This window comes from Bacillus sp. K2I17 (assembly GCF_002209985.1).
GTDB classification, from domain to species: Bacteria; Bacillota; Bacilli; order Bacillales; family Bacillaceae_G; genus Bacillus_A; species Bacillus_A wiedmannii.
This window is the reverse complement of the sequence record NZ_NJGF01000005.1, coordinates 1-112,473: the sequence shown is the minus strand read 5'-3', so window position 1 is coordinate 112,473 and position 112,473 is coordinate 1. Positions and strand designations below refer to the sequence as shown.

Below are 112,473 nucleotides of genomic sequence, written 5' to 3'. Positions count from 1 at the left end.
TTGTTCTTTTGATGTTCCAACCTTTTCTAGATCGATAAAGTTGATTGTGATAAATATAATAAGCATAATGCCTGGCACGACATATTGTATCCACTTAAGTTTTGTTGCTATAACTGCACATAAGTAGAAAAAAAGAGAACACACTGCTCCAATTGATCCGAGAAACAAGAACTGTATTAGACTAGCTTCTTTAAATATTAGGAATGGAAGAGAAAATAAATAGCCGCAAAAAATATAAAGGCATAATGTCTTCAGTCTTGTATATGTTTTTAATTTCAATTTATCGATGCAAATAGAACAAAAAATTGCATACGCCGCAAGAATAGGAGCGAAGGGAACATAAAGTAGTTCTCGTAATCCAGCTAAGAAACTATATAATGTTTGTTGACTAGTTGTTAAGAGAAGCGTGCTAATAAGTAATAATAATAATAAAGCTGCTGTAAGCTTAGTAAGAACGTAAGAAAAGGTAGATGTTTTCTTCATATGGAACCTCCTTTGTTTAATATTTCACATTCATTATATAAGTTATTTTCATCATAATACATCTTTATTTTTGTCAATTATTATAGTCGTAATGACAATTATAATTGACAAAAATAAGGATATTATTTACAATTTTAATTAAATAAATGAAAAAGAGGGAAGACATGAAGCTTCAAAATCGAGTGAGGGAATTGCGAGCAAAGCATCGTTTATCACAAGGGGATTTAGGGAAAGCGATTGGATCATCACGGCAAACGATTAGTTTAATTGAGCGCGGGGATTATGCACCATCTATTGTATTGTCGCTAAAAATCGCACAAATTTTCAACGTACCGGTGGAGGAAATATTTGCGTTAGTGGAGGGGGAAGATGGAGATGAAGAGTAATCGAAAAAAACAATTTGATGTTGTGGGGAAAATAGCATTAAGTATGATGGGTGGCTTTTTAACATCTTATATAGCTTTAAATTTACTCTCGGATGAACCGAGAAAATTATCATCTAATACATTTATAGGTGTATGTACTATTTTTGGAATCGTAATGATGTACTACACTTGGAAGAATACACGTATGTTAGCGGAGGTACGCGATGAAGAAGAGAGCGTACAAGGAAGAAAATTAGGCATTATAAGTATATATTTACGTGTAGGTGATATAGTTACGCAAGCATGGTTTGTATATGCAGTTATTACATGTAGACGTGCACTGTTGCAGGATACAAATGTTTCATTTGCAGTGTGGAATTTAGTAGCTTCTATCGTCTGTTTAACTATTGTAGTGGTTATCGGGCTCATAACAAAGAATCGTTATAACAAGCTATATCCTGAACAAGGTGTAACATATATGGAATCTATGAAAATGTGGACGAAAAATGCAGATGAGGGATTAAAGCACATTGTGCATGAGGCTGGATATAAAGCGTATGAATTTACGAATACAATATTAGCATATGTATGGTGGGCTGCCGTTATATATACAGCGGCTAGTGATATCGATTTTGTATTAATTGGCCTAATCTCATTTATTTGGATATTGCATCTCGGAAAATTCATGTACGAAATGCATAGAAAAATGATTTATTAAGGGGAGAAAAAGGTGGATATTTTAAGAAGGCCAGCTGGTTCACTGACAGTGGCGCTCATTCTGTCCATTTTATACGGAGTGATCCGAACTGGGAAATTAGAAACAATCTTGAATATATGGGCATTATTGGGGATTTTTCTGGCAGTGGTAATCATTCATGAGTTAGGACATGTCGTATTCGGCGTAATAGGTGGTTTGACATTTAAATTTATGACAGTAGGGCCTATTACTGTTCAAAAAGAGAAGGGAAAAGTACGCATTCGAGAAAATAAATTATGGGCGTACTTCGGAGGCGTGGCAATGTTAATACCGCCTTCTATAGTAACACCTAACCTTTCAAAAAAATGGGCATGGATGACTTTAGGTGGACCAATTACAAGTTTACTATTTGGTATTACTTTTGGTTACATATACATGGTGAGTTATTATCAATATCTTTTATATTTTTCTGTTTTCCATTTTATAATTTTTGCGGTTACAATCGCGCCGATAAAAGGAACGCTTATGAGCGATGGTATGCAATTTCTTATTTTAATTAAAGATGATGAAAAGGCGAAGCAGCATGTATATAACATTCAAGTATCGAGTGAGTTATTTAGTTATAAGAGGCCGAAAGATTGGGATAAGAGATTAGTAGAACTTAGCGAAGATAAAATAAAAGAAAATAAAAATATAAGAGAGATCATGAGCGGACTTATGCTCGTTTTCCTTGCCCGATCGGATCAAAAGGGAATGGAAAGAGCAATACTATATGTAGAACAAGTTGCCCAACTTTCTGTCACGAAAGAAAATAAATATTTCGTTAGTAGTTTTCATAGTTGGTATCTTTTATATAAAGCTCTTTATCAGATGGATAGTCTTTCTCTGCAAGAAGCGAAGGAACATGGGAAGGCCATTACAAAAGTGGACTTACATGGGTATTATCGCACACAAGGAATTGTTAAATATTTAGAGGGCGATATGGAAGCGTCCCACACTTATATGAGGAAAGCAGACAAAGAATTAAAGAGTGCCGAGAAGAGTGAAATAGGATATTTACAATTAGAGAGAGAATGGTTTGAGCAGTTGAAAGAGAGGGTATCTTACGATGGGTAAGGTATCCTCTTTTTTCTATGTCGTCTTATGCCGTTCCATAAAAAGTCTGTGGCGAGTAAAATAAGATAAGCAGAGCAAAGCTTGGAGGAATTCTAGATGGAAATTTTAACGATTATTTTAATAGTCTTGCTTATTTATGCTGTTTTTAAAGTAGCATATGTAGCATTAAAGATACTCGCGATCCTATTAGTTATCTTTTTAATCGTAGAGTTCGGCAGTAAATTGCTTGGGGGATAGGGTATGTTGTGCGTTTTGAGTGTCGAAGGGTGTCGGTAAGTCGATAACCTGTGTCGAAACGTCGATATAATGAAAAAATCGTTGATATAAGTGGAGAAACGATCGATATATTTGAAAAATCGTTGATATATTTTAGTGAATACTGAATGGGGTATGTGGAAAAGAAGTTGCCGTGGGGGTAGCTTCTTTTTATTTTAGTGATGGGGTATGAACAGGAAAGAGTAACAAAACAAAAAAGCTGGAAGAGTATCTTCCAGCTTACGAGTTACTTTCAATTTGGCGACCGTTCTCTTCTTCATTGTCTTGTAAAAGGTTGAATACGTCTGCTAGGCAGAATGCAATGAACCAAGTCCATAGACCGTGGAAGAAAGCTGAGCTTAATTGAAGTGGTAATGTATAGTTAGTCATTGAGTAGGAAATACATCCGCCAACGATTCCGATCATTGTTAATAACATTGTTTTTTGTGCATTTTCGTCTGGATTGAAGAGGAAGTAAATGTATCCACCTAAAATTGAAGCGCTTACAAGCGTTTCGATTCCATTAAAAATGATATTCTCTCCAAGCTGAGTGTTTGTCCAGAAGCAGATTGTTCCGCCGATAATAGCAAACAGGACAGCTATTGTATATCTTATATATTGATTCATATGTTCATCTCCTTATGTAATAAGATGATTTGGAAGTCAAAAAGGTAGGTATAGTATATTGAAGTGAATTTTAGTTGTACGTATCTTTTTATAAAAAGATCATGGAAGAATAACTAAGATGATCGGTTTTTTAAACCGTTACGTGTATGGTGTTTGAAATATACCTGACTGCTCGTTTCTTTTTGCTTGTAAAAATAAGAGAAACTTCCAAGTCTATATACTCTTTTTTTGTGAGTCTGCTTTCATTATAACACATTTAGGGCCACAATAATAGAATTATCTGATTTTGTAATAAGTGTAAAAAATAAAAATCGCAAGGAAATACCACTAACAATGCGGTTTAGTGGAAGAAGGATTTTAATTTATTATGATGAAATATGTAATCAAGGTGAGATCTAAGAAGGAGGCTTACATACTATAAAAAATGTTTTGTAGCATGAATGTAAGGGAGGAGAGCTAACTTGGAGATCACAATAGAAAGATTAATAATTAGACCTTTTAAGAGTACTGATTTACAGGATGTATTTGCTATTTATAATAATGATGATACATGTAAGTTCCTATTACATAATAAGTGGACTCATGAAGACATGCAGAAAAGATTTAATAAGAAGCTAGCAAACAATGTACTTACTGAAGAATCAATATTAAGTTTGGCAGTTATATACAAGACTAAAGTAGTTGGTGATTTATCCGTATGGTACACAAATATGAAAGACACTGTTGAGATTGGTTATAGTTTTTCAAATGAAGTAGCTGGGAGAGGTTTGGCAACAGAAGCAGTAAGTAGTTTGGTATTTAAATTATTTAATGAATTTTATGTACATCGTATACAAGCTAATCTTGATGCACGTAATACAGCTTCACAAAAATTGTGTGAACGAATAGGCATGAGAAAGGAAGCCCATTTTATACAAGATTTTTGGAGTAAAAATGAATGGACAGATAGTATTGTATACGGAATGCTATCCTCCGATTTGTAGTAATAAACTTCGTGATTTTATTATGCTAAAGGGTGCGTTAGTTGAATAACAAAGGGCATAACATATTGTATATGACTAATATGTTATGCCCTTTCATGTAGTAACCTTTTTTATATGCGTTTGAAACGGCCGACAATTTCAACTGTTTCAGTAATGTTCATGAATGCTTTGTTATCCACTTGACGGATAATACGTTTCATTTCGCCTAACTCATAGCGAGTCACGACAGTGTAAATCATTTTTTTCTTATGGTTTGTATAGCCGCCGACAGCATCTACCATTGTCACCCCGCGTATGCCGTGATGCAATAGTGCGCTTTTTATTTCCTCGCCTTTTTCTGTAACTGTCATTATCGTTAATTTAATATGTTTCGTATGCACAGCATCGATAACTTTGCTGACTACAAACCGGCTAATTAACGTATAAAGCGTAATATCCCATCCGAAAATAAATCCTGCTGCAACAAGTAAGATTAAGTTGAATCCAAAGATGATTGCTCCAATTGAAATATCTCGATGTTTCGCTACAATCAATCCAACAACATCAAAGCCACCTGTTGAAGAAGCAAATCGGAATATGATTCCGGAAGCTGCTCCGCAGATTACACCACCGAATACAGAAGACAGTAAAATATCGTCTGAAACTTGATGTACAGGGATAATGTTCATCGCTAACGATGATACAGCTACAAAGTACGCTGTTAAAAAGGTTGTCTTCTTGCCTAAGTAAAAGTGACTTAAAATAAGAAGAGGAATGTTTAGTAAAAAGATAAGTGCACCGATATTGTAGTGCATTAAATAACCGATAATCATCCCTACACCAGCGAATCCACCGCTAATCATGTTATGCGGGATAAAGAACATATTCATAGAAATTGCATACAAAATAGAGGCTACGAAAATAACAACCAACTGTATGATAAATTCTAAGTGAAATGTTTTAGCTGCTGGGAAGGATAAAAAGGCGGTGTCGGGAACGTAATCGGCGTCTCCTAGTTGACCCATAGTATGTTTCATCTCCATATTCATTTTTGATTACAAGAAGAGAATAAAGGTTTTTTCAAAAACTGGCAATAGTTTTATTATAATGCGAAAATTTTATAAATTTCTAACAAATTAAACCTATACAAGGATACGTGTGAATATACTAAAGAAAGCGAATACATTAGTTTTTTAGCATAGTTTTCTTGAGAAAATATGCAAAATACTTTTTTGACGATAAAAGGAAATAGAGAATGTTTGTTGAATGTGCTAAAATGACCTTATTAAGGATGTGAAGCGATGGAATTTTTATTGCAGGATGCAATTCTATATATATCGTTTGTAACGACAGCACTTTGTTTATTAGAAGTTTTCTTCCTTGCTAATGTTTCTCGCTTTGTGCGTCAGCAAGCATCAAGCGGTAGACAAAGAGCTTTTAAACTAGTTAATACGTGTGAAGAGGGTACTGGTAATGTAACGCTTTTCTCTATTTTTTATAAATATGGAATGATTCGTTCTGTGCGCAGACAAGAATCCAGTGAAGAGAATGACGAGGTCGGTCCGTATACACCAATGTTTCGCTAAATAATTACGAAACATTGGAGGAATGAACATGTTAAAATCATACCGAGCTGTGCTCGTTAGTTTATCATTATTACTTGTTTTTGTTTTATCTGGTTGCAGTAATGCAGCCCCAATTGATGCACATAGTACGGGAACTTGGGATCATTATTTCGTATATCCAATCTCGTTTATGATTCAATTTGTTGCTCATCACATACCAGGAGCTAGCTTCGGGATTGCTATCATTATTATGACGCTCGTTATTCGTTCAGCCATGATTCCATTAGCTGTTTCACAATATCGTAGTCAAGCGAAAATGAAGAAAATGCAACCTGAACTGCAGAAGCTGAAACAAAAATACGGTGATGTGGGTAAAGATCTTGAAAAACAAAAGCAGTATCAAAAGGAAATGTCGGAACTAATGAAATCAGGCGGTTGGAATCCACTAGCTGGTTGCTGGCCACTATTAATACAAATGCCGATTTTCTCTGCTTTGTATTATGCGATTAGCCGAACAGAAGAGATTCGCACATCGTCATTTTTATGGGTGAACTTAGGACATGCAGATCCTTATCATATATTACCGATTATCGCAGCGTTAACGACATTTATTCAGATGAAAGTTTTCCAATCTAATATTACACCTGGAGAACAAGTACAGATGCTGAAAGTGCAGCAAATTATGATGCCAGCAATGATTTTATTTATGGGATTTGCGGCGCCATCAGGACTTGTGTTGTACTGGATAACGGGTAACTTATTTACAATGACACAAACAATTGTATTAAGAAGAATAATGGAACGTGAAGAATTACAATTACAAAAAGCTTAGAACAACGCCGCTCGGGATGAGCGGCGTTTTTTTGTTAAGTCGTTAAGGAAATGTTAAGAAACCGACATTACTATAGGAATTGTATACGAAAGTGTACATGCTTTAGAAATATGAAGGAGGAAATTTCCTATGAAGAAGAAAACAGTTGGGTATTTAGCGATTGCAGGTGCTTTATCATTCGGAATCATTGGAGGAGTCGGTATTCCGGCATTCGCGGCAACGAATACTCAAGCAGCTGAGCAGTCTACAAAAACGGCGAAAAAAGATTTAGATGACGCTACAAAACAAAAAGTAAAAACGATTATGGACGATACAAAGAAACAGTTGAAGGAGTTAGGTGTAAAGCTTCCAGAGAAAGAAAAACGTAAAGATATGTTTGCGGGATTAGATGATCAAACAAAAGAAAAAGCGAAATCAATTTTAGAGCAAGAGAAATCCGGTAAATTAACACGTGAACAAGCAAAAGAAGAATTAACAAAGCTAGGCGTGAAGTTCCCAGAGAAGGGTAAGCATGGAGAGATGTTTGCTAACTTAGACGAAGCAACAAAAGAAAAAGCAAAATCAATTTTAGAGCAAGAGAAATCCGGCAAATTAACACGCGAACAAGCAAAAGAGGAATTAACAAAACTAGGCGTGAAGTTCCCAGAGAAGGGTAAGCATGGAGACATGTTTGCTAACTTAGACGAAGCAACAAAAGAAAAAGCAAAATCAATTTTAGAGCAAGAGAAATCCGGCAAATTAACACGTAAACAAGCAAAAGAAGAATTAACAAAGCTAGGTGTGAAACTTCCAGAGAAAGGTAAGCGTAAAGACATGCTTGCTGACTTAGATGAAGCAACAAAAGCAAAAGCAAAGTCTATTTTTGAACAAGAAAAATCCGGGAAATTAACACATAAGCAAGCAAAAGAAGAATTAACAAAACTAGGTGTGGAACTTCCAGAGAAAGAGAAGCATGAAGACATCTTTGCGGGATTAGATGAGACAACGAAAGAAAAAGCAAAAGCGATTTTAGAGAATGAAAAGAAACAATTAGAGGAATTGAACGTTGATTTACCGCACCATAAAGTGAAACTTTAATCAGTGGTGCATTTCCACTGATTATTAGTTGAACCAATCGGGCTTTTACGGGCAGTTAATATTCCAACTTCATCCTTGTATTCGCTGGATTTTAAGGTGGAAGTTTTACTGCCCGTTAATGCGGGGTAAATTTTTTATGAAAAAAGATGAGAAATAATTGAGTAAAGTCGTATCTTCCGTGTGGGCAACCGGAAGGTATGTATGTGAGGAGACTTTCTTTTAGAAAGTCTCCTCTTACTTATTGTCGTTTTTTGTTGGTAAATCGATATATTTTGAAAATCGCTGAGATAATTTTTACCGCTACGCTGTTCCAAAGATACTGGGGAATTAGAGAAATATTATAGCTTCTGTTATAATATAAGAAGAGAAACATTTCTTATGTTATATAAAAAAATATATTGATTTTTTCTAACAATTCAATATAATGAACAATAACTACAAAATTCGACATCAAGAAGTGATGATGAGGACTTGATCAATTTTTTACGATTCTCAGAGAGGGAAGCCTTTGGCTGTGAGCTTCCTAATACGGAAAAATGGATTACCACCTCTGAACTGCAGCAGTGAACGGATACCTAGTAATTGCTTGCCGGCAAAAACCGTTATTTAGACTTGAGAAATTGGTGAAGTATGTTACTTTACGAATTGAAACAAGGGTGGAACCACGAATATAACACTCGTCCCTTTTTTAGGGAGGAGTGTTTTTTTATTTCATTTTTGCATCACACTAGAATTGGAAGGAGGATACGCAGCATGCATCATGATGAGAAGAACAAAATTGGTTTAACAGTAGCACTTTCTATCGTAGTAGGAACGATTATTGGATCTGGTGTGTTTATGAAGCCAGGGAGCGTATTAGATTACTCGGGGAGTTCTAATATGGCTATTCTTGCTTGGGTAATTGGTGGTCTGTTGACGTTAGCAAGTGGTTTAACAGTAGCTGAAATTGGAGCGCAAATCCCGAAAAATGGTGGGTTGTATACGTATTTAGAGGAGATTTACGGAAGTTTTTGGGGATATTTATCAGGCTGGATGCAAACAATTGTTTATGGACCAGCTATTATTGGAACATTAGGATTGTACTTTAGTTCTTTAATGATTAATTTTTTCTATTTAGATAAAGTATGGAATTTACCAATTGCTATTGGAACAGTTGTGTTCCTTGGCGTTGTAAATAGTATGGGAACAAAATATGGAGGTATCGTCCAAACGGTTACGACAATTGGAAAGATGATTCCAATCGTATTAATTGTTGTGTTAGGTTTTTGGAAAGGAAATAGCGATATCTTTAATGTAGTAGTGCCGATATCAGAAAATCAAAGTATCGGTATGGCAATTTTAGCAACATTATTTGCTTATGACGGCTGGATTCTACTTGCTTCGATTGGCGGAGAAATGAAGAATCCAACAAAGCTATTACCGAAAGCGATGACAGTTGGGATTTTAATTGTAACGGCTGCTTACGTACTAATTAACTTGGCATTATTAAATGTGTTACCAGCAGCGAAAATTGTAGACCTTGGAGAGAATGCAACAGCGACAGCTGCGGGCATGCTACTTGGAGAATATGGCGGGAAAATCATTAGTATCGGTATTATCGTTTCTATTTTCGGTTGTTTAAATGGAAAGATTTTAACGTTCCCACGTATTCCGATGTCTATGGCAGAGCGTGGACACCTTCCGTTTTCTAAGTTTATCGCAAAGGAAAGTCCAAGATTTAAAACACCAGCAAATGCGATTACTGTTGAAATCATTTTAGGAATTATTTTAATGGTTATTAGTGATCCGAATAAGCTATCTGAGATTTCCGTATTCATTATTTATATTTTCTATGTAATGACGTTTATTGGTGTCTTCATTTTAAGAAAACGTAACAAGAATAAAGAGCGTGCATACAGTGTACCGTTATTCCCGATTGTACCAATCGTTGCGATTTTAGGATCATTGTTTGTACTTGGAAGTGCGATTATTAATGATCCGGTAAGTTGTTTCTTATCAATTGGAATTGTCTTTACTGGACTCCCAGTATATTGGTATTTAAATAAGAAGAACAAAACTAGTGTTTAATAATTAGAAGGCAGGCGTATGATACGCCTGTTTTTTTATTGTAAAAAAATTGTACTTGTGTTCAATTTCTTTTTTGGTTACTATAGTCGTAGTAACCAAAAAAGAAAGCGTGGGGAAAGACTTGAATTTTCGTGTGTATATTTTAGCTATCGCGGCTTTCGTAGTCGGAACGGTTGAGCTAATTATAGGAGGAACGCTCGATCTAGTTGCCAATGATTTAGGAGTATCTATTAGTGCAGCTGGTCAGCTTATAACAATATTTTCAGTAGTATTTGCTTTATCAGGTCCGGTTTTATTGGCGATAACTGGAAAATTCGAAAGAAAAAGATTATACATTGGGGCATTATCAATTTTCTTAATCGGAAATATTATTTCAGCATTTAGTGTGAATTATGGGATGTTAATGTTCTCAAGGGTTATTTGTGCGGCGAGTGGTTCGCTTATTATTGCACTGTCAGTAACACTTGCTTCTAGCGTTGTAGAACCACATTTTCGTGCGCGTGCAATTGGAATCATCTTCATGGGGATTAGTGGTTCACTTGTACTTGGAGTACCGCTTGGCCTTGTACTCGGAAATGCATATGGATGGCGTGCACCATTTGTATTAATTTCGGTATTAACAGTTATAGCAATCGCTTGTATTTCATTATTCTTAACGAAAGTACCACCGACATCAGTGTTATCAATAAGAGAACAAATTGCTACGTTAAAAGATAAGAAAATCGTAAGTGCACAGTTAACATCATTCTTATTTTTAACGGGTCATTTAACACTATATGCATATTTAACACCATTTTTAAAAGATGTGATGCATGTTGAAGCAGATTGGATTAGTGTATTTTACTTCATTTTCGGAATTGCAGCGGTACTTGGAGGCGGCCTTGGGGGCTTGCTTGCTGATAAATGGGGATCGAAGAAAAGTATTATTTCAATTATTATCGTATTTGCGTGTGCGATCTTCATATTGCCAATGATGACATTCTCATTCCCGCTGTTCATTATTATGATGGGAATTTGGAGTATGCTTAGCTGGGCTATTTCACCAGCACAACAAAATTATTTAATTGAAATTGCACCAGAATCAGCTGGTATTCAGCAAAGTTTAAATAACTCTGCGCTTCACTTAGGGATTGCTCTCGGTTCAACAGTAGGCGGAGTTGTTATTGAGAAATCATCTGTTATATATAATGCTTGGGTAGGTGGCGGCTTTATTATATTAGCACTACTTTGTGCAATTTTCTCGATTACGAGAGGACGTTCTGCTCAGTTTGCAAAAGAAGAATCTATCGTTTGATAGATTCTTTTTTATTTGTAAAAAATTGCAGGTTTTAGTAGGTGGATGGAGAAGGTTGTATGTAGCGAGGTGATGGAGAATGATGTCTAATTTCTCGGTATTTGGCATGATAATTGCTCTACTACCGATATTGATAGTTGTTGTTGTATTAAGGTGGGTCCGTTTCATCTATCAAAATTCAGAGAAACAAGTGGAGCAAAATGAGAAAATTATTGAGCTGTTGACGGAGATAAAGGAAAAAGATAAGTAATATATATTCGTTTAAAATTTGTTTCTCGTAAGTTATGAAGGCACTTATAAAGTGCTTTTTTATCATGTTTGAAAATTTAAAATATGTAATGTCCATTTGTCAATAGCAGCATGAGAGCAAATAATTTAAAGGTTGCTTATTACTTTGGAACTTTCTCAACAATTCGACAAGATACTACAAAAAAACCACCTATTCTCTTTTTTTCACTATAAGTACAATGAAACAGTAAGATTGCTTCATGTAGAAATTTATATATGGTGGTGGAGAGAATGAAACGAAAGATGGTAGGTAAATGGTTTAGTTTTTTAAGCGCTCTTATTATTTTATTAGGAATTGCAATGCCGCAAGTGAAGGCAGAAGTAATGAACAGAGAAACATATAAAATGGATTGGAGTTATAGTAAGTCGAAACAGCGTGAAATAAAGACAGAAATAATTAAAACGGCTTCGGGTAGTATTGCGTATTGTTTAACGCCTGATTTGCGTTCTCCAAATGGAGATGATTTGCCTGAGATGGGGAAATCATCTGATGCCGTATATCGTGTTTTATTAAATGGATATCCTCAAAAAAGCCCATCTGAATTAGGGGTAGCGACAGTAGAAGAGGCGCATTATGCTACACAATTAGCGGTATGGATTGCAGCAAATGAATTAACGGAAGAAGATTTAGTTGCAAAAAATGAACGAGTACATAATCTTATGAAGCGTTTAGTAGAAGCTTCAAAAAAAGAAACTGGATCACAAGATATATTTTTTAAAGTTAATCCTGTAGATCCACAAACTGCTACACAAAAAGGTAATTATTTAGAAACAGGATTTTATGCAGTGCAAACAAATGCGGTTTCTGGCTCTTATACAATTCTTCCTGAAAATGCTCCTAAAGGGCTTCGAATTGTAAATGAAAATGGAGAAGAAAAAAGTACATTATCAATTAACGAAAAATTTAAAATATTAATCCCGAAAGATACGAGTAGTGGTAATTTTAAAATGAAAGTGAAGTCTACTTTAACAAATTTACAAGCAATAGCTTTTAAAGGATCAGAAAAAGTTCAAAATACAACGGTATTGTTACAAAGAAATAGTGAGAAAATCAGTACAGATTTAGTGGTAAATTGGGAATCAGTAGGCTCTTTAAAGATTATGAAATTAGGAGAAAAAAAGGAATTATTAAAAGGAGCGGTGTTTGAAGTTTCTAATGAAAACTTTAAACAAAATGTCACGACTAATGATAAGGGGATTGCGGAGCTAGGGAATCTTCCAATCGGTATATATAGCGTCAAAGAAATTCAAGCGCCAGCTGGATATGTGTTAGACGGAAGTATTAAAAAAATTGAAGTGAAAACTGGTGAAACTGCTGTATTAGAGTTGAAAAATGAAAATATAAAAGGTGAACTAGAAATAACGAAAGTAAATATAGCGGATGGGAATACAAAATTACCAAATGCAGAGTTTACAATCTACAACGAACAAGGGAAAGAAGTAGTAAAAGGGAAAACGGATGAAAAAGGTGTAGCGAAATTTAAACTACCATACGGAAAGTACACGTATAAAGAAACAATAGCACCGAATGGATATGTAATAAGTGAAGAGACGTTTGCATTTGAAATAAAAGAGAATGGAGAAATTATTAAACATATCGTTCAAGATAAAAAAGTAGAAGGTGAACTAGAAATAACAAAAGTAGATGTAGCGGATGGGAATACGAAACTGCCAAATGCAGAGTTTACAATTTATAATGAACAGGGAAAAGAAGTAGTAAAAGGAAAAACAAATGAGCAAGGTATAGCGAAATTTAAACTACCATACGGAAAGTACACGTATAAAGAAACGATAGCACCGAATGGATATGTAATAAATGAAGAGACATTTGCATTTGAAATAAAAGAGAATGGCGAAATTATTAAACATATCGTTCAAGATAAGAAAGTAGAAGGTGATTTAGAAATAACGAAAGTAGATGTAGCGGATGGGAATACGAAACTGCCAAATGCAGAGTTTACAATCTACAACGAACAAGGGAAAGAAGTAGTAAAAGGGAAAACGGATGAAAAAGGTGTAGCGAAATTTAAACTACTATACGGAAAGTACACGTATAAAGAAACAATAGCACCGAATGGATATGTAATAAATGAAGAGACATTTGCATTTGAAATAAAAGAGAATGGAGAAATTATTAAACATATTGTGAAAAATAAGAAAGAAGAAAAGGCATCACTTCCTTCTAAGCCAAATAAGCCAACACCGAGTGGAGAAGTGAAACCTTCCGCTGATGTGAAGCCGATGCAACAACATAATACTCATAATGAAGTGCGTTTACCAGCTACTGGCGGCGTCGGCAATGAATTTAAGGCTTTATTCGTTTTAGGAATTGGTTTTATTATTGCTGGTGCTTATGTGTTAAGGATGAAAAATAGAAAAGAAATGTAGAAAAAAACGCCTTGTAATAGAGGCGTTTTTTTAGTATCTTAACTTCCTCAACAAACTCTTAATTTCCTCATCTTGCATGAAGAGATCCAGATGCTTTTCTGTAATTTTTGCAAGTGCAACGTCGTGATAGAAAAATTCTGTAAAGAACTTTACGAAAGGTTGCGACATTGTTTTCATCGCTTGCCATGACTCTTGCTCTACACCAGCAAATAAAATTTCGCGGTCGTCAACGATGAGTAGCAAGTAGCGTTCTAATGCGTTAGGTTCTTCAGTTGGGATTAGAAAATGCATGTTTTCTAAGTCTGTTTCTACTTTTCCAACTATAAGGGACTCGAGTTTGACGCCTTGTTTTGCTTTTTCTTCTAGTGAAGGAAGGTATTCTGAAAGAGTGTCATTCCAAGCTGAAATGCGAATTGATTCTTTTGCACTTTCGATGAGTTCTTTACTTTGAACTCGAATAGAAGATTGCATTTTTAAGCTCCACACACGGTCATCTGTAAATGATTTTTTTGATATATTCGTTTCTAATTCTTTAATGTTTGATTGAAATTCTGTCGTTAATTTTTCAATTGCGAGCTTTAGTGGTAATGCTGTATACAATTTTTTCTTTTCTGAAACAGAATCCATTACCATTCCTTTATCAATCAGGCGTGCTAGCACTTCATATATTTTTGCTTTTGGAACACCAGAATGCTTCACAATTGTTGTAGCATCTAATGGTTCATTGCTTGATACGACAACTTCATAAGCTTGGCTTTCATATTGTGAGAAACCGAATTTTTGTAACATAGTTCCCTCCGAACGAATGAGATGATATAGCTTAAGGATAATGAACTATTTGTTTTTGCACAAGTGGTAGTAGGTTTTCTACTCAGATTGAGATGAGAATTAATTTCAATTTTTTAATTTTATCCATTATACTTAATATAGTGATTAATATGATTACAATACAACGAGAAGGGGATGCTTGGGGGAAGATGTTGAGAAGTTTACGTTTAAAAATTGCGGTAGTATTTTCGGTGCTTATTTCTATGATGTTTGTAATATTAGGTACAGCTATGTATCAATTACAGAAAGAGAAGGAAGTGCGCTCCTTAGACCAGTATTCTCAAAATACGATGGATCTTGTGACAGAGCAACTTACGACATTTGTTCAAAGAACGGATGAAGATATGGGATATTATGCGAACAGTGAGATGGTTCGTAATATACTTCAAGACGGAGTTACTCCAGAAGAAGAAGCATTTTTGACGAAAGAGTTTTCAGAGTACAAAAAGAATCATCCTGGTATTTTAGACTTATATATTGGTACGAAAGATAAAAAAACATTAAGTGCCAATCTTGCTGAAGGTGGACAAGTGCCAGAAGGATATGATCCAACGACAAGACAATGGTATAAAGAATCAGAAGCTGATGTGAAAAAGGTTCACTGGGGACAACCTATGTATGAAATTGCAACAGGTAAGTTAAGTGTGGGAGTTTCTAAAGCAATTACAGCTCAAGATGGATCTGTGTTAGGTGTTGTTGCGATGGATGTATCGCTCGGAACAATTCAGAAGTTACTTCATAATATTCAATACAATAATGGCGGAGAAATGTTTATTATAAATGATAAAAGTATGGCTCTTGTTTACCCAGAGAAAATAGGGAAAGATGTTTCGAAAGAGCCACTTGTGAAGAGTTTAAATAAAGAGGTAACAAAATATGCTGTCACTACATTAAAAGGTGAAGATGTAGTTGTTTATAGCCAGTCATTTGATTTGATGAAATGGAAAATAGGAATTTTTTATCCGAAAGAAACGATTGATGGGCTATTAAATAGTATGAGAAATACAGTCCTTATAATGGCATGTATTAGTTTATTAGTTGGAATCGCAGCTTCATACTTGTTCTCAAGAAGATTAGCAAGACCATTGCAACTATTAACAAATCACGTTCAAAAAGTAGCAGAAGGTGACTTAACGTTGCAAATGAAAGTGACAAGTAAGGATGAAGTTGGAGAGCTGACGAATCATTTTAATCATATGGTTGAGCAAATGAATGAAATGGTAAGTAAAATTAAAAATAGTGTATCAACAGTGCAACAATCAACGAATAATCTACATTATTTAACGAATGAAACTGTAGCAGCTAGTAGAGAAGTATCAGGTGCAATGGATGATGTGAGCGGAGGAGCTTCTACTCTTGCTAATAGTGTAGATGAAGTTTCAGAGCAACTCGAGAATATGGCGCAGTCAGTGGAACAAATGAATAATTCGGTTGGTGAAATAAAAGGTGTGGCTGGCAAAGCTGAAGAGGCATCTAAGCAAGGATTAAATACGATGCGTAATTTAGTTCGTACAAGGGGCCAATCATCTTCGATTGTTGTTCATACAGAGGAAGCATCCGGAAAGTTAGAGCAAAGAGTTGGATCGATTCAAAATGTTGTAGAGCTTATAAAAGGTATTTCGGATCAAACGAATTTACTTGCTTTAAATGCTTCGATTGAGGCGGCGCGTGCAGGGGAACAAGGTAAAGGCTTTGCTGTTGTTGCCGAAGAAGTTCGAAAGTTAGCGGAACAATCGAAAGAGGCGACAGGAGAAATCGCAACGATGATTGGCGATGTACAAGTAGAGGTAAAACGAGTTGTAGAGGTTATAAGTAAATTAAAAGATATTGCAGATATACAAAATAAAGTTACAACAGAGGCAGAAACGGAATTCCGCACAATTATGTCAGTTGTAAATACAATTAGTACTTCAGTCGAACAAATTGTAGAAGAGGTACATAACATCGGTTACGAGCAAGGAGAAATTACAACGGTAATGCATACAATTGCTAGTACAAGTCAAGAAAGCGCGGCTGTTTCGGAAGAAGTAAATGCTGCAACTGAATCTCAAGTGAGTCATCTAGAAAAGGTAGCTCATACGATGGAAAGTTTGACGGAGCATATGAGAGACTTAGAAAGATTGGTTGAGCAGTTTAAAATAGAGGAATAACAAATTAGTAAAATGATGAGTATTTCGGTAAAATAGACAATGGATATATAAGAAGCAATTATAGGAGGAAGACTACTATGGCAATTGTTGACGTATCGATTATTCCAGTAGGAACTGGTAATCCAAGTGTTAGTGAATATGTAGCAGAAGTACAAAAGGTGCTAGAGAAAAATGCAGATCGCGTGAAGTATCAATTAACACCAATGAATACAGTAATTGAAGGAGATCTTCCTGTCATTCTAGAAGTAATTCAACAAATGCATGAAGTTCCATATACGAAAGGTGCACAGCGCGTTGCAACAACAATTCGTATCGATGATCGTCGTGATAAAGTAAGCACGATGGAAAAGAAATTAAACTCTGTTCGATCAAAATTATAAGGAAAAGCAGCGATCTTCGCTGCTTTTTTCATATAGGAGGTAGATAAGATGAGTGAAAAGTTTAACGAACAATTTGACGGGTTACTAGAAAAATACACAGAACTATTACTTGGAGAGAGCAATGCAGAGAGAAAAGAACAGGTGCAGAAGTGGGCACTGTATTCTTACATAGCGAAGACGATGCCGGCTTTAGTGAAGCATTGGAATGAGACATATCCTGATGCGAAAGAAGAGATGGTACAGTTAATTACAGATATTAAAAAGTTGAATGAAGAGAAGAGAAATGAGCAATAAAAAACTTGAGGTAAATATAATCTCAAGTTTTCTGTATTAATATCCTTATATAATTTACATGGAATATAAAGGGTTTTATAAGCATGTCGAATATTTTCGACATGCTTATTTTGTGCCTAGTAAAGTCGTTTTTTCTAAATGTCGAAAAATATTCCCTGCATATTTATAAGCGAGAATATAGGTTTTTAAATGTTTTTATAGTATTTTATAAATTATCTAAATAATTATTTGTATCCAATAATTTTAAACAATGATATAATTTTGAAGAGGGGTAAAAAACAGATAAATTACAGTCATAGGGGTGAATTACATGGAACAATTAATGCGAAATTCGTTTCTTTTTTTGTCAAAAAATAAAGCGCTAACAAAACTGGCTAAAAAGTACGGTTTACGCTTTGGTGCAGGTCGCTTTGTCGCAGGGGAGACAATTGAATTAGCGACAGCAGCTATTAAACAATTGAACAAGCAAGGACTTTGTGTAACAATCGATTATTTAGGGGAATTCGTTGATAATGAAGCGGAAGCAAATGAAATGGCTAACCAATCGATTGAAGCAATCCGTGCAATTGGAAGAGAAGGTCTTGATTCGCAGCTTTCTTTAAAAATGACTTCTATGGGATTAGATATCTCTGATGAAATCGTAATGAACAATATGCGCCGTATTTTAGAAGCTGCAAAAGAAAATGGTGTGTTTGTTACCATTGATATGGAAGACTATACACGCTGCGGAAAGACAATTGATATCTTTAAACAGTTAAAATCTGAGTACGATAATATTGGTACAGTTATTCAAGCTTACTTATATCGTACAGAAAAAGATATGGAAGAATTAAATGCTTATAGTCCTAATTTACGTCTTGTAAAAGGAGCTTATAAAGAACCTGAAGAGGTAGCGTTCCCGGAGAAGAAAGATGTAGATGATAACTATAAAAAAATTATTAAAATGCACTTATTAAATGGAAATTATACTGCGATTGCTTCACATGACGAAGCGATTATTGAATATACGAAAAAACTTGCCGAAGAACACAACATTCCAAGAGACCAATTTGAATTCCAGATGTTATATGGTATTCGTAATGAGCGTCAACTTGAGCTAGTAAAAGAAGGTTACAAAATGCGTGTTTATGTGCCTTATGGAAACGACTGGTATGGCTACTTCATGCGTCGTCTAGCAGAGCGTCCAGCAAACGTTGCGTTCGTGTTAAAAGGTATGGTTAAAAAATAACCAAGGAGAAAATACTCCTTGGTTATTTTAATTGCTGAAATGCGTAATGTGCCATTTTCTTCGTATCAGGATATAGCTGCGTGCGAGTAGAAGATAAAACAACATTAATGACGCGTTTACCGTCTTTTTCATCCACTGTTACGACCGTATATTTTCCGAGTGCTGATAGACCGCTTTTACTTCCAATTGCATATGGATCGTCATATAGTTCTTCTCGTCCATAGTTTGCGATGTTTGGAGAGCGTTCTGAAGTATGTAGAGTTGTACGTGTTGAATTCATATATTCTAAAACAACTGGGTACTTTAATGCTTCTTTCGTAATCATAGCAATGTCATATGGCGATACTTTATTTCCAAGTGCATCAGCACCACTTGCGTTTTTGAAAGTCGCATGCTTTGTACCAAGTTCCTTCGCTCTTGCATTCATCATTTTTACAAATTCATTTTTTGATCCTGCGATATGTTCTGCGATGGATTCAGCTATCGGGTCTGCACTAATGATAAGCATAAGCTTTAATGCCTCATCCCGCTTTAACTTTTCCCCGGCACGAAGTTTAATTTTCTTACTTTGACTTTCTGTTTTAATTGCGTTCTCTGTAACTGTAATTTCTTCATTTTCTTTTACATTCTCTAGTAAGAGTAAGGTAGTCATCATTTTCCCTATACTAGCCGGATAAGAGCGTTCATCTTCCCGTTTCCCATACAAAATTTCACCTGTGTCTGCATCGATTGTAATGCCATATTGCCCAGTAATGTTAGGTTGATCCGCTCTTACAGCTTGTTGCCTTTGTGCATAAGAGAAGAAAATCATCCCTGTAAATAGTGTAGCAATCATTACAATCATAACTATTGTTCGTTTCATCATCGTTCCCTCTTTTGTTTTCCATATGTACAAATAAATTGGGCAGAAAAAGCAGCCATTACCCATTATGCCACGTTTTCTGCCCAAAAATATACCGTTATTTTTCGCCCATATTATGCTTCTTATATTGTTGGTTATTACCTTGACGGCCCTTTTCCACACCGTGATTATGAGGACCTGCATTTCCAGTTACGCTTGCTGCGCTAATTCCAGCCTTTGAAGGGTTCTTCTTAAGTTTTGCCATATATATTCCTCCAGTTTCGTCAGATTATAAAAAGGAAAAGTGCATTTTAATGAAGAAAATACACATGTATAGCATAGCCAAATGAAAGAAATATATTTATTTCAGAAAATTTTATCAATAAATATATTGCGAAAATTCAAACTGTATCATATATTTATTAGTAGAGGCTCACTCATTGATTGCGACTTATGTCGAAAAATTGAATGAGCATTCATTCAAGAATAGGGGGAGAAATGGATGTTCCAAATTAAAAAGGCTGCTGTTCTAGGTTCAGGCGTAATGGGTTCAGGAATTGCGGCACACTTAGCTAATATTGGTATTCCGACATTATTGCTTGATATTGTACCACCTGCGCTAACAAAAGAAGAGGAAGCGAAGGGACTTACATTAGAACATAAAAGTGTGAGAAATCGTTTTAGTAATACGGCTGTGCAAAAACTATTAAAGCAAAAACCAGCTCCTCTGACAGTGAAAGGAAATCTAGCACTGATTGAAGCAGGTAACTTAGAAGATGATCTTGAGCGTCTAGCTGATGTAGATTGGATTATTGAAGTAGTAGTTGAAAACTTAGATATTAAAAAGAAACTATTTGAAAAAGTAGATGCTGTTCGTAAACCGGGTTCTATTGTAAGCTCGAATACGTCAGGCATTTCAGTAGAAAAAATGGCAGAAGGTCGTTCAGACGACTTCCAGAAGCACTTCTTAGGCACACACTTTTTTAACCCACCACGATATTTAAAACTTCTAGAGGTAATACCGACGAAAGAAACAGATCCACAAGTATTAAGCTTCATGAAACTATTTGGCGAAGATGTTCTTGGAAAAGGCGTTGTTATCGCAAAAGACACACCAAACTTTATTGGAAACCGCATCGGTACGTATGGTTTATTAGTAACTCTTCAAGAGATGATAAAACGCGGCTATAGCATTGGGGAAGTTGATTCTGTAACAGGCCCACTTATTGGTCGTCCGAAGAGCGCAACGTTCCGTACATTAGATGTTGTCGGTTTAGATACATTCGTACACGTTGCAAATAACGTATATGAAAACGTACAAGAAGAAGAGCGTGATGTATTTAAAGTACCAGCCTTCATGCATGACATGCTTGATAAAAAATGGCTTGGAAGTAAAACAGGTCAAGGCTTCTTCTTAAAACAAGGAAAAGAAATTTTAGAACTAAATCCTGAAACGATGGAATACGAAGCTCGCAAAAAATTAAAAGCTGCATCTATCGAGTTAAGTAAACAAGAAAAAGGTTTATTGAATAAATTGAAAGCGCTTGTATACGCGAAAGACCGCGCAGGAGAGTTGTTATGGAACATCATCACACCAACTCTTTTATACTCTGCAAAACTTCATAAAGAAATTGCTGACGATATCGTTGCAATTGACCAAGCGATGAAGTGGGGCTTCGGCTGGGAGCAAGGACCGTTTGAAGTTTGGGATGCAATCGGCGTTGAAAAGTCCGTTCAAAAGATGGAAGAAAACGGCGTAGTTGTTCCGACTTGGGTGAAAGAAATGTTAGAGAAAGGTTTCACTACTTTCTACAAACATGATAACGGAGATAGCTACTATTACGATAATGGTGAATATAAGCTAATCGAACGTAATAAAAAGGCAATTTCTCTTAAGCAATTAAAAGCGAAAAATGGCGTATTAAAGAAAAATAGCGGAGCGAGCTTAATTGATTTAGGTGACGGCATCCTTTGCTTAGAATTCCATTCGAAGAGCAATGCAATCGGTATGGATATTACGCAAATGATTAACTACGCTGTTGATGAAGTAGAAAAGAATTATAAAGGTCTTGTTATCGGTAACCAATCGAAGAACTTCTGCGTTGGTGCGAACCTAGCAATGATTTTAATGGAAGCGCAAGATGACAACTACTTTGAAATTGAGTTGGTTGTGAAAAACTTCCAAGATGCAATGGCGAAAATTAAATACTCTTCTAAGCCAGTTGTAGCAGCACCATACGGTATGACGCTTGGTGGAGGTACAGAAGTTTGTTTACCAGCAGCGAGCATTCAAGCTTCTAGTGAAACGTATATGGGCTTAGTAGAAGTTGGTGTTGGCTTAATCCCTGGCGGAGGCGGTAATAAAGAGCTATACATTAAACACTTAAATAAAATGCCAAACGGTGTAGAGTTTGATCTGCAAAAAGTTGCGAATAAAGTATTCGAATCTGTAGCGATGGCGAAAGTTTCTACATCAGCACAAGAAGCTGTATCGAACAACTTCTTAGGCGATAAAGACGGTATTAGTGTGAATGGTGATCACTTACTATATGATGCGAAACAAAAAGCACTTTCTTTATATGAAGCTGGCTATAAAGCGCCGATTCGTAAAAAGATACCAGTTGTTGGTGAAACAGGATATGCAACTCTTGTACTTGGTGCAGAAGCAATGCACTTATCAGGTTACATTTCTGAACATGATCTTCACATTGCGAAGAAACTTGCATATGTCATCGCGGGCGGAAAAGTGCCGTACGGAACAGAAGTTGATGAGCAGTATTTATTAGATGTAGAACGTGAAGCATTTATTAGCTTAGTAAGTGAGATGAAATCACAAGCAAGAATGCAGCACATGCTTGTAAAAGGAAAGCCATTACGTAACTAATAACGAGGGGAGATATCGTTCATGAGAGAAGCTGTCATTGTTGCGGGAGCAAGAACACCAATTGGAAAAGCAAAGAGGGGTTCATTAAAAACAGTTCGTCCTGACGATCTAGGGGCGTTAGTAGTAAAGGAAACATTAAAGCGTGCGAATTATGAAGGACCAATCGATGATTTAATTTTCGGTTGTGCGATGCCAGAAGCAGAGCAAGGGTTAAATATGGCTCGTAATATCGGGGGACTAGCGGGACTTTCTTACGATGTTCCAGCTATTACAATTAACCGTTACTGTTCTTCAGGGTTACAAAGTATTGCTTACGGAGCGGAGCGCATTATGCTTGGTCACTCGGAAGCTGTATTATCAGGCGGAGCGGAATCAATGAGTTTAGTTCCGATGATGGGACACGTTGTTCGTCCAAATAGTCGCCTTGTAGAAGCAGCTCCAGAATATTATATGGGTATGGGACATACAGCAGAGCAAGTTGCTGTGAAATATGGAATTTCTCGTGAAGAACAAGATGCATTTGCAGTAAGAAGTCATCAACGTGCTGCGAAAGCATTAGCTGCAGGGAACTTTGCTGATGAAACAGTATCTGTAGATGTAACGTTACGTACTGTTGGATCAAACAATAAACTGCAAGAAGAAACAATCATTTTCGCACAAGACGAAGGTGTAAGAGCAGAAACGTCGCTAGACATTTTAGGTAAATTACGTCCAGCATTTAACGTTCGCGGTTCTGTAACAGCTGGTAACTCTTCACAAATGAGTGACGGTGCAGCATCTGTACTATTAATGGATCGTGAAAAAGCAGTGAGTGATGGCATGAAACCACTTGCGAAATTCCGTTCATTTGCAGTAGCTGGTGTACCACCAGAAGTAATGGGAATTGGCCCAATCGCTGCAATTCCAAAGGCGTTAAAATTAGCTGGTTTAGAGCTATCTGATATTGGCCTATTCGAACTAAATGAAGCATTCGCTTCTCAATCGATCCAAGTTATTCGTGAACTTGGTTTAGATGAAGAAAAAGTAAACGTAAACGGCGGTGCAATAGCACTTGGACATCCACTTGGCTGTACAGGAGCAAAACTAACACTATCTCTTATTCACGAAATGAAACGCCGCAACCAACAATTCGGTATCGTAACAATGTGTATCGGCGGCGGAATGGGAGCAGCAGGAGTGTTTGAATTACTATAAAAAAAGTGGAAGTGGCTTGCTCAGAACAGGAGGGCGTTGGAAGCCCTGACGTAGAGGCGCTTTTTGCCTCACAGGAAGGGATGAAACGACCGATTGTTCTAGCCACTGGAACTGGATTATGAAAAAAAGTGGAAGCGGCTCGCTCAGAATGTGAGGGGGATGGAGCTTCAGACGTAGAGGCGTTCTTTGCCTCGCAGGAAGAAGCGAAGCCACCGAACATTCTAGCCGCTGGAACTAGATTAAAAAAAGTGGAAGCGGCTCGCTCAAAATGAGACGCCGCCAATACAAAGAATGGAAGCAACAAAGGTTTATAAAAAAGAAAATTGAGAGCCAGCTTCTTTCAAAAAGAAAGAAGCTGCTTATGAAAATATGAAGGAGGAAATTTTTATGGAAAAAACAGTAGGAAATGCGGTTAAAGGCGGTAGCTTTTTAGTTGATGAGATTACGATTGATCAAGTGTTTACGCCAGAGGATTTTTCATCTGAGCATAAAATGATTGCAAAAACGACAGAGGACTTTATCGTAAATGAAGTTCTTCCAGAGCTTGAATATTTAGAGCAACACGAGTTTGATCGTTCTGTTCGTCTTTTAAAAGAAGCTGGGGAACTTGGTTTATTAGGCGCTGACGTACCAGAAGAGTACGGCGGAATTGGCCTTGATAAAGTAAGCTCAGCGTTAATCGCAGAGAAATTCTCGCGCGCTGGTGGTTTTGCAATTACTCACGGTGCTCACGTAGGTATCGGATCATTACCAATCGTGTTATTCGGTAATGAAGAGCAAAAGAAAAAGTATTTACCATTACTTGCAACTGGTGAAAAATTAGCGGCATACGCATTAACAGAGCCAGGTTCAGGGTCTGATGCATTAGGTGCGAAAACAACTGCACGTTTAAATGCAGAAGGTACACATTACGTATTAAATGGTGAAAAACAATGGATTACAAACTCTGCATTCGCTGACGTATTTATCGTATATGCAAAAATTGATGGAGAGCACTTCTCAGCATTTATCGTAGAGAAAGAATATGCTGGCGTATCTACAAGCCCAGAAGAAAAGAAAATGGGTATTAAATGTTCTTCAACTCGTACGTTAATTTTAGAAGATGCATTAGTACCGAAAGAAAACTTACTTGGTGAAATCGGTAAAGGTCATATTATCGCGTTCAACATTTTAAATATCGGCCGTTATAAATTAGGTGTTGGTACAGTTGGATCTGCGAAACGTGCAGTAGAAATTTCAGCACAATATGCAAACCAACGTCAACAGTTCAAACAACCAATCGCTCGCTTCCCATTAATTCAAGAGAAACTTGCGAATATGGCAGCGAAAACATATGCAGCTGAAAGCTCTGTATACCGTACAGTAGGTTTATTCGAAAGCCGCATGAGCACATTATCTGAAGAGGAAGTAAAGGACGGTAAAGCAGTAGCAGCTTCTATCGCTGAATATGCAATCGAGTGTTCTTTAAATAAAGTATTCGGTTCTGAAGTACTAGATTATACAGTTGATGAAGGTGTTCAAATTCACGGTGGTTACGGATTTATGGCAGAGTATGAGATTGAAAGAATGTACCGCGATTCTCGTATTAACCGTATTTTCGAAGGAACGAACGAAATTAACCGCCTAATCGTACCAGGTACGTTCTTACGTAAAGCGATGAAAGGTGAATTACCACTTCTTCAAAAAGCACAAAAATTACAAGAAGAGTTAATGATGATGATGCCAGAAGAAGTAGGCGATGAGCCATTAGCACTTCAAAAATATTTAGTAACTAACGCGAAGAAAATCGGCTTAATGGTAGCTGGATTAGCTGCTCAAAAATACGGTAAAGCATTAGATAAAGAGCAAGAAATTCTTGTGAATATCGCTGACATCGTAAGCAACCTATACGCAATGGAGTCAGCTGTTCTTCGTACAGAAAAGGCAATTAAAACAACTGGTCTTGAAAAGAATAAACAAAAAGTGTTATACACTGAAGTATTCTGCCAAGAAGCGTTCAACGAAATCGAAGCAGATGCGAAAGAAACACTTATCGCAGTTGAAAACGGCGACATGCTGCGCATGATGTTATCATCATTACGTAAATTAACTCGCCACACACCACTTAACGTAATTCCGAAGAAACGTGAAATCGCTGCGAAAATTTTAGAAGATGAGCGTTACACAGTTTAATAGCTGTAAAGAAAAGTAGTCGTATAAACGGCTACTTTTCTTTTTTTTTTGCAAAAATGAAAATTTTAGTGACAAAAAACTAATACCATTAGTATAATGAAACTAATGGTATTAGTTTTCGTGAAAAGGGAGCTGGAAATATGAGAGTGATACATGAAAAAACGGTATATCAATTGTCATTTTTGCCAAGAGTGTTTCCTGTGAATTGTTACTTTGTCGAGGAAGAAGATGGTTTAACTTTAATTGATGCGGCTTTGCCATATAGCGCAAAAGGTATTTTACAGGCGGCTGAAAAAATAGGGAAACCAATTACGAATATTGTATTAACACATGCGCATGATGATCACATCGGTGCATTAGACGCATTAAAGGAAGTGCTTCCTAATGTTCCAGTCTATATTTCTAAGCGGGACGCAAAGCTTTTAGAAGGAGATACGACGTTACAAAAGGATGAACCGAATATACCGATAAAAGGCGGTGTACCTAAAAAGGTAAAAACGGTACCTGATGTTTTATTGGAAGATGGCGACCGAGTTGGATCGCTTCTTGCGATTATGACGCCGGGACATACGCCAGGCTCCATGTCGCTTCTTGATGTACGAAATAAAGCTCTTATTGTCGGGGATGCCTTCCAAACAAGAGGAGGTATGGCTGTTTCGGGACAAATGAAATTTTGGTTTCCGTTTCCTGCAATGGCAACGTGGAGCAAAGAAATATCATTACAAAGTGCAGAGAAGCTAAGCGAATATGAGCCTTCCTTACTTGCGGCAGGACATGGGAAAATGATAAAGAATCCAGGTACTGTCATAAAACATGCTATTAAGGAAGCTAAGCGGAATATAGAAAGTAGAAAAGAGGGTTAATTTATGTCACCAAGAATCGGACTTACATTACAGAAAATTGTAGAAACAGCAGCAGAAATTGCAGATACAAATGGAATACAAGAAGTAACGTTAGCTTCATTAGCGCAAACATTAGGGGTACGTTCCCCCTCGCTATACAATCATGTGAAAGGTTTACAAGATGTACGGAAAAATCTTGGCATTTACGGAATCAAACAGCTGTATAACAGACTGGAAGAAGCGGCCGAGGGTAAACGGATGGATGAAGCAATTCATGCTTTGGGAGAAGCGTATGTAGCATTCGTACGCAAACATCCTGGACTGTATGAAGCAACTTTTTTACGAGATGAAGAAGTAAGAAAAGCAGGTGACGGAATTGTAAAGCTTTGTCTTCATGTTTTACAACAATACGGCTTAGAAGGAGAGAATGCACTTCATGCGACGCGTGGATTCAGAAGTATTTGTCACGGGTTTGCGTCGATTGAACAGCAAGGGGGATTTGGTCTACCGTTAGATTTGGATATAAGTTTACATGTATTATTGGAAACGTTTATTAAAGGATTACATGTAATAAAAGATTGAATAAGAAGAGAGACAGTCAGCAACCTTAGGAGAAATTCTAAGGTTTTTTAGTGTATATGATTTCAAAAGAACAGAATACTAAAGGAGAATGTATGAAGAAAGGTAGGAGTATTCTATGCAAAATTTAACAGAGCTTGAAGTAGAAAACTTACGCCATTTAATTGGTGGACATGCAACAATTATTAATAAGTTAGACCAGTACGCACAGGCTTGTACAGATCCACAACTGAAACAAATGCTACAAAAGGATGCACAAGATGCACGAAATACGAAACAGCAATTGATGACTTTTCTAGGATAGGAGGAAGCGACAGATGAATGAAAAAGATATGGTAAATGATTATTTAGCAGGATTGAATGCAAGTTTAACAAGTTATGCAAATTATATTTCTCAGTCTGATAATGAACAGTTACATCAAACGTTAATCCAAATTCGTAATCAGGATGAGATGCGTCAACGTAATATGTATGAGTACGCAAAGCAAAAGAGTTATTATAAGCCAGCTGCACCTGCTAACCCAATGGTTGTACAGCAATTAAAAGGTCAATTAAGTGCGGAATAATGGGATGAAGAAACGAGCGAATGAAGTCGCTCGTTTTTTTGTTTTGGGCATGTCAATAAATATATAATAAATATTTTTTAAGTTGTAACAAATATGACGAAAATGGAATATAACAATTCACAAAAAGGACAAAAGTTTGCTCAATATTTCACAAAGCATCCATGGTTTATATCGTGGGAATCTCTATAATTAGGAGTGTAAAGAACAAAAGAAATAGATTATATGATCAATTAGGAGAGATTGCTATGAAAAGAAATACAAGAAAAATTGCAATTATCGGTACTGGATTAGTTGGATCAAGTTGTGCATATTCCATTGTAAATCAAGGCATTTGCGAAGAACTATTATTAATTGATATAAATCATGAACGTGCAGTTGGGGAAGCAATGGATTTATCACACTGCATTAACTTTACAAATACAAGAACAAAAGTATATGCAGGAAGCTATGAAGACTGCAAAGATATGGACATCGTTATTATTACAGCAGGACCAGCACCAAAACCTGGACAAAGTCGCTTAGATACTTTAGGAGCGAGTGCGAAGATTATGGAAAGCATTGTTGGCGGCGTAATGGAAAGTGGATTTGATGGTATTTTCTTACTTGCATCGAACCCAGTTGATATTATTACATATCAAGTGTGGAAATTATCTGGATTACCTAGAAATCGTGTGATCGGTACTGGTACATCACTAGATTCTTCTCGCTTAAGAACAATTTTATCTGAAATGTTGCATGTAGATCCTCGTAGTATTCATGGGTATTCTCTAGGAGAACATGGTGATTCTCAAATGGTTGCTTGGTCTCACGTAACTGTTGGCGGAAAGCCGATTCTACAAATTTTAGAAGAGAAAAAAGACCGATTTGGTGAAATAGATTTAGATGAAATTGTTGAGAAGACTGCAAAAGCTGGATGGGAAATTTATAAACGAAAAGGTACTACTTATTACGGAATCGGAAATTCTCTAGCATATATTGCGAGCTCAATCTTTAACGATGATTACCGTGTCATTGCTGTATCAGCTATTTTAGATGGGGAGTACGGTGAGTATGATATTTGTACAGGAGTGCCAGCTATTATTACTAGAGATGGTATAAAAGAAATTGTAGAACTAAACTTAACAGAGGATGAAGAGTCTCGATTCGCAAAATCAAACGATATTTTACGTGATTATATGAAAACAATTGGTTACTAACTTATAGGAGAAGGTGAAACAAATGAAGGAATATATAATGTCTCGTGTATTTAAAGCATCTGCTGGAATCGCACAAGGTATTTTCGTATCCCTTGGAATTGGTTTACTAATCGAAAATATAGGAAGAATTGTTGATATTCCGTTGCTTATTACAATCGGAGTTGTTGCAAAATCGCTTATGGCACCAGCCATTGGTGCCGGAATTGCCTTTATGCTCGGTGCAAATGGTCTTGTAATCTTCTCGGCTATGGTAGCTGGAGCGATTGGTGCTGGATCCATTTCAATTACTGAAGCAGGTCTAATTATTAAAACAGGTGAGCCAATCGGTGCATTATTAACAGCGACTTTAGCTGTATATATTGGTAAACGTTTAAGTGGAAAAACTGCGTTAGATATGATGCTCGTTCCATTTGCAGCAATATTAGGTTCTGGTTTAGTTGGTATTTGGTTATCTCATAATATTACTCCTGTTTTAAATACAATTGGAGCATTCATTAAAGATAGCTCAGCTGGTAGCCCGTTCATCGCTTCTATTGTTATTGCAGTCGTTTGGGGACTATTACTTATCTCTCCAGCTTCATCAGCTGCGTTAGCGATCGCACTTAGCTTAGACGGTGTTGCAGGTGGTGCTGCTCTTGCAGGCTGCGTTGCTCAGTTTATCGGATTCTCTGTAATCTCAGCGAAAGAAAATAATTTAGGCGGCATATTAGCTCAAGCGCTTTGTACTCCGAAAGTACAGTTGCCAAATATCACTAAAAATCCAATGATTCTCGTCCCAACTGTCGTCGCCAGTGCTATAGTTGGTCCAGTATCCGCATTAATTTTCCAACTAGAAGCAGGAAAAGAAATTGCAGGTCTTGGATTAAGTTCTCTTATCGCACCAATTAATTTAATTTCTAGCGAAGGATGGGAAGTTGTCCCAGCGATGGTAATCACTTATATCATCATTCCAGTAGCTGTTTCTTATATACTTTACATTGCTCTTAAAAAAGCAGGTCGTATTCACTCTGGTGATATGACTGTACCGCAATCTTAAATTGAAAATCTCCTTTTATATAGAGAAAAGCAGACTGGAAGCTACAGTCTGCTTTTTACATTTTGTGATTTTGTTTTACTGGAACACGTACAGTTTCTTTTGCTAATAAAAGCTGAACGCCGAAGTAAAGTATGCTTGCAAGCGTCATTCCAGAAATGGCGTCTACAAATGCGTGTTGCTTCGTAAATAGCGTTGATAAAATAATAAGCGTACCGAAGAAGGTAAGAATATAATATTCAAAAGCATGTTGTTCTCTACGTTTAAAGGCAGCTAGCATAATCACAAAGGTAGTAAGAACGTGAATGCTAGGGAAACAGTTTACCGGTTGGTCGATACTATAAATATAGCGGACTAGTTCGGAAAATACGTCGGATCCAACGACTGTTGGACGTGGTACAGTTGTCTGCCAAAAATAATAAATAGAAAAACAAGCAAGTTTTCCAAGAATTATACTACTTAAAGTGACATAATATTGTTTTCGATTCGCAAAGCAATAATAAATAAGTGCGCCGTATAAGTAAGGAAACCAAAGTAAATAAGGAATAATAAATGCTTTCACAAATGGAATCCAATCATCTACTACAGTTGTGACATCTACTGCGTGTACAGTAGATTTATTTAATACATCGTAAAGGGGACTTACGAGTACGAGTAGAAGTATATAACTTAACGGAAGAAAAGATGAAAGTTTAAATTTCTTCATGATAATCTCCTATGTTTAGTAATGTAAATAAATTCAATTGATTATAATATAGAAACGTCATTTGAGCTATCGATTTTACTTACATTTTCTTGAATTCACCTTACGTTTTTGTCACTTGACTTAAAAGAAGGGGAGGGTGCTGAATGAAGCGTTTATCGTATTTCTTATTTTTTATATTGATATGCCTAGTCAGTGCGGGGTGTGCAAAGGATAAAGAAGGAGAGAAATTAGAATATAACGGAAGAGCACTCGTAATTGGAGTTATTGGAGAAAAGCCGAAAGATACGTTTAGGAATATAAAGTTTGAGGAAATGAAGTTAGAGGAACTGGAAAAGAAATCTAAGGAAGTGGATGGTTTTTTTATAATGAAAGATCACTTTCAAGAAGCCTCAAAAGAGCAGTATAAAAATGTATTTTCATCGCTAAAGAAACCAGTATTTTTTATCGGTTTGCAAGATAAATCATATTCAACGTTTATTACAAAGGGGATAGAGTATAACAGTGCACGAAAAGATGTAAATGCTATGTATACGCAAGGCTTTGCAAATATCGGAAGTGGTGAAGGACAACAATGGGCAGTCGGTTTGTCCAATGGTGGAAATACTGAAGAAAGTATTCATAATATGTATATCGTCGTATTTCAAACAATTGCAGATTATTTGAATAGATGATGAAGGAGCCTGTAAACGAGGCTTCTTATTTTTTTATGTAGAAGCATATAACAATGTGATTGAGAAGCTCACGAAAGCTTTACAATGTATGCCAGATGCATTCGCTGCTGTAATGATACCGATTTATAATTTTATATCAGCTATTGCAGATTTAATTATAAAGTTTTAATGAAGCGCATCCAGGAAGCGGTTATATAGTGGTTCAAATGATTTCGTTATTTATGCGATTACTTGTTGGGATTGCTAAAGCTATTTTCTCCTACACTAGTAGGGCCTTTTTATTAACAGTAATTCCTCAATATGCAAGAAATATGCAAGTATGCATATTGTATTTATTTGGATATTTTCGTATGTTAAAATTAAATATAAGGATTTTTGTATGTAACGAACTGAAATCAGAAATACCCAATTAATTTTGAGAGGTGTTACATGTTTACAAATAAGAAATTAATTCGAATGGGTCTAACATTACTTGTATGTTTATTTGTAATTGAGTTTACAATCGGTTATTTTCAAGCATATCTTGAATCAACGGCAGGTATTAAATGGTTAATATCAGACACTTGGAAAACTATTTTGTTAGATGCCCCTGAAAGTATATTGGTTATTTTAGGCGCAATTGCTTTATATGATTTCACAAAAGAAACATCGCAAAAAGACGCATCCATTTAGATACGTCTTTTTTCTTTGCAGTAATTTCTTCAACATCATGGCATACTCTCACTATTACGGTCAAAATCGTTAGTTCCTTTTATCTGTACATCTTTGTCATGTAAAGTGTTTCCAGGTTTTGTGACTATAGGATGAAATGGTTAAATAAATGTTGGTTTGAGATGTATGTTCGGTAGGAAGAAACCGATGCAGCCCAAGGGTTAGAAAAGAAAAATAGGGAGCTAATCAAACGTTTGTTTAAGATGTATGTTCGGTAGGAAGAAACCGATGCAATTCAACGGTTAACAAAGAAAAATGTGGAATTAATCAAACGTTTGTTTAAGATGTATGTTCGGTAGGAAGAAACCGATGTAGCCCAAGAGTTAGCAAAGAAAAATAGGGAGTTAATCAAACGTTTGTTTAAGATATATGTTCGGCGAGTGATGAGAGAAGAATCTAAAAAAATATATATTTATTTTTTCTTAACAAATGGCGGGAAAATAAGGAAAATTCGCAGGATTATTAAAATTTATCACGAAATAAGTAAAAGTTTAGCGAATAATCGTTTGAAATAATAAAACGTTTTCTATATGATAAAGGTAAAGGTTAGTAAAAAAGTAGGTGAATTTATGACAGTAACATTTTATTCATATCCAAAGTGTGGCACATGTCAAAAAGCAAAGAAATGGTTTGAGGCAAACGATGTAGCATATGAGATGATTCATATTGTTGAAAATCCACCATCAAAAGAAGATTTACGTAATTTACATGAAAAAAGTGAATTACCATTAAAAAAATTCTTTAATACAAGTGGAATGCGTTACCGCGAACTTGGTCTGAAAGATAAGTTAAAGGATGCAAGTGAAGACGAAATGTACGAACTTTTAGCATCTGATGGCATGTTGATTAAACGTCCAATCGTAACAAATGGAACGAATGTAACACTTGGTTTTAACGAAGAGCAGTTTGAAAGTGTGTGGAAAAAGTACCAATAAGGTATTTTTACATAATTAATACATTCACTGGAGGTACAGTCATGAGCATTCCAAATAATTTACGTTACTCTGAAGAACACGAATGGGTAAAAACTGAAGGTAATGAAGTTGTTATCGGTATTACTCACTTTGCACAAGGTGAGCTAGGCGATATCGTATTCGTTGAACTTCCTGAAGTAGGTGCAACAATCGAAGCTGACGAGCCATTCGGAAGCGTAGAATCTGTTAAAACAGTTTCTGAGTTATACGCACCTGTAAGTGGTAAAGTTGTAGCAGTAAACGAAGAATTAAGTGACCAACCAGAACTTGTTAACGAATCTCCATACGAGGGTGCATGGATGGTTAAAGTTGAACTTTCTGATGCAAGCCAAGTTGAGAAGTTATTAACTGCAGAAAAATATGCAGAAATGACAAACCAAGACTAATTATAGTCGACTAAAGGACAGCCTTTGTGCTGTCCTTTTTTATTTTGTGTAAAATAATGAACGTAGAATCATATACTAATTATCGTGTAGGAGAACGTTTTTTGAAAAAACTATTTCGTTTAATTTTTTATTGTCCAGCTCCAGCGGCTAGATTGTTCGGTGGCTTCGCTTCTTCCTACAAGGCAAAAAGCGCCTTTACGTCAGAAGCTCCATCCCCCTCACAATCTGAACGAGCCGCTTCCGCTTTTCTTTGTGATCCAGCTCCAGCGGCTAGAACAGTCGGTCATTTCACTCCTTCACTTGAGGCAAAAAGCGCCTCTAGTTCAGGAGTTCCAATGTCCTCTTGTTCTGAGCAAGCCGCTTCCGCTTTTCTTTTGCAAAAATAAACAGGAAACAACATGAAAATAACGAATATACTATATACTAAGTTAAAGGTTGTATAGTATATGGTGATCGGGTGATGACATATGATTTATGTAGAAAAAGTCATTATTGTAGAAGGTAAATCAGATAGAAGAAAGATTGAATCTATTATTCGTGAACCGGTGGAAATTGTTTGTACAAATGGTACAATTGGTTTATCGAAAATGGATGAGCTCATTGATCAGTTTTTTGATAAGGAAGTGTATGTACTAGTGGATGCTGATGATGCTGGAGAAAAGTTAAGGAAGCAATTTCGAAAAGAATTTCCGCAAGCAGAGCATATTTACATTGATCGCTCGTACCGAGAAGTGGCAACTGCGCCATCTTCACACTTAGCAAATGTATTATGGGGAGCTGACATTGACGTTTATACAGAATATTTACGGTAAGGAATGATAGAAGTGATTGATTGGACAGGAGCCGAAGCTACAGCCCTAATAGAGAACGAAGAAAAAACAGTGTTATATGTATATACTCCAATGTGTGGAACATGCCAATTAGCAAAAAAGATGTTAACAGTTGTTGAGATGACAATTGAAGACCTCCAAATTGGAATGTTAGATTTAAATTATGCTCCGCATTTAGCGAAAGAGTATGGAATCGAAAGTGTACCGTGTTTACTTGTTTTTGAAAATGGGACACTCATGAAGAAGATATATGCATTTCATTCGGTTGAATATTTATATAAGGAATTAAAGTAGGCGGCAAAGTTTTTGCCGCCTCGACATATTTCTCGGGAAATATGTCGAGATGCAGGGTGGTTACAGTATTTGTCGAGCGAAAGTAACAGGATTGCTCTTTAGTGAGAGGGAATGGTATGTGTAATAGAAAGTGATATGAAGGATGTGATTTAGGGTGAAATTATATTCTTTGCTGCAATCATTTGTAAATTACGCTAATGGTCAATATCATTTAGAGCCGCTTTTAAGACAAGGAGAAAAAACTGTTAATTTCCGCTTTGGAGATGAAAGTTGTTCGTTACAAATTTCAAGAGATTATATAGAGCTGCTACATGAGGAAAGAGGAACGGAGCAAATCGTTTGTGTAGATGAGGAAGATGTAAAACAATTGGTGAATGGAAATGTACGATTGCAAATGCTAATGAACGATGGACGTGTACAATATTCGGGAACGTATCGAACGATGCTATTAGTTGAATCGATGTTCCATATATGTAAACCGATGTCAGTAGGCGCTTAAAATTCTGAAGTTTCATTTTTTGCGAAAATTTCTGTTGACATGGTGTGTGGATATTGATACAATTCAATTCATAAAATATAGACAATTTCATAAATTACAAATCAGACGAAAATGTAATCTGATTTCTCTTATCAAGAGAGGTGGAGGGACTGTGCCCTGTGAAGCCCGGCAACCGTCAACTTATGTTGAAATGGTGCCAATTCCTGCAAAGCAAATGCTTTGAGAGATGAGAGAGAGGGATAATGTTGTTATATACGCATATAAACCTTTCTGCTTCTCTAAAGCGGAAAGGTTTTTTTATTGTTTGAATGTGGAGGACATTCAAACAATAAAAGTAGTGATAATGGTGGACTACACGCATTAAAAATAAAAAATTGCGGAGTCGACCAAAAATCTAGCTTCAGCGGCTAGAACAGTCGGTCGTTTCATCCCTTCCTATGAGGCAAAAAGCACCTCTACGTCAGGGATTCGGGCGTCCTCTTGTTCTAAACGAGCCGCTTACGCTTTTTAAACAAAAAAAGGGGTGAACATCATGATCTTGTTAGAAAATGTAAAGAAAATATATAAAGCAAAAAGCGGTGATGTCACTGCTGTAGATAATGCCAATTTAAAAATAGACAAAGGTGAAATATTTGGTGTGATCGGATATAGTGGCGCTGGGAAAAGTTCTTTAATCAGATTATTCAATCAGTTAGAGAAACCAACTTCTGGCCAAATTACAATTGCAAATCGTGTGATTTCAGCAATTACAGGGAGTGAACTTCGTAAGGCAAGGCAAGAAATCGGAATGATTTTTCAGCACTTCAACTTACTTTGGTCACGAACTGTACGCGAAAATATCGAGTTCCCACTTGAAATTGCAGGTGTTGATAAGGCGAAGAGAAGAAAACGAGTGGATGAGTTAATTCATCTTGTTGGATTAGAAGGAAGAGGGGACGCGTATCCATCTCAGCTGAGCGGAGGACAAAAGCAACGCGTTGGTATTGCAAGAGCATTAGCTAACAATCCACAAGTGCTTTTATGTGATGAAGCGACATCAGCTCTTGATCCAGAAACGACAGATCAAATTTTAGATTTATTATTAGATATTAATAAGCGTCTCGGTTTAACAATTGTACTCATTACACACGAGATGCACGTGATTCGAAAGATTTGTAATCGAGTGGCGGTAATGGAGAAAGGGAAGATTGTAGAAACGGGTCCAGTACTTGATGTATTCCGCAATCCGCAGAAAGACATTACAAAGCGATTTGTACAGCAGTTAACGGATTCTGAAGATACAAATGAAACGATTGAAAGTTTAATTGAAAAGTATCCAGATGGTAAAGTAGTTCGTTTACAATTTATCGGTGAAGCTGTAGAAAGACCAGTACTTCAAAGATTAATGCAACGCAGTGATATAGAAGTTAGCATTTTGCAAGGAAACATCGCCCAAACAAATAACGGCTCTTACGGTAGTTTAGTTGTTCATTTAAATGGTGAGGAAACAGCGATTCAGCAAGCAATAGAGGGAATACATCAAGATCAAGTAGAGCTGGAGGTGATTGCACATGGATAAGTTACTCACAAATATTGATTGGAATCAAATGTTAGAAGCAACTGGTGAAACGTTATATATGACGGCAATCGCAGCTCTTGCCACATTTGTTTTAGGACTAATTTTAGGATTGTTACTCTTTATGACAGCGAAAGATAATTTATGGGAAAACAAATCGGTTAACACGGCGATTGGAGCGTTCGTAAACATCTTCCGCTCGATACCGTTCATCATTTTAATCATTTTATTAATCCCATTCACAAAGATTCTGCTTGGAACAATTCTTGGAGCGAGTGCAGCACTGCCAGCTTTAATTATTGGAGCGGCACCGTTTTACGCGAGAATGGTTGAAATTGCACTTCGTGAAATTGATAAAGGTGTAATTGAAGCTTCAAAAGCAATGGGAGCAAAAACAAGCACTATTATTTTGAAAGTATTAATTCCAGAATCGTTACCAGCATTAGTATCGGGTATTACGGTTACAACAATCGCTTTAGTAGGCTATACAGCAATGGCGGGGGTTGTTGGTGCTGGTGGCCTTGGAACACTTGCTTATTTAGAAGGATTCCAGCGAGGAAATAACGATGTAACAATCGTTGCGACAATTTGTGTATTACTAGTGGTATTTTTCATTCAGTGGATTGGTGATAGTGTAACGACTCGAATAGATAAACGATAATAAAAAAACAGGAGGATGTTTCAAATGAAAAAATTATTACTTACAGCACTTATTTCAACTTCTATTTTTGGGTTAGCTGCTTGTGGCGGGAAAGATAAAGATGAAAAGAAACTAGTTGTGGGGGCTTCTAACGTGCCGCACGCTGAAATTTTAGAAAAGGCAAAACCGTTACTTGAGAAAAAAGGAATTGAATTAGAAGTGAAAAAGTTCCAAGATTACGTGTTACCAAATAAATCGTTAGCGGATAAGGATTTAGATGCAAACTACTTCCAGCACATTCCGTATTTAGAAAAAGAAATGAAAGATAAAAAATATGATTTTGAAATAGCAGGGAAAATTCACTTGGAACCAATTGGTGTATATTCTCAAAAATATAAGAGCTTAAAAGAACTTCCAGACGGGGCGACAATTATTATGAGTAATTCCGTTACTGACCATGGACGTGGTTTAGCAATTTTACAAAAAGAAGGCATTTTAAAAATTAAAGACGGAGTAGATCCAGTTAGTGCAACTCCAAAAGATATTGCAGATAATCCGAAAAACTTAAAGTTCAAAACGGATATCGAGCCTGGTTTGTTACCACAAGTGTATAACAATAAAGAAGGCGACGCTGTTTTAATTAACTCGAACTATGCAATTGATGCGAAATTAAATCCAGAAAAAGATGCAATTGCAATTGAAGGTGATGATTCTCCATACGCAAACGTATTAGTGGTTCGTAAAGGTGATAAAGATAAAAAAGGGATTAAAGAGCTTGTAGAAGTATTGCATTCTAAAGAAATCGAAGACTTTATTAATAAAGAATATAAAGGAGCGGTTGTTCCTGTAAAAGAATAATTGCTGAAAAGAGCTGGTGTATGCCAGCCTTTTTTATAACTACATAACTATAGGGGAGAAGGGGACATCATATGAAAAAGATTCTATTGTCAGTTGTTACAGCGCTATCTGTATTTACATTAGCTGCTTGCGGAGGGAAAGAAGAGAATAAGCTTGTTGTGGGAGCTTCTAACGTGCCGCATGCTGTTATTTTAGAAAAGGCACAGCCGATACTAGAGAAAAAGGGCATTAAATTAGAGATTAAAAAGTTTCAGGATTATGTTTTGCCGAATAAAGCGTTAGCGGATAAGGAAATTGATGCGAACTACTTCCAACACATTCCTTACTTAGATAAAGAAATTCAAGAAAAGGGATATAAAATTGTAAACGCAGGAAAAATCCATTTAGAGCCAATGGGCATTTATTCTAAGAAGTATAAAAGTTTAAAAGAATTGCCAGATGGCGGAACAGTTATTATGAGTAATAACGTAGCGGAGCGTGGCCGTATGCTCGCATTGTTACAAAAAGGTGGCGTTATTAAATTAAAAGACGGTGTAGATGTTGTTAAAGCAACAGTAAAAGATGTTGTAGAAAATCCGAAAAACTTAAAGTTTAAAACAGATGTAGAACCGGGACTTTCACCGAAGCTATATGAAAATAATGAAGGTGATGCTTTATTCATTAATTCAAACTACGCAATTGATGCGAAATTAAATCCAACAAAGGATGCAATTGCGATTGAAGGATCAGACTCTCCGTATGCAAATATTATTGCAGTTCGTAAAGGTGACGAGAAGAAAAAAGAAATTAAAGAACTAGTAGAAGTACTGCATTCAAAAGAAATTCAAGATTTTATTAATAAAGAATATAAAGGTGCTGTACTTCCGGTAAGTGAATAAATATAAGGGAAGGACTGGAAAATTACCAGTCCTTTTTTCTTTATATAAATAAGAAGAAAGGTGTATCATATAAAGATGCAAGGGAAATACTTATATACATTTGTGAAAAAATTGTTACTTTTTTTCGTCGTTTGCGATATCATTTTATTTGATATAAAATTAGAATGAGAATAAAATGAGAATATGAACGTTTTAGGAATTTTTAAAATGTATATAGAGGATTAATGGAGGTATTGAGATGGCTGGTTCTACATTAACGGTTAAAGACTTACACGTATCAATCGACGGTAAAGAAATTTTAAAAGGTGTAAACCTTGAAGTAAAAGGTGGAGAAATCCACGCAATTATGGGACCTAACGGAACAGGTAAATCAACTTTATCTTCTGCAATTATGGGTCACCCAAAATATGAAGTAACAGAAGGTAGCATCATCATCGACGGTGAAGATGTATTAGAAATGGAAGTAGATGAGCGCGCACAAGCAGGTCTATTTCTAGCAATGCAATATCCAAGTGAAATTAGCGGAGTAACAAACGCTGACTTCTTACGTTCTGCAATTAACGCACGTCGTGAAGAAGGCGATGAAATTTCTCTTATGAAATTTATCCGTACTTTAGATAAAAACATGGAATTCCTAGAAATGGATCCAGAAATGGCACAACGTTACTTAAACGAAGGTTTCTCTGGTGGAGAGAAAAAACGTAACGAAATTCTTCAATTAATGATGATTGAGCCAAAAATCGCAATCTTAGATGAAATCGACTCAGGTCTTGATATCGATGCATTAAAAGTTGTATCTAAAGGTATTAACCAAATGCGTGGCGAAGAGTTCGGTTGCCTAATGATTACGCATTACCAACGTTTATTAAACTACATCACTCCAGACTTCGTTCACGTTATGATGAACGGTCGTATCGTTAAATCTGGTGGCCCTGAGCTTGCACAACGTCTAGAAGCTGAAGGTTACGACTGGATTAAAAAAGAATTAGGTATTGAAGACGAAACAGCAGAGCAAGAAGCGTAAGAGAGGAGCATAAACATGACAATCGGTACATTACCTTTCGATCAAGAAACAATCCGTCAGCGCGCAAGCGAAGTAAACGAAGCTGCTTGGTTGACTGAGTTCCGCTTACAAGCTCTTGCACAAGCAACTGAACTTCCAATGCCAACGCCTGATAAAACGAAAATTGAAAAATGGGACTTTATCGGAAAAGGCGACGCTGCTAAGCAAGAGCCTGTAAGTTCTTTAACAGAGCTTCCAGAAGCAGTGAAAAACTTAATCGATGAAAATAACAGCGTATTAGTACAACGTACTGGTACAACTGCATTCGTTTCTTTAGCAGACGAAGCAAAAGAAAAAGGTGTTATTTTTACAGACATCCTAACAGCTGCAACAGAGCATGCTGAACTATTACAAAAGTATTTAATGAAAGACGGCGTGAAGGTAGACGAGCATCGTTTAACTGCACTTCATGCTGCATTAATCAACGGCGGTGCATTTGTATATGTTCCGAAAAACGTTGTTCTTGAAACTCCACTTCAAGCTGTATTCTTAGTAGACGGCGAAGAAGCTAACGTATATAACCACGTATTATTCGTAGCTGATGCGAACAGTACTGCAACTTATGTAGAAAACTACGTTGCAAATGAAAATGCTAAAGGTATTGCAAATATCGTAGCAGAAGTAATCGTGGAACAAGGCGCACAAGTGAAATTTGGTGCGGTTGATCTATTAGCAAAAGACGTAACAACTTACGTTAACCGCCGCGGTGTTGTTGGACGCGACGGCCGCATTGATTGGGCTCTAGGCCTTATGAATGACGGAAACACAATTTCAGAGAACGTTACGAATTTAATGGGCGACGGATCATATGCTGATACGAAAACAGTAACAATTGGTCGTGGTAACCAAACACAAAACTTTACAACTAAAGTTGTTCACTTCGGTAAACACTCTGAAGGTTGGATTTTAAAACACGGTGTACAAAAAGATAGTGCAACATCTATCTTTAACGGAATTGGTAAGATTGAACACGGTGCATCTAAATCAAATGCACAACAATCTTCTCGCGTTCTTATGTTAGATGAAAAAGCTCGCGGTGATGCAAACCCAATTCTTTTAATCGACGAAGATGATGTAATGGCAGGTCACGCAGCTTCAGTAGGCCGCGTAGATCCGTACCAATTATACTACTTGATGAGCCGTGGTATTCCAAAACGCGAAGCAGAACGTTTAGTCATCCATGGATTCTTAGCACCTGTAGTAAATGAGCTTCCAATTGAAGGAGTAAAGGCACAGCTTGTTGAGGTAATTGAAAGGAAAGTTCGCTAATGAATATTCATGAAATACGCAAACAGTTTCCAATTCTTGATCAAAAAGTGAACGGCAAACAACTTGTATATTTCGATAGTGCAGCAACTTCTCAAAAACCAATTCAAGTCATTGAAACGTTAGAACGTTACTATAAAGAATATAATTCTAACGTGCATCGCGGTGTTCATACGCTCGGTACGAAAGCTACCGACGCGTATGAAGGTGCACGCGAGAAAGTTCGCAAGTTTATTAACGCGAAATCAATGGAAGAGATTATTTTCACGCGCGGAACGACAACTGCATTAAATACAGTAGCGGCTAGCTATGGTCTTGAAAATGTAAAAGAAGGCGATGAAATCGTTATTTCTTACATGGAGCACCATAGTAACATCATTCCGTGGCAACAAGTTGCGAAGAAAACTGGTGCAACTTTAAAATACCTTCCGCTTCAACCAGACGGTACAATTTCTTTAGAAGATGTTCGTCAAACAGTTACACCGAATACAAAAATCGTTTCTATTATGCAAGTATCAAACGTACTTGGAACGATTAACCCTGTAAAAGAAATCGGAGCAATCGCACATGAAAACGGTGCAATCATGATCGTTGATGGAGCACAAAGTGCACCTCATATGAAAGTGGATGTACAAGATTTAAACTGTGATTTCTACGCATTATCTGCTCATAAGATGTGCGGACCTACAGGTATCGGCGTATTATATGGTAAAAAAGAATTGCTGAACAATATGGAGCCAATTGAATTTGGCGGCGAAATGATTGATTTCGTAGATTTACAAGAATCTACTTGGAAAGAGCTTCCGTGGAAGTTTGAAGCAGGTACACCGATTATCGGTAATGCAATCGGACTTGGTGCGGCAATTGATTTCCTAGAAGAAATCGGTCTTCATAATATTGAAAAGCATGAACATGAATTAGCGCAATATGCTTTAGAAAGACTATCAGAAGTAGATGGCGTTACAATTTATGGTCCAAAGCATCGCGCTGGTCTTGTTACATTTAATATTGAAGACGTACATCCTCATGATGTAGCAACTGTATTAGATGTAGAAGGCATTGCGGTTCGCGCAGGACACCACTGTGCACAACCGCTTATGAAGTGGCTGAAAGCTTCTTCTACAGCACGTGCGAGCTTCTATTTATATAATACAAAAGAAGAAATTGATACATTTGTTGAATCACTAATCAAGACAAAGGAGTATTTCACAAATGTCATTTAATAATTTAGATACGTTATACCGTCAAGTTATTATGGATCATTATAAGAATCCTCGTAACAATGGCGTGTTAGAAGATAGTGTTACTGTTAACTTGAACAATCCAACTTGCGGCGATCGTATTCAACTTACGATGAAAGTAGAAGAAGGTATTGTACAAGAGGCGAAGTTTGAAGGAGAAGGGTGTTCTATCTCAATGTCTTCAGCTTCGATGATGACACAAGCAGTAAAAGGTAAGAAAATTGAAGAGGCACTTCAGCTTTCTAAAATTTTCTCTGACATGATGCTAGGAAAAGAGTACGATGACAGCATTGATTTAGGAGATATTGAAGCATTACAAGGCGTATGCAAGTTCCCTGCACGTATTAAATGTGCAACATTAGCGTGGAAAGCGTTAGAAAAGGGCTTAAACGAAGATAAGTAATGTTAAAGGTTCCTAAAAACGAGGTTATCTAAGGAGGGACACACCAACATGGCGAAGCAACTGCCAGATATCGGCGATTATAAATATGGTTTCAAAGACAAAGACGTTTCGATTTTCCGTGCTGGACGCGGTTTAACAAAAGAAATCGTTGAAGAGATTTCACGTATGAAAGAAGAACCACAGTGGATGTTAGACTTCCGTTTAAAATCACTGGATAAGTTCTATGAAATGCCAATGCCACAATGGGGCGGCGACTTAAACGACTTAGATTTCGATGAAATTACGTACTACGTAAAACCATCTGAGAAATCTGAGAAGTCTTGGGATGAAGTACCTGAGGAAATTAAAGCGACATTTGATAAATTAGGTATTCCTGAAGCTGAGCAAAAATATCTAGCTGGTGTATCTGCACAGTACGAATCTGAAGTTGTATACCACAACATGAAAGAAGACCTAGAAGCTCTAGGAATCGTCTTCAAAGATACAGATAGCGCATTAAAAGAGAACGAAGATATTTTCCGTGAGCATTTCGGAAAAGTAATCCCACCAACAGACAACAAATTCTCTGCATTAAACTCTGCAGTTTGGTCTGGTGGATCATTCATCTACGTTCCAAAAGGTATTAAAGTGGATACACCACTTCAAGCGTACTTCCGTATTAACTCTGAAAATATGGGACAATTCGAGCGTACGCTTATCATCGTAGACGAAGGCGCACACGTACACTACGTAGAAGGTTGTACAGCACCTGTTTACACGACTAACTCACTTCACAGTGCGGTAGTAGAGATCATCATTAAGAAAGATGCATATTGCCGTTATACAACAATCCAAAACTGGGCGAACAACGTATACAACCTAGTTACAAAACGTGCGGTTTGTGAAGAAAACGCAACGATGGAATGGATTGACGGTAACATCGGATCTAAATTAACGATGAAATACCCAGCAGTTATCTTAAAAGGCGAAGGCGCTCGTGGTTTAACATTATCTATCGCGATTGCTGGTAAAGGCCAACATCAAGATGCTGGTGCGAAAATGATTCACTTAGCACCAAACACGTCTTCAACAATCGTTTCTAAATCGATTGCGAAGCATGGTGGTAAAGTAACTTACCGTGGTATCGTACAATTCGGACCAAAAGCGAAAAACTCTCGCTCTAACATCGAGTGTGACACGTTAATCATGGATAACCAATCTACATCTGATACAATTCCTTACAACGAAATCAAAAACGATTACGTTTCACTTGAACACGAAGCGAAAGTATCGAAAGTATCAGAAGAACAATTATTCTACCTAATGAGCCGCGGTATTTCTGAGCAAGAAGCTACAGAAATGATCGTAATGGGCTTCATCGAGCCATTCACTCGCGAACTTCCAATGGAATACGCAGTTGAAATGAACCGCCTAATCAAGTTTGAGATGGAAGGTTCTATTGGTTAATATATGTATGAAGAAAGCGCCCTGCACAGCAGGGCGCTTTCTTATGTTGTGCTGGGGTCGATTCAGTTTAGGTCAGTCTGGTATACCCAGGCTAGTATTCAGCTGAATATATTAGCGATTATTCAAATATATCGACCACAACTCGTAATATATCAGCGATTATTGCAATATATCGACGATTCGACAAGGGATATCGACTTATCGACAAAGTAAGACAAAAGAAATTCCGTATATACCCCACAACATGTTGTAGGAAAAGAGACCGACTGGAAGTAAAGCAAAGATACTGACAAATCCACTGACAATCTATTGGAAAATGCAATTGAAGCCCACCTACCGAACTCTCTGTTAAACTTTTTGACAAATCCCCGGAACCCCAACAAATCCCCCGTTCAATCATCTAAAACCCTTCCACACACTAGAAAAAGTTTTCTTATCAAAAAGGACAATCTTTTGCTTTTTCTTATAATGCGAGTACAATGTAAAATAGCAAGAAAAGACGAAAAGTATTTACAGGATTATTGCGTACGTGTAGCGTAAATGGCAGTAAGGAACTGAGAGGAGGTTTTTTCTCTGAATATAAATAAAGAAACAATCATCCACCTTTATCATACAAACGATATACATAGTCATTTTGAAAATTGGCCGCAAATTTCTCGGTTTGTACAAGGGGAGAAAAAGCGAAGACAGGAAGCGGGAGAGACCGTTTTGACGGTTGATATCGGCGATCATGTGGATCGTTTTCATAGTATTTCGGAAGCGACGAATGGACTTGGCAATACGAAGCTTTTGAATGAGGCGTTATATGATTATGTAACGATCGGAAATAATGAAGGAATTACGTTAGCGAAGGAGCATTTGAATCGTCTATATGATGCTGCTGGATTTGAGGTGCTCGTCGCGAATTTATTTGAAAAAGAAGGGGTACGTCCAGCGTGGGCAAAGCCTTATAAATTACATACAACGACAGATGGAATTACGATTGCTTTTATCGGATTAACAGTAGCGTATCCAGAGTTTTATCATATGCTCGATTGGCATATTGAAGATCCGCTTATCCATTTAGAGTCTATTTTAGAAGAAGTGCGAGATGAGGCTCATATTACGGTTGTCCTTTCTCATCTTGGAAAAAGCATGGATGAGTATATGGCAGAGCATTATGATATAGATGTTATTTTAGGTGCACATACGCACCATTTATTTGAGCGTGGCATTCTTATGAATAATACTTTACTTTGTTGTTGTGAAAAGTGGGGACGTTACGTTGGGCACGTTCAGCTTACTGTGGATAAAGAGACGAAGAAGCTGTTGAAAAAGGACGGTAGAGCGATTAAGACAGAACGTTTAGGTGCTTATAGCAAAACGTTATCCACAATTGAATTGCTGCAGGAAGAAAGTAAACAGATTATGGCAGAGCCTGTCGTTCATTTAAAGGAATCTTTACCAGTCGATTGGTTTCATGAGACGGCATTTTCGCACATGTTAGCAAATGCGCTGAAAACGTGGTGCGGTGCAGAAATTGGAATGGTGAACGCTGGTGTGCTATTAGAGGGATTAAATGAAGGTGTTGTGACGCGCGGAGATATTCACAGAATTTGTCCACATCCAATTAATCCATGTTTATTAAAAGTGCCGGGGAAAACGTTAAGAGAAGTTATTTTGAAAGCACGTCGCCCGAATATGGAGAACCTTGAGGTAAAAGGATTCGGATTTCGTGGAAAAGTGATGGGGAAAATGATTTACGCTGGTGTCGAAGTCATTCCAGATATGATTCCTGGGAATAAAATTTTACTGGAAGATGTATTGATTAACGGGGAATCGCTGGAATTAGATCGTATATATACGGTAGGAACGATTGATATGTTTACATTCGGATACTTATACCCAGAGCTATCCACACTTTCTGACAAACAATATTATATGCCAGAGTTACTCAGAGATGTGTTAACAGACGTGTTGATAACTCATACATCTTCCGTCAAACTATAGGCTAGTTAACTTGTAACACTCATTTTTCTCTTGTCATACAGATAAGAAAGAGAGGAGTGTGAACTATGGTTAATGTGGAGCCAATTATAATCGATAATTATACGTTTATTGCGGTTAGCGTCAAACTTCCAAAGACAAATTTGCTAGCTGTAATGAGCGATAAAGGATATATTATGTGCGGTGCATTAGATGTAGGTCTTTTAAATGAGAAGTTAGGTGATCGAGGAATTATTGCTGGCCGTGCGGTTGGTGTAAGAACGATTGAACAACTTCTTGAAGCGCCGCTAGAATCAGTAACGATTGAGGCCGAAGCATTAGGTATTACGGCAGGCACAATCGGAAAAGAAGCATTATTAAAAATGAGATAAGCATATATCGTCCCTCCTTCTTGCATAGAAATGATATAAGAAGGAGGTTTTTTTATGAGTATATTTCGTTCGAAAAATTCGCGGTTTCGAAGGGGACCAATTTCCTTTCGGCACATACTGCTTATGTCGTTTATTCTTTTTGTCATATTACTCGTGCAAGGATTATGGATTGTGAATAAAAGCATTCAGCCGACATTACTTAAATATGGGGAAGTAGAGACGCATAAAATGGCGACAGCGGTTATGACGAAGGCGGTAAAAGATAGAATTAATGAAGGGTTTGATGTCGATTCATTAATGAAAGTACAAAATGATAAAAACGGAAAAGTATCCACAATTAATTTAAATACAAAGCAAGTAAATGAAATCGTAACGTCAACGACCACATACATAGAAAAATATTTACAGCAAGTAGAACAAGGTGATTTGAAGGGGCTAGGTATTTCTGAAAAAAATGGAGCAACGATGGCAGTTCCTTTTGGTCGTGTAACGGATAATGCGCTTCTTGGAAATATAGGTCCCGATATTCCAATTGATTTCACGACGATTGGTCATGTGAATACGGATATTAAACAAAAAATTGAACCGCACGGGATCAATACGACAGCGATTCAAATTATTATGGAGATGGAAGTCACGTTGCAAGTGATTATTCCATTTCATACGAAAGAAATAAAGGTAAAACAAGATGTTCCGATTGCAACGCGTATTGTTCAAGGGGAAGTGCCTACTTATTATGGAAGTGGGAGTGTTGTTGTACCTGATAAAAAGAAAACGGATAGTTAGCCGAATTAAAAAAATAACCGTAGCAATATGCTACGGTTATCGTTTTGTATTCGTGCGTTCTTTTCGCTCCCAAAGACTTAAATGCATGTATGGATCGAAAGCCCATTCTGTATAACCATTGTCTTTATACATACCGAAATGTAGGTGGGGCGGGAATTTTCCAGCTGTGCCGGGAGGGCCGTAACCGGTGCTACCGACAAATCCGATTACTTTTCCTGGTTCGACAATTTGTCCAAGCTGTATTTCTTTTGAGAATCCGCCTAAATGAGCGTAATAATGGTAATTATTATGAAGGTCGCGAATACCGATGCGCCATCCGCCAAGACGGTTCCAGCCTTTTGTTTCAATAATGCCATAGCAAGTAGATCTTACTGGTACACCATAGCCTGCAAAAATATCAGTTCCTTCATGAACTCTCCTTCCCCCAAAACTTCTTCCAGCACCGAAAGTACTACGGTAGCTATGGTCACTACGAATCGGAAGAGGGAAAGCATTTCCTTCTAAATTAATACGTCCGTAATGTTTATAAATTTGGGCGTATTCGGTAATTAATTCAACTGTTTTCGCACGTCTATAATATTCCCAAAGCATAATGTGAACACGGTCTTCGGACGTTCCTTGTTTCTTTAAAATTGTCGCTGCTGTATGCAGAAGATCACGGTCGTTATTTGCGTTTGCAAATCCATCTTTGTCACCATCTAAACCCAATCCGCCAAATAGAGAAATTGTATGGGGGAGAGTGTCGTTACCATTAACGGGACCAGCCCATATTTCTGGTTTGAAATAAAGGGAGATAATGGCATCTGGTTTTTTCGGAATATCTTTTCTTACGCTCCGTATATTTCTTTCGTATTGATCCATTGCAGCTAAGTAATACCACGGAATGCCTGAAGATTGCTCGGTTTCTTTATATAGTGCCATGCGCTTTTCGTATATGCTTTGCTGATTATCTTCACCGTAAGCGATATTTTGGTGGAGAAGAAAGCAAATCGAAAGCAAAAGAGAAATTTTTCGAAGCATGAAATAGACTCCTTTCACAACATCACTCTTTTTAGTGTGGGATATACGGAGTATTTCATTATAGGGAACGATTGGAAAAAATCTTAGAATCTTCATTTGAGCAAATCGCTTTCATACGTTAGAATAGATATGTTACATTGAAAGAAGCGAACACGGTAAATTATTTCATATTGTGCGGAGTTGATAACCATGACAAAACAAACAGAATATAAGCGCAAGCCCGAATGGTTGAAAATTAAGTTAAACACGAATGAAAACTATACAGGCTTAAAGAAAATGATGCGTTCTAAGAATCTTCATACAGTTTGTGAGGAAGCAAAATGTCCGAATATTCATGAATGCTGGGCTGTAAGAAAAACAGCAACATTTATGATTTTAGGTGCGGTTTGTACACGTGCTTGTCGTTTTTGTGCGGTTAAAACAGGCTTACCAACTGAGCTTGATTTACAAGAGCCAGAACGCGTAGCAGATTCTGTAGTACAAATGGGCTTAAAGCACGTTGTTATAACAGCGGTTGCACGTGATGATTTAAAGGACGGGGGAGCAGCTGTTTTTGCTGAAACAGTACGCGCTGTACGTCGTAAAAATCCATTTACGTCAATCGAAGTATTACCATCTGATATGGGTGGAGTAGAAGAAAACTTAAAAATGTTAATGGATGCAAAACCAGATATTTTAAACCATAACATTGAAACAGTACGTCGATTATCTGACCGAGTTCGCGCTAGAGCAAAATATGATCGTTCATTAGAGTTTTTACGTCGAGCAAAAGAAATGCAGCCTGATATTCCAACTAAATCGAGCATTATGGTGGGCTTAGGTGAAACGAGAGAAGATTTAATTGAAGCGATGGATGACTTACGTGCAAACAATGTGGATATTTTAACTCTTGGACAATACCTACAGCCATCTAAGAAGCATTTACCAGTTCTTAAATATTACCCACCAGCAGAATTTGCAGAGCTTAAAGAAATTGCACTTAGCAAAGGCTTTAGCCACTGTGAAGCTGGCCCACTTGTGCGTTCTTCTTACCATGCGGACGAGCAGGTTCGTTCTGCAAAAGAAAAAACAGCAGAAGCAAAATAATGAAAAAAGAGAGCTAATCATTAGCTCTCTTTTTGTTTATATTCTAAAACAGTATTTGGGCATGTTAATAAGATTTTCTTTAATTCCTCTGTGGATAATTCAATTGTAAATTCAGGTACACCAGGTGTAATTAAAATTTTATCGTAAGCATAAATAGCACTATCCACAATAATCGTTACATTTTGTGAATAACCGAAAGGAGCTACACATCCTGGAGTACAGCCTGTTTCTTCTCTTAGCTCATCAGGAGAACAGAGAGATAAGCTTTCTCCTGTTATTTCTTTCATCTCTCCTCGGTTGAGCCTTGTACCCTCTAACGTAAAAAATACGTAATAATCTCCAGACTTTGATTTTAAAAATAAGCTTTTACTTGGAGTGCCGTGTAAGCCAAGCCTTTCACGTACGATACGATCTGTTTCATAATCGAGTACTGGTTCGTGTTCAAACTTTTCGTAAGAAGCATTTGTTTTATGTAGTAAAGCAAGTACATCTTCGTACATATGGAGTGATACCCCTTTCTATTGTTAGTACAGTTTCTTCTCGTGGCGTCAACTGAATGTGTTGGAAAGAGATATTACTTGGACGGTGCTTCCCATAATCGTTTTAGGATACATTGTTTATCGAGTGTAATTTCGTAAATATCAGGATTCGTTAAAGCTCTCCATTCAATAAAGCCGATCGTATGATCAAAGTGCTTTAAAATGAGCGTCAGTAAGTTGCCGTGTGTAACAAGTAGTGTTGTAGTATGGTTTAACTTTAAAACGTCTTGGATAAGTGATATAGCACGATCCGTCGCTTGTTTTGTTGACTCTCCGCCTGAAAAGGCGATATCTATATTTGTAAAAGTAGATTCTAGTTTTTGCAACCAATCATCCATTGGAACGTCGCTTAATATGCGTTCAGCTAATCGTTCATCTTCTTGGATAGACAAGTTAGCTTGAAGCGCATAGGGCCGAATAGAATCGATAGCTCGCACAAATGGGCTTGAAATAATATGATCTATTTGTGATTGGTTTTCTAAGAGGAATGTAGCAAGAGTGTTTGCTTGATTTTTTCCTGCAATCGTTAATTCGGCATCACGTTCTTGTCCAGTTGCTGAACAATGTCGTATTACAATCAATTTCTTCACAATTCATCCCCATCTTTCAAGTTGACGCTATATACTTCGACAAATGTGGGAAAAATTCCTTTTTATTGGAAACGGCATATTGATTTAAATATGTGGAAAAGTAATGTGGATAAATGAACATTTGAGGTGTAATGATGAAAAAAATGATATGTATTATATTCGGTCTTTGTTTTTTTATACACTTGTCCACAACATATGCAGAATCCAATCAAAAATTAAATTATCCAAGCAATCGAAATAAATCATTTGTGAGTGAAGATGTGTTTTACGAACAGTTAGATAAGAAAATCTATAAAGAATACAACAATGCAGCATATAGCGTTCGAAAAAAGATTTTATTTAAAGAAGTGCCGGATAAAGAATTTTCTTTCAGAAAAAAAGCAGCCGTGGGTTGTCGTAGTAGCGTGGTACTTCAAGATTTTTTTGTTCACCCTGATCGCCAAGTTTATTTTTTTGCTTCCTTTTCTCAAAATGAAGCAGAAGAGTTTCATAAGTACATTGTTATAGATGCAGAAACAAAGAGGGAGCTGCAAGAGGGCAAGAGTTATCATCATTGCAAAAATCGTGGTAAAAAATAACCCACCAGCTGGTGGGTTATTTTTTATTCCGGTACACTCATTAATTTCTCTTTCATTTTACGAATAAGAATGACAGCACCAATTGTGAAGAGAAGGGTAATTCCTTCTGCAACAAAGATGTTAATTGTTTTTGTTTGATAAAGTGCCGCGAAAAAGTCTACAAATGCGTGGAATAATATAGCGTAAACAAGGAAGATATATTTCTTCTGTTTTACTGCGTATAAGACAAGCATTGTAAAGGCAATTTGCAATACAAGAGCCATAATTCTTTCCAAGCTGCCAAGGAAGTATAAATAAGCAGGTTGTTCTATTAACATATCCTTTACAAGATTTAATTGTGGTAGTTTTTCTGCCATTTGAGCGAAGCTACCATTGTTAATAGCATTAGCGAATATAAGTGTCTGCAATGCAGAGAATCCGCCAACTAAAATGGATTCAATCCCGCCGTGACCAATTCCATAAGCGAAGCCATCTTTATATTCTAGATATTTTTTTAGTAGGAAGAAGAAGGCAACGAAGCGTCCTAATTCTTCAAAAATACCAGCAGTTAGTCCGCCATAAATTGCAAAGACAAACGGATTTTCTAAAAATGGAGCGATTGCTGGATTACCACGCATAAATAGGTGGAACGGTGTTTCGAGAATTTGGGTAAATCCAATAAAGATAAGAACACCAACGCCGACCACTTTCCAATTAATATTATATTTTTTACGGAAATAAACAAACGCAATAATAGGTACCAGAATCGAAATCACAAGTTGAATTGTGATACTGGCAATTACCGTACTTGAAACCATACTTTCACCGCTTTCTAATATATGTACATATCTATTATGCATGAAATATAGTGGAGATGAAACTTTTAACAAAAAATGAATTTACTTATTGACTCTAACGTTGCGTCATACTTTATCGTATGTATTAAGGGGGAGATACACATGACAATGAAGGTAAAAGAAGTAGCTAATTTAGTTGGAATTAGTGTGCGCACACTGCATCATTACGATGAAATTGGGTTGTTAACCCCAGACGAGACGACAGAGTCTGGATATCGTCTGTATTCCAATAAAAATTTAGAGACATTGCAGCAAATTTTATTTTTTAAAGAGCTAGGCTTCCCTTTGAAGAAAATTAAAGAAATTATCATGAGTCCATCATTTGACCACGAAGAAGCACTACAGCTTCATAAGAAAATGCTTCTTGAAAAACGTGCCAGATTAGATAAGGTGATTGCGACAATTGATAAAACAATTCAGCATACAAAAGGAGAGATTGAAATGACGAATAAAGAGAAATTTGAAGGGTTCGATTTCAGCCATAATCCGTACGAAGAAGAAGCGCGTGAACGATGGGGAGACGCAGCTGTAGATAAGGCTAATGAATACGCGAAAGGTATGTCAAAAGATAATCAAGAAGAGTTTAATACTATTTACAGAAATTTAGCGGCGCTTAGACACGGCGCACCAGATTCTAAAGAGGCACAAGAAGCAATTGGAGTATGGTACGATTACTTGCAAAACTTCGGAGAATATTCATTAGATGCTTTTAAAGGACTCGGTCAAATATACGTCGCTGATGAGCGCTTCACGAAAAATATCGATAAGTTTGGTGAAGGTTTAGCACAGTTTATGTGTGATGCGATGGAGGTTTATGCGGATCGTAAGAAATAGTAAAAAAGGTGGAGGTTTTCTCCACCTTCTTTATTTTTTAATCGTATCATTCAAAGTCTGATCCCCCGTATTGTTTAAATGAGGATTTTTGCTCATTTCTCGCTTTAGCATGTCGAGGCTCTGTGTATATTCTGTATCATTTAAGCTACCTGATTGAAGGCCTTGAATTTGAGAAATCAACTTTTGGTCTGTTGATACATATGCTTTATAATAGCGAGGGACGATGGACAAAGCAGCTTTATATACTTGATCTGCTACGAGTTTTGGATCCGTTGTGTTTGCACGGTATACAACAAATACTTCATCATCGGTAACGAGCGTAGCAGCGTTTGTAACGTCAGGAAGTTTGACTGTCATGCTTGTAATCATTTCAGCGACTTTCTCACGGTTAATGGCTCCTACTTGTTTGTTAGATACTTCATGTTTTTGTTTAGATGAATAACCGACTCTCGTTAATCGTGTATTTGTATTTTCCGTATGATACATGTCGTTTTTATTGGAAACAAGAACACGACTTCCTTCCTCACGTTCCATTTCGGCTTTATTCGTTGATTGACAGCCTGCGAATAAGGAAAGAGTGAGGAGAGAGAGTATAATTTGTTTTTTCACGATGTATCACCTCCTTCTCCATAGCATGCACTAATTTTCAATTTTTTGTATTTGAAATTGTTGGTTGGTATGCTTTGTGATACGATAAAAAGAAGAATGCTTAGAGAGGAAGTTAATGATGGAGCAAAAGCAAGAGCAAGAGATGCATGCTACGGTGAGCATTAATAATGTTCAGTACGAAGTAATTAAAAACTTTCGTGACGGTTTTAATGAAGAAGCATTTAAAGAGCGTTATGCAGAAATCTTAAATAAATATGATTACATCGTAGGGGATTGGGGTTATGAGCAACTTAGATTGCGCGGTTTCTTTGATGATAGTAATCAACGTTCGACATATGATACGAAAATTAGTACGTTAACGGAGTATTTATACGAGTACTGTAATTTCGGTTGTGCACACTTCGTATTACGAAAAGTGAAGAAATAAAAAAATCCTCTTACGATTGTAAGAGGATTTTTTGCATATTTTCGCTTATAAACAAATCGAGATATGATCGCCTTCAGAAAGTATTGTATTTGGTTTCATTTGTTGTCCGTTCAATTGAATATCCCCATTTTTAATTTTATCCACAATGCGTGTACGGCTCCAGTCGGAAATATATGTGGATAAGGCTTTATCCATTCGGTGGGAACCGAAAACGATATCTAATACGATCGTGATTTCGGCTATGCCGTTTTCTTTATGTTGCGTAATGGAAATGGTAGTAGTTGTTTCTATTTGATCTTGCTGCGTCATGTCGAATGTTTCAACGTGATCAGTGAATGCTTTATAAATACGAAGCTTTTGATTCCACGTATGATCTTTCGGACATTTATAAATGGCAAAGCGGTATATATTTTTTCCGTTGGCGTTATGCCTACGAATATTCGTGTCAGTAAATAAGGTAGTGCGTCTGCAATTTTTACAATACTTTTCGATTGTGTTTTGCTCATTTTCATATAAACTCCAAGAAAGTTGTACTTTCTGCATTTTCCTTCACCTCTTATAGTAGTGGTAAAGGAACGTAATACAGCTATTTGGATGTCTTGTAGTATGAAGACATGATAAAAAGACAAAAATAAAAGGAGATTCCCTTAGGAACCTCCGTAAACATCATACTACAGATGCGTTACGTTCCTTTGTAATGGGAATGGGCAGACTACTCCCTTGAAAAAGCACGGTGCTTTTTTGAGAGTAATGCTATCCAATTGCTGGTCCATTACAAAGTAAATGTTGGCATACGTAGATAACGTCCTTTCTATCCAAATAGATTTATTCTTAATTATAACATATAAGATTGAAAATTCAAAATACTCGAAGCGAAAAAACACCAGCTAAAATAGCTGGTGCCTAAGATAAATTATATAAGTTCAAATAAAAATGAGCGTAATTCTTCTGCAATTTCTTCAGTCATAGAAAATGCATGCTCTAAGTAGCCTGGTTCGTTTAAATCGTCAGGACCGATGATTGCAAATCTATTGCGCTGTATATCAAGGACAATTGTTTTACCGTAATGACGATCGGAGTATAAAAGCGCTAAATCATGACGCTCATTTTCTCCCATAAAGCTAACGAAACGAGTTCTTGTAGCGACTGTATCGTCGTACAGAAAGAAACGTTCTTCCATACACATGGCTCCTTTATTAAATATCTAAGTTTAAGTGTGGTTTATGATCTAAATGGTGATGCGTTTTAATGAATCGTACCGTTCTTGTTTTGTAACGCATAACGATAGAATATGTTTCAGCTAGATCTCCGCCAAGGAATTTAACACCGTCTAATAACTCACCAGCAGATACACCAGTTGCTGAGAAGATTGCATCATCCCCAGATACTAAGTCATCTAACATAAGAAGTTGACGAGGATCTTCTAATCCCATTTCACGACAACGAGCTTCTTCTTCTTCGTTCATTGGAACTAAGCGAGCTTGCATTTCACCTTCAAGGCATTTTAATGCTGCTGCAGAAATAACACCTTCTGGAGCTCCGCCAATACCTACGAATAAATCAATACCCGTTCCAGGTAGTGCTGTTGCGATTGACGCACCAACATCACCATCACCAAATAATTTTACGCGTGCACCTTTTGCACGAACACGGTCAATAATATCTTGATGACGTTCACGTTCTTGCACGATAACTGTTAGATCGCGAATCTTTTTATTGTTAGCTTCTGCTACAATTTCAATTGTTTTTTCAATTGGATCATCTAAGCTAATTTTACCAGCTGCTTTTGGACCAACCGCGATTTTTTCCATGTACATATCAGGAGCATGAAGAAGGTTTCCTTTATCTGCGATTGCGATAACTGCCATTGCATTTGCAAGACCTTTTGCAACGATGTTTGTACCTTCTAATGGATCAACGGCAATGTCTACTTCTGGACCGTTACCTGTTCCTAGTTCTTCACCAATATACAACATCGGTGCTTCATCAAGTTCTCCTTCACCAATTACAACTGTACCTGCCATGTTTACTGAATCAAACATATCACGCATTGCTGTAGTTGCTGCATCATCTGCTTCGTTTTTCTTTCCGCGGCCCATCCACTGTGCGGATGCTAATGCTGCTGCTTCTGTTACACGGACAATTTCTAGTGCGAGTTCACGTTCCAAGATTCCATTCCTCCAATTTCAAAAATCATACAAATATAACTATAACAAATAACGGAGAAAAGGTGAATTCGAAAAATTGTCGATTTTTTCAGAAGAAAGCGTTACAATTAAAATGTAAATGCTTTAATTTCCAGGTAGGTGACATTCATGTATTTTGTAGACAGAAAGAAAATAGAACAAATGCTAGTATGTTTAGAACGAGCAACAAGTACATTTCAAGAGAAAAAGATATATGAAACCGAGTTTGAATTTTACGCATTAGAACGTATAGCTCATCTAATTATTGATTGTGTATTAGATGTAGGGAATGCGATGATTGATGGATTTATTATGCGCGATCCAGGAAGTTATGAAGATATTATCGATATTTTGATGGACGAGCGAGTGATAAGTGCAGAAGAAGGACGAGGAATGAAAGAAATTATCCTTCTTCGAAAAATGCTTACGCAAGATTATATTCAAATGAATCATGATGAATTATATAAGACGATTCAAAAACATATTGCAGTGGTAGAGAAATACCCAGCAAATATTCGCAGTTATTTAGAGAAGGAATTAGGACCTGTATCTGCATTTGTACCAGAATAATTATGCTTATAAGATCCCCGGGACTGCCTTTTGGGGATCTTATATTGTATGTGAGAAAGTAAAGGGAAAAGGGAGAAGGGTTAAGCATGGGGGAAGCACGTACGACGAAAGATGAAATTGTACAATTGTTGAAAGTTAAGGGAGAGCACACAGTAGCGGAACTAGCTGACGTTTTAGAGATTACAGAAATGGCGATCCGAAGACATTTAAGTAATCTTGAGAAAGATGGTTTCATTTATTCTAAGATGGTAAGACAACATGTCGGAAGACCAACTTATTTATATGGATTAAGTGAAAAGGGAGAAGATACATTCCCGAAGGAGTATAAGCAATTTGCGATTGATATGCTAGAAGATTTAGCTCGAATGGGTGATGAAAAAATACTTCGTTACGTTTTAACAGAGAGAACGAAGCGAATGGAAGAACAGTTGCAAAAACGAGTGAGTAATCAAAAGAATTTAGCATTTAAAGTGCAAGAGATAGCGGCTATGCAAGAGAAAAATGGTTATATGGTTCAAATAAAGAGAGATGGGGAGAACTCTTTCGTAATTGAAAAACAAAACTGTCCGTTAAAAGAAATTGCAGAGAGATTCCCGCAAGTATGCGAAGATGAAAAAGAGATGTATAATCGTTTATTTGCAGGAGCAGATGTAAAGACGTTAGCAAACATGTGTGAGGGCGATTGTAGTTGTTCTTACCAAGTAAAAGAGAAAAAATGAACGTTATGGGGCGCTTTTAGGTAAAGCGTTTTTTTCTTTGGAAAAAGCGGGTAATATAAGAGTGGTATGATAAGGTGAGAACGTTAGCATAGAAGGAGAGACATAATGATGTATAAAGGTTACTTAATTGACTTAGACGGTACGATGTATCGCGGAGAAGAACAAATTGAAGAAGCGAGCGACTTCGTAAAAGCATTAGGAGAGCGCGGCATTCCTTATTTATTCGTTACGAATAATTCAACGCGTAAACCAGAACAAGTGGCAGAAAAACTTGTTCGTTTCGATATTCCAGCGGAAGCAGAGCAAGTATTCACAACGAGTATGGCGACAGCGAACTTCATTTATGAACGTAAACAAGACGCAACTGTATATATGATTGGTGAAGAAGGCTTACATGATGCACTTGTGGAAAAAGGATTTGAACTTGTGGATGAAAATCCTGATTTCGTTGTTGTTGGTTTAGATCGTGACATCACATATGAAAAATTAGCAAAAGCTTGTCTTGCTGTGCGTAACGGCGCAACGTTTATTTCTACAAATGGAGATATCGCCATTCCGACTGAGCGCGGATTATTACCAGGTAACGGTTCATTAACATCAGTTGTAACAGTATCAACAGGCGTGGATCCAATCTTTATTGGAAAACCAGAATCAATCATTATGGAACAAGCGTTAAAAGTGCTTGGTATAGGAAAAGATGAAGCATTAATGGTTGGGGATAACTACGATACAGACATTTTAGCGGGAGTAAATGCTGGCATGCATACCCTTCTTGTCCACACTGGAGTCACAACTGTGGAGAAGTTAACAGAATATGAAGTACAACCAACGCAAGTTGTGCATAACTTGACGGAGTGGATTGAGAAGATGTAATGAAATGCAGGTAACCGGAATAGGTTACCTGTTTTTTTATGCATAATTGCATATTCGCCGTTGTTATATAAAATGTAAAATTTATATGTAATGATACAAGGGGGAATCAGAGTGTACTGGATGTCATGTATTATGTTTGTTTTTACATTATGTGTTTTGTTTTTTGTTCTATGGAAGATATATAAAATAAATGAAATGAAAAAAAGCTCAGGAAAACTCATTGCAATGTATCCTCGGGTGAAAAGACGTTGGATTGCATTACTTGGACCAGCATATTTCATTGGGCAATGTATGTATATATATGCTCAGTACGTAAGTGGCGATATTGATACAGTTGAACAGTTTCTCATTCAGCTAGGTATTCATGCTGTAGCAAGTTGTTTTATGACTTTAATAGCTATCCATCTTATTAAAAGTGTACAAATATATGAAAAAGGTGTAGTAGACGGATTAAACTTTTATTCATACGAAGAATTAAAAGGCTATAAAACATCAACATGGGAAAATCCAAAAGAAAATATATTTTTATATCGCGGGCGAGAAAAAATGAATGACAATGTAAATTTACTTATTAGACAGGAAGATATGAATGAATTAGAAAGCATTCTTCAAAGATATATTCCGAAATTAATGATGAAATAAAAAAACTCCGGTTTTAACAACCGGAGTTTTTTATTAGAATGCACGATTCACAACATCTTTAACTTCTTCAAGATATTGCTTACGCACACTGTTATCCACAGAAGGAACACTCGTATAGAATGTATGCTCAATTGTTTCAATACCTGTAAATTCAAAAATACCAACATCTGCTGTTTTCTTCATTGCTTCAAACATACCGCCTGCTGTGTATGCTTCTTTCGTATTTCCCATTGTAGATAATAGTAAGCCTTTTTTACCGCTTAATAACTTTTCAATACCATTTTCACCGTAAGCATAAGCGAAGCCGTGGCTAAATACACGGTCAACGTATCCTTTTAAAATAGCAGGAAGTCCCGCCCACCAAACTGGATAAATGAATGTAATGCTATCCGCCCAAGAGATATGCTCTTGCTCTTCTTTAATATCTTCTGGTGTGTTTCCTTGAGAAAATGAGATGAAATCGGAAGCGTCTAATACTGGATTGAAGTTTAACTCGTATAGATCGCGAACGCGTACTTCATGACCTTTTTCTTCTAATTCACTTTTTACCGTTTCTAAAATCGCATGGTTAAAGCTTTCTGTATTTGGGTGTGCATAAACGATTACATGTTTCATTGCTCTTCCTCCTATTTGTGGATAGTTTTTTATTTATGTAACTATTATGGTTACTTCTGTTGTGAGAGTCAACTTTTTTGACGTGAGAAATAAAGCGAAAATGTAATTAGCTAATATGGGATACATGTTAGTATGTGACAAAAAAATACAAAAAAGTAGGGATTTTGCATTCTGAATAGAATATATAGATTGATAAATAGAGAGAGAAGGGGATATGGGGATGAATATTATTGAAATTGAAAGGTTAGAAAAATCGTTTGATATTGGGGATAGTAAAGTAAAAATATTAAAAGGCATTAATCTTCAAATTCAAAAAGGAGATTTCGTCTGTATTATGGGGGCTAGTGGATCGGGTAAAACGACCTTACTTCAGTTGTTAGGTGGATTAGATATTCCGTCAGTAGGTAGTATTCGAGTTGACGGTACAGAGATATCAACATTAAAAGAAAAAGAGCTAGCTTTATTTAGAAGGCATAAAATCGGTTTTATTTTTCAGCAGTTTAATTTGATTCCAGTGTTTAGTGCAGAAGAGAATGTAGGGTTACCGTTACTGTTAGATAATGTCTCGCAAAAGAAGGCAACGGTGACAGCAACTCGTTTATTAGAACTTGTTGGATTGAAGGGAAAAGAAAAACATTTACCAGCACAGTTATCAGGCGGGCAACAGCAAAGGGTTGCGATCGCAAGAGCTTTTGCAAATGAGCCGGCTATTATATTAGCTGATGAACCAACAGGGGCATTAGATTCGGAAAATAGTAAAAACATAATTGCGGCACTTCGCAATGCGTGTGATGAGTTAGGGCAAACAGCTGTCATTGTAACGCACGACCCGTTCGTAGCCGCTCATGCGGATAAAGTTGTTTTCTTATTAGATGGTGAAGTGATTCATGAACATGCTGAAAGTAAAGGGTGGAAGTTTCGAAATATCCCGCAACAAGTTACTCACATTCAAGAGATTATGAATCACCACTTTAAAGTAGGGGGTAAAGGTGATGCGATGGGTAATTAAGTATGCAGTAAAATCGATGAAACAAAATTGGCTGCGAAATATGTTGATTGCTCTCGGTGCAGCTTTAGGTGTTATGTTAGCGACGATGTTATTGCTAGGCAATCAATCAGTAGAGAAAAGCGTAAAGGAACAAGTAGTAAGTCGGTATGGAGATTATAATTTGCAATTTGGTTATATAAAAAATGATATGTATTTAAATAATGAAAGTTTAAAAGGAATAGATGGCTTAGAAAATGCTGAAAAAATATCAAAAGTACTTATACCATATCCTTTTCCAAATTATAAAGAGTTATCTGGAAAACCGTCTTATTGGGGTGTTGAGCAAGATTCTCCAGAAATGCATTCTTATAAAATAGTAGAAGGTCGATATCCGAAAGAAGGGGCTGAAGTAGCACTGACAAAAGGGTATACAGATCGTGAAAATATAAGGGTAGGAGATACGATCAAATTGCCATTCCCGCAGCATGGAGAAAAGAATGTGAAAGTCGTCGGCATTTTAAATCCGCCGTTAATGGCAGCGATGGGGCATAGTGCTTATTTTCCAATCCATTGGCTTCAAAAAGAATTAAATCTATCAAATCAATTCAATCTCGTTCAAGTGAAAACAGCTGATGTAAATGTGAAAAGAGCAATTGCTCTTGATGTAAATAAGAAGATAGAAAATATAAAGGTAGATCAACGTACTTATGTTGATAAGGCATTTGAAAGACTAAATGTAATGAAACCGTTAATTTTTAGTTTAGGTGGTATTGCCTTATTTGTTGTAGCTCTTTTAATAATGGGAAGTTTCTTCTTATCTGTTAGAAGTCGATTTAAGCAGTGGGCATTATTACGTGCGCTCGGTAGTAACCCAAATCAAATTATATTAGTCGTTTTATTAGAGGCTTTATGCATCGGAGCAATTGGATCGCTAGCAGGAGTTATTCTGGGGGCAGGTACGCAAACAATCGCCGCATCTTTTATTAACAAATGGGTGAATATTGAGGGGGCAGGGAAAGCATCATTCTCAATCTCAGGTGAGGTTCTACTCATTACGTTTTTACTAGGGATTGTTATGTCTGTCATAGGAGCTATTATACCAGCTTTCATGGTTAGAAAGATTCCACCAGTTCAAGCACTTCGCCCAGGTCTTCCTAGTAATGAGAAAAAAGAAAAGAGATGGAGTGCTTTTAGCCTTAGCATTTTACTCATTGGTACTGTTATTGGACTAGCAGGTAACGTATTAGAGCAGTATATCGGTTTTAATCCAAGTGCGATAGGAGCGCTGTTATTTGCAGTTGGTTTGTTATTGGCGATTCCGTTATTTATTCGCGTAATAGCACCAGTGATTGCAAAACCGTTCCAAATGATATTACGAATTGAAACGACGATTAGTAGCCGGAATGTAATTCGTTATCGGAATAAGGCAGCTGTGTCGGTTGCTATACTAGCATTTGGTTTTATGTTAGCACTTGTTGGAACGATGTATGTAAATTCTATGTATGAAGGTATGAAAAAAGGGTTACAAAAACATTTACCAGCGGACTTAGTAGTAAGAATTCCAGTAGAGTCGCAAGGAATAGAAACATTACCGTTTAGTTGGATGGAGAAGGTTAGAAAAATTGATGGTGTGGAATCGAGTGTTGGGAATGCTACTGACTTTACAGCAAAGCTTGTGAATTATGACTTTAAAAAAGCGAATCAAGAGTGGTATGAATTTATGAAAAAAAACAATTTGAACTATGATTCAATGGAAGTTGTAGGTAACGATATTGTAGCGTACCAGAAAGTAACAAAGGCGAAAGTGATTGCAGGACAACCTTTAAATAAGCCATTACAAGATGGTGAGGGAGTCATTACGAAAGAAGTGGCTAAAAACTTAGGGCTTCAGTTGCATGATACGGTTGACGTACAAGGAAAAGGGAAAGAAAAACAAAGAATTAAAGTCGTTTCGATTATTGAGCAAGGATTAAGGTTAAGGAGTTTGGATATTTTTGTGAATGAACAATGGGCTCGCGATAAGTTTCACGTACAAGGATATGAAGCAATTCAAATTATGATTAATTCTAATCAATCATTTGAAGGGATTAAGAAGCAAGTAAAAGAAATTACAAAGAATAAAGAGAATGTAGAAGTTATAAACAGTTATGATTTATTGAAAGAACAAGAGCAGTTATTATCGCAAATGATGATGTTAATTCGCTTGTTAGTTGTAATTGTTTTCATTATTTCTGGCATAGGATTAATGAATGCAATTGTCGCAAGTTTGCATGAAAGACGTGCTGAAATTAGTATGATTCGTGCGGTAGGAGCTATTCCGAAGCAAATGAGAAGGATCGTTTTATTAGAGGGAACTTTACTTGGAGCGATAGCTGGTTGTATCGGAATTTTTGGTGGGATTATGTTTAGCTATATCGTGTTATCAAGCTTAGAGTTAACGGTTATTATTATTCCGTATAATCAAGTTGTCATACTGGCTCTAGCTAGCGTGATGCTTGGAGCGGGGGCAGCATTGATTGCGTCATTACAATTAAGAAAGTTTAAATTAAGTGATACTTTAAAGGAGTTATCAGCATAAAAGATTGCTATACCCCACTCATACAAAGAACAAAGAAAACAAATAAAATAATAACAATACCAATGCCGAAGTTAAATACGAGAGTACTATCCATATTATGTAACCTCCTTGTTTGAAAGTAAAAAGCACTCTAGCCAAGAGTGCTTTTTTTATTTTGAGTCTACTTCACAACTTTTAGAAAAAGATTCATGTGTGTAAAGAGTTACGTTATTTTATGTATTTATACTTTTAAATGAGTAAGTCCTTGTAAGATATAAAAAAAAGACACTCTTTTGAGTGTCTTTCATGATGACAAAATGTGCCAATTGCTTGAGTTTGATAAGGCGCTAATATCCGTTTTAACGCCTTTTCTTTGATCAAGAAGTGTAGCAACAGCGATTCAAATAAATTGTACCATTTGATTTATAGGTGTGCGTATGCAATTGTGCATATTCCTATTAGAGGGAAATGAGGCACGAAAAATGAATGAGTATATATAGAATATTCGATTAGGGGAGAGAAGGATGAATATACATAAGTTAACGGTAGAAGAAGCAAATGAGATAAATACGTGGGCGTATGAAGAACCTTATGATTTGTATAGTTTTTCAGGAGAGGAAGAAGCGATAGAAGAATTATTAGATGGGACGTATTACGGTTGTTGTGACGATAAGGGGGAGTTTATCGGCTATTTTTGTTTTGGGGAAAATGCACAAGTGCCAGGGGGAAGAGATGCTCATTTATATGATGGAGAAGATGTAATTGATATCGGACTTGGCATGAAGCCAGCGTTAACAGGGAAAGGGCTGGGAAAAATGTTTTTTCAAGCGGGGATAGCATTTGCTGCGAAAGAATATAAGCCAAAAACGTTCCGACTTAGTGTAGCGACATTTAATACAAGAGCGATTACGCTATATAAAAACATAGGTTTTCAGCAAGGTCCTATTTTTTTGAGTCGCGGAAGAGAATTTATGCTCATGAAATATGAAAGACCGTCAGTATGAAACTGACGGTCTTTCATGTTTTATTATTCCGAATGCTCAGCTCTGTGTGCTAAACGGCTTGAAGCAGCGGCAGCGATCCCGCCAACGATATCATCAAGGAATGTATGCACCTTTCCAGATGATTTATCATTTAAGAATTCTAAAATACCAGGTTTTAATTTATCGATATATCCAAAGTTCGTGAAACCGATAGAGCCGTACACATTAACGATAGAAAGTGCGATCACTTCATCAATTCCGTATAAGCCTTCATCACGTTTTACGATATCTTGTAACGGCTCACTTAACATTCCTTTTTCAGCAAGGACATCGAGTTCGATACCAGTAATCAGTGCGTTTTGTACTTCACGTTTTGATAATACACGCTCAACGTTATAACGGCATTCTGACATCTCTAAATTTGGATGATATTTTTTTTGAAGAAAATGAACAAGCTCAGCAATATCGTCAATTGTTACACCACGTTCTTGTAATAGTTGTAATGCTCTTTCTTGTAGTTGATTTGATTCTTTCATGTTTATCACCTTTTTTTCTTTTTAGTATTTGTATACGTTTCGTTGCTTTATCATGTGCATAGGAATGAAAGGCGAGCACAAGCTCATATATATAAAGAAAAACCATAGGTGGCGACTGCGATGATTCATCATATTTATGAGCATTATCATATGCATGTTAAAGAATTAATCCCCCTTGGCCCCTATAAAAGCTTTTGGATTCGCAACAAAATTTATGTACTTGTTCCAATTGGAGAAATGGAGGAAGAAGTACTTGTAGAGATGAAAAAGCTCAGTGATTATATGAACCAGCAAGGGGATATAACTGTAGCGACTTTCGTTCCGACTATACACGGCTACTATGTAAGTGAGATAGAAGAACAAAATTACTGCTTATTAAAAGGTATGCGTGCGTTAGAACGACATGCTACATCATTAGGAAGTGAGCTTTCTATATTCCATAAACGAGGTGCATTCTTTCCAGAAGAAATCGAGCAATTAAGCCGCATAGGCGAATGGAAAGCGTTATGGGAAAAAAGGCTCGATCAATTAGAAAAGTTTTGGCAATCACAAGTGATGAACCACCCTACAGACGTATTCGATCAATTGTTTATTGAATCCTTCCCGTATTACTTAGGAGTTGCAGAAAATGCAATTCAGTATGTTGTCGATACAGAGATGGATGATACGCCGCAAATGACTGATGCAGCAACAATTTGCCAAGAACGATTCACACCCTTATTATGGCATCAAACGAAGCGCCTCAAACTTCCTTTCGATTGGGTGTATGATCACCCAACTCGAGATATGGCAGAATTAATCCGCTATATGATGATAGAAAAAAAGAAAGACTGGGAGCAAACAATCGTTCAATTTGTTACAGATTATGAACGGAATTATTCGCTATCCTCATTTGGTTGGCGCCTATTATTTGCAAGGCTCCTGTTTCCGCTTCACTACTTTGAAACAGTCGAACGATATTACCAAACGGGAAATGAAGAACAAAAAAGCATATATAGAGATCGCTTAGAAGCCATTTTACACGATGTGAACCGCTCTGAGCAATTTATGAAGCACTTTTATGGCTCACTTCGTTTACCAGTCGATAAGTTAGGGATTAGGAAATTAGATTGGCTATCTTAAAATATAAAAAAGAGACCGATTGAGGTCTCTTTTTTATATATCACAATTGTATGTAATACATTATGCCCCTACCTGTTGATCTGCACATATATTTAAAATGAATTGATGTCTTTCGATTTTTTCATTTACTTTACTCAATAATTCTTGCTGAATTTCTTTAAATAAAAATTGATAGCTCGCATTCCATGTTGGTATAACGGATGAAAGGTCTAATAAATACTCTTTTTTCTTTTCTAGTTCTTGAATTGTTAAGAAAGTGTTCCCCATTTTTGGCATGTGTCGTCCCCCTATGTTTTTTACTTTTATATGTGTGAACGATTCTATAGTATTAATTATCTCACTTTTTGAGAAGGATTTCCAATTTTGTTTTATGATGTTAAAGGAGAAGTGTTTTTTGAATAAAAAAAGAGACCCAAATGGGTCTCTTTCTAGGAAGCGATTCTGAACGAGCCGCTTCTGCTTTTAGATTAATATCTAGCTCCAGCGGCTAGAACAGTCGGCCATTTCGCGTCTTCCTGTGAGGCAAAAAGCGCCTCTTCGTCAGGAGCTCCAATGACCTCCTGTTCTGAACGAGCCGCTTCCGCTTTTAGATTAAAATACTTGTTCTACTTCAATAACGCCTGGTACTTCTTCAAGTAATGCGCGTTCGATACCAGCTTTTAGTGTGATTGTAGAACTTGGGCAGCTTCCGCAAGCACCCATAAGGCGTAATTTTACGATACCTTCTTCAATGTCTACTAATTCAACGTCTCCGCCATCGCGAAGTAAGAATGGACGTAATTTATCTAATACTTCTAGTACTTGTTCTTCCATATGTGGGTTTTCCATTTTTATCGACTCCTTTCATCAGTTTTATTATAATCAAGATAGAGGGGAAAATCTATTTTTTCTGTTCTTGTTTTAATGTCGAAATTTTTTATCATGTTTACAACGTGTTTTTTCAGTATAGGGGTATGGAATAAGTTTGTAAAATGATGTGCTTATGTACTAAGACATCTGAATATACTGTTGAAACAAGAAGTGGGGGAAAAGAAATGGTTAATGTGCAAGTGTATGGGACGAAAGTAATTTGTGCGAGCTGCGTTGGAATGCCATCTTCAACAGAAACATTTGAGTGGCTACAAGCGGCGATTGGTCGTAAATATGAAGGACAAAAAAATAAATTTAATTTCGAGTATATTGATTTTCAAGAAGAACAAGAAGATGAAGATAAAAAAGCATTCGCAGAGCGCGTAGTGGAAGAAGATCTATTTTATCCGGTCGTTCTTGTAAATGGAGAAATTGTTGGAGAAGGAAATCCTCGTTTGAAGGATGTTTACGAAGAAATCGAGAAATATTTATAAAACAGGAAGCCTTTGCGAATTTGCGAAGGCTTTTTTTATGGAGGGATAGATGTGAAAAATGGAGTGAAGCATGCGTTACCAACAGAAGTACGACAGTTAATGGAGCGGTACACAGTAGAATTAAAAGAAATTTTTTTAGATGAAAAAATAGTCGGGGTATATATTTACGGCTCCATCGCACTCGGTGCATTTCATGCAGAAACGAGCGATGTTGATTTTATTACAGTAATAAGTGATTCCGTGAATGAAGCTGAAAAACAGCAACTTGTCGAACTTCATAAGAAAATTAGTGGTAGTACGTTAGGTAAGAGAATGGATGGTATGTATATTCCGCTTGCTGATTTAGGGAAATACAATGATGAAATGAATGAGTACGTGTATTATGCAGATGGTAAAGCGAATGTAGGTCATTGGGATATTAATGCGGTCACATGGTGGACATTGAAAAATCAAGGTATTACAGTTACCGGGAAAGAAGCGGAAGATCTTCCGTTTCAAATAAGGTGGGACGATGTAGTCAATACGATGAAATACAACGTAGAACAGTACTGGAGTGAAAAAGCGAAGCAGCCGTATTTATTTTTCATAGAAGAGTGGGTAGAATCAGCTGTCGTTACGATGGGCCGTATTTTATATACACTAGATCATAAAACAATCGTTTCAAAAGATAGTGGATTGCAATACTTGTTAGAACGTTCAGGGGAAGAATGGGAGCTTTTATTAAAAGAAGTAGCGAGAATACGGCAGAATCCAAAAGAAAAGCGAATGCTCTCAAGGTGGAGAAGGGCAGATATGACGAGGAAGTACTTATTGCATTTAATTGAAACATGTAGAGAGAAATGGTAGGGGAAAAACCGACGATACAGTAAATTGTATCGTCGGTTTTTGTGTTGAGAATGGTATATAATGGATTAAAAGGTTTAATTATACTGGAGGGGATAGGATGAATACAGAATTAACTACTTATGAAGAAAAGAATGTAGCAATAAGTATGCGCGAAGTAATTAGCATGATAATAATTATTTTTGGGGTAATGTATGGAATTGGTTTTTTGAACATTATATATGACTCTTCCTTATATCCATGGTATGTAGATCATCTTATTCCACCTTTAACATTTCTTACTATTATTTTAATATATGCACCAGCAAGAAATTGCTGTGTGCAGTTAGTAAAATCAATGCAGTTTAATAATTTAAAACATTATGTAACGATAGTAATGACGATGATTGTACTACTTATATATCTTGCAGTATTAAATTTAGTTTTACCACATGGGCTTCGTGTGAATGAATCTAATATAGTAATAAAGCCTACTAAAAGTGAAATCATTTTATACGTAGTTGTACTCACCACTTTTGCACCGATTTGGGAAGAACTTTTATTTCGGGGGATGTTTTTCACGAAATTATCTCAGCGCTTTTCTACACTTAGTAGTGCCGTTATAAGTGCTGTTATCTTTACTTTAGGTCATCCCCTTACAGTAGGGAGTGTTTTATATATTTTTGGTGGTGGTATATGTTTAGCTTATACGTATAAGAAAACAAATAACTTACTCGTCCCATGGGGGATTCATTTATTAAATAATGCATTTTTTATATTAGTAAATTTTCAACTGTAAAAAGACGCCTTTTGAAAAGGGCGTCTTTCGTATTTTGTAGTAGGTAGAAAAGGCTTTACAAGTATTATGTAGAGGAAAGATAATAGAAAAAATATGTGTATGGGGGAAGATGATGAGTAAATATAAATTACATATAAATAAAGAACAACTATGGAAAGGTTGCATCTTAAAGTCGATTGCAAATGCAATTTTTGTAGCACATGCTCCTGATTTCTCACATGAAAGTTCATGGGATGAATTTAACTATAGTATGCAAGATAGTCAAGGAGGAAGAGGGACAATTACGTTTCATCCGGATTATACGATCGTATGTCTTCAAGATGTGAATAGTGAAAGAATTGATGAGTGGATTGATGCAGCAAATTATTTTGAAGGGGCACCTTCGGAAGTGATAGACATTGCGAAAGAAGAAGCACTTCAATACGTATTAGAAGAAGTAGAAGGCGAAACAGTTCCTTTCATTACAACAGCATTTTGGATTGAGGAGAGCGGTGCATATTCAATTGATTCATTTGAAGAGATGGAAGAGCATGGCGGATTCTTATTAGAAATCCCGCTACTTGATCTGCAATCAGCAATAGAAAGATTAGAAGAAGAGTATGAGCTGACAGAAGAACAAATAGAGCTTTTAAAACTCGTGTATGAGAGAAAAATCAAAAATCCAAATGAGGAAATTATGTTGTCTAAAGAAGAGGTGGCGATGATCGGAACGGATGATAGTGAAGGATTAGAAGTGAGTAAGGAGTCGTTTGAAGAGCTGAATGTTACTTGGGAGTTGTAGGAGAGGATAAAATGTTTCCGATTGGTGAGCAGCCGAGGATTATAAAGGACTTGGAAAATGTTACTGCTAATTTAGAAGAACTAGCGATTGAGGGGAAAACAAAAAATATAGAACGATTAGCATCTTTACACGTTAAGAAATTATGGATTTTCGCAGTAAATCAAAAACAGTTTGAACATATTCTTTTGTATGCTCGTCCCGATATATTATATGTTTACGAAATGAGGGTAGAGGATTTAAGTGGCCTTCAGAAGTTATCAGATTTACAACAGTTGTATATGTGCTGGAATACAAAAGCGAAGACGTTATGGGATATCGAGTATAATAAAAAACTCAAATCCTTACTAATTGATGATTTTTCTAAGCTAGACGATTTAAGTGCTTTAAATAAGTGTCCACAACTCAATACCTTTTACATGGGTGGTGGGATAAATACAGCGATGAAAGTACAAACTTTACAACCACTCGCTGCATTACAGCATTTAAAAAAACTTATTCTTATGAACTTAAAGGTTAAAGATGATTCGTTAGAACCTTTAATACAATTAAAAAATTTACGGGAGTTAAGTTTATCTAATCAATTTAAGGTGGAAGAGTATGCAAAATTATCTGTAGCATTGCCATATACGGAATGTGAATTTTTCAAACCATGCGTATATATGAACGATGCAATAGAAGGAAAAAATATAATGGTGATTGGGAGAAGAAGACCACTCCTTAATTCGAAAATGGATACGGTAAAGATACAAAAGTATGAAGAGCAATTTAAAAAGTTACAAGAGGAATATAAAGCACTAGTAGAAGGTACAATGTAATTTCACATTGTACCTTCTACTAGTTTTTTCATATACATATCAACTTCACGAAAGAATACTTGCTCTTTTTCCTCGGTATTAAGATGTACAGCACAATGCAAATATTGCTGTAAGTAGCGGTTAGCTTGTTCGTACTGTTTTAATTTGTAGAAAGAGAAACAAGTAAGAAGCAAGAATGCTTTTTCTTGTAATATTGGAACGACAGCTAGCACCGGAGTAATAGCGTGTATATTTGTTTTTGCTAAATTTTCATAAGACGCCCACACTTGAAACCAGTCGAAAATAGTAGAAAGGTAATTCGGAATGTTGATAGTTTCATGTGAAACATTATGCAATAACTGGTTCTGGTTCATATGTATAGGCTCTATTCTCGTTTGTAGAATGCAATCGAATATTGAAATGCTTTCTTTTAGTTGTAATTGACCCGTAATAAGTTGCGGGAGACCAATTGGATGAACCCCGATGTTTATATAAAAACTATCTTCAAACTGGCTTTTTTGTATGTTAATGAGCTTATAAAATCCGTTTTCAGCTTTGCGAAATGTGTGTCTTTTTTTCTTAAATCCAAGTGGTTTTAAAGCAGCGTGCAAATGTGTAATGAAATTTTTCTCCATGACACCCTCCTCTAATGAGAACAATATTTACTTTTTATCATAATGGAACGTAGTGAAGTTTTGTGAAAAAACCCCTTCTGTTCAAACTATACACTTCATATTTAATCACCTGAAATAGTAGTTTTATGAACTTTATTTTATATATTATAGTATGACTAAAGCTAGGTTTTTTAAGAGAGAATGGAGAAACTATTATGATGAATCACAATAAAATTAAACAACTTTTAGAATATGTAGATCGTGCAGAGGATAATGAAGTTGAGTTAGAGTATGAATTTGAACCAATGACAATAGAACTATTTAATAGTGAAGAGATAGAAGAAGGACAACTTGGTTATAGCGTTGATGATGAAGGTCAAAGTTTAATTGGGAATGAAGAAGGAGATTGGAAAGAAGGATGGATTGTAATTGGACTAGATTCATATCTTGGGGATCCAATCTTTATAGATAGTAATGATAAGAATTGTCCGGTTTATACAGCTATGCACGGTGAGGGAGATTGGGAGCCGGATTGTATAGTGGAACGTATAGAAGATGTTATTGAGAAAGTGAAAGGTAGTTTGAAATAGTAAAAAGTTAGTAAGGTGTTTCAAAATAATTTTGAAACATCTTTTTTATGAATATACAAAATGATTAAATTAGTGTATTAAACGTATCATTCATAAGTATTCTAATATATTTAAAAGTAAAATGAAATAATAAACGGATAATTGTCGGAATATATTCGATTTCCGTTCATTTTTATGAAATATATGTACTTTTTGTTAGATTCCTTCTTTTTGTTTCTATAAGATACATGTATGTAGAAATAAGAAAAGGATGATGTACGTGAAGGACACTGTTTTACAAGAAACAATTTCTCCGCAACAGTTACATACAGTCGTTCAAAAGAATACGGCGTATTATGACTTTAAGTGGGGAAAAGTAGAAAATCCAGCGCAAGGAAATACGTGGAATTGGGTAGCCTTTTTCTTCCCAGTTTTTTGGTTAGCTTATCGTAAAATGTATAAGTTGTTTATTATACTTACGTTACTGACGGTACCTAGTATATTTGTAACTCCTTTTATAGATATTCCAGATGGGATTTTTTTATCAATTGGTCTAGTTTTTCAATTAGGAATGATGATATTTACTGGATGGCAAGGAAACCGTTTATATTATAAGCATGCTGTCCGTATTTTACATAAGGAAGAAAATATGCCAGATCATGAGAAGGCGTATTATTTACAATCAAAGGGTGGCGCTAGTTTTGCTAGTATGGTTGGTTTACACATCATAGTAGGGTTAGTATTTGGCGGAGCCACGTTCGGACTCTCCTTTTTACCAACTGAACCAAATATAAAAAACGTTGTTCGTGCAAGTGATGAAGGATTTACTTTAGAGATTATGACGGATAATCCAACGTGGAAGCTTGTGGAGAAAGAAAAAGATTATGACGTAGTAGAATTTACTGGGTATGATTACGAAGAGAAGAAAAATATAAAAATTAAATTTGCTGTTTATTTCAGTGAAGACTATTTTGAATGGCAAGAAGTATATGAGAATAATAAGAAATTAAGTGAAGAAGAGTTAGAAGAGTATCAATTTTACATTGAAGAAAATAGTTGGAGTTTCTAGTGAGAGCTCGTTCATTTTGAGAAGAAGAATCTTGTGAAGGTTCTTCTTTTTTATTGGAAACACCATACGAATTGAAAATTTGTAAAATACAATAAAAAATGAGAATTTGAGGTAGGCTTGTCAATAACGTAAGACTATGGCACTATAAAGAAATGCTATACAAATTTTATTTATCGAGATGTAAACATCAATTTTGATTTTTACGTATAAATAATGAACGGAGGAAATGAATTTATGGCTACTTTACCTAATTGTCCAAAATGTAATTCAGAATATACGTATGAGGATGGCGTTCTTTTCGTATGTCCAGAATGTGCTCATGAGTGGGGCCAAGAAGCAGAAACTGAAAATAATGATGGTGCAAAAGTTGTAAAAGATGCGAACGGAAACGTTCTTCAAGACGGCGATGCTGTTACTGTTATTAAAGATTTAAAAGTAAAAGGAACTTCTTCAGTTGTGAAGATCGGTACGAAAGTAAAGAGTATTCGTCTAGTTGATGGCGATCACGATATTGATTGCAAAATCGACGGTTTCGGAGCTATGAAATTAAAATCACAGTTCGTTAAGAAGGCGTAAATAAAAAGAGGAGGCGATTAGCCTCCTCTTTTTTATTGTCATTTTTTATCGGTAAGTCGATATAATTTTATTTACCATGAACAGTGCAACATTTACTGTGCACCATAGTCAATCTCTTTCAACTGACACCGCTTATTAAAGAATGTTTTATATCCAAGCTGTAAGAAGATAATAACAGCAAAGGCAGTGCTTCCTGAAATACCAAGTATAATGGCGATTTGATATTGAATGGCTGTAAATGGTGATACACCAGATAAGATTTGACCAGTCATCATGCCTGGTAAGCTTATAATCCCCATTCCGACCATAGAATTGATCGTTGGTAAAATAGCAGAGTCAAAAGCGTCTCGTATGAGCGGCGCAGCGGCTTCTTTCGGTGTTGCGCCGAGCATAAGTGCGCCTTCAATTTGACCTCTTTGCGATTTCATATTATTTAAGAACGTATTTGCACCAAGGGAAACACCTGTCATCGCATTCCCAACTAACATTCCCGTAATCGGAACGATATATTGCGGTGCATACCAAGGGTCGTGCCCGATAATAACAAAGATAAATAGTAGAAGTGGGCCAATTGATCCGGCAACCATGGAAAGCGCGGCTACTCGTTTTAATTCTTTAGACATCGGGATATTGACTCGTTTATAAATATTAAAAATTGCAAAGGTAGTAATAGAAGTAATAAGAGCAATTGTATAAAATGGATTACTATTTTCAAATACGTATGTAAGGACATATGCAACAAGTACGAGCTGAATCGTCATACGGAATGTTGCGAGCGCAATTTGTTTTTCACGAGGAATCCCTTTTAATTTTACAAGTCCAATTAAAATAAGAATAAAAATATATGCAGCGGCAAGTTGCCAAATTTGGAGTTCAATAACGCCCTTCAACTGAGAGCACTTCCTTTCTAGTTGCACCGTTTGTTTTACTAATTTCAATAATATCGTCTGCAATTTCTTTTGGAAGTTGTTGTGAGTGTGTAATGAAGATAACTGTTTTTTTCTTTTCTCTTGCTAGCATAGTAAATTGTTTCATAACGCGGCGTTCTGTATCGCTATCTAGTGCCGAGGTTGGTTCATCTAATAAATAAACAGGTGGATCCATAAGTACGATACGTGCAAAAGCAAGTCGTTGTTTTTCTCCGCCTGATAATGAATCAGCGTTGTCTTCTAAATTTTTTTCTAAGCTAACAGTCGTTAATGCGCTTCGCAAGGCATCATCATTTGGAAATGTTTTTTCAGAAAAACGAAGTCCCATTAATAGATTGTCTTTAATCGTTCCATCAAAAATAGGTGGCGTTTGCCCAAGCATGACTACGTCACGTCGTAATTGAATTGGAGGATAATCGGAAATTTGTTTTCCGTTATATTCAATTGTACCGGATGTTGGAGATTGCAAATCATTTAGCATGCGGAGCAATGTACTTTTTCCGCTCCCACTCTCACCGATAATACATGTGATTTTTTCTTTTTGAATCTGTAAATAAGGAATTTGTAGTATATCTTTATATGTAACGTCTTTTAATATAAACATAGATGGCTCCTTTCTGATTCTAGTTCTATCGTATCAAAAAAGAGAGGATAACGGTTATAAAGAACAACGTTTTTTCTTCGTCTTGAGTTCTATTAATAAGTTAAGTAAACGATCTAATTCTTGGCTGAAAGAAATCACTTTATCATGAGTGAATCCGTACTTTTCAACGAGATAGATCAATTCTATCTTCTTCGCTTCTATTCGATCGTTTAGTTTCGTTAAGTTCATAAGTGAAATGGAATACCTCCTGTAAAAGTATTTACAACATAAAAAATAAGACCGAATGACTTCGGTCTTAAAGGAAATAATAAAACAACTTATAAATAGCATACACTGTTTATCAATAGTTTTTAATATAAAAATGAAAAATAAATCATCATCCATATTGAGAAAGATGTGTCTGATAATTATATTTTAACTCATAAAAGAGACTGCCTATTTAGTAGACAGTCTGTAAAGTATTAACCTTTATGATATTTGTACATCCAAAGAAGACCGGATTTTAATAATCTCGGTACACGTCCCATTAATGGTTGGTTTGCTAGTAAACCGAAGCCGTGCTTCTTACCAAGAGAGCCGAGAACACCTTTTAATTTAATTACAGGTAGTTCGTCAGGAAGTGGTTCATTATTCCAACGTTTTAATAATATTTGGACAATTTGTTCTCCTTGACCTTCAGCAAGTTGTGCAGATGGAGCGTGTGGAAGTGCTGCGCAATCTCCTACAACATACACGTGCTCGTTATTTGGAATATTGTGATATTTTGTTAAAACAACCCGTCCGCTACCATCTTGTTCAACTGGAAGGTTTCGAACAACTTCATTTGCTTGAATACCAGCTGTCCAGACGATTGCATCACATTCAAGTGGTTCATCGTGGTTGTACACAATATTTGGTTCTACTTTTGTAATGTTAGAGTTTCGTATAATAGTAACCTTATGTTTTACGAACCATTCTTCTACGTATCTACTTAATTTCTCTGGATATGGGAATAGAATTCTATCTTTTCGATCAAATAAGTGAATTTTTAAATCAGAACGGCTTTCGCGAAGTTCACTTGCAACTTCAACGCCACTTAATCCAGCACCAACGACAGCTACTGTTGCGTTTGGTTCTAGACTATTTAATTGTTCATATGTCTTACGTGTTTGTTCAATCGATTGTAGGCTATGTGTATATTCCTTCGCCCCAGGAACGTTATGATATTTATCCTCACAGCCAAGACCGATAATTAAATCATCATATGGGATTGCTTCGCCGCCATCGAGATGAACAGCTTTTTCTTCGAGATCAATATTTGTTATTGTGCCGTATTGAATATTGAGGCGTGGGTGCTCGGGAAACGGTATACGAATATGTGTTTCTGAAATAGTACCCGCAACTAATGCATAATATTCAGTTTTGAAGCAATGGTATGGTACTTTGTCGATTAATGTCACTTGTACATCATCTGGAAGTTGGTTGCTTGGAAGTAGCCGCTGCAGAATTCTCATTCCACCGTAGCCGCCACCTAGTATTACGAGGTGTTTCATGATGGATTACCCCTTTTCTGTTGAAATATCCCCTAATCATACAATTTTATATTAATAAAATATTTTGACTTTACTCAATCAAATTATATCGAATTTGTGAACAAATAACAATGCATGAATGAATACTCTGTTGTACAATAAGAAGAAAAGTAAAGTAAACTGTTTTTCCTTTTTAATTACTATTTCATTGCGAGTAGCATGTTATATAAAATAAGTCCATCTACTTTGAAGTGAAATAGTGAAGTAACTAAATAGTTTAGAATGTATAACGAAAACAACAAGAGACAGCTTAGTTTTCTTCTTATAGATAGTCAGAAGGTAATTTGTTTTGTAGTACAGGGGGGAGAATTTTGATTAAACCATTAATTGAATTTTGTGTAGGTAACCTTGCGAGTGGTTCACAAGCAGCTTTAGAGAAATTAGAAAAAGATCCGAATTTAGATGTAATGGAATATGGTTGTTTAGGATATTGTGGTATTTGTTTTGAAGGGCCGTTTGCACTTGTAAATGGTGAAGTCGTACAAGGTGCTACAGTAGAAGAACTTGTCCATAATGTATATGAGTATTTGGATGAAAATCCAATGTTTTAAGGTGTTGCAATCAGCAGCACCTTTTTCTATTAGATAAAATCTTCTTTCGCGGGGGAGGATAATATTGTATATAAATAAAAAAAGGCCCTTGTAGAAGGGCTTTTTTTCTTACACAATTTGTGCAAGAATGGCTCATCGCCAAATGTTGTCAAATATGAGAAACGGGGGACATTCATATTGTGTTCTAAAAGCGTGCATTTTATACTTAAAATAACAAACTATTTTTGGAGTGAATACAAATGAGCCAATTTTCTTTTACAAAAATGCATGGTCTTGGCAATAGTTATATATATGTAAATATGTTTGAAGAACAAATTCCTGAAGAAGATTTAGTTCTTGTGGCGGAAAAGGTTTCAAATATTAATACTGGTATTGGAGCAGATGGAATGATTTTAATTTGTCCATCTGACGTAGCTCCGGTGAAAATGCGCATGTTTAATAATGATGGTTCAGAAGGAAAGAGCTGTGGTAACGGTTTACGCTGCGTAGCGAAATATGCGTATGAGCATAAACTAGTAGAAGAAACAGTTTTCAAAATTGAAACGTTAGCTGGTATTGTAACAGCGGAAGTAACGGTAGAAGAAGGGAAAGTTACATTAGCGAAAATCGATATGGGAGCACCGCGTTTAACACGTGTAGAAATACCGATGCTTGGTGAAGGTGAAACACCATTTATTCGTGAAAACTTCTTATACAATAATCATCGTTATGCATTTACAGCTGTTTCAATGGGGAATCCGCATGCGGTTATTTTTGTTGATGATGTAGAGCAAGCACCCCTTACAACACTTGGTCCAGTCCTGGAGACACATGAAATGTTCCCAGAGCGAGTAAATGTTGAATTCGTCGAAATTTTGAATGATGCAGAGATGAACTTCCGTGTTTGGGAACGTGGATCTGGTGTAACACAAGCTTGCGGAACAGGGGCGTGTGCTGCAGTTGTAGCCTCTATTTTAAATGGGAAAATGGAACGTGGTAAGGAAATTATAGTTCATTTAGCTGGTGGCGATTTAATGATTGCATGGACAGAAGAAGGTAATGTGTTAATGAAAGGACCAGCGGAAGTAATTTGCCGCGGAGTGTATGAGTACAAGATAGAAGCGTAAAGATGTATAATAGAATGAGAACAGAAAGGATGGTGTATTTCATGATTGAAGTAACAGAACAAGCAGCTTTTCAAATTAAAGATATGTTAAAAGATGCTGAAGATGGAGAGAAGTACGTGCGCCTTGCTGTACATGGCGGCGGATGTACTGGCCTTTCTTACGGCTTAGGATTTGAAGTAGAACCAAAAGAAGACGACACAGTTCTTGAATTTTTCGGTGTTGAATTTGTTATCGATACAGAAAGTGCTCCAATTGTTAAAGGAGTAAAAATTGATTATAAACAATCTATGCTTGGCGGTGGATTCACAATTGATAATCCAAACGCAATCGCATCATGCGGATGTGGATCATCTTTCCGTACGGCGACGAATGCTGGTAAGCCAGAAGAGTGCTAAGCTTTTAGCAGAAATAGAAAAAGACCTTTTTAGCGATGGAGGAAAATCGTTAAGGAGGTCTTTTCTTTTGTCGCAAAAAATCAAAAACGTCGCCTTCCCAATTTAGAAACCGATCTTAAGATATGTTGCACAACGAATTTTACAATCTAATTTATCTTTGCATAGATGCAAGTATCAATTAGTTGTTTACCGTCAGCTGAAAGATCTTCATTACGTAATATCCCTTCAAGTTCAAAACCTAGTTTTTCAGGGATTGTACGACTTTTCGTGTTATTACGTTCGCATCGTATTTCAATCCTTCTAAATTTGAATAACTGAAATCCAAGGTTTATTAACGCACTTACTACTTCTGTCATATATCCATTGCCACCAAATTGCGTATTAATCCAGTATCCAATTGCACATTTAGAAACCTTCCAATCAATTGCGTGAAGGCTAGCCGTTCCAATAAAATCATTCGTCTCCTTATGGTAGATAAGATAGCGAAAGCTTTCTCTTTTCAAAAAATCTAAATGCGCATTTCTCAGGAGAATTTCCGTTTCTTCAACAGTAGGAATTGACTGGAATAAAAGCAGCCATTGCTTTAATTCACTAATGGAATCTTTAATAGCTTCGTGTACTATATCCCCTTCACCAGCTTGAAGTGGAGCTCGAAGAATGAGTCTGTCTGTTTCTATTTGTAACGGAACATCCAATAAAATAGGATTCATATTATTTCTCCCCTCAAAAGCTAGAAAACAATAAATATATATTCAATTCATCATTTAGAAATCCCTTTTCACATATTGAAAACGAAACTGCTAGTTGGTTGAGTAAGGAATTATTATTTTTCATCTATTTTCTTACGATTGTTGTCTTTTGCATAATTAGAGGTTGGTTTATGTGTATGAAGAATTTTAATGAAGTAATAGCAACTCATCCAAGTTTAGAATCCGTACTCATTCCAATTGGTGATGGGATGACGGTTTCTAAAGTGAAGAAATAATTATTATCTTACAAAAGTGTAATGTTCATGTCATGTTTTTGAATTTCTTCTTTAAAGCTTAGGCTTTAAGATAACAATATAAGAAAAACACATGAGGTGAAGGAAATGAAAAGATATATTGCACTTTTTAGCATTTTAGTTGTATTTGCAAGCCTATTAGTTGGTTGTGATTTAAATCGTATGGGTAAAGATGAGTATTATGTTCAAATTACAGTAGATGGAAAAGAGTATAATGGTAAATCTGATAATGGTGAGCCGTATAAAAATTACGAATATAAGTTAACTGGATTTGATAAAGAAGGTAAAGAGAAAGAATTAGAATTTACTGCACAAAAAAACTTACGTAAAGATGCATTCTTACGTGTATATCACTCAGATAAAAAAGGTGTAACAGCTTGGGAAGAAGTAAAGAAAGATGAGCTTCCTGCGAAAGTGAAAGAAAAACTAGGCGTGAAATAAGACAGAAAAAAGGAATTGACGAATAGGGTCAATTCCTTTTTATATTCTCAAAATCCTCTTCTGAAATGACTTTAAATCCATGTCTTTTGAATAAAGCAGTTGTTACCCCGTAACCAGTTTGTTTATTCCCGTTAAATTCTCCAGTGTAAATCGTAGAACTACCACAAGATGGACTGCGTTCTTTCAAAATAATATATTCTGGGTGTAAACCTTTCATTTGTTCTAGAGCTTTATAAGCACCGCTCACGAAAGCTGCTGTGACATCTTCACCGTCTTTTGTCACCACTTTTGCTTTTCCATCTAAAACGTCATCGCCATTCCCCCCAATAATTTCAGCTGAAGGACGAGGCGTTGGTAATCCTCCTAATACTTCAGGACAAATGAGGACTGTATCTTCTTGTTGCAGTAGCTCCTCTATTTTTGAAACGAGATTGTCATTTCCATCATACCGACAAGCGATACCACCTAAACAAGCGCTAATTACGATCATATTGTCACCTCCAAAAAAATTTAAAATATCCCGCCAATTTTTCTTCCTGACTCTTACCTATAAATGAGGTGATAAAAATGGGAAGCTTATATAATTTAATGAAACCATATAGTGAATTTCGAAGTAAAGAAGAGTTTAATACATATCAAAAACAAGTTTTGAAGTGCTATCGATTTGAATTAAATAAAACGGATACAACCATCATTCATTTTTTAGGGAAGTATGCGGTGAATGAGAAACAAAAAACAGTGGGAGTTGCTTGTCCGTTAATGGAGACGATTGCTACGAAAGTTGGAAAGAGCGTTCGTACAGTACGCCGTTCAATTGCAAAGTTAGAGGAACTAGGAATTATAAAGCGTGTTGCGACAAAAGAAAGACATAAGCGCGGCGGATATAGTGCGAACTTATATGTATTTCTTACATCTGCAATTGACCGCATGGATGACCGTATGAAACTGTCCGCATGTGAAAGTGAGGATCGTGCAGATGGCTGTAGTAAAAATGAGCAAAAAAGTGAAGGGGAAACAATTCTTTTTAAAAACATTCCACAAATAAAAGAGAATAGAAAAGAAACGTACGAGCTTGATGAGACGTATTGCCGTCACGATATACCGAAGCCTTTTATATACGCACTTGTGCCGATGACGCGTAATCCGAAGAAGATTAATATATTTTGGAGTAAGGTGGAACTTGCATATAAAAAGAGTGGGTTACTAGAGCAAGGTGTTTTACTGGAGCAAATATTAGCTGATGAAGAAGTGTATGGAAATTTCATTTGGCGAGTAAAGAGTGTTGTGAGAGCGTATAAATACGGGGAAATCCGTAAAAATGTTAAGGCGCTTTTATATAGTACAGTGCGGAATCTATTTTTAGAGGTTGGATTAGAATGGGGAGCAGCTGTGAGAAGAAGTAAGGGGATACCGTTATTTGATCCGTTTAAAAAGGAGCCATGCGTATAACACATGACTCCAAGTAGTTAATCAAACTTTCTTACAACTGGAACACGAATCGCTACAAATAGTACGAAGACGATAACGGCGATTGCACCGCTTTTCATAACGGTTACGATTGGAATTCCTATTGCAAGTGCGATTGATGTGAATGCATAAGAAAGCGGGATAAAGCCCATTGATGAGAGCATAAGTAAACTCATTACGCGTCCCATCATTTCTTCTTTTACTGTCGATTGAATCATCGCCATAAGCGGAACGATAGCCATTGCAATTGTAATACCGTAAAACATGCCAGCTAATAATGCTTGCCACAGTACGGTGCTAAAGTTGATGGATAAGAAGAATACACCAGATAGTAGCATCATGATAATGCAAAATAGACCGCGTCTACGATTAATATTTTTTAAACCGACAATGACAGCGCCTATCGCCATTCCGCCTCCTACAGATGCTTCTAAATAACTAAACTGAAGCGAGTCACCGTGCAGAACATTTTTAACGAAAAGCGGGAAACCGACTTGCATTGGACCGATTAAAAATAAGTTTAAAAAGGCACTACAAATAAGGAAGGTTGAAAGGAATGGTGATTCCTTTACATATAAGATTCCTTCTTTAATAGAAGTGAACATGCCTTTGTCTGTATTTTGCTGTTCTGGCATCGTAAATTGTATTTTTTGAACGAGTATGGCTGCAACGATTAGTAATAAAATCGTGATCGAAAAGATCGTTTCATAGTTCGTAAATTTGATAAGAATTCCGCCAAGTACAGGGCCTAAGATGACCGATGCTTGATTTGACATTTGTGTAAGTGAGTTTGCTTGTGTTAAACGGCTTTTTTCTACAAGTTCAGGCAAGATAGATCCATCAGCTGACCAGAAAAAAGCATCAGCAAGCCCAAAGAATAAAGCGAATAAAGCAAATGTATATAGTGTTACATCACCTACGATGAACCATGTAAGGATGGTTGCGACGAGAATAGCACGAATAATATTAGAATAAAACATAATGTTTTTTTTCGGGAATTTATCAGCTACAGCACCGCCGATAATCATAAAAATAAGCCTTGGAACACTAAGAGCTACGAAAACAACACCGAGTGAAGCCTCAAGGTTTAATGTTTTTGCTATGTACCACGTTTGTGAAAAAGTAAAAAAGGCTAAAGCAAAACTTGAAAAAAGAGTAGCTGCCCAAAGAAAAAGGAAATTCGTATTTTTTAATAACGGTTTCGCATTTTCTTTTAAAGCAGATTTATTTTGTTGTAGTTCCTCCATATTGCTTCCTTTCTATGTGACAAATTTAAACTGAAAAACCTATTAACAATCGTTTTATACAGTTTCTAATATTTCTATACTGCACTTTCTCATTGTAGACAATAATGTTGGGTTTGCACAGTGGCTATTTAACGACAAAAAAGAAGATACCAAATGGTATCTTCTTTTTTGTCGTTCAGGCTAATGCAATATAAATATCCAATTGTACGTTGGTTGGATCTGTTGCTTTTTCATCATAAAGCTCAAAGTCTGTTGTAAAAGCACGTTTGTTTTCTTTTGACCATTGCCAAATATATTCCCAAGCCTCACAAACGACTTCAGCAACTGGCCCCTTTCTCGTTGTAAATACCGCATACGTAGCAGCAGGTATTGTTAAAGTTGTCATATTTTCAGGTGCGTCTTCTAATGAAGAAACGGGCATACCGATCGTAAATTGATATGTACCAGTTTCATCTGATTCATAATTTGAGTAGAACGCGAATGTTTCTTTCGTTTGTTGATTTGGGATGTGATGCATCATTTGTTCTTGGAAGTATTGGTTCCAAAGCCCTGGAATTTTTCCTTCAGTAGATGCCTCTATTTCATTTGTCGTCGTAATCGAAATACCGATTGCTTGGAAAGCTTCTTTTTTTACGATAATAGGTTCTTTCATTTTAAAATATCCCCCTTATTGATAAGAACGTTTGTTCTTATTGATTGTAACATATTTTGGAAGGATACGGTAGCACAATAACAAAAGAACTCCTTCGCATAAAAGGAGCTCTTTTCATTTCTATATTAAAACATACTAGAGCTGTGCATCGGTTGAAGTTTTGCGTTTGGATCGAAGTAAGCTTTTGCATTGTTTACTGCTGTTGGTGCTTCACCGAAGCCGCAAGCAATGAGTTTTACTTTTCCTTCATATGTACAAATGTCACCAGCAGCGTAAATGCCAGGAATATTTGTTTCCATTTTCGAATTCACGAGAATGCTGTTTTTTTGTATATCTAAGCCCCAATTTTTAATTGGGCCAAGAGAGGAAACGAAGCCGTAGTTTACGATGACATCATCCACATCGATGATAATTTTTTCTTCTGTTTTTACATGCTGAAGAACGACTTGTTCAATGTTATCATCACCAATGAGTTCTACTGGTATGTACGGTGTGCTTACTTCTGCATGAGAATTCATTAAGTTTTCTACGCTATGTTCATGTGCACGGAACTTATCACGGCGATGAACGATTGTAACTTTTTCAGCGATCGGCTCTAACATCATTGTCCAATCAACAGCTGAGTCGCCGCCGCCAAATACTACGACGCGCTTACCAGCAAATTTATTCATATCATCAACGAAATAATGTAAGTTTTTCTTTTCATACTTTGCTGTATCTTCTAATTCTAAGCGGCGTGGTTGGAAAGCACCATTGCCAGCAGTAATAATAACTGATTTAGAATAGTGAGTTTGCTTATTCGTAACAAGTTTAAATATACCGTCAGCTTGTTTCTCAAGCGTATCAACAGCTTCTTCTAAGCAAACGGTTGGATCAAATTTTTTCATTTGCTCTTTTAAGTTATCAACTAGTTCTTGTGCGCGCACTTTTGGAAATCCAGCTACATCATAAATGTATTTTTCAGGGTAGAGTGCGGATAATTGTCCTCCAAGTTGAGGTAAGCTTTCAATGATTTTTACACTTGCTTGTCTCATACCGCCATAAAATGCTGTGAACAGCCCTGTTGGACCACCACCAATAATTGTTATGTCGTAAACTTTTTGATTTTCTGCCACTTTCATTCCCCCTATAGATGGAATTTTGATATTGATTTCATATATTGTTCATATGTACACGAAAATCCTGCAAATGATGACACTTTCAAATAAATGATAGCATATTTGAGTTCATAATACTTCTGAAAACGACTGAATTGTGTGTAAGTTTTCGCATAGATGCTTTTTTAATTGTATAAAATATGGTGAAAGGAAAATACATGAAAAAAAGGCTGAAAAACCCTTGAAAACGCTATGTTATTTTAAAATATTGATAATTCTCCAGACGCTTGAATTCTGGAATAAAACCGACTAATATAGGGAAGTATTATGTTAAATTTCTATGACAAAATTCGTACGATTTTTTGACTGCGTTTTGTTATGATATAGAATGTGATAAATTCCACATTCTTGACAAATATAGTTTTTAGTACTTGGTATTATTTTTCATTACTATTATATAAAGAAAAGGGTTGTGATTTGGTGAAGACTCCAAAAATCGTAGTTTTAGGTGCAGGTTATGGCGGGATGATTACGACTGTTCGTCTGCAAAAAGCATTATCTGTAAATGAAGCTGAAATTACGTTAGTAAACAACAACAGCTATCACTACCAAGCGACTTGGTTACATGAGAGCGCAGCTGGTACATTACAAGATGAAAAAATCTGTCTAGATATTCAAGACGTTATTGATACAAATAAAGTGAACTTTGTACAAGACACAGTAGTAGAAATTAAAGCTGCTGAAAAACGCATCATCTTAAAAGACGGCGAGCTAGAGTATGACTACTTAGTAATCGGTCTTGGTTTCGAATCAGAAACATTCGGAATTACAGGATTAAAAGAGCATGCATTCTCAATTGCTAACATTAATGCAACTCGTGAAATTCGTGAGCATATGGAAGCTAGTTTCGCTAAATATGCAACTGAAAAGCGCGATGAGTTAGTAACAATCGTTGTTGGTGGTGCTGGATTTACTGGTATCGAGTACGTAGGTGAGCTTGCAAACCGTGTTCCTGAACTTTGCAAAGAGTACAATGTACCACGTGAAAAAGCACGTATTATCTGTGTAGAAGCTGCTCCAACAGCACTTCCAGGTTTCGATCCGGCATTAGTAGAATACGCTGTAAAACAACTTGAGAAAAAAGGTGTAGAATTCCGCATCGGTACAGCAATTAAAGAAGCAACTGAAGAAGGTATTATCGTTGCAAACGGCGATGATACTGAATTAATTAAGTCTGAAACTGTAGTTTGGGCTGCGGGTGTTCGTGGTAACGGTATTGTAGAAGAGTCTGGCTTTGAAGCAATGCGCGGACGTGTAAAAGTTGATGAGTACATGCACGCTCCAGGATACGAAGATGTATTTATGGTTGGTGACGCAGCGTTAATCATTAACGAAGAAATTAATCGTCCATACCCACCAACGGCACAAATCGCAATTCAAGAAGGTTACAACATTGCACACAACTTAACTGTGTTAGTTCGTGGTAAAGGCGAAATGAAAAAATTCGCATTCGACAATAAAGGATCTGTATGTTCTTTAGGTCATGACGATGCAATGGGCGTTGTTATGGGCAAAAAGTTAACAGGTTGGAAAGCTTCCTTCATGAAGAAAGTTATCGATAACCGTTACCTATTCTTATTAGGTGGACCTTTATTAGTTCTTAAAAAAGGTAAATTAAAGTTCTTTTAATATATAGTAGAAAAAGCAGAAACGGCTAAGAGCTGTTTCTGCTTTTTTCATTTAAAAAATATAGTATAATATATAAAAAAGAAAGAATATTCTGTCCGTTCTGACAGAGGAGGGTATTACATCATGGAGAAGCGAGGGAAAGTATGGCTAGCTGTTGGTGGCTTAGTAGCTACAAAAGATGGCAGGTGGCTGTTCGTTAAGAAAAAATATAGTGGATTAAAGGGGAAATGGTCTTTGCCGGCTGGTTTTGTAAATGAAGGTGAGACGGTTGATGAAGCTGTGAAACGTGAAGTGTTAGAAGAGACAGGTATCGTCGCTCATGTGAAGGGGATCATTGGTGTTCGATCGGGCGTGATTCGCAATGAGATTAGTGATAATATGATTATTTTCCTTTTGGAGCCTGAAGGAGAAAACATTATTGTACAGGAGAAGGAATTGTCTGAAGTAGCATTTTTACATCCAGATACGATTGCGGACGATCCAAATACGTCTCTACTTATCAAATATTTGTTTGAAGGAAGATCAGAACTACATCTTGAGATGAACAAAACATTAGATCCAGGAGAGCAATTTGGTTATACAGCCTATCATGTATTTACGGCGCATGCGAAGGAGAGGGAGAAAGAGTGAGTATACCAGTACTACTTATTTCAATGATGTTATTTTTTATTTTGTTTTTTGGAATTGGATTTTTACTCAACATGATATTGCGAGCGACATGGGTAATGGTTATTGTGTATCCGATTGTTTGTATACTTATTATTAATAAGGCGAGTGTGTGGGATTATTTTTCAAAGCCGAAAGAAACATTCTCTTCATTTGGGACAAGTGTATCGCATTTAGGGCAGGCAGATGTGTTTATTCTATCTACTGGATTAGTAGGTGCTGCTTTAGCCGGAATTGTCATTAAGAAACTTCGGAAAAGCGGATATCAAATGTTTTAATCTCCAATTCATTTGGGGATTATTTTTTTGCATATTCCTTCATCGTATAGGGAATGATTAACGATGAAGGAGTGTGGAATATAAAAATGTTAAAACGATATTGTATTCGCATTATGATGACTTGTTTACTTGTATCCGCATTATGCGTAACATGGAATGCTTTCACAGGAGTTTCTTTATTAGAGATTGTAAAGAAATATGAGGGAACGAGTGCAAAAGAAGTACATGCAGCAGAAGTTAAGAGAAATGTTGCTCCGAGTAAAGAAGTGATAAATGCTTTAGAGCAGGCAAACGACTGGTCTAAATATCGTTCAATTGAAATGACTGCAACAGGTTATACGTCGGGAATTGAGTCAACTGGTAAGAGACCGGGACATCCGGAGTATGGTATTACATATTCAGGAGTTAAGGTGAAAAGGGATTTATATTCCACAATCGCTGCGGACTTACGCGTATTCCCAATTGGAACGATTCTATTCGTACCAGGTTATGGGTACGGTGTAGTAGCTGATAAGGGCGGTGCAATAAAAGGAAACCGTCTTGATCTGTATTATGATACGGTGAAAGATGTTTATAGCCAATGGGGTAAGAAAAAAGTGAATGTGTATGTAGTGAAAGTTGGAAATGGTAAGTTTTCAGAAGAAGAGTTAACGATGTTAAATCAAGATGAAACGATGCAAGTGTTTCGTGGTCAATATTTAAAACAAAGATAGTCTAGTGGTAATTACGCTAGACTTTTTTATTTTATAAATAGAAGAAATATGGATTATATAGGATGTAACAGAAGTTAGAATTGTCGCATTTTATCGAAAATAAAGTTATAATAAAGGCAGAGTAGAGAAATTTAGGGGGTCTGAACATGTTTCAAGTACAAAAAGAATTAGCAAGCCATGAAGCGGTAATCGTTGCCTTATTTGAAGAAGAGAAAACGAGTAGTTTTGTACAAGAACTGGACAAAGCGTTTGAAGGACAACTACAAGTTTTATTAGAAGAGAAAGAACTTTCTACGAAGAAGAAAGTTATTTCAAAAGTACATAGTTTAGGAAAAACAAATGTGAAACGTTATTATTTCGTTGGTTTAGGTAAGAAAGAGTCTTACACGACAGAAACGTTGCGTGCTGCTCTTGGTAAGGCATTTAAAACGTTACAAGCAGCAAAAGTACAAGATGCAGCAATCTTACTTGATTCTTTCGTAACAGAGAAATTAGATGCAATTGATGTAGCTCATATTGCAGCAGAAGTACAAGGTCTTGGTACATATGAGTTACAAACGTATAAATCAGATAAAAAGGATCGTGTGGAACTAGAGAAGTTCACGGCTATTATAGCAGAAGATGCACAAGAAATTGAAGCTGCATTAACAGTTGGCTACGTACATGGACGTGCAACAAATTCAGCTCGTACACTTGTAAATATGCCGCCAAACGTATTAACAGCAACAAAGCTTGCTGAGTATGCTGTTGAGTTAGCGGAAAAGTATGATATGGATTATAAAGTTCTTGAGAAAGAAGAGATGGAAGATCTTGGTATGGGTGCGTTACTTGCAGTAAACCAAGGTAGTACAGAGCCACCAAAAATGATTGCTCTTATTTATAAAGGAAAAGAAGAGTGGACAGATGTCATTGGATTCGTTGGAAAAGGGATTACATACGATACAGGTGGTTATTCTTTAAAACCACGTGAAGGCATGGTCGGTATGAAAGGTGATATGGGCGGTGCTGCGTCCGTATTAGGTGCGATGGAAATTATCGGTGAACTTCGCCCAGAGCAAAATGTGATCGCTGTTATTCCATCAACTGATAACGTTGTAAGTGGTACAGCATTTAAGCCAGACGATGTAATCACATCTATGAGCGGAAAAACAATTGAAGTATTAAATACAGATGCAGAAGGTCGCCTAGCGTTAGCTGACGGTATTACGTATGCGAAAAAACTAGGTGCAAACTATCTTATTGATGTTGCGACATTAACAGGTGGTGTAATTGTTGCACTTGGAAATCAGACGACAGGCGCAATGACAAACAATGAAGAGTTGTTTGAGCAAGTGCTAGAGGCGTCTATGGAAACAGATGAATCAATTTGGCAATTACCGATTTTTGATCGTGATAAAGAACGCGTTCGAAACAGTAAGTTTGCCGATTTAAATAACTCACCAGGCCGCGAAGGACATGCGGTTATGGCAGGTACATTCTTAGGTGAATTTGCTGAAGATACACCTTGGGTACACTTAGACATCGCTGGAACATCTGAAACGTCAGGAGCGCATGATTTAGGGCCAGCTGGAGCAACAGGTGCAATGGTACGTACACTTGCAACACTTGTTGAACGTTTCGGAGAAGAGTAAGATCCATAAGAGAAGGCTGTTCCGATATTTTGGAACAGCCTTTTTTATTGGTATGATTATTGTCATTTTTTTTCGTTAAGTCGATATAATTTCATTTCCTATTGTACTGTTCTATAGGAAAAGATGGATCCTATAAAGAAATCGTATATAACGTTCCATTTAAAGCGAATGAAGTGCGACCTGTTTCTTCAGAGACAACTAAAATAAGTGCGTCGCTTTTTTCTGATAAGCCAATCGCAGCTCTGTGACGTGTTCCTAGTTCAGGATCAACTTCTGTGCTTTTCGTTAACGGAAGAATATTGGCAGCTGAAACAATATGATCATTTTTAACGAGAACGGCTCCGTCATGAAGAGGGTTACCTGGATAGAAAATGGATTCAAGTAACGGTGAGGTTAAATGAGCATGTAATGTTGTTCCAGTTTGAATGAGAGAGTCAAGTGGTTCGTTTCTTTCCACAACAATAAGAGCCCCGTGTTTTCGGGCGCTTAAATGTTGGACAGTTGCTGTAATAGAATGTGAGCTTTCAGTATAAGGTGATAAATACGCTTGAATATAGTATGTAGCTGCCAATGTTTGTACGTTTGCTAACATATGATGAATATCTTCCATTTTGCACAAAATACATTCATCTTCTTTATCAATTGCTTGTCTCATAATTGATAATTCTTTCTCAGCAATTTCAATCATTTGCTTTGTTTGTATTTTGAGCTCTTCTGACAAGCCCCATTCTTGCATAATCCTCATTCCCTTTAGTGAAGTATTTAACCATAGTGTATACAAATATTCCTAGTAAAATCCTGTTAGATTGTAAAAAATATTGAGATACAGGTTGTTTTTTTCATATAATAAAGGTATGACAAGCGAGAGGAGATAGAAATATGAACTGGAAACAAGAATTTAGTCGCTGGCTTTCCTATGCAGAGTTAGACGCAGAACTAAAAGAACAGTTAGAAAACATGAAGCAAGATGAGAAGAAAATTGAGGACAGCTTTTATAAAAATCTAGAATTCGGCACAGGTGGTATGCGTGGTGAACTTGGTGCTGGTACGAACCGTTTGAACGTATATACAGTTCGTAAAGCAACACAAGGATTAGCGAAGTTTATTGAAAAATTAGGTGAAGAAGCGAAAAAACGCGGTGTTGTTGTAGCGTACGATTCTCGTCATAAATCACCTGAATTTGCAATGGAAGTAGCTGCTACACTTGGTGCACACGGTATCACAACATATGTGTTTGAAAGCTTACGTCCAACGCCAGTGCTTTCTTTCGCAGTTCGTCATTTACATACAGTAAGTGGAATCGTTCTTACGGCAAGCCATAATCCGCCGGAATATAACGGTTATAAAGTATATGGTGAAGATGGTGGGCAGTTGCCTCCAAAAGAAGCTGATGAGTTAATTAGCTATGTAAATGCAGTAGAGGATGAGTTAACAGTTGAGGTTGCTAATGTGGAGCAATTAAAAGCTGACGGTTTATTACATATTGTTGGACAAGAAGTAGATGATGCATATGCAACAGAATTGAACAATGTCATCATTAATAAAGAAATGGTACAAAATGTTGGAAAAGACTTAAAAATCGTCTTTACACCATTACATGGAACATCAAATATTTCTGTGCGCCGTGGTTTAGAAGAAGTTGGATTTACAGATGTAACAGTTGTAAAAGAGCAAGAGTTACCAGATCCGAACTTCTCTACAGTAAAATCACCGAACCCAGAAGAGCATGCAGCGTTTGAGTATGCAATTCGTGACGGTGAGAAGGTAGGAGCAGATGTGTTAATCGCAACGGATCCTGACGCAGACCGTCTAGGCGTTGCAGTTCGTAATCACGATGGTGAGTTCCAAGTATTAACGGGTAACCAAACAGGTGCATTAATGCTTGATTACTTATTATCTCAAAAGAAAGAAAACGGAACGCTTCCAGAGAACGGTGTTGTATTAAAAACAATCGTAACGTCTGAAATTGGCCGTACAATCGCGAAAGCATACGGTTTAGATACAGTTGATACGTTAACTGGATTTAAATTTATCGGTGAGAAAATTAAACAGTATGAAGAAAGCGGACAATACGAATTCCAATTCGGTTATGAGGAAAGCTATGGTTATTTAATCCGTCCATTCTGTCGTGATAAAGATGCAGTACAATCTGTTCTATTTGCATGTGAAGTAGCTGCATACTACAAATCACAAGGTAAAACGTTATACGATGGTTTATTAGAAGTATTTGAGAAGTACGGTTTCTTCCGTGAAGATCTTGTATCGTTAACGTTAAAAGGAAAAGATGGAGCGGAACAAATTCAAGAAATGATGGCAACATTCCGTGAAAATCCTCCGAAAGAAGTAGCGGGCTTAACAGTTGTAGCTGTTGAAGACTATAAAGCGAGCATCGTTACATCTTTACAAGATGGACATAAAGAAGAGATTCACTTACCGAAATCAAATGTGTTAAAATATCAATTAGAAGATGGTTCTTGGTTCTGCCTACGCCCATCTGGAACTGAACCGAAGATTAAGTTCTACTTCGGTGTTCAAGATAATTCTTTACAAAATAGTGAACAAAAGTTACTTACTATTAAAGAAGATATTATGAATCGTTTATAATATAAAGTAATTTTAAGTAGTAAGGAACGAAAGGGAGTGAAACCTCCCTTTTGTTTTATGTAAGGAAATAATCGTTATTGATTCTGACAGAAGAGAGGGTATTTTGTGATGAAAAAAGTAAGAAAAGCCATAATCCCAGCAGCTGGATTAGGAACACGTTTTTTACCAGCTACAAAAGCAATGCCAAAAGAAATGTTACCGATAGTAGATAAACCAACTATCCAATACATTGTAGAAGAAGCAATAAAATCAGGAATCGAAGATATTATTATCGTTACTGGTAAAACGAAGCGCTCTATTGAAGATCATTTTGATAATGCATTTGAGTTAGAGCAAAACTTATTAGAAAAGAAAAAGTATGAGTTACTTGAAAAAGTACAGGCTTCTTCAAAAATGGTAGATATTCACTATATCCGTCAAAAAGAACCAAAAGGATTAGGACACGCTGTTTGGTGTGCACGTAAATTCATTGGTGATGAGCCATTCGCTGTTTTATTAGGTGATGATATCGTTCAAGCTGAAAAACCATGTTTACGTCAATTAATTGAAGAATATGATAAAACGCTTTCTTCTGTTATTGGTGTACAAACGGTTCCAGAAGATGAAACACACCGTTATGGAATTATCGACCCATTAGAGCAGGAAGGACGTCGTTACCAAGTTCGCAATTTCGTTGAGAAACCAGCAGCAGGTACAGCACCTTCAAACTTAGCAATTATGGGACGTTACGTTTTAACACCTGAAATCTTCATGTTCTTAGAACAGCAACATGTTGGTGCTGGTGGTGAAATTCAGTTAACAGATGCAATCCAAAACTTAAACGAAATTCAACGTGTATTTGCTTACGATTTCGAAGGAAAGCGCTACGACGTAGGTGAAAAGTTAGGATTCGTTCAAACGACAATCGAAATGGCTCTGCGACACCCAGAATTACGTGATGACATGGTTCCAATGATGCAGAAAATTTTAGAAGAACACACGAAGCAACAGTCTTAATATAAAAAAGGAGTTATTTCAGTGTACTGAAATAACTCTTTTTTATTATGAAATCGTCGAATGAGAATGCTGATAAGCGGAACGACGTACAGCATAGTATATGCGAGGTGCGATAATAGCACCGATAATGGTAAATGCAATATCTTTTACTGCGAACCACATCATAATCATCCAAGCCGCTTTATAACTCATATTACCACCCATGAAGAAATTGACTGCCCCGTACATATAAGTAGTACCGATAATATACGTTAAAATGATTCCTGTGAAAGAGGCAATTGCAAATGTACTGAATGTTGGTCGTTCTTTTTGTTCTACTAGTTTTCCGGATACGTAAGCAACGATAATAAATGCAATAATAAAACCACCAGTAGGATCTAAAAGCGCTCCGAATCCAGCTTTGAAGTTAGCGAAGATTGGTGCACCAGCTAAGCCAACGAGCATATACACAGTCATTGATAATGCGCCAAGTCTACTTCCAAGAAGAAGCCCTGCTAAAATTGCGAAAAATGGTTGCATAGATAATGGGATACCCGCTACTTGCAGGAATGGTGCCCAAGATACAATATTTGCACCAATGGCCATAAGAGCGACGAACATGGCAGCTAATGCTAAATCTAAAACATGAAATCTCCTCATAATGTTAACCTCCTGTTGTTTTTAGGTTAACATTATCGTAGCGAAAATATTTACTTGTTGTCAATCAAAATATTTTGATAAGAAGGCTTCAAATACTCTCTTAGCAACGTATACGGAATACGAAATTGAGGGATTCCGCTTGAATAAGGAGCAATCTCATATAAAGGGAAATAAATGACGAGATTGTCCGGTTCTAAAAAGAAGTGGAACTTTTTCGTGCTCATGACCTTTTCAGTTGCATCGGGAAAATAAATACTTTCATTTTGTTTAATTTGTCTTACAATCTCAGCACGGATTATTTCTTTATATTTATCTTCTGGTTGAAATAGATCGTCTAAGTGTAGTAACTTTTTTTCTTTTAAATCAAATGTGTTTGCCTTCCACTTATAAAGACCGTGTGCTCCGCCTGTATATTGATAGTAATTCACATATAGGCTGAGCAACGGTGGTTTATTTAGGGAGACTTTATAATCAACATTCGCCACGTACGGATGAAAAGGTGTACTAGATCCTTCTGTTTCTTTATAATATTTTTTTGCGTCTTTTTCTAATTTTGTTTTAAATTTGTCAGTAGATTTTTTGTAATAGAAATTGAGCTTATTTTGAAATTTAGAATCGGGAAAATTGTGAAACGAAGGTCTGTTAATTTGATATTCTATATAAGGTTTCTTACCTTTTTGTGTTACAGTCTGAACATCGATTGTCAGGTTGGATGCTTTGGCTGCTAGTGCACAATTTGGTACAATAGTCAGCAAGGAGAACATAAGCAGTAATATACAAAATTTCTGTTTCATTTAGGTGAAACCTCCTTATATAAGTGTTATAAGTAGTTTGAAAATAAATAGGTAAAATTATACATTCAATTAAAGTAAGAGAAGGAGGAAACGATATGGGAAAAACTTTAATGGATTCACTTGGAATTGAGTTGTTAGAGATGACAGAAGATAAGGTGGTTGCTACGATGCCTGTTGATGAGCGTACGCATCAGCCGTTTGGTTTTTTACACGGCGGTGCATCTCTTGCATTAGCGGAGACAGTAGCAAGTGTTGGTTCATACAATTTAATTGATCAAGAGAAATGTATTTGTTTCGGTCTAGAAATTAATGCAAATCACATTCGCTCAAAGAAAGATGGGATTGTAACAGCGATCGGAACACCGATACATAGAGGACATTCAACGATGGTTTGGGATGTACGTATTATTGATGAGAATGATGATTTACTATGTATATCAAGATGTACAGTAGCAATTAAAGAAAAACGTGAAAAGTAAAAAGAGGCGGCTCAATAGAGCGCCTCTTTTTTATAATTAGAACTGGATTTTCTTCTCTAAGAAGCCTTTTAGCTCGCTAATTGGCATACGAACTTGTTCCATTGTGTCACGGTCACGTACTGTAACAGCTTTGTCTTCAACTGAGTCGAAGTCGTAAGTGATACAGAATGGTGTACCGATTTCGTCTTGACGACGGTAACGTTTACCGATAGAACCAGTTTCGTCAAAGTCTACCATGAAGTCTTTAGCTAGTTCTGCGAATACTTCAGTAGCACCTTCAGATAGCTTTTTAGATAATGGTAAGATAGCTGCTTTGTATGGTGCTAAAGCAGGGTGGAAACGAAGAACTGTACGAGAATCGTTTTCCAATTGCTCTTCTTCATATGCATCACATAAGAATGCTAATGTTACACGGTCAGCACCTAAAGATGGCTCGATGCAGTACGGTACGTAACGCTCATTCGTTTGTGGATCGATATAGTTAAAGTCTTCGTTAGAGTGTTCCATGTGACGTTTTAAATCGAAGTCTGTACGAGATGCTACGCCCCAAAGTTCGCCCCAACCGAATGGGAATCTGAATTCAATATCAGTTGTTGCGTTACTGTAATGAGATAATTCCTCTTCACCGTGGTCACGAAGACGCATGCTTTCTTCAGTCATACCAAGTGAAAGTAACCAGTTCTTACAAGTTTCACGCCAAAATGCAAACCACTCTAAATCTTCACCAGGCTTACAGAAGAATTCAAGTTCCATTTGTTCGAATTCACGTGTACGGAATGTGAAGTTACCAGGCGTGATTTCGTTACGGAAGCTCTTACCGATTTGGCCAATACCAAATGGAAGTTTTTTACGCATAGAGCGTTGTACGTTTTTAAAGTTTACGAAAATACCTTGTGCTGTTTCAGGACGAAGGAAGATTTCGTTCGTGCTAGACTCTGTAACACCTTGGAATGTTTTGAACATTAAGTTGAACTGACGGATTTCAGTGAACTCTTCACTACCGCAATCAGGACATTTTACTTCATGTTCTTTCATTAAGTCAGCCATTTGGTCGAAAGTAAGACCATCAACAACCATTTCGATGCCTTTTGCATCTAATGCATCTTCAATTAATTTGTCAGCACGGTGACGCGCTTTACATTTTTTACAGTCGATCATTGGATCGTTGAAGTTACCAACGTGACCAGAAGCGATCCAAGTTTTTGGGTTCATTAAAATAGCTGCGTCTAAACCAACGTTGTATGGAGATTCTTGAATGAATTTTTTCCACCAAGCTTTTTTAACGTTATTTTTTAATTCGATTCCAAGTGGACCGTAATCCCAAGTGTTTGCAAGACCACCGTAAATTTCAGAACCAGGGAAAACAAAACCGCGATGTTTCGCTAAGTTTACAACTTGTTCCATTGAATACATAATAAAATCCTCCTTTTGAAAGTTAACGTATTGGCGATGACGTGCTCTGGTACTTGTGAAACGAGCGGTATATGCTTTGAAAAACATAAAAAAAACGCTCATCCCAAGGCTTAATTGCCTAGGGACGAGCGTTTGCCCGCGGTTCCACCCTAGTTGATACACAACAGGTGCATCCACTTTATCACGTATTGCTCGGGACTGCCGTTTCCTTGCGGCATCAGGCTTTCACTATCCCTGAATCGCTTTTTGTGCAAGTACTTATAAGTCCGTCATCGCTACTTATATTAATAATAATGAACATATTCTAACACGTTCTTTTTTAAATCTCAATAGAGGAACGCGTCTATCTATGATAGAGTCTCGCCTATTTTTTCGTTATTTATTCCGTAATTTTGTTTAATGTGCTTAATTGCTTCACGTTTACTAAGGGGAGCAAGCTCGTTATTTTGCACGTATTCCCAAACGACATCGGGCTTCGTTTTTGCATACTCGCGAAGGACCCAGCCAATCGCTTTTTGAATGAAAAATTCTTTTGAAGAATGTAGTTGTCCAATAATCCAGAAAAGAAGTTCTTCGTCCATCTTTTGTTTATATTTTAGCTGGAATAAAATAGCGGCGCGTTGTAACCAGATGTTGTCTGATGCAATCCATTTTGGAATATAGGCAGAAATTAATTCCGGATGTTTTAAAAAGATATTTCCTAAAAATGTAGGGACGATGCTATCAACAGAATCCCACCAAGATTTTGTTACAATAAGTTCTTCTAAAAACGGGATATGCGTTTCGTTTATATGCTTTTTATATTTTTGCATAATATCGAGTGCGGCCGCTTGAAATTCACGTTCTGGTAAATCCCAAAGCTCACGTACGATAACTTGGAAATCTTTTTGATCTGGGGGAGTATGTATTTGGATGACGTCTTTCAATAGTTGTCTTCTTTCAGGTGTTTGAATACCGAGAAATGGGAAGTGATTTTTCATATAACGTGCCATCGGTTCTGCTTTTTCAGGATTTTTATGGGCTGTGAAATGCTCTTGTAATGCTTGTACAAATGGATGCATAAGTGCGTTCTCCTCTCTTATTATCTCGCTCCTATTATTATACAGAGAGTTTGGATAAATTTTAAAACATAACTTGTAAAGTAATGAAATATGTTGAGAGTAGAGAGGAGAGGATAAGATGGAAGATCAAGGCGTACTAGCAGGTTTCTTTGCTCTTAGTTTTGCGTTTATTCTTGTTGTATTGATTTGGGCAATTATTGCGTATTTATTAACGGCTTTTGCACTGTATACGATGGCGAAAAATGATGGTGCAACGGATGGTGCTCTTGCGTTTATTCCTTTTTTAAATAGTAAGATATGGGGTGATTTAGCAAAAGACAAATTACCGGATTTCTTAAAAGAAGAAGCAGGATGGAAAGTATTCGGCATATATGTCGCGTGTTTCATTTTTAACTTCGTACCAATTCTATATTTATTAGCAACAGCTGTATCGATTGTGCTGTCTATTTATCTTATCTACGCAATTTTAGATAGATACGGAACGAATTCTATATTGTTTACGATTATTCATACAATCACATTTTCGGTTTTCTTACCGATTCACTTGTTCATTATTCGGAATGAGCCGGTAAGGTATAACGAGTAGGGATATTTGAAAAATCATTCATATAATTGTATTGAACAAGAAAAAGGGCTGTCACATGTGACAACCCTTTTTCTACTACATAAGGTAGCGTAAATAAATATAAATATGAGAAATGATTAATGAAACGATCATAATTGGGAAGCCGACTTTAAGGAATTCCATGTAGCTAAATTTATGGCCCTCACGACTTGCGATACCTGCAACAATTACGTTAGCAGAAGCTCCGATTAATGTTCCGTTTCCACCTAGACAAGCACCTAATGCTAATGCCCACCATAATACGTCGATTTGTGCGTCAGAAGGTGATAAACCTAGCCCAACTGCCATATCGTTAATAAGTGGGATCATTGTTGCAACGAATGGAATGTTATCAATTGTCGCAGAGGCGATACCAGATACCCATAAAATAAGGATAGATGCGTAAGAAACATCTCCACCTGTTATTCCAATTACTTTTTGAGCTAACATTTTGATAAGGCCGATATCAATAAGTCCTCCAACAAGTACGAATAGTCCTGCGAAGAAGAAGATTGTTACCCACTCTACACTTGCGAATACCTCTTCAATTTCATGTTCTTTCACACCGATTAGCATAAGTACAGTAGCACCAGTTAAAGCGATGATAGCTGCATCAACATGGAAGATTGAATGAGTCATGAAACCTACGATTGTAAGTCCAAGTACGGTTAAAGATTTTTTCATTAATACTGGATCTTTAATGTATTGTTTTTCATCTAAACTCATTAATTTTTTAATTTGTACAGGATCAGCAATTAATTGTTTACGATACATGAAGTAAAGTATTGTCGCTGTAACAGCAATAATAATGATTACGATAGGTGCTAAGTTGAATAAGAACGCATTGAAATCTAAATGCTTATTTGCAGAACCAATCATAATGTTAGGTGGATCACCAATTAATGTTGCTGTTCCTCCAATGTTTGAAAAAATAATTTCAGAAAGTAAATAAGGAACAGGATTTACTTTCAGTATGCGCGTAATAGATAAAGTAACTGGAACAACAAGAAGTACAGTTGTAACGTTATCTAAAAATGCGGAACCAAGCGCAGTAAGTAAGGAAAGTGAAATTAAAATTTTAATTGGATTTCCTTGCGCCCCTTTTGCTGCTTTAATGGCAACGTATTGGAAGACACCCGATTTACTTGTAATGTTCACCAGAATCATCATACCGATGAGTAGCGTAATCGTCCCCCATTCAATATGTTTCGTAAAGGCGTTGTGTAAATCAACGACCCCCATAATTACCATGAGTGCTGCACCAAGAAGTGCGATGACAGCGCGATTAATTTTTTCTGAAATAATAATGGCATATGTAATTAAAAAGACTGCGATAGCAAAATAATACTGCCAGTTTGCGAGCTCTTGCGTTGTTTCGTGCAAAACTCTCATCTCCTTTCATTCACTTTTCTTAGTGTGTCAAAAAATTAACTAGATGAAACACACATAACGTCATTATAAAGTAGAAAAAAGGGGGATGTAAATGAAAGGGCTTATTTTGTCATATTTTCTGCATCGGTCATTTTTTCTTATTTTTAAAAATATTTGTGGGCATTTGACATATATATAAGATACATCCAATCTGAATATTTAAAATGGAATTAGCATTCGAGCTTGTTCGTGTAGGAGTGTCAAATAGAAAGGAATGACAAAGATGATAAGGAAGGGATCGTATGGATGAACAACGATTTTTATTTTTGGATTTTGAGTTTACGATGCCCCAGCACAGAAAAAAACCAAAAGGATTTTTCCCGGAAATCATTGAAGTAGGACTCGTTTCGGTTGTTGGCTGTAAGGTAGAAGACACGTATTCAGCTCATGTTAGGCCGAAAACTTTTCCTTCTTTAACGGATCGATGTAAGAAATTTTTAGGAATTAAACAAGAAGTCGTAGATAAAGGAATTTCGTTTCCAGAACTCGTTGAAAAACTTGCAGAATATGAAAGGAGATGTAAACCAACCATTGTTACGTGGGGAAATATGGATATGAAAGTGTTGAAGCATAATTGTGAAATGGCAAGAGTAGACTTTCCGTTCTTAGGCCAGTGTCGTGATTTATCACTTGAGTATAAGAAGTTTTTTGGGGAGAGAAATCAAACAGGATTGTGGAAAGCAATTGAGGCATATGGAAAAGCAGGGACGGGTAAGCATCATTGTGCGCTAGATGATGCGATGACGACGTATAATATTTTTAAATTAGTAGAAAAAGATAAAGAGTATTTAGTGAAACCAGCACCTCCAACGTTAGGAGAACTCGTTGATTTTTCAAAAGTGTTAAAGAAAGTGAGTACACAGTAACGACCAAATTGCACAGTATGTAATTTGGTCGTTTTGTTTTTTTAAAGTTTGTAGTCTTTTTTTAACTGCTCTAATGTTTCTAGACTACGAACCGCAAAAGGTGAATCATCTTCAGAAAATGAATTCATTTGAGTTTCCAATGCTAATTTGAGTGACTCTGTATACTCTGGAATTTCTCCTTCATATTTCTTCACCATTTGCTCTGGAATGTTCGTCTGTTCACGGAAAGCTAAAGCACGTCTTTCATGGAAAAATGGTACGTCAGCTTGTTTTACGTTATGTAAGTCACCTTGCACCGGATGTTTTAAAACAGCTAACACTTTTACGACGTAACTGCCAGGACGGCTATTTGTAACTTCGCCGATGTATTTGCCAGTTTTATAAATACCAGTAACGATTTCACCAATTTCAAATGTTTCTCTCATATTTTTCACCTCAAGTTTATAGTAAGGAAAGTGTGCGAAGGAGTCAAAGAAATCATTCGCTTTCGGAATGCCCCCTTGAGAATATGGATAGGTTCCACTATAATTTTATATTATATAACAGAAAATTCTGATGTTTTTTGAATCCTATAATAAGGAGTGTTCCGTATGATGCCTTTATATTTTCCGGAAGATAAAACAGAATATATTATTCCAGGGATTGTTTGCGTTCTATTTATCATTGGTGCCGTTGCTACGTGGCGTATGTTCATTCGTGTATCAAAACGCGAAGCGGAGCGATTACAGAAAGTTGAAGAAAAACTTTTAGCGGAAAAGAAACAGTAACTCATTTTTGTATGTTTCCCTCTATGCTCGGACAATCTAAGGGCAGAATATATTTTGGAGGGAATAGAATGAAAAAACGGCTTTTTTTAAGTTGTTGTTTATTATTTCTGATGGCAGGTTGTGACCAAGGGAAGCCGAAAGAAATTGACGTGAAATTACATAATGCTTCAGGCGATGAAGTGGGGACTGCGAAAGTAGTGCAGCAAACAAGCGGAGTGAAAATTACGATTAAAGGGGAAGGTTTCGCACCAGGCGCGCACGGACTGCATGTACACGAAATTGGTGAGTGTAAAGCACCACGTTTTGAATCATCTGGTAATCATTTTAATCCTGATAATAAAAAGCATGGACTTCTTAATCCGAAGGGTGCAGAAAACGGTGATTTACCGAACGTAATTGCAGACGGTTCTGGAAAGATCAAGGCAGAAATCGATGCGCCGCACATAACGCTTGAAGAAGGGAAAACAACGATTCATAGAAAAGATGGAGCGTCTATTATTATTACAGAAAACGCTGATGATGGTATGACACAACCAACAGGTAAATCAGGTGATCGAATTGCTTGTGGTGTCATTGTAAAAAAAGCGTCGGATATGAAGAAAAAGTAAAAGCTACCGTGCATGGTAGCTTTTTTTGTGAAACGTATTTGAAAAGATATTGATAAAGGAGGTTTTCCCGAATTACCTCCTTTCTTATTCTGAAAACGTATGGCGCAGTCTATTTAAAATTTCTTCTAAAACAGATCTTGGACAGCCGATGTTAATTCGAATATGTTCTTCGCCGCCTAATCCGTATTTCTCACCAGGTTCAACGATGATTTTCCCTTTTTCCTCAAGTAATGCAGTGCGTTCATTTTGAGAAAGGTGTAGGCGGGAGCAATCGATCCATAATAAAAAGCTACCTTCTGGTTTCGTTACAGAAAGAGCGGGTATGTGATTTTTAATATATTTACAAGCGAATTGAGCGTTATCTTCTATATATAATCGAATTTCATGTAGCCAATCATTACATTCTGTATAGGCACTTTGCATCGCTGTATAGGCAAATGTATTTAATCCGTGGAAACCTTGTCTATATTGGATAGATATAAAGGTTTGACGGAGTTTTTCGTTTGGAATGATAATAATCGATGCCTGTAATCCAGCGATATTAAATGTTTTACTCGGAGCCATACAAGTAATCGTGCGCGCTGCTAATTCTTCAGATAAGGAAGCGAACGGTGTATGCGTATGATCTCCGTAAATAATATCGGAATGAATTTCATCCGCGACAACGATTACATTATATTTTGTACATAACGTGCCAAGTTGTGTAAGTTCCTCTTTTGACCAAACACGCCCGATTGGATTGTGAGGACTACAAAGAAGCATGAGTTTGACGCCTTGTTGAAATTGCTTTTCTAAATGATCGAAGTCTATCGTATATGTATCATTTTGTTTCTGTAAAGGACTCACGCATAATCGTCTGTTGTTTGTTGTGACCATTTCGAAAAATGGGGGATAAATAGGTGGTTGTACGAGAACGGATTCGTTTTCCTTTGTGAAGGCCTGTATGCTCGCACTAAGAGCTGGAACGATTCCCGCGCTAAAGACAATCCAATCTTTTTGAATATCCCAGTTGTACTGTTTTTTTGTCCAGTTACAAATAATATCTCCAATATTTTCGGGAGGAAGTGTATAGCCGAAAATAGGATGCTCGATACGTTTCTTTAAAGCAGTCTGAATTGGTTGTGGTACTTCAAAATCCATATCAGCAATCCAAGCATGGAGAAGTTCTTCGTTTTTATACGTATCCCATTTCGTACTATGAGTTCCACGTCGATTGACTGTTTTATGAAATAGTTGCATAAGTTTGCCCCCTTCTTCTGTAAACCGTTAAGTTATGAAAGTTCTCTCTCTTCTTATAGAATAGCTGATGTGATAGGATAAAGAAAAGCATTAAAAAGTGAAAAGGCGGGAAGCGAATGGGTACATATGAAAAGATGATAGAGGTTGTGAAGAATTGGGATCCGTTTCAAATGGGACCGGAGTTTTATGAAACAGAAGCGAGCGATGTTGTGAACGTCGTAAGTGTGTTCGACGATCCAAAATACATCGCAAAAAAGATTCAACATATATACTTTATGTCTTTTGAGGAAGTACCTGCGCTTGGAAAATGTGAGAAGTTAGCTGTGGAATTACTTGTAATAAAAGAAGGCGGAAGTTGTTCATTGTAGGCTGTCGGAATTTCCGACAGCCTTTTGTATTATTGTGCAGAAAAAGCGATAATTTCTTCATAAACAAGTTCAGGCTTTTCTTCAGGTAGTAAATGTCCTGTGTTTTCGTAAGAAATAAATTTCGAATTTGGTAAATCTTTGTGTAGCCGATGACCTACATGTACAGGGACGACACGATCTTTTTCACCCCAAATGAGTAGTGTAGGTGTTTCGATTTTTTGTAATTCAGTTGAAGATAAATCACCTTCACGGTCTCTTATCATACGAGTTAAAGCAGGGAATATACGGTTGTCATAAAAAGGAGCGGAGTAACCTTCCTTCATTTCATCGTCAATTAATGAGTGATCATGAACGACATTCATTAAGTTATGAACAATCCCGCGCCGTATAATCCAGTTCTTTACGTATAAATGAAAGAACGGTAAATAAGAAGAGTACAGTAAAGGTAAGGTTGCGCGTGCTAAATAGCTAGAGCTGCATAGTAAAATTGTCTTTGAGATTAATTCAGGGCGTATACGGTTTACATAGAGAGAAATTTGTCCACCCATAGAATGCCCAACTAACACAATATTTGAGAGAGATAAATGTTCAATTAAATCGATAATAACCGTTGCTAAATTATGATAAGAATACTTAAAGAGATGAGACTTATCACTTTTTCCGAACGGTGGCAAATCAAGAGCTAGTACTGTTCCTGCTTTCGATAATAAAGGAATGAGGCGGCGGTAACTGAATGAGGAAGATAAAAAGCCGTGAACGAGTACGAAAGTAGGACGTTCCGTTTTGTTGTCATGTTCATACAATTCGTAATGAATAGTAGTGCCGCGAGTGGAAAAAGTGAAATAAGGACAAGTATATTCGTGATTCATTTTTTGTCACTCCATTGATTTTTGTTCATATCATTTCCAAGGAAGAAAAAAATATGTTAACAAAAAAAGGCAAGATGACGATGTCATCTTGCCTTTCGCTTATTTATTATTACCCACGAACAATATTAGTCGGTGTTTTTCCTTGTAACCCTGCAACTAAATTTTCAGCGGCTGTCATAGCCATTTGCTGCCTAGTTTTTAACGTTGCAGATCCAATATGCGGTAAAGTCACAACATTTTGTAATGATAAGAGCGGATTATCTTTTTGAATCGGCTCTTGTGTAAACGTATCGATGCCTGCTGCAAAGATTTTCTTTTCTGTTAACGCATGTATTAATGCTTCTTCATCTACTGTTTTCCCGCGAGAAGCATTAATAAAGATTGCGGTTTCTTTCATTAATGAAAATTCTTTTTCTCCGATAAGATGATACGTTTCATCTGTTAATGGAGTAAGAAGAACAATAAAGTCAGATTGTTTGAGTAGCGTCTGTAAATCACAATATGTAGCATCGAATTTTTGTTCAGCTTCTTCTTTACGGCGACGGTTATAATACAGAACATTCATATCAAATCCGAATTTCGCCCGTTTTGCAACGGCTTCTCCAATTCGTCCCATTCCGATAATACCGATTGTACTATGGTGTACATCCAGCCCGAAGTGCTCTTTTCCGATTTCGGCGTTCCATTCACCATTTTTCACGTAGGAGTCGAGTTCGCAGACGCGGCGACCAGCAGATAACATAAGAGCGAAAACAAGGTCCGCTACTGTATCATCTAATACATATGGTGTATTCGTTCCAATGACATTGCGCTTTTCCATCGCTTGTAAATCAAAATTATCGTAACCGACAGAAATGTTGCTCACTACTTTTAAGTTAGGAGCTACATTTAATAATTCTTCATTAATAGCAGATCCGAAATTTAATAATCCATCTTTATCTTGTATTTTCTCTAATAGGACATCACGAGGTACCTTCTCATTTTGCTCCCATTTTTCATAATCACAGTGTTCTAATAAGTAGTTTTCTACAAATGTTGGAACTGGTTCAGCAATATAAATTTTTGGTTTCACGGTTCCATCCCCTTTCGCTTTATCACGCATTTTTCCGCTGATTAAAGTTTCACTTTACCCCGCTTTAACGAGCAGTAAGACTCCCACCTAAAAAGACGGCTGAGGCAAAGAAGTGAGGTGGGAGATCAACTGCTCGTAAAAGCCCGATTGGTTCAACTAATAATCAGCGGGGTGAAGCATTCCGCTGATTAAAGTTTCACTTTATTTTGACATAATTCACTAAAAAAATCTTCTTTTCAAACTGGAAAGGGTATTTGTATAATTTAGACACAACCGAAAAGGAAGGATGATTTATATGGTGACAGAAAAAGAATTAGAATTATTAGCTTGTCTTGAAAAAAGTAGTCGATTATCTGTAGATACATTAGCGAAGCTGTTAAATATAGAAGTAGAAGAAGTAAAGAAGATGGTTGAAAAATTAGAAGAGGAAAAGATTATTGTGGATTATGTAACACATATCGATTGGACGAAGGTGAAAGAACATACAGGTTTAACGGCGATGATCGATGTGAAAGTTACGCCAAAGCGCGGTGTTGGATTCGATGCGGTTGCTGAACAAATTTATCGTTATTCAGAAGTGAAATCTGTGTATTTAATGTCGGGGACATACGATCTTTCTATTACATTAGAAGGAAAGACAATGGGAGAAGTAGCGATGTTTGTTTCTGAGAAATTAGCAACAATTGAATCTGTCGTTTCTACAACAACGCATTTCATTTTGAAAAAGTATAAACATGAGGGAATTATTTACGAAAAAAACGATGATGATAAGCGCATTGTGGTGACACCATGAAGCAATTTGAACTATCTAGAACGGCAGAATCTTTACAACCATCTGGTATTCGAAAGTTTTTCGATTTAGCAGCAAATATGAAAGGTGTTATTTCTCTTGGAGTAGGAGAGCCTGACTTTGTTACACCTTGGAATGTAAGGCAAGCATGCATCCGTTCTTTAGAACAAGGATATACGTCATATACAGCAAATGCAGGATTATTGGAACTGCGCCAAGAAATAGCAAAGTATCTAAAAAAACAATTTGCAGTATCTTATGATCCGAACGATGAAATCATTGTTACAGTTGGAGCGAGTCAGGCGTTAGATGTAGCGATGCGCGCCATTATAAATCCTGATGATGAAGTACTCATTATTGAACCAAGTTTCGTTTCTTATGCACCGCTTGTGACATTAGCTGGAGGAGTTCCGGTTCCTGTGGCAACGACTTTAGAAAACGAGTTTAAAGTACAACCAGAACAAATTGAAGCAGCTATTACAGCGAAAACAAAGGCAATTTTGCTTTGTTCACCAAATAACCCAACAGGTGCAATGTTAAATAAATCCGAGCTTGAAGAAATAGCAGTGATTGTTGAGAAGTACAATTTAATCGTATTATCTGATGAAATTTATGCAGAGCTTGTATACGACGAAGTATATACAAGTTTCGCGAGTATTAAAAATATGCGCGAGCATACAATTTTAATTTCGGGATTTTCAAAAGGGTTTGCGATGACAGGATGGCGCCTCGGTATGATTGCAGCTCCTGTTCAATTTTCGGAATTAATGCTTAAAATTCATCAATATTCCATGATGTGTGCACCGACAATGTCTCAGTTCGCAGCACTCGAAGCGTTACGCGCGGGGAATGATGAAGTAATTCGGATGAGAGATAGTTATAAGAAACGCCGTAATTTTATGACGACATCGTTTAATGAAATGGGTTTAACGTGTCATGTGCCGGGCGGAGCATTTTATGTCTTTCCTTCTATTTCTTCAACTGGACTATCTTCGGCAGAATTTGCAGAACAGTTATTATTAGAAGAAAAGGTGGCTGTTGTACCTGGAAGTGTATTTGGCGAAAGTGGTGAAGGATTTATTCGTTGCTCGTATGCAACATCGCTTGAACAACTTATGGAAGCAATGAAGAGAATGGAACGGTTTATAGAAAATAAAAAAAGGACAAAACATAATACGTTTTGTCCATAAAAGGGGGGGAATACTAGAAAGCCATGTGTTAGTATTCTATCCCAATATTAGAAAATTATACGTACTCTAGGAAATTTTTCGTTAATTTTGAATGAGTTCTGTCATAGTGGTATAATTTACTAATATAAGGTATGCATATCCTGAGTAGCTTTACTTAGGGTACGTACTAACTAATCGGATATTTAACAATAAATCATCTGCTTTACTATCTACAATTGTAGAGAAAATGGTAACGTATGGGAGTGTTTCATATGTCAGAACAATATACAACTGGAGTGGTTGTAACAGGGAAAGTGACTGGGATTCAAGATTACGGAGCATTTGTAGCGTTAGATGCAGAAACACAAGGGCTTGTGCATATATCTGAAATTACAAATGGATATGTAAAGGATATTCATGACTTTTTAAAAGTCGGCGATACAGTAGAAGTAAAAGTACTTTCAATTGATGAAGAACACAGAAAAATGAGTTTATCGTTAAAAGCGGCGAGAAGAAAACAAGGGCGGATCCTTATACCGAATCCATCTGAGAACGGATTTAATACGCTGCGAGAAAAGCTAACCGAATGGATTGAAGAGTCCGAGTTAACAAAGTAAAAGAGGAGCGCATATGAGCGTTCCTCTTTTACTTTGTCTTATGATATATATTTGCAAATATGATTGCATGCAATCATATTCGTATGTCGGAGGTGAAATAAAGACATACTGACTAGTGGATTTCGTTCGTTTCTGGGTGAGTGCCAAGATTTTCTGATGGTTTAAAGAGTAAACCAAGATTGATAAGCCCAGAAATACCGACGATGCCGTAAATAATACGGGAAAGAGCTGAATTTTGTCCACCGAAAATGGCTGCCACTAAGTCAAACTGGAAGAACCCGATTAGTCCCCAGTTCACGGCGCCAATTACAGTAAAGACTAATGCGATACGTTGCAGAGTACTCATGAAAAAGCCCCCCTTAATTGTGAAGCGTGAACAAGCGATGAGTTAATTAACTCCTTTATAGAATGGTGTAGTTATGTTGTTTTTATACATAAAAAATATAAGAAAAAGGATGTATATACATCTATACCGAAAAATGCGAATTTTTATGCAAAAAATGAACTTTTTCTAAAAAATATATATTGGTTACGTTTACAATGGTTGAATCGCTTGATTTACAACTTCAGTTTCGCTAAAGTGAATACAGAAATACATATACATTATTGGAGGGAAAAAGATGAGTACACATGTAACGTTCGACTATTCTAAAGCGTTATCCTTCATCGGTGAACATGAAATCACTTATTTACGTGATGCAGTGAAAGTAACACATCATGCAATCCACGAAAAAACTGGAGCTGGGAACGATTTCCTTGGGTGGGTAGACCTTCCGCTTCAATATGACAAAGAAGAATTTGCTCGCATTCAAAAATGCGCAGAAAAAATTAAAAATGACTCTGACATTTTACTTGTTGTAGGTATCGGTGGTTCTTACCTAGGAGCACGTGCAGCAATCGAAATGTTAAACCATTCTTTCTACAACACGCTATCTAAAGAACAACGTAAAACTCCACAAGTGCTATTTGTTGGACAAAACATTAGCTCCACTTACATGAAAGATTTAATGGACGTATTAGAAGGTAAAGACTTCTCTATTAACGTTATTTCCAAATCAGGTACAACAACAGAGCCGGCACTAGCATTCCGTATTTTCCGTAAGTTATTAGAAGAAAAGTATGGAAAAGCAGAAGCTCGCAAACGTATTTATGCAACGACAGATAAAGCACGTGGTGCATTAAAAACATTAGCTGATAACGAAGGTTACGAAACATTCGTTATTCCAGATGATGTTGGAGGACGTTTCTCTGTATTAACGCCAGTTGGTTTATTACCAATCGCAGTAAGTGGCTTAAATATTGAAGAGATGATGAAAGGTGCAGCTGCTGGTCATGATGACTTCGGTGCATCAGAACTAGAAGAAAACCCAGCTTACCAATACGCAGTAGTTCGTAACGCTTTATACAATAAAGGAAAAACAATTGAAATGCTTGTTAACTATGAGCCGGCACTTCAATACTTCTCTGAATGGTGGAAACAGTTATTTGGTGAAAGTGAAGGGAAAGATCAAAAAGGTATTTTCCCATCTTCAGCAAACTTCTCAACTGACTTACACTCATTAGGTCAATACGTTCAAGAAGGTCGTCGTGACTTATTCGAAACAGTTCTGAAAGTAGGTAAATCTACACATGAACTAACAATTGAATCAGAAGAAAACGATTTAGATGGATTAAACTACCTTGCTGGTGAAACTGTAGACTTCGTAAACACGAAAGCATACGAAGGTACATTACTTGCACATAGCGATGGTGGCGTACCAAACTTAATCGTAAATATCCCTGAATTAAATGAGTACACATTCGGTTACCTTGTATACTTCTTCGAAAAAGCATGTGCGATGAGCGGCTACTTATTAGGCGTAAATCCATTCGACCAACCAGGAGTAGAAGCATACAAGAAAAACATGTTTGCTTTACTTGGTAAACCAGGATTTGAAAAGTTAAAAGCAGAATTAGAAGAGCGTTTAAAATAATAAAAAGCGACCGGAATCCGGTCGCTTTTTATTATTTTATCGAAAAGTCCATCGGTATATTCAAACTAGAGTGGGTATGCTAAAGAAAAAGTCTAGGAGGGATGGGCTTGATTCCGATTCAATCAAATTTAGAAGGACGTACATATGCGTTATATAAGTTGGAAGAGATAATGAAGCCACTTGGGTATAACATTGGTGGCAATTGGGATTACGATAAAGGATGCTTTGATTACAAAATCGATGAAGAAGATGGCTATCAATTTTTACGAGTGCCATTTACAGCAGTGAATGGCGAATTAGATGTGCCTGGTGTAATAGTCCGTCTGGAAACGCCGTATATTCTTTCGCACGTATATCAAGACGAACTAGATGATCACGTAAATACTTTAACGGCTGGAACGAGTGGAATGGATCAATTTGCTGAGCCGAAAGATCCAGATGGAGATGTGAAAAGAAAATATATCAATATTGGGAAAGTGCTCATGCAGGAACTAGAAAAACATTTTCTTAATGGTGAATAACAATGAGTATGTCGCTTTCAATGAGAACAAAGGAATGGACTGGATTAATCATATATTGTTCGTCGCGTTTTATACCTAGTAAGAGAATATTTTGCTTTAAAAGAGTATAGCTACAATTTGCAAAAGTTTGTCCAGTGCAGGAAGGATAAAGCTCCATCAGTTGTAATTTGTTATCAGAGATTTCATCGTAAAGTGAGAATAGTACGCCTGAAATGGAAGGGAATAAAAGAGAAGCGGTAAATACGTAGCTCGTTAATTTATTTCCTTCTATAATTTCTGATACACCAGCTCTAGTTGCATTTTGTATTTGTTCAGAAGTAAGAAGTTCGGCGATGCAGTGAATGTTTGGATTGAGACCTTTCGCAGTTAAAATATTTAAAATGGACTGTGTATCTGCTAAGCTTTCATTTTTTTCTTTATCAGCTGTTATTAATATAGTGTGAGCCGTTGTAATGTTAGCTTTTAATAAAGTTTGATCGTGATGCGGGCAACCCTTTATAAATTCTAAATGATGAAATGGTTTTGGAAGTAAAGAAAGTGTTTCATCAATTAAAACGATATCAAGGTTCGGTTGTAAGATGTGCATTTGTTTTACAACATGTTTTGCCCGTTCATTCCAACCCACGATAATCATATGACCGTTAGAGGTAGCGGCTTCTTCTCCTTTAATTTTCATATATTGTTTATTAATCATATCAGTGGCGAACAGAACCATATAATAAGAACAAAAACCGGTTCCAAATAAAATAATACCCATACCGATAAGTTTGCCTATTAGTGTATGCGGGGCAAAGTCACCATAGCCAACGGTGAAAATGGTAACGATTGACCACCAAACTCCATCAAACCATGTGGTGAAGTGCGATGGCTCTAATCTATGTATAAGGAAGCCAGAAAAAGCAGTAAGTAAAACAATAAAGCAAACTAAACGAAAAATAATGGAATCACGAAATGTATCTACTAAATTTGGACGGGATTTCAAACTCTTATTCCTCCTTACTTTGCAGGACTACATTCATTGTTACCATTATAGAAAAAAGAAAAACTCTCTAATTTAAAAGAGAGTTTGTTTTACATTACATACTTTCTAATTCAGTTTGTTGGACACTTTCAAGATGCTGGAGGGCGTAGTAAACATCAGCGGTATGCCTTTTTTGATCGATAGATAATTTCAAATGTAAATAGTGAGAGCCATTCTCCAATGTTTTGAGCTTCATATTCTTAACTTTTATATCCATTTCTTTTATTTCTTCAATTACAATTGGGATATTGTCCATATTTCGCACGACAAGTTTTACTGCGATATCACGTTGACGAAATGATCTCGGTCCTACAAATTTCATTGCTAATGGTATAAGTTCAACGCTAATCATAAGGAAACACATTCCGAAAATCGCTTCGATATAGAATCCAGCCCCAACAGCAATACCAATACCAGAAGCACCCCAAATCATAGCAGCAGTCGTTAGTCCTGCAATGCTATCGTTTCCTCTTCGTAAAATAACACCGGCACCTAAAAAACCGATTCCTGATACAATTTGAGCGGCAAGTCGAAGTGGATCCATATTCATATGATCGGTATGTGGTAAATTGTAAGCCGCTTTAATAGAAACAATCGTCAGGAGGCAACTAATGATAGAAATAACTAAACAAGTTTTTAAACCAAGTGGTTTTCGTTTTAATTCGCGCTCTAAACCGATAGCGAACCCTAAAATAGCCGAGAGACCTAGTTTGATTAATAAATCGGCATAGTCCATATATATTCCTCCTTGTATGATATGGTATATGAATAAAACATTTATTATAGAAAGAAACGCTTTTGATAGAGTGACTTTATATAGAATATATGTAGGAATTATTTATACATGAAAGAGATATTTCGTTTAAGTATATGATATTAACAAAGAAATTAGGGTGATCTAAAAAAAAGTTTATAAAAGGTGTTGCATTTCGATTTTCACCATGATATATTAATAACCGTCGCTGATGCGGAAACGCAGAAAACGACAAAAAAGAAATTGAAAAACTTAGTTGACATCGAAAAACGAAGATGTTAACATAAGGAAGTCGCAAATGAGCGACCAAGTAGTTCTTTGAAAACTGAACGAA

133 protein-coding genes, 1 riboswitch and 1 other annotated feature (1 of these 135 only partly in view) are annotated in these 112,473 nt (G+C 36.6%); of the genes, 91 read left to right on the top strand and 42 right to left on the bottom strand.

Features of this window, described 5'->3' with window-relative positions:
- Positions 1–483, bottom strand: partial view of a hypothetical protein gene (locus CER22_RS08625; protein ID WP_087981955.1) — the 5' portion only. The gene continues 309 nt to the left of window position 1, outside the view; 483 of the gene's 792 nt are visible here — the first part of the coding sequence; its start codon is at positions 481–483; the stop codon falls past the left edge of the window.
- Between the two features lie 164 nt (positions 484–647).
- On the opposite strand from CER22_RS08625, the gene CER22_RS08620 reads away from it, so the two are divergent.
- The 4 genes from CER22_RS08620 (at position 648) to CER22_RS08605 (ending at position 2,898) form a co-directional block, all read left to right on the top strand.
- Entirely contained in the window at positions 648–869 is a 222-nt protein-coding gene (locus CER22_RS08620) for a helix-turn-helix transcriptional regulator (protein WP_087981953.1), read from the top strand.
- Entirely contained in the window at positions 859–1,566 is a 708-nt protein-coding gene (locus tag CER22_RS08615; RefSeq protein ID WP_088608569.1) for a DUF3169 family protein, read from the top strand. The genes CER22_RS08620 and CER22_RS08615 overlap by 11 nt, the downstream gene beginning before the upstream one ends.
- 12 nt (positions 1,567–1,578) lie before the next feature.
- A complete protein-coding gene (locus CER22_RS08610) occupies positions 1,579–2,661 on the top strand; it encodes a site-2 protease family protein (protein WP_088608568.1) in 1,083 nt (360 codons plus the stop codon).
- Between the two features lie 96 nt (positions 2,662–2,757).
- The gene (locus CER22_RS08605; RefSeq protein WP_000404783.1) at positions 2,758–2,898 is read left to right on the top strand and encodes a DUF3985 family protein; all 141 of its coding nucleotides are present in this window, start codon (positions 2,758–2,760) and stop codon (positions 2,896–2,898) included.
- 258 nt (positions 2,899–3,156) lie between these two features.
- Here CER22_RS08605 and CER22_RS08595 read toward each other — a convergent pair whose 3' ends face one another.
- Positions 3,157–3,543 carry a DUF3938 domain-containing protein gene (locus CER22_RS08595; protein ID WP_088608567.1) on the bottom strand — a complete coding sequence of 129 codons (387 nt, stop codon included), beginning with the start codon at positions 3,541–3,543 and terminating at the stop codon, positions 3,157–3,159.
- Between the two features lie 461 nt (positions 3,544–4,004).
- On the opposite strand from CER22_RS08595, the gene CER22_RS08590 reads away from it, so the two are divergent.
- A complete protein-coding gene (locus tag CER22_RS08590; protein ID WP_088608566.1) occupies positions 4,005–4,526 on the top strand; it encodes a GNAT family N-acetyltransferase in 522 nt (173 codons plus the stop codon).
- Positions 4,527–4,636: 110 nt separating this feature from the next.
- On the opposite strand, the gene CER22_RS08585 is transcribed toward CER22_RS08590, so the two are convergent.
- Positions 4,637–5,530: a YitT family protein gene (locus tag CER22_RS08585; RefSeq protein WP_000530035.1), complete on the bottom strand. Its 894-nt coding sequence runs from the start codon at positions 5,528–5,530 to the stop codon at positions 4,637–4,639.
- A gap of 276 nt (positions 5,531–5,806) precedes the next feature.
- On the opposite strand from CER22_RS08585, the gene CER22_RS08580 reads away from it, so the two are divergent.
- From CER22_RS08580 to CER22_RS08550, 7 genes are all read left to right on the top strand, one after another.
- Positions 5,807–6,091: a hypothetical protein gene (locus CER22_RS08580; protein ID WP_000394932.1), complete on the top strand. Its 285-nt coding sequence runs from the start codon at positions 5,807–5,809 to the stop codon at positions 6,089–6,091.
- Between the two features lie 28 nt (positions 6,092–6,119).
- Entirely contained in the window at positions 6,120–6,902 is a 783-nt protein-coding gene (gene yidC / locus CER22_RS08575) for a membrane protein insertase YidC (RefSeq protein WP_088608565.1), read from the top strand.
- A gap of 129 nt (positions 6,903–7,031) precedes the next feature.
- The gene (locus CER22_RS08570; RefSeq protein ID WP_088608564.1) at positions 7,032–7,979 is read left to right on the top strand and encodes a hypothetical protein; all 948 of its coding nucleotides are present in this window, start codon (positions 7,032–7,034) and stop codon (positions 7,977–7,979) included.
- A 451-nt stretch (positions 7,980–8,430) separates the two neighbouring features.
- Positions 8,431–8,667 (top strand) — a binding site (T-box leader).
- A gap of 65 nt (positions 8,668–8,732) precedes the next feature.
- Positions 8,733–10,046: an APC family permease gene (locus tag CER22_RS08565; protein ID WP_088064746.1), complete on the top strand. Its 1,314-nt coding sequence runs from the start codon at positions 8,733–8,735 to the stop codon at positions 10,044–10,046.
- Positions 10,047–10,155: 109 nt separating this feature from the next.
- Entirely contained in the window at positions 10,156–11,340 is a 1,185-nt protein-coding gene (locus CER22_RS08560) for an MFS transporter (RefSeq protein WP_142293450.1), read from the top strand.
- An 82-nt stretch (positions 11,341–11,422) separates the two neighbouring features.
- Positions 11,423–11,590: a hypothetical protein gene (locus tag CER22_RS33010; protein WP_176546143.1), complete on the top strand. Its 168-nt coding sequence runs from the start codon at positions 11,423–11,425 to the stop codon at positions 11,588–11,590.
- A 269-nt stretch (positions 11,591–11,859) separates the two neighbouring features.
- A complete protein-coding gene (locus CER22_RS08550; protein WP_088608562.1) occupies positions 11,860–14,016 on the top strand; it encodes a SpaA isopeptide-forming pilin-related protein in 2,157 nt (718 codons plus the stop codon).
- A 30-nt stretch (positions 14,017–14,046) separates the two neighbouring features.
- Here CER22_RS08550 and CER22_RS08545 read toward each other — a convergent pair whose 3' ends face one another.
- Positions 14,047–14,805 (bottom strand): TrmB family transcriptional regulator, encoded by a 759-nt coding sequence (locus CER22_RS08545; protein WP_087986003.1) that lies wholly within the window; start codon positions 14,803–14,805, stop codon positions 14,047–14,049.
- 188 nt (positions 14,806–14,993) lie between these two features.
- Here CER22_RS08545 and CER22_RS34270 point away from each other — a divergent pair, with 188 nt between their 5' ends.
- From CER22_RS34270 to CER22_RS08525, 4 genes are all read left to right on the top strand, one after another.
- The gene (locus CER22_RS34270; protein WP_088608561.1) at positions 14,994–16,994 is read left to right on the top strand and encodes a methyl-accepting chemotaxis protein; all 2,001 of its coding nucleotides are present in this window, start codon (positions 14,994–14,996) and stop codon (positions 16,992–16,994) included.
- A gap of 77 nt (positions 16,995–17,071) precedes the next feature.
- Entirely contained in the window at positions 17,072–17,374 is a 303-nt protein-coding gene (locus CER22_RS08535; RefSeq protein ID WP_001018862.1) for an MTH1187 family thiamine-binding protein, read from the top strand.
- A gap of 48 nt (positions 17,375–17,422) precedes the next feature.
- On the top strand, positions 17,423–17,668 hold the full coding sequence (locus CER22_RS08530) for a YusU family protein (RefSeq protein ID WP_087986005.1): 246 nt from the start codon (positions 17,423–17,425) through the stop codon (positions 17,666–17,668).
- Between the two features lie 310 nt (positions 17,669–17,978).
- Positions 17,979–18,896, top strand: a complete 918-nt coding sequence (locus CER22_RS08525) for a proline dehydrogenase family protein (protein WP_046955846.1) — start codon at positions 17,979–17,981, stop codon at positions 18,894–18,896.
- Positions 18,897–18,918: 22 nt separating this feature from the next.
- On the opposite strand, the gene CER22_RS08520 is transcribed toward CER22_RS08525, so the two are convergent.
- Both CER22_RS08520 and CER22_RS08515 read right to left on the bottom strand, forming a co-directional pair.
- Complete coding sequence (locus tag CER22_RS08520; RefSeq protein ID WP_000831460.1) at positions 18,919–19,758, bottom strand: D-alanyl-D-alanine carboxypeptidase family protein; 840 nt, start codon at positions 19,756–19,758, stop codon at positions 18,919–18,921.
- Between the two features lie 97 nt (positions 19,759–19,855).
- Entirely contained in the window at positions 19,856–20,002 is a 147-nt protein-coding gene (locus CER22_RS08515) for a YuzL family protein (RefSeq protein WP_001096344.1), read from the bottom strand.
- 237 nt (positions 20,003–20,239) lie between these two features.
- Between CER22_RS08515 and CER22_RS08505 the strand changes: the two genes are divergently transcribed.
- The 10 genes from CER22_RS08505 to CER22_RS08455 all read left to right on the top strand — a co-directional run bounded on the left by CER22_RS08505 (position 20,240) and on the right by CER22_RS08455 (position 30,206).
- The gene (locus CER22_RS08505; protein WP_088608560.1) at positions 20,240–22,621 is read left to right on the top strand and encodes a 3-hydroxyacyl-CoA dehydrogenase/enoyl-CoA hydratase family protein; all 2,382 of its coding nucleotides are present in this window, start codon (positions 20,240–20,242) and stop codon (positions 22,619–22,621) included.
- Positions 22,622–22,642: 21 nt separating this feature from the next.
- Positions 22,643–23,815: an acetyl-CoA C-acetyltransferase gene (locus CER22_RS08500; RefSeq protein WP_001206340.1), complete on the top strand. Its 1,173-nt coding sequence runs from the start codon at positions 22,643–22,645 to the stop codon at positions 23,813–23,815.
- A gap of 128 nt (positions 23,816–23,943) precedes the next feature.
- A complete protein-coding gene (locus tag CER22_RS33005) occupies positions 23,944–24,087 on the top strand; it encodes a hypothetical protein (protein WP_088608559.1) in 144 nt (47 codons plus the stop codon).
- A 115-nt stretch (positions 24,088–24,202) separates the two neighbouring features.
- Positions 24,203–25,987 (top strand): acyl-CoA dehydrogenase family protein, encoded by a 1,785-nt coding sequence (locus CER22_RS08490; RefSeq protein ID WP_000416287.1) that lies wholly within the window; start codon positions 24,203–24,205, stop codon positions 25,985–25,987.
- Between the two features lie 140 nt (positions 25,988–26,127).
- Entirely contained in the window at positions 26,128–26,850 is a 723-nt protein-coding gene (locus CER22_RS08485; RefSeq protein ID WP_088608558.1) for an MBL fold metallo-hydrolase, read from the top strand.
- A 3-nt stretch (positions 26,851–26,853) separates the two neighbouring features.
- On the top strand, positions 26,854–27,411 hold the full coding sequence (locus CER22_RS08480) for a TetR/AcrR family transcriptional regulator (protein ID WP_087986011.1): 558 nt from the start codon (positions 26,854–26,856) through the stop codon (positions 27,409–27,411).
- A gap of 115 nt (positions 27,412–27,526) precedes the next feature.
- Positions 27,527–27,712 carry a hypothetical protein gene (locus CER22_RS08475; RefSeq protein ID WP_001180550.1) on the top strand — a complete coding sequence of 62 codons (186 nt, stop codon included), beginning with the start codon at positions 27,527–27,529 and terminating at the stop codon, positions 27,710–27,712.
- 13 nt (positions 27,713–27,725) lie between these two features.
- On the top strand, positions 27,726–27,974 hold the full coding sequence (locus CER22_RS08470; protein ID WP_088608557.1) for a spore coat protein: 249 nt from the start codon (positions 27,726–27,728) through the stop codon (positions 27,972–27,974).
- A gap of 245 nt (positions 27,975–28,219) precedes the next feature.
- Positions 28,220–29,170 (top strand): L-lactate dehydrogenase, encoded by a 951-nt coding sequence (locus CER22_RS08460; RefSeq protein WP_088608556.1) that lies wholly within the window; start codon positions 28,220–28,222, stop codon positions 29,168–29,170.
- A 22-nt stretch (positions 29,171–29,192) separates the two neighbouring features.
- A complete protein-coding gene (locus CER22_RS08455; RefSeq protein ID WP_000666174.1) occupies positions 29,193–30,206 on the top strand; it encodes a PTS transporter subunit IIC in 1,014 nt (337 codons plus the stop codon).
- A gap of 55 nt (positions 30,207–30,261) precedes the next feature.
- On the opposite strand, the gene CER22_RS08450 is transcribed toward CER22_RS08455, so the two are convergent.
- The gene (locus CER22_RS08450) at positions 30,262–30,909 is read right to left on the bottom strand and encodes a phosphatase PAP2 family protein (protein WP_048542336.1); all 648 of its coding nucleotides are present in this window, start codon (positions 30,907–30,909) and stop codon (positions 30,262–30,264) included.
- A gap of 143 nt (positions 30,910–31,052) precedes the next feature.
- Between CER22_RS08450 and CER22_RS08445 the strand changes: the two genes are divergently transcribed.
- The 21 genes from CER22_RS08445 (at position 31,053) to yunB (ending at position 47,767) form a co-directional block, all read left to right on the top strand.
- Positions 31,053–31,580, top strand: coding sequence for a hypothetical protein (locus tag CER22_RS08445; protein ID WP_088608555.1), 528 nt, complete (start codon positions 31,053–31,055; stop codon positions 31,578–31,580).
- Between the two features lie 55 nt (positions 31,581–31,635).
- Entirely contained in the window at positions 31,636–31,749 is a 114-nt protein-coding gene (locus CER22_RS08440; protein WP_088064738.1) for a tail length tape measure protein, read from the top strand.
- 260 nt (positions 31,750–32,009) lie between these two features.
- Positions 32,010–32,252 carry a DUF3937 family protein gene (locus CER22_RS08430; protein WP_141542775.1) on the top strand — a complete coding sequence of 81 codons (243 nt, stop codon included), beginning with the start codon at positions 32,010–32,012 and terminating at the stop codon, positions 32,250–32,252.
- A gap of 608 nt (positions 32,253–32,860) precedes the next feature.
- Positions 32,861–33,226: an arsenate reductase family protein gene (locus CER22_RS08425; protein ID WP_000218969.1), complete on the top strand. Its 366-nt coding sequence runs from the start codon at positions 32,861–32,863 to the stop codon at positions 33,224–33,226.
- A gap of 41 nt (positions 33,227–33,267) precedes the next feature.
- The gene (gcvH, locus tag CER22_RS08420; RefSeq protein ID WP_000026896.1) at positions 33,268–33,651 is read left to right on the top strand and encodes a glycine cleavage system protein GcvH; all 384 of its coding nucleotides are present in this window, start codon (positions 33,268–33,270) and stop codon (positions 33,649–33,651) included.
- Between the two features lie 56 nt (positions 33,652–33,707).
- Positions 33,708–34,037 (top strand): hypothetical protein, encoded by a 330-nt coding sequence (locus CER22_RS33000; RefSeq protein WP_179211911.1) that lies wholly within the window; start codon positions 33,708–33,710, stop codon positions 34,035–34,037.
- An 81-nt stretch (positions 34,038–34,118) separates the two neighbouring features.
- A complete protein-coding gene (locus CER22_RS08415) occupies positions 34,119–34,463 on the top strand; it encodes a toprim domain-containing protein (RefSeq protein ID WP_000640866.1) in 345 nt (114 codons plus the stop codon).
- A 3-nt stretch (positions 34,464–34,466) separates the two neighbouring features.
- A complete protein-coding gene (locus CER22_RS08410; protein WP_088608553.1) occupies positions 34,467–34,775 on the top strand; it encodes a thioredoxin family protein in 309 nt (102 codons plus the stop codon).
- 154 nt (positions 34,776–34,929) lie between these two features.
- The gene (locus tag CER22_RS08405) at positions 34,930–35,274 is read left to right on the top strand and encodes a hypothetical protein (RefSeq protein WP_000781217.1); all 345 of its coding nucleotides are present in this window, start codon (positions 34,930–34,932) and stop codon (positions 35,272–35,274) included.
- Positions 35,275–35,399: 125 nt separating this feature from the next.
- Positions 35,400–35,507: riboswitch (SAM riboswitch) on the top strand.
- Between the two features lie 299 nt (positions 35,508–35,806).
- Positions 35,807–36,832, top strand: a complete 1,026-nt coding sequence (locus tag CER22_RS08400) for a methionine ABC transporter ATP-binding protein (protein ID WP_000601756.1) — start codon at positions 35,807–35,809, stop codon at positions 36,830–36,832.
- Entirely contained in the window at positions 36,825–37,490 is a 666-nt protein-coding gene (locus CER22_RS08395; RefSeq protein ID WP_000359548.1) for a methionine ABC transporter permease, read from the top strand. The genes CER22_RS08400 and CER22_RS08395 overlap by 8 nt, the downstream gene beginning before the upstream one ends.
- Before the next feature lie 24 nt (positions 37,491–37,514).
- The gene (metQ, locus tag CER22_RS08390) at positions 37,515–38,327 is read left to right on the top strand and encodes a methionine ABC transporter substrate-binding lipoprotein MetQ (protein ID WP_000735093.1); all 813 of its coding nucleotides are present in this window, start codon (positions 37,515–37,517) and stop codon (positions 38,325–38,327) included.
- 71 nt (positions 38,328–38,398) lie between these two features.
- Entirely contained in the window at positions 38,399–39,205 is an 807-nt protein-coding gene (metQ, locus tag CER22_RS08385; protein ID WP_000722406.1) for a methionine ABC transporter substrate-binding lipoprotein MetQ, read from the top strand.
- A 238-nt stretch (positions 39,206–39,443) separates the two neighbouring features.
- Positions 39,444–40,229 carry a Fe-S cluster assembly ATPase SufC gene (sufC, locus tag CER22_RS08380; protein WP_000929162.1) on the top strand — a complete coding sequence of 262 codons (786 nt, stop codon included), beginning with the start codon at positions 39,444–39,446 and terminating at the stop codon, positions 40,227–40,229.
- Positions 40,230–40,244: 15 nt separating this feature from the next.
- Positions 40,245–41,537, top strand: a complete 1,293-nt coding sequence (gene sufD / locus CER22_RS08375) for a Fe-S cluster assembly protein SufD (RefSeq protein ID WP_088064731.1) — start codon at positions 40,245–40,247, stop codon at positions 41,535–41,537.
- Positions 41,537–42,757, top strand: coding sequence for a cysteine desulfurase SufS (gene sufS, locus CER22_RS08370; RefSeq protein WP_001020765.1), 1,221 nt, complete (start codon positions 41,537–41,539; stop codon positions 42,755–42,757). Before sufD ends, sufS begins: the two co-directional genes overlap by 1 nt.
- On the top strand, positions 42,747–43,178 hold the full coding sequence (sufU, locus tag CER22_RS08365) for a Fe-S cluster assembly sulfur transfer protein SufU (RefSeq protein WP_000009525.1): 432 nt from the start codon (positions 42,747–42,749) through the stop codon (positions 43,176–43,178). Before sufS ends, sufU begins: the two co-directional genes overlap by 11 nt.
- Before the next feature lie 48 nt (positions 43,179–43,226).
- Positions 43,227–44,624, top strand: a complete 1,398-nt coding sequence (gene sufB / locus CER22_RS08360) for a Fe-S cluster assembly protein SufB (protein WP_001118829.1) — start codon at positions 43,227–43,229, stop codon at positions 44,622–44,624.
- A 573-nt stretch (positions 44,625–45,197) separates the two neighbouring features.
- Positions 45,198–46,613 (top strand): bifunctional metallophosphatase/5'-nucleotidase, encoded by a 1,416-nt coding sequence (locus CER22_RS08350; protein ID WP_206773191.1) that lies wholly within the window; start codon positions 45,198–45,200, stop codon positions 46,611–46,613.
- 65 nt (positions 46,614–46,678) lie between these two features.
- Positions 46,679–46,981 (top strand): YunC family protein, encoded by a 303-nt coding sequence (locus CER22_RS08345; protein ID WP_000248463.1) that lies wholly within the window; start codon positions 46,679–46,681, stop codon positions 46,979–46,981.
- Positions 46,982–47,035: 54 nt separating this feature from the next.
- Positions 47,036–47,767: a sporulation protein YunB gene (gene yunB, locus CER22_RS08340; protein ID WP_046954393.1), complete on the top strand. Its 732-nt coding sequence runs from the start codon at positions 47,036–47,038 to the stop codon at positions 47,765–47,767.
- Between the two features lie 36 nt (positions 47,768–47,803).
- On the opposite strand, the gene CER22_RS08335 is transcribed toward yunB, so the two are convergent.
- Entirely contained in the window at positions 47,804–48,787 is a 984-nt protein-coding gene (locus tag CER22_RS08335) for a M23 family metallopeptidase (RefSeq protein ID WP_000944677.1), read from the bottom strand.
- Between the two features lie 189 nt (positions 48,788–48,976).
- Here CER22_RS08335 and lipA point away from each other — a divergent pair, with 189 nt between their 5' ends.
- A complete protein-coding gene (gene lipA, locus CER22_RS08330) occupies positions 48,977–49,873 on the top strand; it encodes a lipoyl synthase (protein WP_000166369.1) in 897 nt (298 codons plus the stop codon).
- A 20-nt stretch (positions 49,874–49,893) separates the two neighbouring features.
- Here lipA and CER22_RS08325 read toward each other — a convergent pair whose 3' ends face one another.
- Together CER22_RS08325 and CER22_RS08320 are read right to left on the bottom strand one after the other, a co-directional pair.
- Entirely contained in the window at positions 49,894–50,373 is a 480-nt protein-coding gene (locus tag CER22_RS08325) for a YbaK/EbsC family protein (protein WP_048542306.1), read from the bottom strand.
- A gap of 74 nt (positions 50,374–50,447) precedes the next feature.
- A complete protein-coding gene (locus CER22_RS08320; RefSeq protein ID WP_088080791.1) occupies positions 50,448–51,002 on the bottom strand; it encodes a histidine phosphatase family protein in 555 nt (184 codons plus the stop codon).
- A 134-nt stretch (positions 51,003–51,136) separates the two neighbouring features.
- Between CER22_RS08320 and CER22_RS08315 the strand changes: the two genes are divergently transcribed.
- Positions 51,137–51,580 (top strand): hypothetical protein, encoded by a 444-nt coding sequence (locus CER22_RS08315; protein WP_088608550.1) that lies wholly within the window; start codon positions 51,137–51,139, stop codon positions 51,578–51,580.
- A 23-nt stretch (positions 51,581–51,603) separates the two neighbouring features.
- Here CER22_RS08315 and CER22_RS08310 read toward each other — a convergent pair whose 3' ends face one another.
- The gene (locus CER22_RS08310; RefSeq protein ID WP_116868002.1) at positions 51,604–52,419 is read right to left on the bottom strand and encodes a YhfC family intramembrane metalloprotease; all 816 of its coding nucleotides are present in this window, start codon (positions 52,417–52,419) and stop codon (positions 51,604–51,606) included.
- 99 nt (positions 52,420–52,518) lie between these two features.
- Here CER22_RS08310 and CER22_RS08305 point away from each other — a divergent pair, with 99 nt between their 5' ends.
- Positions 52,519–53,250: a MerR family transcriptional regulator gene (locus tag CER22_RS08305; RefSeq protein ID WP_088608549.1), complete on the top strand. Its 732-nt coding sequence runs from the start codon at positions 52,519–52,521 to the stop codon at positions 53,248–53,250.
- 30 nt (positions 53,251–53,280) lie between these two features.
- Here CER22_RS08305 and CER22_RS08300 read toward each other — a convergent pair whose 3' ends face one another.
- The gene (locus tag CER22_RS08300) at positions 53,281–53,859 is read right to left on the bottom strand and encodes a YhcN/YlaJ family sporulation lipoprotein (RefSeq protein ID WP_088608548.1); all 579 of its coding nucleotides are present in this window, start codon (positions 53,857–53,859) and stop codon (positions 53,281–53,283) included.
- A gap of 142 nt (positions 53,860–54,001) precedes the next feature.
- Between CER22_RS08300 and CER22_RS08295 the strand changes: the two genes are divergently transcribed.
- On the top strand, positions 54,002–54,286 hold the full coding sequence (locus tag CER22_RS08295; RefSeq protein WP_370512873.1) for a YutD family protein: 285 nt from the start codon (positions 54,002–54,004) through the stop codon (positions 54,284–54,286).
- Positions 54,287–54,331: 45 nt separating this feature from the next.
- Here the strand turns inward: CER22_RS08295 and CER22_RS08290 are convergent, their stop codons facing one another.
- From CER22_RS08290 to glpX, 3 genes are all read right to left on the bottom strand, one after another.
- Positions 54,332–54,829 carry a cytoplasmic protein gene (locus CER22_RS08290; RefSeq protein ID WP_088064724.1) on the bottom strand — a complete coding sequence of 166 codons (498 nt, stop codon included), beginning with the start codon at positions 54,827–54,829 and terminating at the stop codon, positions 54,332–54,334.
- Between the two features lie 370 nt (positions 54,830–55,199).
- A complete protein-coding gene (locus CER22_RS08280) occupies positions 55,200–55,466 on the bottom strand; it encodes a DUF3055 domain-containing protein (RefSeq protein WP_000392614.1) in 267 nt (88 codons plus the stop codon).
- Positions 55,467–55,482: 16 nt separating this feature from the next.
- Complete coding sequence (gene glpX / locus CER22_RS08275) at positions 55,483–56,454, bottom strand: class II fructose-bisphosphatase (protein WP_000439090.1); 972 nt, start codon at positions 56,452–56,454, stop codon at positions 55,483–55,485.
- Positions 56,455–56,601: 147 nt separating this feature from the next.
- Here glpX and CER22_RS08270 point away from each other — a divergent pair, with 147 nt between their 5' ends.
- From CER22_RS08270 to CER22_RS08255, 4 genes are all read left to right on the top strand, one after another.
- Positions 56,602–57,042, top strand: a complete 441-nt coding sequence (locus CER22_RS08270) for a DUF86 domain-containing protein (RefSeq protein WP_064476290.1) — start codon at positions 56,602–56,604, stop codon at positions 57,040–57,042.
- Positions 57,043–57,128: 86 nt separating this feature from the next.
- Positions 57,129–57,761: a helix-turn-helix transcriptional regulator gene (locus tag CER22_RS08265; protein ID WP_060488135.1), complete on the top strand. Its 633-nt coding sequence runs from the start codon at positions 57,129–57,131 to the stop codon at positions 57,759–57,761.
- Between the two features lie 108 nt (positions 57,762–57,869).
- On the top strand, positions 57,870–58,634 hold the full coding sequence (locus CER22_RS08260; RefSeq protein ID WP_002096233.1) for a TIGR01457 family HAD-type hydrolase: 765 nt from the start codon (positions 57,870–57,872) through the stop codon (positions 58,632–58,634).
- Positions 58,635–58,745: 111 nt separating this feature from the next.
- A complete protein-coding gene (locus CER22_RS08255; RefSeq protein WP_087986025.1) occupies positions 58,746–59,276 on the top strand; it encodes an iron ABC transporter substrate-binding protein in 531 nt (176 codons plus the stop codon).
- A gap of 33 nt (positions 59,277–59,309) precedes the next feature.
- Here CER22_RS08255 and CER22_RS08250 read toward each other — a convergent pair whose 3' ends face one another.
- Positions 59,310–59,891: an NAD(P)H-dependent oxidoreductase gene (locus CER22_RS08250; protein ID WP_088608546.1), complete on the bottom strand. Its 582-nt coding sequence runs from the start codon at positions 59,889–59,891 to the stop codon at positions 59,310–59,312.
- 220 nt (positions 59,892–60,111) lie between these two features.
- Between CER22_RS08250 and CER22_RS08245 the strand changes: the two genes are divergently transcribed.
- From CER22_RS08245 to CER22_RS08235, 3 genes are all read left to right on the top strand, one after another.
- Complete coding sequence (locus tag CER22_RS08245; protein WP_088608545.1) at positions 60,112–60,900, top strand: ABC transporter ATP-binding protein; 789 nt, start codon at positions 60,112–60,114, stop codon at positions 60,898–60,900.
- Positions 60,884–63,457 carry an FtsX-like permease family protein gene (locus CER22_RS08240; protein WP_142293448.1) on the top strand — a complete coding sequence of 858 codons (2,574 nt, stop codon included), beginning with the start codon at positions 60,884–60,886 and terminating at the stop codon, positions 63,455–63,457. The genes CER22_RS08245 and CER22_RS08240 overlap by 17 nt, the downstream gene beginning before the upstream one ends.
- Positions 63,458–63,960: 503 nt before the next feature.
- Complete coding sequence (locus CER22_RS08235) at positions 63,961–64,440, top strand: GNAT family N-acetyltransferase (RefSeq protein ID WP_088608543.1); 480 nt, start codon at positions 63,961–63,963, stop codon at positions 64,438–64,440.
- Between the two features lie 23 nt (positions 64,441–64,463).
- Here CER22_RS08235 and CER22_RS08230 read toward each other — a convergent pair whose 3' ends face one another.
- Positions 64,464–64,955 (bottom strand): phosphatidylglycerophosphatase A family protein, encoded by a 492-nt coding sequence (locus CER22_RS08230; RefSeq protein WP_000665100.1) that lies wholly within the window; start codon positions 64,953–64,955, stop codon positions 64,464–64,466.
- A gap of 120 nt (positions 64,956–65,075) precedes the next feature.
- On the opposite strand from CER22_RS08230, the gene yutH reads away from it, so the two are divergent.
- Complete coding sequence (yutH, locus tag CER22_RS08225) at positions 65,076–66,077, top strand: spore coat putative kinase YutH (RefSeq protein ID WP_000581274.1); 1,002 nt, start codon at positions 65,076–65,078, stop codon at positions 66,075–66,077.
- 60 nt (positions 66,078–66,137) lie between these two features.
- Here the strand turns inward: yutH and CER22_RS08220 are convergent, their stop codons facing one another.
- Positions 66,138–66,353 carry a hypothetical protein gene (locus CER22_RS08220; RefSeq protein WP_001125489.1) on the bottom strand — a complete coding sequence of 72 codons (216 nt, stop codon included), beginning with the start codon at positions 66,351–66,353 and terminating at the stop codon, positions 66,138–66,140.
- A 315-nt stretch (positions 66,354–66,668) separates the two neighbouring features.
- Positions 66,669–66,905 (bottom strand): NifU family protein, encoded by a 237-nt coding sequence (locus tag CER22_RS08210; protein ID WP_000431158.1) that lies wholly within the window; start codon positions 66,903–66,905, stop codon positions 66,669–66,671.
- Between the two features lie 206 nt (positions 66,906–67,111).
- Between CER22_RS08210 and CER22_RS08205 the strand changes: the two genes are divergently transcribed.
- The 5 genes from CER22_RS08205 (at position 67,112) to CER22_RS08185 (ending at position 70,637) form a co-directional block, all read left to right on the top strand.
- Complete coding sequence (locus tag CER22_RS08205; RefSeq protein WP_088608542.1) at positions 67,112–67,420, top strand: YuzD family protein; 309 nt, start codon at positions 67,112–67,114, stop codon at positions 67,418–67,420.
- Positions 67,421–67,471: 51 nt separating this feature from the next.
- Positions 67,472–68,266, top strand: coding sequence for a nucleotidyltransferase domain-containing protein (locus CER22_RS08200; RefSeq protein WP_088608541.1), 795 nt, complete (start codon positions 67,472–67,474; stop codon positions 68,264–68,266).
- Between the two features lie 97 nt (positions 68,267–68,363).
- The gene (locus CER22_RS08195; RefSeq protein ID WP_088608540.1) at positions 68,364–69,041 is read left to right on the top strand and encodes a CPBP family intramembrane glutamic endopeptidase; all 678 of its coding nucleotides are present in this window, start codon (positions 68,364–68,366) and stop codon (positions 69,039–69,041) included.
- A 112-nt stretch (positions 69,042–69,153) separates the two neighbouring features.
- On the top strand, positions 69,154–69,822 hold the full coding sequence (locus CER22_RS08190) for a hypothetical protein (RefSeq protein WP_088608539.1): 669 nt from the start codon (positions 69,154–69,156) through the stop codon (positions 69,820–69,822).
- An 11-nt stretch (positions 69,823–69,833) separates the two neighbouring features.
- Positions 69,834–70,637: an internalin gene (locus CER22_RS08185; RefSeq protein WP_088608538.1), complete on the top strand. Its 804-nt coding sequence runs from the start codon at positions 69,834–69,836 to the stop codon at positions 70,635–70,637.
- Between the two features lie 2 nt (positions 70,638–70,639).
- Here the strand turns inward: CER22_RS08185 and CER22_RS08180 are convergent, their stop codons facing one another.
- Positions 70,640–71,251 (bottom strand): DUF4304 domain-containing protein, encoded by a 612-nt coding sequence (locus tag CER22_RS08180; protein ID WP_088608537.1) that lies wholly within the window; start codon positions 71,249–71,251, stop codon positions 70,640–70,642.
- A 194-nt stretch (positions 71,252–71,445) separates the two neighbouring features.
- On the opposite strand from CER22_RS08180, the gene CER22_RS08175 reads away from it, so the two are divergent.
- From CER22_RS08175 to phnA, 3 genes are all read left to right on the top strand, one after another.
- Positions 71,446–71,820 (top strand): hypothetical protein, encoded by a 375-nt coding sequence (locus CER22_RS08175; protein ID WP_088608536.1) that lies wholly within the window; start codon positions 71,446–71,448, stop codon positions 71,818–71,820.
- A gap of 250 nt (positions 71,821–72,070) precedes the next feature.
- Positions 72,071–72,868 carry a DUF2628 domain-containing protein gene (locus CER22_RS08170; RefSeq protein WP_142293447.1) on the top strand — a complete coding sequence of 266 codons (798 nt, stop codon included), beginning with the start codon at positions 72,071–72,073 and terminating at the stop codon, positions 72,866–72,868.
- A gap of 234 nt (positions 72,869–73,102) precedes the next feature.
- Positions 73,103–73,444 carry an alkylphosphonate utilization operon protein PhnA gene (gene phnA, locus CER22_RS08165; protein WP_048528370.1) on the top strand — a complete coding sequence of 114 codons (342 nt, stop codon included), beginning with the start codon at positions 73,103–73,105 and terminating at the stop codon, positions 73,442–73,444.
- A gap of 92 nt (positions 73,445–73,536) precedes the next feature.
- Here the strand turns inward: phnA and CER22_RS08160 are convergent, their stop codons facing one another.
- From CER22_RS08160 to CER22_RS08145, 4 genes are all read right to left on the bottom strand, one after another.
- Positions 73,537–74,334: an ABC transporter permease gene (locus CER22_RS08160; protein ID WP_088608534.1), complete on the bottom strand. Its 798-nt coding sequence runs from the start codon at positions 74,332–74,334 to the stop codon at positions 73,537–73,539.
- Positions 74,318–74,977: an ABC transporter ATP-binding protein gene (locus CER22_RS08155; RefSeq protein WP_088608533.1), complete on the bottom strand. Its 660-nt coding sequence runs from the start codon at positions 74,975–74,977 to the stop codon at positions 74,318–74,320. The genes CER22_RS08160 and CER22_RS08155 overlap by 17 nt, the downstream gene beginning before the upstream one ends.
- 54 nt (positions 74,978–75,031) lie before the next feature.
- Positions 75,032–75,205 carry an aspartyl-phosphate phosphatase Spo0E family protein gene (locus CER22_RS32475; protein WP_060488142.1) on the bottom strand — a complete coding sequence of 58 codons (174 nt, stop codon included), beginning with the start codon at positions 75,203–75,205 and terminating at the stop codon, positions 75,032–75,034.
- A 233-nt stretch (positions 75,206–75,438) separates the two neighbouring features.
- A complete protein-coding gene (locus CER22_RS08145; RefSeq protein ID WP_000682062.1) occupies positions 75,439–76,509 on the bottom strand; it encodes an NAD(P)/FAD-dependent oxidoreductase in 1,071 nt (356 codons plus the stop codon).
- A gap of 350 nt (positions 76,510–76,859) precedes the next feature.
- Here CER22_RS08145 and CER22_RS08140 point away from each other — a divergent pair, with 350 nt between their 5' ends.
- The 3 genes from CER22_RS08140 (at position 76,860) to CER22_RS08130 (ending at position 78,600) form a co-directional block, all read left to right on the top strand.
- Positions 76,860–77,099, top strand: a complete 240-nt coding sequence (locus CER22_RS08140; RefSeq protein ID WP_000595024.1) for a YuzB family protein — start codon at positions 76,860–76,862, stop codon at positions 77,097–77,099.
- A gap of 239 nt (positions 77,100–77,338) precedes the next feature.
- Complete coding sequence (gene dapF, locus CER22_RS08135; protein WP_088608532.1) at positions 77,339–78,205, top strand: diaminopimelate epimerase; 867 nt, start codon at positions 77,339–77,341, stop codon at positions 78,203–78,205.
- 41 nt (positions 78,206–78,246) lie between these two features.
- On the top strand, positions 78,247–78,600 hold the full coding sequence (locus CER22_RS08130; RefSeq protein WP_000573830.1) for a HesB/IscA family protein: 354 nt from the start codon (positions 78,247–78,249) through the stop codon (positions 78,598–78,600).
- A gap of 146 nt (positions 78,601–78,746) precedes the next feature.
- Here the strand turns inward: CER22_RS08130 and CER22_RS08125 are convergent, their stop codons facing one another.
- Complete coding sequence (locus CER22_RS08125) at positions 78,747–79,310, bottom strand: GNAT family N-acetyltransferase (RefSeq protein ID WP_088064710.1); 564 nt, start codon at positions 79,308–79,310, stop codon at positions 78,747–78,749.
- Positions 79,311–79,480: 170 nt separating this feature from the next.
- Here CER22_RS08125 and CER22_RS08115 point away from each other — a divergent pair, with 170 nt between their 5' ends.
- Both CER22_RS08115 and CER22_RS08110 read left to right on the top strand, forming a co-directional pair.
- The gene (locus CER22_RS08115; protein ID WP_088064709.1) at positions 79,481–79,585 is read left to right on the top strand and encodes a methyltransferase; all 105 of its coding nucleotides are present in this window, start codon (positions 79,481–79,483) and stop codon (positions 79,583–79,585) included.
- Positions 79,586–79,690: 105 nt separating this feature from the next.
- Positions 79,691–80,044 (top strand): YxeA family protein, encoded by a 354-nt coding sequence (locus CER22_RS08110; protein ID WP_088064708.1) that lies wholly within the window; start codon positions 79,691–79,693, stop codon positions 80,042–80,044.
- A 28-nt stretch (positions 80,045–80,072) separates the two neighbouring features.
- Here the strand turns inward: CER22_RS08110 and CER22_RS08105 are convergent, their stop codons facing one another.
- Complete coding sequence (locus tag CER22_RS08105; RefSeq protein WP_088064707.1) at positions 80,073–80,534, bottom strand: DUF523 domain-containing protein; 462 nt, start codon at positions 80,532–80,534, stop codon at positions 80,073–80,075.
- Positions 80,535–80,611: 77 nt separating this feature from the next.
- Here CER22_RS08105 and CER22_RS08100 point away from each other — a divergent pair, with 77 nt between their 5' ends.
- Positions 80,612–81,493, top strand: coding sequence for a helix-turn-helix domain-containing protein (locus CER22_RS08100; RefSeq protein ID WP_088608531.1), 882 nt, complete (start codon positions 80,612–80,614; stop codon positions 81,491–81,493).
- A 17-nt stretch (positions 81,494–81,510) separates the two neighbouring features.
- Here the strand turns inward: CER22_RS08100 and CER22_RS08095 are convergent, their stop codons facing one another.
- The 3 genes from CER22_RS08095 to CER22_RS08085 form a co-directional block, all read right to left on the bottom strand.
- Complete coding sequence (locus CER22_RS08095) at positions 81,511–82,758, bottom strand: MFS transporter (protein ID WP_046959971.1); 1,248 nt, start codon at positions 82,756–82,758, stop codon at positions 81,511–81,513.
- A gap of 175 nt (positions 82,759–82,933) precedes the next feature.
- Positions 82,934–83,410, bottom strand: coding sequence for a GyrI-like domain-containing protein (locus CER22_RS08090; RefSeq protein ID WP_088064705.1), 477 nt, complete (start codon positions 83,408–83,410; stop codon positions 82,934–82,936).
- 125 nt (positions 83,411–83,535) lie between these two features.
- Positions 83,536–84,525 carry an NAD(P)/FAD-dependent oxidoreductase gene (locus CER22_RS08085; protein ID WP_142293446.1) on the bottom strand — a complete coding sequence of 330 codons (990 nt, stop codon included), beginning with the start codon at positions 84,523–84,525 and terminating at the stop codon, positions 83,536–83,538.
- A gap of 462 nt (positions 84,526–84,987) precedes the next feature.
- On the opposite strand from CER22_RS08085, the gene CER22_RS08080 reads away from it, so the two are divergent.
- The 5 genes from CER22_RS08080 to pepA all read left to right on the top strand — a co-directional run bounded on the left by CER22_RS08080 (position 84,988) and on the right by pepA (position 89,484).
- Positions 84,988–86,196 (top strand): NAD(P)/FAD-dependent oxidoreductase, encoded by a 1,209-nt coding sequence (locus tag CER22_RS08080; protein ID WP_000856605.1) that lies wholly within the window; start codon positions 84,988–84,990, stop codon positions 86,194–86,196.
- 123 nt (positions 86,197–86,319) lie between these two features.
- Positions 86,320–86,826 (top strand): NUDIX hydrolase, encoded by a 507-nt coding sequence (locus CER22_RS08075; protein ID WP_000415296.1) that lies wholly within the window; start codon positions 86,320–86,322, stop codon positions 86,824–86,826.
- Positions 86,823–87,140: a YuiB family protein gene (locus tag CER22_RS08070; protein ID WP_000027007.1), complete on the top strand. Its 318-nt coding sequence runs from the start codon at positions 86,823–86,825 to the stop codon at positions 87,138–87,140. Before CER22_RS08075 ends, CER22_RS08070 begins: the two co-directional genes overlap by 4 nt.
- An 86-nt stretch (positions 87,141–87,226) precedes the next feature.
- A complete protein-coding gene (locus CER22_RS08065) occupies positions 87,227–87,853 on the top strand; it encodes a 3D domain-containing protein (RefSeq protein WP_000920109.1) in 627 nt (208 codons plus the stop codon).
- A 146-nt stretch (positions 87,854–87,999) separates the two neighbouring features.
- On the top strand, positions 88,000–89,484 hold the full coding sequence (gene pepA / locus CER22_RS08060) for a cytosol aminopeptidase (protein ID WP_088608529.1): 1,485 nt from the start codon (positions 88,000–88,002) through the stop codon (positions 89,482–89,484).
- Between the two features lie 130 nt (positions 89,485–89,614).
- Here pepA and cdaS read toward each other — a convergent pair whose 3' ends face one another.
- Positions 89,615–90,220: a sporulation-specific diadenylate cyclase CdaS gene (gene cdaS / locus CER22_RS08055; RefSeq protein WP_070169194.1), complete on the bottom strand. Its 606-nt coding sequence runs from the start codon at positions 90,218–90,220 to the stop codon at positions 89,615–89,617.
- Positions 90,221–90,363: 143 nt separating this feature from the next.
- Between cdaS and CER22_RS08050 the strand changes: the two genes are divergently transcribed.
- Positions 90,364–92,088, top strand: coding sequence for a phospho-sugar mutase (locus CER22_RS08050; protein ID WP_087986045.1), 1,725 nt, complete (start codon positions 90,364–90,366; stop codon positions 92,086–92,088).
- 108 nt (positions 92,089–92,196) lie between these two features.
- A complete protein-coding gene (gene galU, locus CER22_RS08045) occupies positions 92,197–93,084 on the top strand; it encodes a UTP--glucose-1-phosphate uridylyltransferase GalU (RefSeq protein WP_087986056.1) in 888 nt (295 codons plus the stop codon).
- 45 nt (positions 93,085–93,129) lie between these two features.
- Here the strand turns inward: galU and CER22_RS08040 are convergent, their stop codons facing one another.
- Entirely contained in the window at positions 93,130–93,723 is a 594-nt protein-coding gene (locus tag CER22_RS08040) for a biotin transporter BioY (RefSeq protein ID WP_001252151.1), read from the bottom strand.
- A 50-nt stretch (positions 93,724–93,773) separates the two neighbouring features.
- Positions 93,774–94,517: a DUF3298 and DUF4163 domain-containing protein gene (locus CER22_RS08035; protein WP_088064702.1), complete on the bottom strand. Its 744-nt coding sequence runs from the start codon at positions 94,515–94,517 to the stop codon at positions 93,774–93,776.
- A 95-nt stretch (positions 94,518–94,612) separates the two neighbouring features.
- On the opposite strand from CER22_RS08035, the gene CER22_RS08030 reads away from it, so the two are divergent.
- The gene (locus tag CER22_RS08030) at positions 94,613–94,996 is read left to right on the top strand and encodes a hotdog fold thioesterase (protein WP_000520763.1); all 384 of its coding nucleotides are present in this window, start codon (positions 94,613–94,615) and stop codon (positions 94,994–94,996) included.
- A 36-nt stretch (positions 94,997–95,032) separates the two neighbouring features.
- Here the strand turns inward: CER22_RS08030 and CER22_RS08025 are convergent, their stop codons facing one another.
- Both CER22_RS08025 and CER22_RS08015 read right to left on the bottom strand, forming a co-directional pair.
- A complete protein-coding gene (locus tag CER22_RS08025) occupies positions 95,033–96,409 on the bottom strand; it encodes a glycine--tRNA ligase (protein ID WP_000287155.1) in 1,377 nt (458 codons plus the stop codon).
- 347 nt (positions 96,410–96,756) lie between these two features.
- A complete protein-coding gene (locus CER22_RS08015; RefSeq protein WP_088608528.1) occupies positions 96,757–97,470 on the bottom strand; it encodes a DNA alkylation repair protein in 714 nt (237 codons plus the stop codon).
- Positions 97,471–97,588: 118 nt separating this feature from the next.
- On the opposite strand from CER22_RS08015, the gene CER22_RS08010 reads away from it, so the two are divergent.
- Positions 97,589–98,056 (top strand): hypothetical protein, encoded by a 468-nt coding sequence (locus CER22_RS08010; RefSeq protein WP_000390066.1) that lies wholly within the window; start codon positions 97,589–97,591, stop codon positions 98,054–98,056.
- Between the two features lie 75 nt (positions 98,057–98,131).
- Here the strand turns inward: CER22_RS08010 and CER22_RS08005 are convergent, their stop codons facing one another.
- On the bottom strand, positions 98,132–99,457 hold the full coding sequence (locus tag CER22_RS08005; protein WP_137011545.1) for an ArsB/NhaD family transporter: 1,326 nt from the start codon (positions 99,455–99,457) through the stop codon (positions 98,132–98,134).
- Between the two features lie 290 nt (positions 99,458–99,747).
- Between CER22_RS08005 and kapD the strand changes: the two genes are divergently transcribed.
- Positions 99,748–100,371, top strand: coding sequence for a 3'-5' exonuclease KapD (kapD, locus tag CER22_RS08000; protein WP_000344365.1), 624 nt, complete (start codon positions 99,748–99,750; stop codon positions 100,369–100,371).
- A gap of 41 nt (positions 100,372–100,412) precedes the next feature.
- On the opposite strand, the gene CER22_RS07995 is transcribed toward kapD, so the two are convergent.
- A complete protein-coding gene (locus CER22_RS07995) occupies positions 100,413–100,796 on the bottom strand; it encodes a kinase-associated lipoprotein B (protein WP_001209345.1) in 384 nt (127 codons plus the stop codon).
- Positions 100,797–100,961: 165 nt separating this feature from the next.
- On the opposite strand from CER22_RS07995, the gene CER22_RS32995 reads away from it, so the two are divergent.
- Positions 100,962–101,138, top strand: a complete 177-nt coding sequence (locus tag CER22_RS32995; RefSeq protein ID WP_000982763.1) for a hypothetical protein — start codon at positions 100,962–100,964, stop codon at positions 101,136–101,138.
- Between the two features lie 68 nt (positions 101,139–101,206).
- A complete protein-coding gene (gene sodC / locus CER22_RS07985; protein ID WP_000746533.1) occupies positions 101,207–101,746 on the top strand; it encodes a superoxide dismutase [Cu-Zn] in 540 nt (179 codons plus the stop codon).
- A gap of 84 nt (positions 101,747–101,830) precedes the next feature.
- Here sodC and CER22_RS07980 read toward each other — a convergent pair whose 3' ends face one another.
- On the bottom strand, positions 101,831–102,985 hold the full coding sequence (locus CER22_RS07980; protein WP_088608527.1) for a MalY/PatB family protein: 1,155 nt from the start codon (positions 102,983–102,985) through the stop codon (positions 101,831–101,833).
- Between the two features lie 116 nt (positions 102,986–103,101).
- Between CER22_RS07980 and CER22_RS07975 the strand changes: the two genes are divergently transcribed.
- Positions 103,102–103,353 (top strand): YugE family protein, encoded by a 252-nt coding sequence (locus CER22_RS07975; protein ID WP_000537643.1) that lies wholly within the window; start codon positions 103,102–103,104, stop codon positions 103,351–103,353.
- Between the two features lie 29 nt (positions 103,354–103,382).
- Here the strand turns inward: CER22_RS07975 and CER22_RS07970 are convergent, their stop codons facing one another.
- Positions 103,383–104,222, bottom strand: a complete 840-nt coding sequence (locus CER22_RS07970; protein ID WP_001015207.1) for an alpha/beta fold hydrolase — start codon at positions 104,220–104,222, stop codon at positions 103,383–103,385.
- 109 nt (positions 104,223–104,331) lie between these two features.
- Positions 104,332–105,324: a 2-hydroxyacid dehydrogenase gene (locus CER22_RS07965; RefSeq protein WP_088608526.1), complete on the bottom strand. Its 993-nt coding sequence runs from the start codon at positions 105,322–105,324 to the stop codon at positions 104,332–104,334.
- A 265-nt stretch (positions 105,325–105,589) separates the two neighbouring features.
- Here CER22_RS07965 and CER22_RS07960 point away from each other — a divergent pair, with 265 nt between their 5' ends.
- From CER22_RS07960 to yugI, 3 genes are all read left to right on the top strand, one after another.
- Complete coding sequence (locus tag CER22_RS07960) at positions 105,590–106,087, top strand: Lrp/AsnC family transcriptional regulator (RefSeq protein WP_142293445.1); 498 nt, start codon at positions 105,590–105,592, stop codon at positions 106,085–106,087.
- A complete protein-coding gene (locus CER22_RS07955; protein WP_087982765.1) occupies positions 106,084–107,274 on the top strand; it encodes an aminotransferase in 1,191 nt (396 codons plus the stop codon). The genes CER22_RS07960 and CER22_RS07955 overlap by 4 nt, the downstream gene beginning before the upstream one ends.
- 251 nt (positions 107,275–107,525) lie before the next feature.
- Positions 107,526–107,870: a S1 domain-containing post-transcriptional regulator GSP13 gene (gene yugI, locus CER22_RS07950; protein WP_000003769.1), complete on the top strand. Its 345-nt coding sequence runs from the start codon at positions 107,526–107,528 to the stop codon at positions 107,868–107,870.
- A gap of 112 nt (positions 107,871–107,982) precedes the next feature.
- Here the strand turns inward: yugI and CER22_RS07945 are convergent, their stop codons facing one another.
- Positions 107,983–108,216: a DUF378 domain-containing protein gene (locus tag CER22_RS07945; RefSeq protein WP_048542215.1), complete on the bottom strand. Its 234-nt coding sequence runs from the start codon at positions 108,214–108,216 to the stop codon at positions 107,983–107,985.
- 274 nt (positions 108,217–108,490) lie between these two features.
- On the opposite strand from CER22_RS07945, the gene CER22_RS07935 reads away from it, so the two are divergent.
- A complete protein-coding gene (locus CER22_RS07935) occupies positions 108,491–109,843 on the top strand; it encodes a glucose-6-phosphate isomerase (protein WP_048542213.1) in 1,353 nt (450 codons plus the stop codon).
- Between the two features lie 107 nt (positions 109,844–109,950).
- Positions 109,951–110,364, top strand: coding sequence for a YugN-like family protein (locus CER22_RS07930; RefSeq protein ID WP_137014476.1), 414 nt, complete (start codon positions 109,951–109,953; stop codon positions 110,362–110,364).
- On the opposite strand, the gene CER22_RS07925 is transcribed toward CER22_RS07930, so the two are convergent.
- A complete protein-coding gene (locus tag CER22_RS07925) occupies positions 110,351–111,346 on the bottom strand; it encodes a potassium channel family protein (RefSeq protein WP_087986054.1) in 996 nt (331 codons plus the stop codon). The two genes, CER22_RS07930 and CER22_RS07925, sit on opposite strands and share 14 nt — an antisense overlap.
- Positions 111,347–111,440: 94 nt before the next feature.
- Positions 111,441–112,121, bottom strand: a complete 681-nt coding sequence (locus CER22_RS07920) for an MgtC/SapB family protein (RefSeq protein WP_000384160.1) — start codon at positions 112,119–112,121, stop codon at positions 111,441–111,443.
- Between the last annotated feature and the right edge of the window lie 352 nt (positions 112,122–112,473).

Bases quoted from the DNA above. Each gene is read 5' to 3' on its own strand.
- CER22_RS34270 (WP_088608561.1), top strand. From the start codon at position 14,994: ATGTTGAGAAGTTTACGTTTAAAAATTGCGGTAGTATTTTCGGTGCTT.
- CER22_RS08010 (WP_000390066.1), top strand. From the start codon at position 97,589: ATGGAAGATCAAGGCGTACTAGCAGGTTTCTTTGCTCTTAGTTTTGCG.
- CER22_RS08110 (WP_088064708.1), top strand. From the start codon at position 79,691: ATGAAAAGATATATTGCACTTTTTAGCATTTTAGTTGTATTTGCAAGC.
- CER22_RS08315 (WP_088608550.1), top strand. From the start codon at position 51,137: ATGAAAAAAATGATATGTATTATATTCGGTCTTTGTTTTTTTATACAC.
- sufU (WP_000009525.1), top strand. From the start codon at position 42,747: ATGTCATTTAATAATTTAGATACGTTATACCGTCAAGTTATTATGGAT.
- CER22_RS08570 (WP_088608564.1), top strand. From the start codon at position 7,032: ATGAAGAAGAAAACAGTTGGGTATTTAGCGATTGCAGGTGCTTTATCA.
- CER22_RS08325 (WP_048542306.1), bottom strand. From the start codon at position 50,373: ATGTACGAAGATGTACTTGCTTTACTACATAAAACAAATGCTTCTTAC.
- CER22_RS08525 (WP_046955846.1), top strand. From the start codon at position 17,979: ATGGAACAATTAATGCGAAATTCGTTTCTTTTTTTGTCAAAAAATAAA.
- CER22_RS08090 (WP_088064705.1), bottom strand. From the start codon at position 83,410: ATGAAAGAACCTATTATCGTAAAAAAAGAAGCTTTCCAAGCAATCGGT.
- CER22_RS08260 (WP_002096233.1), top strand. From the start codon at position 57,870: ATGTATAAAGGTTACTTAATTGACTTAGACGGTACGATGTATCGCGGA.
- CER22_RS08535 (WP_001018862.1), top strand. From the start codon at position 17,072: ATGGCAATTGTTGACGTATCGATTATTCCAGTAGGAACTGGTAATCCA.
- CER22_RS08280 (WP_000392614.1), bottom strand. From the start codon at position 55,466: ATGGAAGAACGTTTCTTTCTGTACGACGATACAGTCGCTACAAGAACT.
- CER22_RS08425 (WP_000218969.1), top strand. From the start codon at position 32,861: ATGACAGTAACATTTTATTCATATCCAAAGTGTGGCACATGTCAAAAA.
- CER22_RS08490 (WP_000416287.1), top strand. From the start codon at position 24,203: ATGGAAAAAACAGTAGGAAATGCGGTTAAAGGCGGTAGCTTTTTAGTT.
- cdaS (WP_070169194.1), bottom strand. From the start codon at position 90,220: ATGCAAGAATGGGGCTTGTCAGAAGAGCTCAAAATACAAACAAAGCAA.
- CER22_RS08565 (WP_088064746.1), top strand. From the start codon at position 8,733: ATGCATCATGATGAGAAGAACAAAATTGGTTTAACAGTAGCACTTTCT.
- CER22_RS08345 (WP_000248463.1), top strand. From the start codon at position 46,679: ATGGTTAATGTGGAGCCAATTATAATCGATAATTATACGTTTATTGCG.
- yunB (WP_046954393.1), top strand. From the start codon at position 47,036: ATGAGTATATTTCGTTCGAAAAATTCGCGGTTTCGAAGGGGACCAATT.
- CER22_RS08480 (WP_087986011.1), top strand. From the start codon at position 26,854: ATGTCACCAAGAATCGGACTTACATTACAGAAAATTGTAGAAACAGCA.
- CER22_RS07980 (WP_088608527.1), bottom strand. From the start codon at position 102,985: ATGCAACTATTTCATAAAACAGTCAATCGACGTGGAACTCATAGTACG.
- CER22_RS08450 (WP_048542336.1), bottom strand. From the start codon at position 30,909: ATGAAGAAATTTAAACTTTCATCTTTTCTTCCGTTAAGTTATATACTT.
- CER22_RS08505 (WP_088608560.1), top strand. From the start codon at position 20,240: ATGTTCCAAATTAAAAAGGCTGCTGTTCTAGGTTCAGGCGTAATGGGT.
- CER22_RS07975 (WP_000537643.1), top strand. From the start codon at position 103,102: ATGGGTACATATGAAAAGATGATAGAGGTTGTGAAGAATTGGGATCCG.
- CER22_RS08075 (WP_000415296.1), top strand. From the start codon at position 86,320: ATGGAGAAGCGAGGGAAAGTATGGCTAGCTGTTGGTGGCTTAGTAGCT.
- CER22_RS08170 (WP_142293447.1), top strand. From the start codon at position 72,071: ATGATGTACGTGAAGGACACTGTTTTACAAGAAACAATTTCTCCGCAA.
- CER22_RS08030 (WP_000520763.1), top strand. From the start codon at position 94,613: ATGGGAAAAACTTTAATGGATTCACTTGGAATTGAGTTGTTAGAGATG.
- CER22_RS07945 (WP_048542215.1), bottom strand. From the start codon at position 108,216: ATGAGTACTCTGCAACGTATCGCATTAGTCTTTACTGTAATTGGCGCC.
- CER22_RS08335 (WP_000944677.1), bottom strand. From the start codon at position 48,787: ATGCTTCGAAAAATTTCTCTTTTGCTTTCGATTTGCTTTCTTCTCCAC.
- sufB (WP_001118829.1), top strand. From the start codon at position 43,227: ATGGCGAAGCAACTGCCAGATATCGGCGATTATAAATATGGTTTCAAA.
- CER22_RS07920 (WP_000384160.1), bottom strand. From the start codon at position 112,121: ATGGACTATGCCGATTTATTAATCAAACTAGGTCTCTCGGCTATTTTA.
- yugI (WP_000003769.1), top strand. From the start codon at position 107,526: ATGTCAGAACAATATACAACTGGAGTGGTTGTAACAGGGAAAGTGACT.
- CER22_RS32475 (WP_060488142.1), bottom strand. From the start codon at position 75,205: ATGAACTTAACGAAACTAAACGATCGAATAGAAGCGAAGAAGATAGAA.
- CER22_RS08550 (WP_088608562.1), top strand. From the start codon at position 11,860: ATGAAACGAAAGATGGTAGGTAAATGGTTTAGTTTTTTAAGCGCTCTT.
- CER22_RS08190 (WP_088608539.1), top strand. From the start codon at position 69,154: ATGAGTAAATATAAATTACATATAAATAAAGAACAACTATGGAAAGGT.
- CER22_RS08595 (WP_088608567.1), bottom strand. From the start codon at position 3,543: ATGAATCAATATATAAGATATACAATAGCTGTCCTGTTTGCTATTATC.
- CER22_RS08455 (WP_000666174.1), top strand. From the start codon at position 29,193: ATGAAGGAATATATAATGTCTCGTGTATTTAAAGCATCTGCTGGAATC.
- metQ (WP_000735093.1), top strand. From the start codon at position 37,515: ATGAAAAAATTATTACTTACAGCACTTATTTCAACTTCTATTTTTGGG.
- CER22_RS08305 (WP_088608549.1), top strand. From the start codon at position 52,519: ATGACAATGAAGGTAAAAGAAGTAGCTAATTTAGTTGGAATTAGTGTG.
- CER22_RS08240 (WP_142293448.1), top strand. From the start codon at position 60,884: ATGCGATGGGTAATTAAGTATGCAGTAAAATCGATGAAACAAAATTGG.
- kapD (WP_000344365.1), top strand. From the start codon at position 99,748: ATGGATGAACAACGATTTTTATTTTTGGATTTTGAGTTTACGATGCCC.
- CER22_RS08065 (WP_000920109.1), top strand. From the start codon at position 87,227: ATGTTAAAACGATATTGTATTCGCATTATGATGACTTGTTTACTTGTA.
- CER22_RS08415 (WP_000640866.1), top strand. From the start codon at position 34,119: ATGATTTATGTAGAAAAAGTCATTATTGTAGAAGGTAAATCAGATAGA.
- lipA (WP_000166369.1), top strand. From the start codon at position 48,977: ATGACAAAACAAACAGAATATAAGCGCAAGCCCGAATGGTTGAAAATT.
- CER22_RS08115 (WP_088064709.1), top strand. From the start codon at position 79,481: ATGTGTATGAAGAATTTTAATGAAGTAATAGCAACTCATCCAAGTTTA.
- CER22_RS08520 (WP_000831460.1), bottom strand. From the start codon at position 19,758: ATGAAACGAACAATAGTTATGATTGTAATGATTGCTACACTATTTACA.
- CER22_RS08265 (WP_060488135.1), top strand. From the start codon at position 57,129: ATGGGGGAAGCACGTACGACGAAAGATGAAATTGTACAATTGTTGAAA.
- CER22_RS08530 (WP_087986005.1), top strand. From the start codon at position 17,423: ATGAGTGAAAAGTTTAACGAACAATTTGACGGGTTACTAGAAAAATAC.
- CER22_RS08295 (WP_370512873.1), top strand. From the start codon at position 54,002: ATGCATGCTACGGTGAGCATTAATAATGTTCAGTACGAAGTAATTAAA.
- CER22_RS08100 (WP_088608531.1), top strand. From the start codon at position 80,612: ATGGGAAGCTTATATAATTTAATGAAACCATATAGTGAATTTCGAAGT.
- CER22_RS08180 (WP_088608537.1), bottom strand. From the start codon at position 71,251: ATGGAGAAAAATTTCATTACACATTTGCACGCTGCTTTAAAACCACTT.
- yidC (WP_088608565.1), top strand. From the start codon at position 6,120: ATGTTAAAATCATACCGAGCTGTGCTCGTTAGTTTATCATTATTACTT.
- pepA (WP_088608529.1), top strand. From the start codon at position 88,000: ATGTTTCAAGTACAAAAAGAATTAGCAAGCCATGAAGCGGTAATCGTT.
- gcvH (WP_000026896.1), top strand. From the start codon at position 33,268: ATGAGCATTCCAAATAATTTACGTTACTCTGAAGAACACGAATGGGTA.
- CER22_RS07960 (WP_142293445.1), top strand. From the start codon at position 105,590: ATGGTGACAGAAAAAGAATTAGAATTATTAGCTTGTCTTGAAAAAAGT.
- CER22_RS08050 (WP_087986045.1), top strand. From the start codon at position 90,364: ATGAACTGGAAACAAGAATTTAGTCGCTGGCTTTCCTATGCAGAGTTA.
- phnA (WP_048528370.1), top strand. From the start codon at position 73,103: ATGGCTACTTTACCTAATTGTCCAAAATGTAATTCAGAATATACGTAT.
- CER22_RS08310 (WP_116868002.1), bottom strand. From the start codon at position 52,419: ATGCATAATAGATATGTACATATATTAGAAAGCGGTGAAAGTATGGTT.
- CER22_RS08210 (WP_000431158.1), bottom strand. From the start codon at position 66,905: ATGGAAAACCCACATATGGAAGAACAAGTACTAGAAGTATTAGATAAA.
- metQ (WP_000722406.1), top strand. From the start codon at position 38,399: ATGAAAAAGATTCTATTGTCAGTTGTTACAGCGCTATCTGTATTTACA.
- CER22_RS08485 (WP_088608558.1), top strand. From the start codon at position 26,128: ATGAGAGTGATACATGAAAAAACGGTATATCAATTGTCATTTTTGCCA.
- CER22_RS08460 (WP_088608556.1), top strand. From the start codon at position 28,220: ATGAAAAGAAATACAAGAAAAATTGCAATTATCGGTACTGGATTAGTT.
- CER22_RS08035 (WP_088064702.1), bottom strand. From the start codon at position 94,517: ATGAAACAGAAATTTTGTATATTACTGCTTATGTTCTCCTTGCTGACT.
- dapF (WP_088608532.1), top strand. From the start codon at position 77,339: ATGAGCCAATTTTCTTTTACAAAAATGCATGGTCTTGGCAATAGTTAT.
- CER22_RS08615 (WP_088608569.1), top strand. From the start codon at position 859: ATGAAGAGTAATCGAAAAAAACAATTTGATGTTGTGGGGAAAATAGCA.
- CER22_RS08175 (WP_088608536.1), top strand. From the start codon at position 71,446: ATGATGAATCACAATAAAATTAAACAACTTTTAGAATATGTAGATCGT.
- CER22_RS08545 (WP_087986003.1), bottom strand. From the start codon at position 14,805: ATGTTACAAAAATTCGGTTTCTCACAATATGAAAGCCAAGCTTATGAA.
- CER22_RS08410 (WP_088608553.1), top strand. From the start codon at position 34,467: ATGATAGAAGTGATTGATTGGACAGGAGCCGAAGCTACAGCCCTAATA.
- CER22_RS08430 (WP_141542775.1), top strand. From the start codon at position 32,010: ATGTTTACAAATAAGAAATTAATTCGAATGGGTCTAACATTACTTGTA.
- CER22_RS08270 (WP_064476290.1), top strand. From the start codon at position 56,602: ATGTATTTTGTAGACAGAAAGAAAATAGAACAAATGCTAGTATGTTTA.
- CER22_RS33010 (WP_176546143.1), top strand. From the start codon at position 11,423: ATGTCTAATTTCTCGGTATTTGGCATGATAATTGCTCTACTACCGATA.
- CER22_RS08395 (WP_000359548.1), top strand. From the start codon at position 36,825: ATGGATAAGTTACTCACAAATATTGATTGGAATCAAATGTTAGAAGCA.
- CER22_RS08155 (WP_088608533.1), bottom strand. From the start codon at position 74,977: ATGTTTATATTAAAAGACGTTACATATAAAGATATACTACAAATTCCT.
- CER22_RS08105 (WP_088064707.1), bottom strand. From the start codon at position 80,534: ATGATCGTAATTAGCGCTTGTTTAGGTGGTATCGCTTGTCGGTATGAT.
- CER22_RS08015 (WP_088608528.1), bottom strand. From the start codon at position 97,470: ATGCATCCATTTGTACAAGCATTACAAGAGCATTTCACAGCCCATAAA.
- CER22_RS08185 (WP_088608538.1), top strand. From the start codon at position 69,834: ATGTTTCCGATTGGTGAGCAGCCGAGGATTATAAAGGACTTGGAAAAT.
- sufC (WP_000929162.1), top strand. From the start codon at position 39,444: ATGGCTGGTTCTACATTAACGGTTAAAGACTTACACGTATCAATCGAC.
- CER22_RS08145 (WP_000682062.1), bottom strand. From the start codon at position 76,509: ATGAAACACCTCGTAATACTAGGTGGCGGCTACGGTGGAATGAGAATT.
- CER22_RS08475 (WP_001180550.1), top strand. From the start codon at position 27,527: ATGCAAAATTTAACAGAGCTTGAAGTAGAAAACTTACGCCATTTAATT.
- CER22_RS08195 (WP_088608540.1), top strand. From the start codon at position 68,364: ATGAATACAGAATTAACTACTTATGAAGAAAAGAATGTAGCAATAAGT.
- CER22_RS07970 (WP_001015207.1), bottom strand. From the start codon at position 104,222: ATGAATCACGAATATACTTGTCCTTATTTCACTTTTTCCACTCGCGGC.
- CER22_RS08125 (WP_088064710.1), bottom strand. From the start codon at position 79,310: ATGAATCCTATTTTATTGGATGTTCCGTTACAAATAGAAACAGACAGA.
- CER22_RS08585 (WP_000530035.1), bottom strand. From the start codon at position 5,530: ATGGGTCAACTAGGAGACGCCGATTACGTTCCCGACACCGCCTTTTTA.
- CER22_RS08250 (WP_088608546.1), bottom strand. From the start codon at position 59,891: ATGAAACATGTAATCGTTTATGCACACCCAAATACAGAAAGCTTTAAC.
- sodC (WP_000746533.1), top strand. From the start codon at position 101,207: ATGAAAAAACGGCTTTTTTTAAGTTGTTGTTTATTATTTCTGATGGCA.
- CER22_RS08445 (WP_088608555.1), top strand. From the start codon at position 31,053: ATGAAGCGTTTATCGTATTTCTTATTTTTTATATTGATATGCCTAGTC.
- CER22_RS07995 (WP_001209345.1), bottom strand. From the start codon at position 100,796: ATGAGAGAAACATTTGAAATTGGTGAAATCGTTACTGGTATTTATAAA.
- sufD (WP_088064731.1), top strand. From the start codon at position 40,245: ATGACAATCGGTACATTACCTTTCGATCAAGAAACAATCCGTCAGCGC.
- CER22_RS08235 (WP_088608543.1), top strand. From the start codon at position 63,961: ATGAATATACATAAGTTAACGGTAGAAGAAGCAAATGAGATAAATACG.
- CER22_RS08620 (WP_087981953.1), top strand. From the start codon at position 648: ATGAAGCTTCAAAATCGAGTGAGGGAATTGCGAGCAAAGCATCGTTTA.
- CER22_RS08580 (WP_000394932.1), top strand. From the start codon at position 5,807: ATGGAATTTTTATTGCAGGATGCAATTCTATATATATCGTTTGTAACG.
- CER22_RS08400 (WP_000601756.1), top strand. From the start codon at position 35,807: ATGATCTTGTTAGAAAATGTAAAGAAAATATATAAAGCAAAAAGCGGT.
- CER22_RS07965 (WP_088608526.1), bottom strand. From the start codon at position 105,324: ATGCGTGATAAAGCGAAAGGGGATGGAACCGTGAAACCAAAAATTTAT.
- CER22_RS08605 (WP_000404783.1), top strand. From the start codon at position 2,758: ATGGAAATTTTAACGATTATTTTAATAGTCTTGCTTATTTATGCTGTT.
- CER22_RS07935 (WP_048542213.1), top strand. From the start codon at position 108,491: ATGAGTACACATGTAACGTTCGACTATTCTAAAGCGTTATCCTTCATC.
- CER22_RS08245 (WP_088608545.1), top strand. From the start codon at position 60,112: ATGAATATTATTGAAATTGAAAGGTTAGAAAAATCGTTTGATATTGGG.
- CER22_RS33000 (WP_179211911.1), top strand. From the start codon at position 33,708: ATGAACGTAGAATCATATACTAATTATCGTGTAGGAGAACGTTTTTTG.
- CER22_RS08230 (WP_000665100.1), bottom strand. From the start codon at position 64,955: ATGAAAGAATCAAATCAACTACAAGAAAGAGCATTACAACTATTACAA.
- CER22_RS08205 (WP_088608542.1), top strand. From the start codon at position 67,112: ATGGTTAATGTGCAAGTGTATGGGACGAAAGTAATTTGTGCGAGCTGC.
- CER22_RS07955 (WP_087982765.1), top strand. From the start codon at position 106,084: ATGAAGCAATTTGAACTATCTAGAACGGCAGAATCTTTACAACCATCT.
- CER22_RS08040 (WP_001252151.1), bottom strand. From the start codon at position 93,723: ATGAGGAGATTTCATGTTTTAGATTTAGCATTAGCTGCCATGTTCGTC.
- CER22_RS08130 (WP_000573830.1), top strand. From the start codon at position 78,247: ATGATTGAAGTAACAGAACAAGCAGCTTTTCAAATTAAAGATATGTTA.
- CER22_RS32995 (WP_000982763.1), top strand. From the start codon at position 100,962: ATGATGCCTTTATATTTTCCGGAAGATAAAACAGAATATATTATTCCA.
- CER22_RS08500 (WP_001206340.1), top strand. From the start codon at position 22,643: ATGAGAGAAGCTGTCATTGTTGCGGGAGCAAGAACACCAATTGGAAAA.
- sufS (WP_001020765.1), top strand. From the start codon at position 41,537: ATGAATATTCATGAAATACGCAAACAGTTTCCAATTCTTGATCAAAAA.
- CER22_RS08515 (WP_001096344.1), bottom strand. From the start codon at position 20,002: ATGGCAAAACTTAAGAAGAACCCTTCAAAGGCTGGAATTAGCGCAGCA.
- CER22_RS08290 (WP_088064724.1), bottom strand. From the start codon at position 54,829: ATGCAGAAAGTACAACTTTCTTGGAGTTTATATGAAAATGAGCAAAAC.
- CER22_RS08220 (WP_001125489.1), bottom strand. From the start codon at position 66,353: ATGCCAAAAATGGGGAACACTTTCTTAACAATTCAAGAACTAGAAAAG.
- CER22_RS08025 (WP_000287155.1), bottom strand. From the start codon at position 96,409: ATGTATTCAATGGAACAAGTTGTAAACTTAGCGAAACATCGCGGTTTT.
- CER22_RS08470 (WP_088608557.1), top strand. From the start codon at position 27,726: ATGAATGAAAAAGATATGGTAAATGATTATTTAGCAGGATTGAATGCA.
- CER22_RS08095 (WP_046959971.1), bottom strand. From the start codon at position 82,758: ATGGAGGAACTACAACAAAATAAATCTGCTTTAAAAGAAAATGCGAAA.
- galU (WP_087986056.1), top strand. From the start codon at position 92,197: ATGAAAAAAGTAAGAAAAGCCATAATCCCAGCAGCTGGATTAGGAACA.
- yutH (WP_000581274.1), top strand. From the start codon at position 65,076: ATGATTCATCATATTTATGAGCATTATCATATGCATGTTAAAGAATTA.